Below are 115,343 nucleotides of genomic sequence, written 5' to 3' on the forward strand. Positions count from 1 at the left end.
CTCGTCTGCACATGCCCCCCAATGGACGCATACAAAGACGCAGCTGAATAACAACACAAACACAACCCCCCGCCACAGAAAGGCGGGGGGTCCACGAACCGCCCCAAGCATTTAGTAATAGTACGTTCCACTTGTAGAAAGGCATCGCAATGAAACATTACGTCCCTAACGATGCGTGCCTGGAACTGGCTGGATCAGTGTCGCCGCAGCCCCAAAAGCAGCGCGACGTTGACGTGTTTGTGGCAACCGATATTGCAGTCGCATCTACCGGAATGATTGCGGAATTCTTCCAGGCCCTTAACGCGTTTTCCGAAGACTATTCCTATCAGGTAAACATCCGCCAGATTGCACAGGAAAAACCGGGGAACCCGATCTTCTGGCACGGGCGGACCGCTATCTTCTGGGGGGATCTGGAAAATCACTGGACCTTGTCCCCCATGGAAAGAGCATGGACCGCGCAGGTGATCAGCCTGGCCCCCCGCACCATCCTTGTTGGAAGCGCCGTGTTGTTGCTGGCCGAAATCGGGCGTACGCACAAGAAATCCGTGGCGGTGCACCCGAACTTTGCCGCCGCCGCGCAGGAAAGCGGGCTGTGCATCTGTAGTGCTGACAGGCACCTGACTGCCGAGGGGCGCACGCATAGCGCCTCGACCCGGCTTGGTGCGTTGCGGTTGCTGGCTGATCTGGCCTCACTGGATCACGGGGCCTATATCGCGGACACGCTGCGCGCGTATATCGGCCTGACCGAGCCGGAAGCGCAGCACAAAAGCACTTTGGCCACACGGTTGATCCAAAGATCCGGCGCGGACCCGATGGTTTTGCACGCCGTTGATGCCATGCTGGCGCATATCGAGGACCCGCTGAAAATCCCCGATATTTCGCGCATTCTGGGAACCTCGACCCGACAGTTGCAGCGGCGGTTTCTGGAAAAAACCGGAACCAAACTGTTGTCGACCTACAAGGCCCTGCGGTTGGAACGGGCGCATGAGTTGCTGCGCCACACCGATCTGTCACAGCGCGAGATTTCGGCGGCGACCGGGTTTTCGTCGGTCACAACGCTGACCCGGTCGTTTCGCGACCGGTATCGCCTGACCCCGGACGCGATCCGCAGCCAGCGCTTTAGTGGCTGCCTCTAGCTGGGACATCCGAACCTGCCAGCAGATTGGCGGCGGCGCGGGCGATGACCAGTTCCTCATTCGTGGGTATCACCATTGTCACCACGCGGGACAGGTTGGTCGAGATGATCCGGTTGTTGTCTGCATTTGCGTCGGGATCAAGCTCGATCCCCAACCAGCCCATCCCGGTACAGACCCGGTCGCGCACAAGGCGTGAGTTCTCGCCAATGCCGCCGGTGAAGACCAGCGCATCGATACCGCCCAGAACCGCCGCCATCGCACCAAGTTCGCGCCGCAGACGGAAGGTGAAATAGCTGATCGCCTGTCGGCTTTCATGGGTGTCGGCCTTTTCCAGCGTGCGCATATCATTGGACAGACCCGACAGGCCCAGCAGGCCGGATTTTCGGAACAGCAGATCCGAGATTTCTGTGGCGCTCAGCCCCTCTTGCTCCATCAGGTACAGCACGACACCGGGATCAAGCTGACCGCAGCGGGTGCCCATCGGCAGCCCGTCCAAGGCCGAGAACCCCATGGTCGATCCGACTGAGCGCCCGCCGATCATCGCGCACATTGATGCCCCGTTGCCCAGATGCGCGACAACGACCCGGCCTTCATGCAGCAATGGCGCGGTATCCGCCATATGGCCCGAGATGTAGTCATAGCTGAGGCCGTGAAACCCGTAGCGACGTACACCTTTGTCATAATACTCGCGCGGCAGGGCGAAGACGTCATTCTCCCACGGGTGGTTGCGGTGAAAGGCGGTGTCGAAACAGGCGATCTGCGCCGCGTCGGGAAACCGTTCCATCGCCGCCCGCACCCCGGCCAGGTTATGCGGCTGGTGCAGCGGCGCGAAGGGCGAGAGTTTGTCCAGCGCCGCGATCGAGTCTGCGGTCAATGGCAAGGGCGTGTCGATATCCGGGCCACCATGGACGACACGGTGCCCGACCGCCGACACCTGCGCGGACGGATAGGTTCGGCTGAGAAAGCCCAGAACCCAATCCAGCGCTGCTGCATGGTCCGGCGTCTCGCCCGGGCTGCCATTTGCCAACGCCCTGCCGCTGGCCGATTTTGCAGTGACCGATACGCTCGCCTCGCCGATGCGCTCGACGGTGCCGGTGCATTTCTCGACCGGGTCGCCGGGGGCAAGTTCGTAGAACCCGAACTTCAGCGAGGATGACCCGGCATTCAGCGTCACAACATGGGTCATGCCCGCCCCTTCCCAACTGCTGAGATGCGCGCCTGATGCAGCGCCGCCACTGCGCAAGACGCAAGCCGCGCCTTGTCGTCATCCGCACGGCTGGTCAGGATGATCGGCACTTTGGCCCCCATGACCACCCCTGCCCCTTCGGCATTGGCGATATAGGTCAGTTGCTTGGCCATCATGTTGCCCGCATCCAGATTTGGCACGACCAGAATATCCGTGCGGCCCGCAACCTCGGACACGATGCCTTTGGTACGCGCGGCGGCAAGGCTGACCGCATTGTCCATCGCCAGCGGCCCATCGACCAAGCCGCCTTTGATCTGGCCGCGCTCGGCCATCTTGGACAGAAGTGCCGCATCGACCGAAGACCGGATCGCCGGGTTCACCGTCTCAATAGCCGACAACACCCCGGCGCGGGGCTGTTCGATGCCCAGCGACAGCGCCAGATCGATGGCGTTCTGGGTGATGTCGATCTTGGTCTCAAGATCCGGTTCAATGTTGATCGCCGCGTCGGTCACAAGCAAAGGCCGCGGCTGGCCGGGCACATCCATGACAAAGACATGGGTAAAGCGCCGACCGGTCCGCAGCCCCTGATCCCGGCGCAACGCGGCCTTAAGCAGCTCATCCGTGTGCAAATGCCCTTTCATCACGGCCTGCGCCCGCCCTTCGGCAACCAGATCAACGGCGGTATGTGCCGCGCCAAGGTGATCCATCACCGGCAGAATCTCGAACGCGTCCAGCGATTGACCGATCTCAGTCGCGGCGGCGTAGATTTTGTCCGGGTCACCGATCAGGATCGGTTGAATAATGGTCTCACGCGCCGCCAACAGGGCCCCACCCAATGAGTTCGCCTCTTCCGGGGCGACAATTGCGGTTGGCATCGGGTCCAATGGGCGCACCCGTTCCAGAAGGGCGTCGAAATGGCGATGACGTTTGACCACCAGGCCGGGCAGATCAACCTCGGCAAAGGTCATCTGTTTTTCCGGCGCAATCACGACGGCCTGCCCGCGCAGGATCACGGCCCCATCCGATGCCCGCGTGACGCTGGTGTCAAACACAACCTCGCGGTGGTCGCGCTTTTCCAGAACGGTGACTTTCGAGGTCAATTCGTCACCCGCATAGGCTTGCGCGACAAACTCGAAACTTTGGGATTTATACAGCGTGCCTGCGCCCGGCAGAACGTTGCCCAGCACCGCCGAGACCAGCGCGCCGACAAAGATCGCGGGGGCCAGCGCCTCGGGCTCATTGTCGCCGTCGCCGTCTTCATGCGCCAGATGCAGCGGGTTGTGATTGCCCGAGTTGTTGGCGAAGACATAGAAGTCGTCAACCGAACAGCTACGCGTGATTTCGGCGCTGTCACCGACCCTAAGCTGATCGTATGGTTTGTTGTGATATTGCATGTTTTTCAGTTACCTACGACCCCGGGGGTCGCCCATTTCCAAACAATCCGACCCGAGCGTCTTGCATTGTGTCAACCAAGTCCAGCCGGATGCAGCCCGGTTGCCGGCAGCGTATCATTGGCTGCTTAACGAATTTGCGACGTGTCTGCCCTTTGTTCACGCCCTGCGCCGCGTGTCGCCGCCCTTCTTGCGCATGGTCAGGCCGATGCGTTTGCGCGGCACATCCACTTCGACCACGCGCACTTTGACGACCTGACCGGTCTTGACCACCTCATGCGGGTCCTTGACGAAACGGTCCGCCAGTTGGCTGACATGGACCAGCCCGTCCTGATGCACGCCGATATCGACAAACGCCCCGAAGGCCGCGACGTTGGTGACGGTGCCTTCCAGCATCATGCCGGGTTTCAGGTCGGTGATCTCTTCCACCCCGTCCGTGAACGAGGCCGTGACGAAACTGGGTCGCGGGTCGCGGCCGGGTTTTTCCAATTCGGCAAAAATATCGCGCACGGTGGGCAGGCCGAACCTGTCATCCACAAACTGTTCCGCCCGCAGGCGTTTCAGGGCACCCTCATGCCCCATGATCTGCCGGATGTCCCGGCCACAGGCGGCGACCACACGGCGCGCGACGTCATACGCCTCGGGGTGAACCGAGGAGGCGTCCAGCGGCTCAGCCCCGTCCCGGATCCGCAGGAACCCGGCGCATTGTTCAAAGGCGCGGGGGCCAAGGCGGGCGACGTCCAGCAGATCCTTGCGCGACCGAAATGGTCCATTGATGTCCCGGTGGCTGACGATGGCCTCGGCCTGCGCCGGACCCAGACCCGACACATGCGACAGCAGCGGGGCCGAGGCGGTGTTCAGATCAACCCCCACCGCGTTCACCACATCCTCGATCACGGTTGCCAGCGACTGGGACAGGCGGTGCTGATCCACGTCGTGCTGGTATTGCCCCACGCCGATGGATTTCGGTTCGATCTTCACCAGTTCGGCCAGCGGGTCCTGCAATCGGCGGGCAATCGACACCGCTCCGCGCAGCGAGACGTCCAGATCGGGAAACTCGCGCGCCGCCAGTTCCGAGGCGGAATAGACCGAGGCCCCGGCCTCGGACACCACAACCTTGGTGGGTGCTTTCACGCTCTTGGGCAACAGGCTGATCGCGTCGGCCACCATCCGTTCGGTTTCGCGGCTGGCAGTGCCATTGCCGATGGCAATCAGTTCGATCTGATGGGCCGAGATCAGGTTCAGGATCGCCGCCTGCGCCCCGCGCAAATCGTTCTTGGGCTGAAACGGATAGAGCGTGTCTGTCGCCACAACCTTACCCGTTGCATCCACCACAGCCGCCTTCACCCCGGTCCGGATACCCGGATCCAGCCCCAATGTAGGCCGCGCGCCTGCGGGGGCGGCAAACAACACATCCTTGAGGTTGCGGGAAAAGACCTGAATAGCCTCGTCCTGCGCCCGGCTGCGCAGGTCGGCCATCAGCTCGACCATCATGCTCAGCGACAGCTTGACCCGCCAGGTCCAGCCCGCCACTTTGCGCAGCCACTTGTCGCCCGGCCCATCGCCGCGCGTCTGCAAATGGGCGGCCACAATCGTCTCGGCCCGCCCTGCACCAAATTCCGGCTCCGGCGCGATGTTCAGCGTTACGATCCCCTCTTTCGAGGCCCGCAGCATCGCCAGCGCCCGGTGCGAGGGGACGTCTGCCCACAACTCGGAATGGTCGAAATAGTCGCTGAACTTGGCGCCTTCGTTTTCCTTGCCCTCAATGACCTTGGCACTCAGATACGCCTCGCGCTGCATGAAGCCGCGTAACTCGCCCAAAAGGGCGGCGTTTTCGGTCAGCCGTTCGGTCAGAATATCCCGCGCCCCGTTTAGCGCGTCGCGCGGCGTAGGCACGGCGTCAGTAATATACCCGTTTGCCAGCGCCTCGGGATCAGCGAACCGATCCGCAAGGATGGCATCGGCCAGAGGCTCCAACCCGTTTTCGCGGGCGATCATCGCCTTGGTGCGGCGTTTGGGCTTATAGGGCAGATAGATGTCTTCAAGCTGCGCCTTGGTGTCGGCCTGTGCGATGGATTTGGCCAGATCGTCGCTCAGCTTGCCTTGATCCTTGATCGATTTCAGAATCGTGTCACGCCGCGCCTCAAGTTCGCGCAAATAGGTCAGGCGGTCGGACAGGGTGCGCAGCTGACCGTCATCCAGCCCGCCCGTTGCCTCTTTCCGATACCGCGCCACAAACGGCACCGTTGCACCGTCATCCAGCAGTTTGACCGCTGCATTCACCTGTTCGGGGCGGGCTTGAATCTCGGTGGCGATGGTGCGGGCGATACGGTCCAATGGGGCCTCCTGAAATCAAGTTGGACGCACTTCTTAGACAGCCCGTCCCACAAGGGAAAGAGGCCCCGAAACTTTTATCAGGAGCCCGCCTTCTGTGCTGCCTCGCGCATCTGGCTGAGGGTCTGGCGCGGAGTCAGCGCTTCGGCTGAGATGTTCAGATCCAAAACCGCCCCGCTGTCCGACGCCAGCGCCCGTTCGAACGCGGCCTTGAACTCCTCGGTCCGCTCAACCCGCTCAGCATGGTAACCGTAAGACCTTGCAAGTGCTGCGAAATCCGGGTTCTCCAGCGTCGTGCCCGAGACGCGAGCGGGATAGGCTTTTTCCTGATGCATCCGAATGGTGCCGTATGTGCCATTGTTCAGGATCAATACGATGGGCTGGGCCCCGGCCTGCATGGCGGTTCCAAGCTCCTGACAGTTCATCTGAAAATCACCATCCCCGGCAAAACAGACAACAGTCCGGTCCGTATGCGCGACCTTGGCGGCAACGGCAGCCGGAAGCCCATAGCCCATCGCCCCGGATTGCGGAGCCAGCAGCCGCTGGTTCGGGCCGTACTTGAAGAACTTGTTCGGCCAAACGGTAAAGTTGCCGGCACCATTGGTCAGGATCGCATCCTCGGGCAGACGGTCGCGCAGATAGGCCGAGACCTTACCCATATCCACGGGGCTGGGCAGGTCGGGCAGATCGAAAAATGCCTCATAATCCGCGCGGGCTCTGGCCCGCCAGTCCGCCCAGCTGCCTTGCACAACCTGTTGCGACATGGCCTGAGCAAAGGCATTCGGGCCGGATTGGACACCTAGGTCAGCAATGTAGACCTTTCCAATCTCGCGGTCCGAGGCGTGCACATGGATCAGCGTCTGATCCGGTTTGGGCACGTTCAGCAAGGTGTAGCCATCAGTTGTCATCTCTCCGAACCGCACGCCAATGGCCAGAATCACATCCGCGCCCTGGATCTGTGCTCGGGTCGCCGGTGTCATGCCGGTCCCGGCGTCACCCACATAGCTGGGCGAGTGGTTGTCCAGGATGTCCTGAAACCGGAAGGCGGCGATCACCGGAATATCGGCGGCTTCGGCAAATCGCTGCAAAGCCGTGCTGCCCTCGGCCCGCCAGCCACCACCACCAATCAGGATCAGCGGGCGTTTTGCGGTCGAGAGTTTGGACACAACCGCCGCAATCGCGTCGGGCGTTGGGCCGGGTTCGTGAACCGGCGCAGGGCCCGTCAACGCGGGGACGTCTGTTACTTCGGTCAGCATATCCTCGGGCAAGGCGACAACCACTGGGCCGGGGCGGCCTGATATTGCGGTGGTCCAGGCGCGGGCGATGATCTCGGGGATGCGGTCCACCGTTTCGATCTCAGTCACCCATTTGGCAACGGTGCCGAAATAGGCGCGATAGTCGATCTCCTGAAACGCCTCGCGCCCTTTCATGTCCGTACCGACCTGTCCAACAAACAGGATCATCGGGGCGCTGTCCTGCATCGCCGTGTGCACGCCAATCGAGGCATTGGTCGCGCCCGGTCCTCGGGTCACAAAGCAGATACCGGGCTGACCGGTCAGCTTGCCGTAAGCCGAAGCCATGAACGCAGCACCACCTTCATTCCGGCATAAGGTGAAATCCAGCGCGCCGTTTGTATCCCGCCTTGTGCTGCTTGTGTCATGCAGCGCGTCCAGAACTGCCAGATAGCTTTCACCGGGAACGCCAAAACTGTGCCGCGCCCCAAGCGCCTGCAGGCATTCCACCAGTACCACACCGCCATTTCGTTGCGTCATCTCGGATCTGTCCTTCGAACCTGTCTGCGGCATTGCGCAATCTCTGACGGGCAACTTGACCTAAGGGCGCGGCATACGCAAACGGGGAAATTCCTGATTTTGCGGTTTTGATATTTGGGGTCGTATTGCGCGCGAGGGTTTCATCCTAAGGATCAAAAGGACTTAGAGCTATTTGGTTTTTAATAATCATTATTTCGGATTTATGCACACCACATTGGGCGGGCGCGTTGGACAGACAAGCCGGATGCGGGCGATTTACTCAAAGGCCTCTGGCTCCAGGTCCTGCCAAAAGGCAAAGATTGCCGCCGCGTTCAGACCGGATCGCCACCCATGTGCGCGGAAATGTTCCCGATCCAGGTCATTGTCCAGCCCGGCCAAGAACAAACGCTTGTCGGCATCTCTCTGCGTGGGGTTTCGCCGCGAAACCAGTTCTTCGACAATCGAGAGCTTTCGCGCCCTTTCGGATCGCTCGGCCACCCGCGCGGCATAGGCCCGATCTTCCTCAGCCCGTTCTTCCTGACGCTGTTCCGCCGCGGCCAGAGCCTGTGGGCTTGGCTCTGGTTTCGGGTCCGGATCGGGTGGCTGGTAATCATCGCGCAGCGCAGCCGATAGGTAGCCCAGCGTTGATTTTACACCCCCCTGCCCGCTTACATAGTCCAGCTTTTGCCGCACATAGTCTTCCCCATGTTCAGCAATCCACTGCCGCGCCAACCTGTCGGATACCCCCTGATCGCGCAGCGTCTTGTAGATCGGCAGGTTGCGAACGCCGTCGCTGTCATCAATCTCGAACATCGCTTTCTGTGGATTGCCCTTGATACGGAATCGGATGTCCGTGACGGTGCGACCCTTCTTCTTGAATTCCGGATCAATCAGAATGTCCGAGCTTTTGTTCACCTCGGCCACCGCCGGTTTGATGATCTTGGCGTTCAGATGCTTGAAGCTGCTGTAATAGTCGCTGCCATCCACGCCCATCAACTTTCGGAACACGTCCAGCGCCCACCACCCTGTCGAGCCCGTTCTGACAAAACGATAGCAATTCTCATACAATGCCAGGCCATGGCCTGAACTGAAATTCCGCTGAATCTGCACATTGATGAGGGCATAGATCTTGGGGTCATAAAGCTTCTGCGCCAACGCCGGGGAATAGGCATATTCGCACACCCCGTTCTTCAGCTTGGCAAAACTCAGCAAGGACGAGACGCCCCATTCCTGACGGCCCTGTTCATCCAGCATATCCCACTCGGCTACGGTTTCCGCCAAAGCGCGCAGGCTGGCGCGCAGTGTATCGAAGTCGTTGGAATTGTAACCGACCATCATGGCCAGGGTTCTGGCGTCAATCGTATGGGTGGGGGCCGAGGTTAGCGCATCATAGGCATTCAGCAACAACACATTGGATAGCTTGCGCTGCAACAGCGTCAGCTTGCCGCTGATATGAATCGCGGCGACATTCTTTTTCACCGTCTCCCGGCGCAGCGCACCAGAGAGGGTATCCATGTCCAATAATGTATCCGGCATGATTCTGCCTGACTGCTCGTTTTGATATTTGTGCCATGAAAGGTACCCAATGATCAATCTTCTTTGGGTGCCCAAATACAGGATGAAGGGAATCCCGTAGACAGGTACCTAATGACTCTGCACCGAGAGTTATCCCCAGGGCAGGGACTCGGCGAAGACTGGATGCCGCTCAAAACGACTCGTCAACCTGTTCCGAGGGGCAGGATTAGGCTCTGATTTCGCCTGTTTTTTTGAATACCGCGAATCGGGCCCCCTCTTCCCGGATTCTGGCGCTTTTCGTCCTGCAAACAGGAACCTATTGTCCTGAAAACGGGTTCCTTTCGTACCGTATTGAGGTCCGGTAGTGCATTCATCTCATTGTTATCATTAGTAGTTTTGGGCCCAAAGAATCTAAAACTTCTAAATAGAATAAACTCTTTGTTGCGCCTTTTTTTGTTTTAAGAACTGGTTTCGCGACGAAACTCGGTCATTTGATGTATTTCTGTGAAAAAAACCGCAATGAAGGATAGCCGCCAGACAAAATGTTCGCTACATTTTGGAATATACGCTGGTAAGGCGAACATTATCCGAGGCATCGACAGTGAACAAATCCAACCAACCTCCCGTGCCGCCCTATTTGAATCTTGATCCAGAGGCCGCGGCAACCAAGTTGCCTGATCCTATCGGGACATCTCGATTCGCAAAAGCGGCCACATTCTGCGCCAAGGGACGAGAAGACCTTGCCCGCCGTGGCTATGCCCCTGATGGAGAAAAACGGCTGCGGCGGTTTTCCATATGGGAAATCACCAAGTATCTTATTCCAGTCGCCCCCGCCCATCTGAGACGGGTTCTGAAGGCCAATCCCGACCTGCCCCAGGGTGAGGGCGAGGCCGGATCCAAATGGTTCACTTTGGAAGAGGTTCTGACCCTGCGCCAGCATTTCGCGGCTGAAGGCGTCAGCACAAAGGAATATCTGCCGTATCGTCCGGAGGGCCTTCCGGCAAAGGTCGTCGCCGTCGCCAATTTCAAGGGTGGTGTCGGAAAGACCTCGACCGCCGCTCATTTGGCGATGTCCGCCGCGCTGGACGGCTACAAGGTTCTCGTGATCGATTTGGACAGCCAGGGGTCCATGACCTCGATCCTTGGTGGTCGCGTCGCGGATGAGTGGCAAACGGTTTTTCCATTGATCGCCAAAGACTATGCGCGCGCCGTGCAAGAGGAAAACAGGGTTCGCAGCGCGGCGGGTCAACCCGAAATCCCCTTGGACGAAACGCTGCAAGAGGCCCTGACCACCCTGCCCCGCGATGTCATTCAAAAGACGCACTGGCCCAATATCGATCTGATCGGCGCGCAGCTGAACCTGTATTGGGCCGAGTTCCAGATTCCCGTCTGGCGCATGGGCCTGCGCAGCTGGCCTCTTTGGGATGGGTTGACGAACTTCCTGCAAGACGAGGGCGTTCTGAATGATTACGACATCGTATTCCTCGATACCCCTCCTGCACTTGGGTACCTAACGATCAACGCGTTGGCCGCGGCGGATATTCTGTTGGTGCCGCTTGGGGCGTCATTCCTGGAGTTTGATTCGACGGGCCGGTTCTTCGACATGCTGTATACGACTTTTGCCAGCATCGAAGATGGCGAGAATGCCGCGCAACGGGCGGCAGGTTTACCCGAACTTAAGTTCGAATGGGATGTAGTCCGGGCAATCATCACGCGCTTTGACGCCAGTCAGCAGACCGACATGGCAAATGTCATACAGGCTTATTTCGGGGATTTCATGAATGCCTACCGTCAGGACTATACCGCTTTGGTCGGGCAGGCGGGGGAGCAAGTGAATGGGATTTACGAAGCGGATTACCGCGATTTCAACCGCGACACCTATGTGCGAGGCCGCGAGACCTTTGACCGGACTTATGCGGAATTCAAAGAGGTTCTGATCGGGTGCTGGTGGCGCGATGCTCAGATGGGAGGAGAGGCAGATGGCTAAACGCAGAAGACTGACCGCCCCGGACACGGCGGAACTGGAACAGCTCGAGGCTGGTTTCGTCGCGAAACCTTCGATCAGCCCGTTTGATACAAAATCCCCGGCACCGCCGATTGCACAGGTTGCGGCCGAGGCTGCGTCTTTGAACGGGATGGCTGCGGTGACGGACAGGGTCGCACTGGCGCAGGACCAAACAGATGCCGCCGCCTGGCGCGACGCAAAAGACGCTGGTCTGGTGGCGCAAAAGCTGGCCCTGGACGATATTGATGCCGACTACATCCGACGGGACCGCATGGTCGAGGATGAAGAGGCAATGGCCGAGTTGCTGGAGTCCTTGCGCGTCCACGGCCTTCGCACACCGATCGAGGTTACACCGGACGGTGAGGGGTATGGCCTTATTTCCGGGTTTAGACGCCTGGATGCCTTCCGGCGTCTGGCCAAAACCGATCCGAGATTTGCGGCGATCCCGGCTTTTGTGCGCAACGCCGAGACAGGGCAGGGTGCCTATGTTTCGATGGTCGAAGAGAACGAACTGCGCGCCAACCTGAGCCCGTATGAGCGCGGTCGGATCGCTGTTCTGGCCGCAGGGCAGGGGGTTTTCGACTCCACCGAAGCCGCAGTGGACGTTTTGTTTGCAGCCGCGTCCAAGGCCAAACGTTCCAAGGTGCGCAGCTTTGCCAGTGTTCACGAGGCGCTGGGGGATTTGCTGCAGCATCCCATCGCCTTGACCGAGAAGGCCGGTCTGAAGCTCGCGGCCGCATTGCGGGATGGGGCGCAAGCCAAACTGCGGCAGGCCCTAGCAGGTGCAGATGTTCTGGATGCCAAGGCGGAATGGTCCTTGCTGGAAAATGCGCTCAGGGACGCGCCCGAACCGTCCAGAGACAAAACGCGTGGCGGACGACCGCAACAGGTTGAGCGTTTGGCACCGGTCAGTCTTCCGGGTGGTGGGGAAATTCAGGCAGAGGTCTCGGCAGGCGAACTGCGCCTTCGCATTCGCGGGCGCAACTTGTCTGCAGATGATGCGGCGTGGATCGTTGAGCAGATTGCAGAGCACATGCTCTGACCTCGGTTTCGCAACGAAACTGAGGGGCAATCTAGGAGACTAGTTCCAACCTGGTTTGGGCCTTTCATTGAGGGTTTCAAGTTGTGCGCATTAATGTCAGAAAAAGAGCATTATGTGCATCGCCTCATTGTTTGAGAATGCACCTCTAAAGCAGGCGAAGGTCCAACTCCGAGACTGTCGCGAAGCAAAAAAACTGGAAGGTGCGGGGTGTGATGCGCTAATATTGAACGCGACCATTCAATAAGGTCGTCGATACAAGTTTGAGCAAAAACTGGGCGAATGGCGTCAATTCGCACAGGATTTAAGCAGATCGACAGGAGAATCGGCAGGTCCAGGGCGCAGTTCATAGAGTTCACTGCAACAGGCGGCGACAAATTTCCCGCAGCCTTGAAGCATGAGCCGTTCCCATCACCCAGACCATCCCGATATCGTCCCCCAATTTGGCCAATCCGCCCCGCGCCGTGGGCAGGGTCTTTTTGTCCAGCAAGGCACTGGGCCGCAAAACAGTCATCGACGGGTTCCAGCAGTCGGGCTCGTACAAGTGCATGTTCCCGCGCGCGCAGGACCTGGGTCTGGAGGCCGTTTTGCTCAACACGGCCGGTGGGATCACCGGAGGCGATCAGTTCCGCTTTACCGGGCAGATAGCCCCTTACACGACAGTGACTTTGACAACCCAAGCGTGTGAGCGGGTTTACAAGGCGCAGCCTGGACAAGTTGGTACCGTCAGAAACACGATCAAGGTGGGCGGGGGGGCGCGCCTGAACTGGCTGCCGCAAGAGACGATCCTCTATGACAACAGCGCTCTGAATCGGCGTCTGATCGTCGATCTCGATCCCGGCGCGCAGGCGCTGGTGGTCGAGCCGCTGATCTTCGGGCGGCAGGCCATGGGCGAAACCCTCGGCGATATACGCTTGTGGGACCACATCGAACTCCGCCTCGGCAATCAGCCACTGTTTCTGGACGCAATCCGGTTTGAAGGTGATCTGAATGCGCATCTTGGCAGGCCCGACATTGGGGGCGGGGCAGGGGCTATGGCGTTGGTCATTCTGGCCTCGACCTCGGCAGGCGGACTTCTGCAAGCAGTGCGGGAAATACTGCCGGACACCGGAGGTGCCAGCCTTATCCGCGAAGGCCTGATGGTGGTTCGGATACTGGCGCCCAGCGGGTTCGCGTTGCGCCGCATTTTGCTGCCGGTCCTGCGACGATTGAATTCCGAAACTCTCCCACGATGCTGGATGCTGTGACATGAACCTGACCCCGCGTGAAAAAGACAAACTGCTGATCGCCATGGCCGCCGAGGTCGCCCGCAAGCGTTTGGCGCGGGGCGTCAAGCTGAACCACCCCGAGGCGATCGCCCTGATCACCGATGCGGTGGTCGAAGGCGCGCGGGATGGGCGCTCGGTCGCTGACATGATGCAGGCCGGGGCCGAAGTCATCACACGCGATCAATGCATGGAGGGCGTGCCCGAGATGATCCTCGACGTACAGGTCGAGGCCACGTTTCCGGACGGAACCAAGCTTGTGACCGTCCACAACCCTATTCGCTAACCCATACAGGAGGTCCAAATGAACCGTATGCTGTTTCCCGCCCTTGTCCTGTCCGGCCCGGCGCTGGCCCACTCGGACACCCATATTCACGCTCATGGCAGCGATTACGTCGCGCTGGGTGTTGGGCTGGGTGTTGGGCTGGCCCTGATCGCGCTGGTCGCCATCACTCTGATATCCAAACTGCCCAAATGATCCCGGGTGAGGTCATTCCGGCGAAGGGGTCGCTGACGCTCAATGCCGGGCGCAGCAGTCGTTTGATTGCGGTTGCAAATACGGGTGATCGCCCGGTTCAGGTTGGCAGCCATTATCACTTTGCCGAGGCGAACTCGGCACTTGATTTTGATCGCTATGCCGCATTGGGGATGCGGCTTGATATTCCGGCCGGGACAGCCGTGCGGTTCGAGCCGGGGCAAACGCGCGAGGTCATGCTGGTTCCGTACGAAGGGCGTCGGCACATTTACGGTTTCAACATGCATATCATGGGGGCTTTGAGAGATGCCGGGCAAGATCAGCCGTAGTGATTATGCCGCCATGTTCGGGCCAACGGTGGGCGACAGGGTGCGTCTGGCCGATACCGATCTGATTATCGAGGTTGAACAGGACCTGATCGTGGATCGCGCCACAGCGGCCCGGTTCACCGAAACCGGGCATCGCAACGCGGTCTATGGCGAAGAGGTCAAGTTTGGTGGCGGCAAGGTGATCCGCGACGGGATGGGGCAGTCTCAGGTCACGCGGGCCGAGGGGGCCGTGGATACGGTCATCACCAACGCGCTGATCGTCGATCACTCGGGCATATACAAGGCGGATGTGGGCCTGAAAGATGGGCGTATTGCGAAGATCGGTAAGGCCGGGAACCCGGACACGCAGCCCGGTGTCGACATTGTCATCGGACCGGGGACCGAGGTTATTGCGGGCGAGGGGCGCATTCTGACCGCCGGTGGATTCGACAGCCATATCCACTTTATTTGCCCGCAACAGATTGAAGACGCGCTGCATTCCGGTCTGACGACCATGTTGGGCGGCGGCACCGGCCCGGCTCATGGCACTTTGGCCACCACATGCACGCCCGGCCCCTGGCATATCGGGCAGATGTTGCAGGCGGCAGACGCCTTTCCGATGAACCTGGCCTTTGCGGGTAAGGGCAACGCCTCGCTGCCCGCCGCGCTTGAGGAACAGGTCAAGGGCGGGGCCTGCGCGTTGAAACTGCACGAAGATTGGGGGACAACGCCCGCCGCCATCGACTGTTGTCTGTCTGTGGCGGATGCGATGGACGTGCAGGTGATGATCCACACCGATACGCTAAACGAATCCGGTTTCGTGGAAAACACGGTGGCTGCGATGAAAGGCCGGACGATCCATGCCTTCCACACCGAAGGCGCGGGTGGCGGCCATGCGCCGGACATCATCAAGATCTGTGGCGAGAATCACGTTCTGCCCTCATCCACCAACCCGACGCGGCCCTTCACAGTGAATACGGTGGAAGAGCATTTGGATATGTTGATGGTCTGCCACCACCTCGACAAATCCATCCCCGAGGACGTGGCCTTTGCCGAAAGCCGCATCCGGCGCGAGACCATTGCCGCCGAGGATATCCTGCACGACATGGGCGCGTTCAGCATCATTGCGTCCGACAGTCAGGCCATGGGCCGGGTGGGGGAGGTGCTGATCCGCACCTGGCAAACCGCCGACAAGATGAAGAAGCAGCGCGGACGCCTGCCCGAGGAAACCGGCGACAACGATAACCTGCGCGTTCGTCGCTACATTGCGAAATACACCATCAATCCGGCCATCGCGCACGGCCTGAGCCATGAAATTGGCAGTATCGAAGAAGGCAAACGCGCCGATCTGGTGCTGTGGAACCCAGCGTTTTTCGGGGTGAAGCCCGAGATGGTTTTGCTGGGTGGGACCATCGCCTGTGCACAGATGGGGGACCCGAACGCCTCGATCCCGACGCCGCAGCCGGTCTATAGCCGTCCGATGTTCGGGGCCTATGGCCGCTCGGTCGAGCATTCGGCGATCACCTTTGTCTCGGCAGCGGCACAGGCCGACGGGATTGGTGACGCGCTTGGTTTGGCCAAGCAAACGGTTGCCGTGCGAAACACGCGAAACATCGGCAAGCGGGACCTGTTGCTGAACGATGCAACCCCGCATATCGAGGTCGATCCCGAAACCTATGAGGTCCGCGCAGATGGCGAATTGCTGACCTGCCAACCGGCCGAGGTTTTACCGATGGCGCAACGCTATTTCATGTTCTGAGATTGGAAGAGGCCCCGATGACACCCGATATAAAAACCGCCCGCATCTATCACGATCATACCCATGCCCCTGCCCATGCGCAGGTTTCGCTGGACTATGACGGCCGGTTCCTGCGCCGCAAGATGCTGGCCACCGATGATGGTGAGGCGTTTCTGGTCGATCTGGCGCAGACGCTGTCGCTGGATCACGGCGGCGTTCTTGTTCTGGAAGATGGGCGCGAGATCGAAGTGGTGGCCGCGCCCGAAGATCTGCTGGAAGTCAGCGGAGACAACCTGCTGCGCCTGGCCTGGCATATCGGCAACCGCCACACGCCCTGCCAGATCGAACCGGGCCGTTTGCTGATCCAGCGCGATCATGTGATCCGGGACATGCTGGACAAACTGGGTGCCACCACGCGCGAGGTTGTGGAACCCTTCACCCCGGAAGGCGGGGCTTACGGGCACGGCAGGACCCATGGCCACGCCCACTGACGCCGATATCCTGACGCTGAACCAGTGGCTGTCACCCGCCTATCCGGTGGGCGGGTTCGCCTATTCGCACGGGCTGGAATGGGCCATCGATAGCGGGGCCGTGACGGATGCCAACAGCGCGGGCGCATGGATTTCGGATGTGCTGAACCATGGCTCGGTCCGGAATGACGCTTTGTTTCTTGTGGCGGCTTATAATGCCAACTCGAAGAAGGAACTGACCGAGATCGACGCAACCGCACGCGCCTTCTGCGCCTCGTCCGAGCGGTTGATGGAAACGCAGCTTTTGGGTGAGGCGTTCTGTGGTGTCACAGCACAGGTTTGGGAGGTGGATCTGGCCGGCCTGACCTATCCGGTTGCGGTCGGACGTGCCGCGCGTCTGCATGGTTTGCCTCTGCTCCTGACGACACAGATGTTCGTGCAATCCTTCATGTCGAACCTTGTGGCATGTGCCACGCGGTTGGTTCCCCTTGGCCAGACCGAGGCGCAACGGCTGATCCGAGACCTGACACCGCTATGCTCCAGACTGGCGACCGAAGCGCAGGATCAAGGGCTCGAGGCGCTTAGCTCGACCGCGTTTCTGTCCGATATCGCGTCAATGAAACATGAAACCCAATATTCAAGGATGTTCCGAACATGACCCAGATGAATGGCCCTTTGCGGGTTGGGATTGGCGGCCCGGTTGGGGCTGGAAAGACAACGCTGACAGCCGCCTTGTCCGAGGCGTTGCGCGATACGCATTCGGTTGGTGTGATCACCAATGACATATATACGCAGGAGGACGCCGAGGCCCTGATGCGGATGCAAATCCTGCCGCAGGACCGGATTATCGGCGTGGAAACAGGCGGTTGCCCCCACACTGCGATCCGCGAGGATGCTTCGATCAATCTGGCAGCAGTGGCCGAGATGCAAACACGCCACCCGGATGTTGAACTTGTGCTGATCGAAAGCGGTGGCGACAACCTGTCGGCGACCTTCAGCCCTGAACTGGCGGATGTGACACTTTACGTGATCGACGTGGCGGCGGGTGAGGAGATCCCGCGCAAAGGTGGGCCAGCGATCACGAAATCGGACGTTCTGATCATCAACAAAACCGATCTGGCCCCGCATGTGGGCGCGTCGCTTGAGGTAATGGAACGCGACGCGACCAGAATGCGCAATGGCCGCCCGTTTGTGTTCTCGTCATTGCGGCAAAGGGAAGGAATTGGTGCGATCGTAGAACTTCTGACCTCGATCGGCGGGCTCAGGGCACCGGACGCGGCGTGATGGTCTGGCCGTCGTGCTGACAGCGGGCCTGCAATAACTCTACCGCCAGATCAAAGGGCGCGACGTTGCTTTCCGCGCGGGCTGTCAAATGCGCGCCTTCCAGCAAGGCAAGGGTCGCGCGGGCCTCGGCCGGGGGGCGGCCCAGATTGCGAATACTGTTGTCCGTCTGCGCAAGCTCGAAAATGCCCGTCAGACGGGCCACCATCATGGCGCGGAAGTCGTTGATTTTCTGGATGACTTCGTCTGACAGGCTTTCACGACTGCTGATCAGCGCGACACACAGGCAGAGCGTTTTGCCATCGTTCAACGCATCCCGATACAACGCGATAACGGACAGCAGACGTTGCGCGGCGGTGGGGCAGGTTTCGTCGATCCGGTCGCATTCGCCTTGCAAGGTTGCGTGATAGCGGTCCATCAAGGCCACCGAGAGGGCGGCTTTGGTCGGAAAGTGATAGTGGATCGACGCCTTGCGGATACCGACCGCAACGGCCAGATCGGCATAGCTGAACCCATCGAAACCGCGCGCGCGCGCGGCGTGTTCGGCGACATCCAGAAGGGCGGTTTTGGTGTCTGGTCTCATAGTGTCTCAAACCTTTTCCTGCAAAAGCCGCGCGGCAACATGGTCCGCCGCTTCCAATGCGCCTTCCAGATAGCCGCCAAACTGCGGGGCCACTTCGGTTCCGGCAAAGATCAGACGGTTGTCCCAAATTCGGTCCAGCGTGCGGGGCAGGCCATAGGAGGGGTGGCTGAACAGCGGGTGTTGATCCTCTTCCACGGCGGTAAACGGGTCGGCGGACCAGTCTTTGATTTGCACATCCAACGGCTGCGCGGCCTCAGCCCCGAACAAGCGGGTCAGTTGTTCCGTTATCATCTGGCGCAGGCGCTGTTGATCTGTGCGCGCCTGCGGCGGCGTTCCAATGAAGCCGAACACCGCATAAGGGCCGGTTTCAGCGGGCGAGGCATCGTGGACCTCGACCATCGGGCCCCGGCGGCTCATGGCATCACCCGACAGCCCGGCCTTGCGCCAAAACGGCGTGTCATAGATCGCAAGGGCCTTGGCTTGACCGGCCATCCACGTGGGGGCGGCTGCCATTGCATTTGTGGCGGCTTCTGGCAGGGCTGGCGTGAAAGACATGCGCATCGCGACCCGAGGGGGCAGGGCCAGAACAACATGCCTCGCGCGGAAGGTTAGACCGTTCCGGCTGGTGGCGATCACACCATCATCGGTGCGCTGCAATGCCTGGATTGGGGTCGCGAGATATATGCGGTCGGGATCAACCTGCTTCGCCAAGCCATCGATCAGGGCGCCAAACCCTCGGTCCACCCGCAAAGACCCCTGCATCGACGAAAACCCGTGCCCGCGCAGGACGCGGCCCTGCTCGTCCTCATAGGTCAACTCGCCCGCGGAATACTGTTCGAACGCGGCCAACCCCAACCGCGCGATCAGCGCTGCGATCCGGGGCTGCCCCGGCCAGAACCACGCGGGGCCAAGATCAAACCCCGCGCTGCCGTTGTGGTGGGTCAGGATACGGCCCCCCAGACGGTCGCGCCCCTCGACCAGTACAAAATCCTGCCCTTGCCGCGCCAGTTGCGCGGCAAGGCTGAGACCTGACAAACCTGCGCCGATGATCAGTGTCTGGGTGTCCAGCGTAAGGTTGCGCCTCACGGTCTCGGCCCCCGATCACGCTGCAGGAGGTTGGGCAAAGGGCAAATGCCCGGTTTTCATCCAGACCTTCGCGCCGTCTGGCCCAGCAACCGCCGACAGGGTTTCACCTTCGGGCAAACGCAACCAGGCGTTTTTGGCCAATTGGTCCCCACCCGCTGTGATTTGTCCATCGATCACCAGGATCTCGTGCCCGCCGCTGGCGTCCGAGATCAATTCAGCGCCCGGATCAAGACGACTATATGTGACAACTTCGCGCGCGTCCTCATGCAGGGTTGCGGTTGCCACACCGTTGACGGGCGTTCCAAGCTCATCCGCCATGGTTTTGCGAAACTGCGTGCGGTCATCCATATCGAATTGCCAGAGTTTGACGAAGATCGTGCAGCCGGCGGCAGAGCCGGGCGTGTGGGATGAGGTCGGCGGGTTGCGCACATAGGTCCCTGCCGGGAAGTCGCCATGTTCATCCTGAAACACGCCGTCCAGCACGATGAATTCCTCTCCGCCCGTATGGGTATGGGCCGAGAACGAACTGCCGGGGGCGTAGCGCACGATTGTCGTGGCACGTGCCACTTCTCCGCCTATCCGGTCCAGCATACGGCGATCAACGCCTTTCATCGGCGAAGGCTGCCAGTCCAATCGATCAGAATGAACGACAACGCGGGCAGAGAAATCTGAGTTCAGTTCCATAACGGTTTTCCCTTTTTTGGACGGACCACGGCTGTGGGATATGTTTGAGATAAACTATCTACTACTAGGTAGGGAAATTTCAAGTATCAGTTCCAAATACTCACTTCCGACTTCAAAAACCTGTGGGATTGATCTCAGATCACCCGTGCGCGAGGGCTGCCGCCAGATGATCGATCAAAGCCCGAATGCGGGCCGTCAGGTGCCGGTTGGGCGGGTAGGTGGCATAGAGGCCCAAGACTGCGGTCTCCTGCGCCTCAAGGATAAGCTGCAACCGCCCGTCCGCCAGAAAGGGCCGGGCAGTATAAAGTGGGACGCGACCGATACCCAGCCCGTCCGCCGCCATATTGGCCGCTGCGCGCGGGGAATTGGCGCGGAAATTTCCGGATACCGGCACCATGATGTCCCCGTCCGGCCCTTTGAACGCCCAGCTGTCGATCACATTGCCGGTCGTTTGCAGCAGGCAATTATGCTCTGACAGATCCTCGGGTACATCCGGCGCGCCGAACCGGGCCAGATAATCGGGCGCGGCGCAGCAGACGATCCGCATATCTGTCAGTTTGCGCGCGACCAGGGTTGAATCCTTCAGCCCACCGAAACGGATGGCCAGGTCAAAGCCTTCATCCACCAATGAGACGTGGTGATCGGACAGGTGCAGCTCGATCACGACATTCGGATGTGCGTCCTGAAACGGTTTCAGAAGATGGACCAGTTCCGCCGACCCATAGCCGGTCGGGGCCGTGATACGGATGCGGCCTGCCAGCTCGGTCTGGCGTTGCTGCACCAGCCCCTCCAGCTCCTCAAACTGTTCCAACAAAGGCAGGCACCGTTCGAAATAGGCTTTGCCGGTGTCGGTCAGGGTCACGCTGCGGGTGGTGCGGTGGAACAGTTGCGCGTTCAGGCGCTGTTCCAGCTGGCCGACATATTTGCTGGCCAGTTTGGTGCTGATCCCAACCTGCCGCGCACCGTCGGTGAACGAGTTGTGGCTGGCCACGGCCACAAAGGTGCGCATTCCGATGATCGTGTCCATTGTCTACAAAACGTTCATAGTTATTCACCAGTTGAGTATATTATAGTTTAGATGCGGGCAAGTTAGCTTGGGGTTCAGTGACAATCGCCAAAATAAGGAATCCCCCATGTCCCAGACCCTCCGCATTCACAGCTTTCCGCTTTCGGGCCACGCGCACCGGGCCGTTTTGTTCGCAAATCTCGCCGGCCTGCCGCATCGGGTGATTGATGTGGACCTGCCGGGAGGGGCGCATAAACAGGATGACTTTCTGGCCATGAACCCGGCAGGGCAGGTGCCGGTTCTGGAAGATGGTGAGGTGATCATCTGCGACAGCAACGCCATCCTCGTGTATCTGGCGCGCAAATATGCGCCTGACTACCTGCCCAATGACCCCGTGCTTGAGGCCGAGGTGCAGAAGTTCCTGACCCTCGCCGCTGGTGAGATCGCCTTTGGCCCCGCAGCGGCCCGGTTGATCAACGTGTTCAACGCACCGCTGGACAAGGCGTTCACCCACGCGACGGCGGCCAGGGTTCTGGGCAAGCTGGACGCGCATCTGCAAGGGCGCGACTGGCTGGTGGGCAACCGCCCGACCATCGCCGACGTGGCGATCTACAGCTATACCGCCCATGCGCCCGAGGGTGACGTCTCGTTGGATCCATACCCGAATGTCCGCCGTCTTTTGGCGAATATTGAGGCGCTGGACGGCTTTGTCCCGATGCCCAAGACCGCAGCCGGTCTGAACGCCGCCTGACGCGGTTCGGACCCATGACAAAACCGGCCGTGCGATGCCACGGCCGGGCCCTCAAACCCATGCGAGGCCCCCGATGAATGCCACCGGACAAACCGCCAAATCCCCGTTTCACCGCGGCGAACGCGAGATGCAGACACGTATTGGCAAGCGCGAGCGGATGGAGAAAATCGGCCGCACCGTCATACGCCCCTACATGCCGGATCAGCATCGTGAGTTCTTCGGCAAACTGCCCTTTGTCGTGCTGGGCAGCGTTGATCCGCAGGGCTGGCCCTGGGCCTCGGTCCTGTCCGGGCGGCCTGGGTTTCTGTCCACGCCAACCGAAACTTTGCTGGACGTTCAGGCCCAACCGCATCCGGATGATCCGCTGAAAGCGGCCCTTGAAACCGCAGCACCGATTGGAGTGGTCGGGGTCGAGTTGTCGACCCGGCGGCGCAATCGGATGAATGCGACGGTGCAAGAGGTGTCGGAAACCGGCTTTTCGCTGGACGTGCTGCAATCCTTCGGGAATTGTCCGAAATACATCCAGACCCATGATGTTGAGTTTATCCGCGACCCCGCACCCGAGGGGGCACAGATCAAAAGCGAACGGTTTGAAACTCTGGACACGGCGGCGCGCGAGTTCATCGCCTCAGCCAACTCGTTCTACGTGGCCAGTTATGCTGACGCCGAAGGTGAGCGCAGCGTTGACGTCTCGCATCGCGGCGGGCGGTCGGGGTTTGTGAAAGTGCAAGGCAACAGCCTTGTTGTGCCCGATTTCCTTGGAAACAACTTCTTCAACACGCTGGGGAATTTCCTTGTTACGCCGCGCGCGGGGCTGTTGTTCCCGGATTACCAAAACGGCGATCTGCTGATGCTGACCGGAACGGTCGAGGTGCTGGACGCGCACCACCCCGACATCGCCGGGTTCCAAGGGGCCGAACGGGGCTGGCGGTTTGATATGGTTCAAGGCCTTCGGCTTAGTGACGCCTTGCCCTTCCGGGGCAGCCTGACCGAGTTCTCGCCCAACAGCCTGAATACCGGCGACTGGAAAACGGTGACGCCGCAATAGTGGGACCCGGCCCGTGCGACGGCATTTGACCGCTGATTTGTCGCAAATGTGCTAGTATCGCCGGGCAAACCACGGGACAAACAGGTATGAACCGCGTGTGTATCCATAACCCTCTGGATCGTCGGGCCACGGGCTGCGACCTCGTTGCGATGTGTCAGTAATCGCCTTTTTGGGCATTTGACTGGCAGGATTGCAAACGAGGACGGACCACCACATGACACACGCGCTGCGATTGGCCATCGACATTGGCGGCACGTTTACCGACACGGTTCTGGTTGAAGGCGAAGACAGGATTCTGGCCTCGACCAAAACCCTGACCACCCATCAAAACCCGGCGGATGGCGCGATGGAGGGCGCGCGGCGGGTCATGGCCGCAACCGGGCGGTCCCTGTCGCAAGTGACGGGGTTCATCCATGGCACCACGCTGGCCACCAACGCTCTGATCGAACGGCGCGGGGCCGTGGTGGCGACGATCTGCACCGAAGGGTTCCGCGACATCCTCGATATCGGGTATGAGCGGCGCTATTCCCAATACGATATCAATCTGGAAAAACCCGATCTTCTGGTCCCGCGCGAGCGGTCCTTTGTGATCCGCGAACGTATATCCGCCGAGGGTGCTGTGCTGATCCCGCTGGACGAGGCGCAGATCGATGACCTTCTAGCTGAATTTGACGCAAGTGGGGCCGGGGCAGTGGCGATCTGCCTGATGCATGCCTATGCCAACCCCGCGCATGAGCGGCGATTGCGTGATTTTCTGACCCGGCACCGCCCCGGCCTGACCGTCTCGATCTCATCCGATGTCAGCCCCGAAGCGCGGGAATTTGACCGGCTCTGCACCACAGTGGCGAACGCCTATATCCAGCCTCTGATGCAAAGCTATCTGGCCCGGTTCGTAGATCAGTTCGAGGCCGAAGGCGTAACATGCCCGATCCTGATGATGAGCGCAGGGGGCGGCATGTGCACGGTCGAAACTGCGGCCCGTTTTCCGATCCGTCTGGTCGAATCCGGCCCGGCGGGTGGGGCCATTCTGGCGGCACGTATCGCGGCGCGGGCGGGTCTGGATCAGGTGCTGTCCTTCGATGTAGGGGGCACCACCGCCAAGTTGTGCCTGATTGATGGTGCCCGCCCCCAGACCTCGCGCGCGTTTGAGATCGCCCGGGCGGCGCGGTTCATCAAAGGCTCGGGCATGCCGGTGCGTATTCCGGTGATCGAGATGATCGAGATTGGCGCGGGCGGCGGCTCGATTGCCGGGGTGGATCGTCTGGGCCGCTTGACCGTCGGGCCACAATCTGCCGGGTCCGAGCCGGGGCCGGTGGCGTTCATGCGCGGCGGCACCGAACCCACCGTGACCGACAGCGACATCACGCTGGGCTATATCGTCCCGGACACCTTTGCCGAGGGTCATATCCGGCTGGACCCCGAAGGATCCAAAGCGGCGCTGGCCCGCGTGGTTGGCGAACGGCTGCAACTTGACGCCGTGGGCGCGGCAGATGGCGTCAGCCGCATCGTGGATGAAAGCATGGCCAGTGCCGGACGCATGCACGCTGTTGAGTCGGGCAAGGACTTGGGCCCGCGCACGATGATCGCCTTTGGCGGCAATGGTCCTTTACATGCCAGCCGTGTCGCGCGCTCTGCTGGGGTGTCGCGTATCGTGATCCCACCCAATCCGGGTGTTGGCTCGGCGGTGGGCTTCCTGTTCGCGCCGGTTTCGTTCGAGATCGTCCGCTCGCGCTATTCGCTGCTGAACAGCATGGATCTGGACGGGGTGAATGCCTTGTTCGATACAATGATTGCCGAGGCGAAAGAGGTCGTGGCCCAAGGGGCAGGTGATACGCAAACCCAGACCCTGCGCACCGCGTTTATGCGCTATAACGGGCAGGGGCATGAGATCGAAATCCCCCTGCCGGATCGTGCGGTGACGCCCGAAGACATTGCCCCGCTGACCGCCGCGTTCGAGGAAGAATACCGCAAGCAATTCTCGCGCCCGGTGCCGGGGATGCAGATCGAGATATTGAACTGGGCCGTACGGGTGGCGACGCTGGACAACTCTGTTCCTTCGGTGCCCGATGCGCCCGAACGCACCCTGTTCAACGCAACCGAGACGCGCCCGATCACCTGCGATGTGGATGGTACTGCGCAAAACGCCGCTTTCGTCGCGCGCGCTGACATGAAACCCGGTGATCACGTGCCGGGCCCGGCGTTGATCCATGAACCGCAGACCACCACGCTCGTATCCGCCGATTTCTCGGCCCATATGGATGCAATTGGTAATTTGGTTCTGATCCAAGACCAGAAAGGAGGCGCGAGATGAACTCCGACCTTTCCCCCGCCCGCCTGCAAGTGATGTGGAACCGCCTGCTGGCGGTGGTTGAGGAACAGGGCCAGACGCTGATCCGCGCCGCCTTTTCCCCCATCGTGAGGGAATGCGGCGATATCTCGGCCGGGATATTCGACGTCGATGGCCGTATGCTGGCGCAGGCCGTGACCGGAACGCCCGGACATATCAACACCATGGCCGAGGCCGTCCTGCATCTGCGCCAACGCTTTGCCGTTCAGGACATGAAGCCAGGTGACATCTACATGACCAACGACCCGTGGCTGGCCTCGGGTCATTTGAATGACTTCCTGCTGATGATGCCCGCGTTCAAGGATGGCAGGGTAGTTGGGTTTACCTCCTGCACCTCGCATCTGGTGGATCTGGGGGGCTTGGGCATGGGGCCGGAAGGATCGGATATTTACGACGAGGGCCTGCTGATCCCCCCTTGCAAACTGGTCGAGGAAGGCACGCCAAACGCGCTGCTGATGGACATTATCCGCGCCAACTCACGCGAGCCGATTGCTAATGAGGGGGACATCTACGCCCTGATCGCCTGTTGTGAGGCTGGGGTGGACCGGCTGGTGGCGATGATGGATGAGTTCGGGATCGACGATCTGGACCGTTTGGGCAATTACATTATCGACACCTCGCGCAATGGCGCGCTGGAGGCCATCGCCGAGGTGCCTGAAGGCGTCTACAAGAACGTGTTGCGCATGGACGGGTACGAGAATGAGCTGGAGCTACACGCCACACTGACCGTTACCAAGTACGGGATGCATGTGGATTTCACCGGCACGTCGGGCTGTTCAAGAAAAGGCATCAACGTGCCGCTGAACTATGCCACGGCCTATACCGTGTTCGCCCTGCGCTGTATCGTCGGGCCGGATATTCCCAACAACGCCGGCTCGCTGGAACCGTTCACGGTGGACGGCCCCAAGGGCTGTATCCTGAACGCGCAACGCCCGGTTCCGGTGGCGATGCGCCACACGCTGGGGCAGGTGACGCCCGATCTGGTGCTGGGCTGCCTGCATCAGGCACTGCCTGACAAGGTTCCGGCCGAGGGTGCCTCGTGCATGTTCGACCTGCCCATGCGCCACGCGCCCGAGGTTGCGGCCAGTGGCGGGCGCGAGTTTGCCATTGAACCCGTGCACAATGGCGGCACCGGTGCGCGGCCTCATGCGGATGGGCTGTCGGCCACGGCTTACCCGTCAGGCGTCTTTGGCTCACAGGTCGAAATTACCGAAAGCGTGGCCCCGGTGATCATGTGGCGGCGCGAGTTGCTGCCGGATTCGGGCGGTGCGGGCAAATATCGTGGCGGGCTGGGGCAGAGGATCGAGATGACCTCGTCCAACAACACGCCCTTCATCGTGTTCCTGTCGGTCGAGCGGCTGAAATTCCCCGCCTTGGGCCGAATGGGCGGGCAGCCCGGCGCGCCGGGGCGGATCCGGTTTCGGGACGGGGTCAGCGACATCCCCGGCAAGGGCGAGTTGCGGGTCGAAGGCGGGAACTACCTGATCTTCGACACGCCCGGCGGTGGCGGGTTTGGTGACCCGGCAGATCGGGACCCGGATGCGCTGGCGCTGGATCTGAGGCGCGGGTTGGTGACGCCCGAAGGGGCCAAGGCCTATGGGGGCAAACCATGATCCGGGCGGTCGATCACATCCGTTCCATGGCCGCCTATGCGCTGGCCGATCTTGGGCATGCGGGCACCGTTTCGCTGGCACAGAACGAAAGCGCCTTTCCAGCCAGCCCAAAGGCGATTGCGGCGGGGCAGGCGGTGATGGGGCAGATGCCGCTCTACCCGGACCCGGACTGGCCCGAGTTGCGCGCGGCGATTGCCGAGGTCCACAAGCTTGACCCCAACACGGTCCTGTGCGGTGCAGGGTCGATGGAACTGATCGGCTGTCTGATCCGCACCTTTGCAGGGTCGGGGGACCGGGTGCTGGGTACGGATTACGGCTATGCCTATGTGGCGTCGGCCACAGCGCAGGTGCAGGCGGATTACGTGCAAGCGCGTGAGGTCGATCTGACCGTTTCCGTCGATGATATTCTGGCCGCCGTCACGCCCCAAACGCGGATCGTTTTTGTCTGCAATCCGGGCAATCCGACGGGGACGCTGATCCCCAATGCCGAGGTCATCCGTCTTCGTGACGACCTGCCCAAGGATGTGCTGCTGGTTGTCGATCAGGCCTATGCGGAATTTGCGGATGAGGGCCAAAACCCGGCTGAGGTTTTTGATTTGGTCGGACGGGGCGACACGGTTGTGATGCGCACCTTTTCCAAGGCCTATGGGCTGGCGGGTGCGCGTGTGGGATGGGGCGTGTTCCCGCCCGCGATTGCGGCTGAGATGCGCAAAGTGCTGAACCCGAACAACGTGTCGATCCCCTCGCAAGCCATGGCAACGGCGGCGATGCGGGATCAGGCGCATATGCGGGAAACGGTGAACCAAACGGCTGCGATCCGGGATCGCTTTGCCGATGGGTGCTGGGCGCTCGGTCTGTCGGTTCCGCCCAGCCATACAAACTTTGTCCTGATCCGGTTCGCAGATGTTGAAACCGCCCGGAAGGCAGATCAGGCCCTGCGGGCCGAGGGCTTGCTGATGCGCGGTATGGGCGGCTATGGGCTGACCGATTGCCTGCGGGCCACGATCTGCCGGGAAGCGATCATGGATCGCTGTCTGGCCGTGCTGCGAAAGGTGACGTCATGAGCTATGAAACCCGAACTCGGGCAAAAATCGGCGTTTTGGTACCCTTCACCAACACCAACCTCGAAGCCGACATGATACTGATGCGCTGCCCGGATACGACGGTGCATTTCCAGCGCATGGGTGGCTATGACGTGGATGAGATTCCGGGCTCGGACCAGATGGCCGGGCTGGGGGCCTCGGATAACAGCCATGACTTGCGGATGATCGCAGGCGTCCGGCCCGATGTGGTTCTGTACGGCTGCACCTCGGCCACGCTGACCCATGGCCCCGGCTTTGACGCGCAACTGGCACAGGATATCAAGGCCGCCTCGGGTGCGATCACCTTTACCGCCGCCGGTGCGTTGGTGCAGGCGATCAAGGCGCTGGGTGTGTCGAATGTGGGTTTCTCTTCGCCCTATCTGGGCGAGATCAACACGCAGGCCATGGGTTTTCTGGCTCAGAACGGGATCGAGACGGTGCGCTGCGCAGACATAGGGCGCGAACTGGGCAATTACGGTCAGGGAGAGCTGACGCCAGAGGAGGTTTTTGACCTTGCCTGCCGGGCCGACGATCCCAAGGCCGAAGCCATTGTCCTGAGTTGCACCGATATGCGCGCGGTCGAGGCGGTTGAGCGGATCGAGGATGCGCTTGGCAAACCGGTCGTGACCTCGAACCAGGCGATGATGTTTGCGTTGGTCCAGCAGCTTGGGCTGCCACCACATGCCGGGCTTCCGGGTCGGCTGTTCGACCGATTGTAAGGAAGGTTCTGATTTGTCGACATTCGGATGCCAGCTAAACCCTTTGTGCAGAAGGATTGCCGTGAGATGACCCTATGGATCAACCCCTTGCCGCCATCGCTGACATTGACGATGGTTTCCTTTGAGATACGGATCCCACACAGGCGCAGGCCATCGCGGCCCCGACACTTGGACGCAGTGACAGGAAGTACAACATGATCAAAGACAACCCCGGTCTGATCGCGGCGATCCGCGATCGTTTTGCCCATGTGGATAGCTGCCCGTTTCAGGGCGAGCGTGTTTTCTTTGAAAACGCAGGCGGCGCGCTGACGCTGAAGAAGGTGGCCGAGACCTCGGCTTTCTATGCGGCGATCCCGGACAATCCGGGGCGGATCAATCCGGCGGGGCAGGGCACCCAAAATGTGATCAACAAGGCCAAGGCCGATCTGGGCGTGTTCATGAACGCCTCATCGGGCCAGTTCTTTGCCGGGGAAAGCGGGACTGAGTTGCTGTTCCGGCTGATCCGCACGGCCTGTCTGGTTGCGCCGAAAGGGGCGAAGGTGATCGGGTCCTCAATCGAACACCCGGCGACCCGCAGTGCTGCGCGTCGCTGGGCTGGGATTGCCGGGCTGGACTACGTGAACGTGCAGCATGACGACGAAACCGGGCTGGTCACGGCTGAGGATTATGCCGCGCGGATGACTCCGGACGTGGCGGTGGCGACAATCCTGCATGCCTCACCCGTGACGGGGATGGGCATGGATGTGGCCGCGATCTCAGCCGCGATCCGGGCTGTCTCACCCGACTGTCTGATCATCGTTGATGGTATTCAGCACGCGGCACACGGGCAGTTGGATCTGGATGCCTACAACGTCGATGGCTATGCGATCTCACCTTACAAAGTGTTCTCGCGCCACGGCTATGGCATCGCATGGATTTCCGACAAGCTGAGCGCGCTGCCCCATGACATGCTGATCGATGCGCCGGCAACAGGGTGGGAGTTCGGAACCCGCGACACCGGGTCCTACGCCACCATGTCCGACGTGATCGACTATTTCATCTGGCTGGGCGGCGAGGTGTCCGACGAAACCGATCCGCGCAAACGGATCGAGGCTGCGGGTCGCGCCATTCACGGCTACGAGACGCATCTGACGAACGCGATGATCAACGGGGTCGGAAACCTGCCGGGGCTGCGGGATATGGACCACATTCGCATTCTGGCCGGGGCGGACAACGCTGCGCGTGAGGGGTTGGTGTCGATTGTGGTGGATGGCATCCCGTCGGAACAGGTGGTCGAAACGCTCAATCAGCAGGGTATCCGCACCCATACCCGCAAGGCAGATCATTACTCGGGCAATGTGCTGACGCCGCTGGGACTGTCGGATTGCATCCGCATTTCGCTGTGCCACTACAATACCGAGCAGGAGGTGGCGCAGTTGCTGACTGCCGTGAAGGACATGACCGCCTGAACAAAAAAGCCCGGCCAGAAGGCCGGGCTTTTGGTTTGATCGGATCGCGGCTTTAGAAGTGGACCGATTTCGTTCCGGCGGGCGCTTGCACCGGCGGGGCGAATTTGGTCAGGTCGATGCCTTCGACAGCCGCCTTGTATTCGTCCAGTGTCGGGGTCCGGCCAAGGATGGCGGACAGTACGACAACCGGAGTCGAGCCCAACAACGACTCACCCTTCTTGTCGGGCGCATCCGCCACGACGCGGCCCTGGAACAGGCGGGTCGAGGTGGCCAGAACCGTGTCACCTTTGGCCGCTTTCTCCTGGTTGCCCATGCAGAGGTTACAACCCGGACGTTCGAGGTACAGGATATTCTCGTACTCGGTGCGCGCCTGGGTTTTGGGGAACAGATCGTCGAATTCAAATCCTGAATAGCGTTGGAGAATCTCCCAGTCGCCTTCCTCTTTCAACTCGTCGATGATGTTGTAGGTCGGTGCGGCCACAACCAGCGGCGCGTTGAATTCAACTTTCCCCGAGGCTTTTTCGAGGTTGCGCAGCATCTGCGCCACGATCTTCATGTCGCCCTTGTGCACCATGCACGAGCCGACAAAACCCAGATCCACATGCTTTTCAGCATTGTAGTACGAGATCGGGCGGATCGTGTCGTGGGTGTAGCGCTTGGAAACATCGGCGTTGTTGACATCCGGGTCGGCGATCATCGGCTCGACGATCTGGTCCAGATCGACGACAACTTCGGCGAAGTATTTCGCATTGTCATCGGGGCGCAGGGCAGGCTTTTCACCCGACCTGATCTGAGCAATGCGCGCATCGGCGATGTTGACCAGCTTTTGCAGCATGCCGTTTTCATGCTCCATGCCTTTTTCGATCATGATCAGAATGCGCGACTTGGCCAGTTCCAGCGAGCCGATCAGCGTCTCATCATCCGAGATACAGACCGAGGCTTTGGCCTTCATCTCGGCGGTCCAGTCGGTGAAGGTGAAGGCCTGATCCGCCAGCAACGTGCCGATATGCACTTCGATCACACGGCCCTGGAAAACGTTGTCGCCATGCTGTTCCAGCATCTGCGCCTGCGTCGCATGCACCACGTCGCGGAAATCCATGTGCTCGGCCATTTGGCCCTTGAAGGTCACCTTGACCGATTCCGGGATCGGCATCGAAGCTTCACCGGTGGCCAGCGCTAGTGCCACGGTGCCCGAGTCCGCGCCAAAGGCGACGCCTTTGGACATACGGGTGTGGCTGTCGCCGCCGATAATGACCGACCAGTCGTCCACGGTGATGTCGTTCAGCACCTTGTGGATCACGTCGGTCATCGAATGATAGACGCCTTTCGGGTCACGCCCGGTGATGAGGCCGAAATCATTCATGAACTTCATCAGACGTGGCGTGTTGGCCTGCGCCTTGGCGTCCCAGACCGATGCAGTGTGACAGCCCGACTGATAGGCACCATCGACGCTGGGGGCCACGACGGTTGCGGCCATCGCCTCAAGTTCCTGCATGGTCATCAGACCGGTGGTGTCCTGAGAACCCACGATGTTGACCTTGACCCGCACATCCGATCCGGCATGCAGGGTCTTGCCCGGCGTGGCGCCCACGGCGTTTTTGTTGAAGATCTTCTCAACCGCGGTCAGGCCCTGACCCTCGTGGCTGATTTCCTTGGACAGGGCGAAGACCAAGGGTGCTTCGACGCCCAGTGTCTCGGCTGCAAATGTCTGCAGTTTCTTGCCGAAGACAATGGCGTATGAACCGCCCGCCTTCATGAATTCCATCTTTTGCGGTGTGAAGGACGACGAGACGTCGACCAGTTCGTCACCATCCTCACTCAGCAGCTTGTGGCTTTTGGTGTCGATTTTCAGAACCGTACCGGTCGAAACCGAATATTTCTGTTCCAGAACCGGGTTGCCGTCGTTGTTGAGGATTGCGTTGCCATCCTCGTCCACCTTCTTGACCCAGTTTTTCAGGTCGATCCCGATGCCGCCGGTGACGCCAACGGTGGTCAGAAAGATCGGCGAGATGCCATTGGTGCCCGCCACGATCGGGGCGAAGTTGACGAAGGGCACGTAGGGGCTGGCCTGCTTGCCAGTCCACAGCGCCACGTTGTTGACGCCAGACATGCGGGACGAGCCCACGCCCATGGTGCCTTTCTCGGCGATCAGCATCACGCGCGCGTCGGGGTGCTGGAGTTTCAGCGCCTCGATCTCTTGCTGTGCCTTCTCGGAAATCAGGCATTTGCCGTGCAATTCCCGGTCAGCTCGCGAATGCGCCTGATTGCCCGGCGACAGCAGGTCGGTCGAGATATCGCCTTCGGCAGCGACATAGGTAACGACCTTGATCTCTTCGTCGATGTCGGGAAGCTTGGTGAAGAACTCGGCCTTGGCATAGCTTTCCAGGATGTCCTTCGCGACCGGGTTGCCAGCCTCGAACGCGGCTTTCAGACGGTCGGTGTCGGCATCATACAGGAAGACTTGTGTTTTCAGCACCTCAGCCGCTTTGCCAGCGATCGAGGCGTCCTGACCCAGGGCCAGATCCAGCAGAACCTTGACCGAGGGGCCGCCTTTCATGTGCGACAACAGCTCGAACGCAATATCCTGCGAAATCTCTTCGACGGCGGCTTCGCCCAAAATGATCTCTTTCAGAAAGCCTGCCTTTTCACCGGCGGCGCTGGTTGTGCCCGGCAGGGTATTGTAGATGAAATAGTGCAGCGAATCCGCGCGATATTCGTTCTGCGGATCGCGGATCTGATCAATGATTTCTTTCGTCAAAGCCCCATCATCGATGGGTTTGGGGCTGAGGCCCTGTTCTTTGCGGGTTTCGATTTCGGTAAGGTAATCTGTATAAAGGCTCATGGCGTGTTCCGACGGTTTGGGCGAGAGCGCGAGGTGCGTTTGGCACCTGGCCATTTAGTTTGTATGCCGCGGTATACGAAATGCCAGCCGGTTGCAAGCACAACTCCTGTGGCGCGTTGTCTCTGCCCTGAAATCAGCGGATGATCGAAATCCAGACATCGCCAACGCGGAACCGGCTGTTCATGCCCAGACGCGTCGGTTTTTCCGGCCTGATCTGCCGTCCACCAATGAATGTTCCGTTCGACGAGCCCAGATCGCGCAGGTAAAGTTGGTTGCCCTTGGCGATCTGGATCACGCAATGCTGCCCGGACGCCTTTTTGCTACGCTCCAGCGACAGATCGGCCCAACCGGAATCGCGCCCGATCTTGATCTGATGGGTGGACGCGATTCCCGGCACATCGCGGAAGACGATGGATTTGCCCTGATCCGGGCCGGATGAGACCGCCAGACGCCACATCTTGATCGGGCGCGGCGCCATGGGGCTGAACCATCGCACCTCGGCGGCCCGGTCATAGCGCGCGGCCGAGTTCGGGTTCAGGCCAGTCAGGCCAAGGGTCATGATCTTTTTCATCGCTCGCGACGACCGGCGCATTGCCGAAACCGGCTTGCCGCTTTTGTCACGCATGTTCAGGCGCATGACAAACCGACCGATGGTTGCGCCGCTCAGGATGCCTTCGCAGATCAGCCAGTAGATCAGCACCAACACCAGAAACAGGCCAATCGGCAGGGCAAGGCCCGCCTGATGCAACCGAAGCTCTTGCCGCAGCACAGGTTCAAGCGTGGCGACAACAAAGCCCAGAAACATGAAATCCAGCAGGGCCGCCGCGCTAAGCAGGCGCGCGGCGTTCTTGTCGTCCAAAGGTCCGCCGATCATCATTATCGTGTCCCCAGCAATGTCAGAACCAGGAACAGGGCCGCGCCGATTGAAAACAACAGCAGCGCGTCACAACGCAACCTCAGCGCATGTCTGCCCCCGGCGTTGGAACTGCGAAAATGGAAACCCGCCACCCAAAGCGCCAGACCCATGCCCGCGACGGTGAACAGCAGGGTTTCGGACAGGATCTGCTGTCTGAGCGATACCGCCAGCCACTCGGCCGCGCCGACGATCATTCCGCCCCACAGAATGGCCACGACATAGGCCGCGAAGCTGAGGGATTCATTGTTGGACCGGCTTAGCCACGCGACCAGAGCGCCCAGCCCCCAGCCCAGTGCCGCCGCAATCAGAATCAGCAGCGTCATGCGAACCGGCAACGAGAGGCTGGCAACTTCAACATTAAAGACCACACTGGTGGTATTGTTCGCGAAATTCGAGCTAATGCCCAAAAGCGCAAACAGCGCGCCAATTCCTGCGGCAATGTGTCCGGCAAATGCAAAAATCTCGTTTGCCAGATTCATCTTGTCCCGAATACCAAGGGGTATTTTCATCTTTAAACTCTACCTATGAACGAATCTTCGAAAGTGTTTGGTCGAAAGTGTCCCGAATCAGTATCCTGTAATCACAAGACATTCGCGAATCGTTGATTGAAAATAAAAAACATGTGAGTTCATAATCAACTACGAAGAAAAATTTGTATTACGGAGTAACGAGATGCGTACAGCCGCAGTGTCCCTTTTTGCTGCTATTTCCCTTTTCATTTCAGCCTGTACCGAAGAGACGATCCAATCCGCGTCATCATCGTCGGTGGCCGGCAAGACCCAGCAGGAAAAGCAACTTGAAAAGCAAGTTCGCAGCCTGGATCAGGTCTCGAAGGACATCATTGTAAACAACACGGTTCAGGGTGCCGTTGCGGGTGCCATTGTCGGCTGCGGACTTGGACTGCTGCTGGGTGGTGACGCCGGTGATTGCGCTGCGGGTGCCGCTGCCGGTGGCCTGATCGGCGGTGTTGGCGGGAATCAGGTCGGCAAGCAGGCCGCAGCCAAAAACGTCGAGATTGTAAACAGTAAGGCGGTTCTGGCCAATCTGTCGAATGTAAGCAAACAGCTGAACTCGGTCGAAGCGAACCTGCGTTCGGTTCTGGCCTCGCAGAACGCAGAACTGAAGTCGCTGCGTCGTCAGCTGGATGGCGGGCAATTGTCGCAATCCGCGTATAACCAGCGGGTCAAGGCGATCAAATCCAACCGTCAGGTGGTCTCGACCGAGCTCAAGCGCAGCGAACAGAATATGGACAACACCATTTCCGAACTTCGGACGGCCTCAAGCAAAGGTCAGCCCGGTTTGGGCGGTGCGACCAATGCGGCGGTCAGCAATAAAAACCGTCTGGCCCGGACCCGCGCATCCATTAATCTGCTTTAATTTCCTTTGACCCGCGTCTGTCTTTCAGGCGCGGGTTTTCCAATAGTAAGTGTGGTAAAATGACGTGTGATCTTTTCCGTTTCTCAAAACCAGTAGCTTTTGTTTCCTTGATTGCGATTGCCGGTTGTACCGGATCGACCGATCCGACAACGGCCACATTGTTCGACAATATCGCAAACCTGAATTCGGGCGAATATGACCGCCAGATCGCCAATAACAAGGCGCAGGCGGATGCCATTATTGCGCAAAACCGGGCAGCCGAGCAGCGCAACGCGCAATTGGCCGCACAACGGGATGCCAACAGTTCCGAAATCGCGTCGCTGCGCCAGCAGATTGCCGAAGTGAAAGCGCAAGGTGCGCAGGCGCGTGCGGCCTCGGCCTCGGACCCGGTGAAGCTGCAGCAGGTGCAGGCGCTGGATAACCAGCTGAGCGCGGTCGAGCGTGACGTGAACAGTGGCGCAAGTGCGTCGGTCGTGTCGTCCGAACTGAACCGGATCAAAGCAGCCTATCGCGCGTTGTCGATTTAATACCAATCACGTCAGGTCGGCGCTTGTCGACGCATGCGACGACCGGGACGTCTTGCCTGAGGGGGGTCTTGGGATCGTGACCTACGGATTTTCACGCAGATTTCTGGCGCTTGCCGCCGCTTTGGTCATTTCGGGCGCTGCCCACGCGCAAGAGGGGAAGACCCGCGCACCAGCCACAGGGCTGGCCATTTTGGATTGCGCCCCGGAAGCCCCCGCACCCGAGGATAGCTGTCTTGTGCGCGTCCCGTCCGGCAATGAACGCGGCGGGATGAGCTTTCGGTCACTGGGCGATGCACAGGCCGATTTCGAGTTCGTCAAATCTGTGGACGATCTGCCCGGCAATCTGACGCTGTCCGCCACGATGGTTCTGATCGACCTGTCGGTGGGCGACGGCAGTGGTCGCCTGCGCAGCTGGAGCCGCGAACGCGAGTTGATCTCGCGCGTTGTCAGCAACCTGCCGACGGATGAGAAAGTGGCGATCTATGGGTTTGGCAACGACATTGTCGAACTGTCGCCCTTTTCGACCAGCCGCGCCCGCGCCGAGGATGTGATCGAAGACCTTGAGATCAAGGAACAGAACACCCGCCTTGTCGCCAACGCCACCCGCGCCATCGAATTGCTGAGCCAGCAGGACGATGTGCTGCTGAAAAACCTGATCCTGATCACCGACGGCGATGAGGAAGGTCTGGCCACGGTCGAAGAGATCTCGGAAGCGGCTGAGCGTGAGGGTGTATCGGTCTCGGCCCTTGGCATGTTCTGGCGGGCGCAGGGCAATGCGCGCACAACGCGCGGCATCGATGTTCTGAAACGCCTGACCGACCCGCAAAACGGGTTGATGGAAGAGGTGTTCCTGCAGAACCAATCCGATGCGACCTCGGTCGTGGCGGATTTCATCCGGTCTTATGGCAACGCGGTCAAAGGCTCGGGCCTGATCGTTCCCGTTGGCGATCCCGCGCCTGCGCGGATCACCATCGACATGATCCAACCGGTTGTGGGCCAGCCTGGACAGACGGAAACCAAAAGCTACTCGGCCGAATTCCAGCCCGTGGTCGATCCCACGCCGACGCCGGATCCAGTGGTCGACCCGGTTGAAGAGGATCTGATTTTCGGCCTGCCGGCGCTGTATGTGTATATCGGGGCCGGGGTTCTGTTGCTGTTGCTGATCCTGTTGATCGTGCTGCTGACCCGGCGCGGATCGGGCGATGACGGCGATGATCTGGAAGCGGGAGAGTTCGACGATGGCGACATCACCGGCATGCGCCCACCGCAGGATGACGCGCGTACCGTCGCCACCGCTCCGCCACCGATTGCCTATCTGGTGCGGGTCGATAACGGGCATCGGTTCCCGGTGCCGTCTGGTCGCTCGACCCTGGGGCGCAGCAGTACGAACGGCGTGGTGATCCCGGATGGCGGTATCTCACGTGTGCACGCGGAATTGAGCGGCTCGCCCGACGGGCGGTTCACGCTCAGCGATCTGGACAGCCTGAACGGGACGCTGGTCAACGAACGCAAGATCAAAGGCGCACAAAGAGTGAATGTGGGTGACACGTTGGGCCTTGGGTCCGTTCGCCTGAAACTGGTCCGGGCATAACCCAGCGGCCAAACACACAGGAAAGGTGAAGAACATGGGCAACGACAACAAGACAAGCTGGCTGTTCGACAAGGACGAAGAAGACCTGAACGACGATCTGGATTTCGGCTCGGATGACGGATTTACCGAAAGCATTTCTCCGTCGGATGACGAGGCGACGCATGCTATGCCAAGCGGGTCGTCCTTCAGCGAAGCGCCGACGGAATATGTCGAGGATGACAAGACGCAGATCTATCACGGCGGCATGTCCAAAAACTTCTCGGACAAGGCCGAATTCGACCCGATGGTGGATCCGATCACCGGCTGGTTGGTCGTGGTCAAGGGACCGGGGCTGGGGCAATCGGTCAATCTGGGCTCGGGCATGAACACGCTGGGCCGCGACGGTGGCGAGCGTGTATCTTTGGATTTCGGCGACAAGATGATTTCCGGCAATGATCACCTTCGGATCATTTTCGACGATGCCAACCGGGTGTTTTTTGCCGCCCCCGGCACGGGCCGCAATATCAGCCGGATCAATGGTCAGATCGTGGCGACGACCATGCCACTGGAAAACTACGCGTTGATCGAACTGTCCAAGCAGACGCATGTGCGGTTCGTCGCCTTCTGTAACGAGGATTTTGACTGGTCGGAACTGGCCGAAAGCTCTGACGACTGATCCAGATGACAATCATCAGCGGCAAACAGAGCCTGGGCCAGCGCGACAATCAGGAGGACGCGTTCGATCTTGTTTATCAGAACGAGCGTGATCCCAAGTCCGACATCCTGATGCTGGTCGCCGATGGGATGGGCGGCCATGCCGGGGGTGAGGTTGCATCCAACCTGGCCCTGTCGGCGTTCAAAAAGCACTTTGTCGGGGGCTCGGACGCGCCGCGCCCGCGCGACCGGTTGCAAGAGTCGCTGACGGCGGCAAACGAGGCCCTGCGCCAGCGCATCGCCACGCAGCCTGACCTTAAGGGGATGGGCTGTACCTTGGTGGCGGCGCTCAAGCTGGGGGACCGGCTGATCTGGGTGTCGGTGGGCGACAGCAGCCTGTTTCTGCTGCGCGATGGGCGTCTGAAAAAGCTGAACGCGGATCATTCGCTTTATGGTGAATTGCTGCAGATGGTGGCGGCCGGAAAACTGTCGCAGGAAGAGGCCGACAGCCATCCGCGCCGCAATGCGCTGCGCTCGGCCCTGATGGGCGACCGGATTTCGCTGACAGATGTCAACGCGATCAGCCTGAAACCGGGGGATGTGGTCCTGTCCTGCTCGGACGGGCTGGATACCCTGTCGCAGGCCGAGATTCGCGAAATCCTTCAAAACGGCAAAAGCCGCGACATGCGCGGTGTTGCATCCGATCTGCTGAACGCGGTCGAGGCGAAGGGAAAGCCGAAGCAGGACAACACCACGGTTGTCGTCTACGCCCATGTTCAGGACGGTATGAGCAGCCTTTTGCGGGGCAGCCAATGGGCGTTCCACAATTCGGACAGGAACAACAAATCCCTGAAATACGCGGCGATTGGTCTGGGGGCGCTGGCCGTTGTCGCAACGGCAGGGGCGTTGATTTTCAGCCAGGGCGGCGAACCCGAGGTCACGCAGGAGGAAGAGCCCGCGCCAACCCCGCCCGTGCAGCAGGAAGAACGGCGAATCGGTGACAGTTCGGTCGACGAAGATCCGGCAGTGTCAGACCCGGACGGCGATGGTCAGCCGCTGACGGAACCCGAGCCGGAGGGTCAGGAGGACCCGGATACAGGGCCCGCGACACGCTCGCCGGATGAAGCCGAGCCCGAAGCACCGGCCCCGGAAGCGCCGCAAGAGTCGGAAACCCCGCAAGTGGAAGAGGAACCAGCATCCGAACCCGTCCCGAACGAGGACGCGGCAGAGGATGTCGAACCCCTTGGTGAAGGAAGGTAGACCCAACAGTGTCCGTGCATTTGCCAAAGGGAGAAACCTTTGCCGGTTACGTTCTTGGCGACGTACTGGGGCAGGGTGGGTTTGGCATCACCTATCGTTCGCGCAATCGCGAAACCGGCGAGCGGTTCGCGATCAAAGAGTATTTTCCGGCGGATTATGCAGATCGCGGCCCCAACAACGCGGTGTCGCCCACATCCGAGGGGCGGCAACTGTTTCACATGGGGCTTGAAGCCTTCCTGCAAGAAGCCAACCTGCTGCGCGATCTGCCCCAGCAGCAGGGCCTGATGCGGGTGCGTGCTGCGTTTCGCAAGCACGGTACGGCCTATTGCGTGATGGAATATATCCACGGCGATCCGCTGGACCGGATGATGGCGCGCATGATCGACGCGCGGGGGTCGGTGCCGCAGGACCTGGTGATGACCTTCCTGAGGTCGATGCTGGGCGCGTTGGACGCGGTGCATGAAGTTGGCGTGGTGCACCGGGATATGAAGCCCGCGAATGTCATGATCCGCAAAGACGGTCAGCCGATCCTGATCGACTTTGGCGCGGCGCGGCTGATGGGGAAATCCAGCGGGTTGGCCTCGATGTTCACACGGAAATATGCGGCGATTGAGCAATTCCCCGCGGAAAAGACCGGTCTGGCCGGAGGCGTTCATGAAGGCCCGTGGAGCGACCTGTTCGCCTTGTCCGTGATCCTGTACGAGATGGTCTCGCAAAGCCTGCCGCCCAATGCCGAAGAGCGTTGGAAAGAAATGCGGGCCAGCGGGCGGGACCCTTATGTCCCGGTGCGTCAGAACCTGAAACGCAACCGCGTTCAGGCGCAATATGACGACGCGCTGCTGAATGCCATCGACATGGGCTGCAAGCTGCTGCCACGGGATCGCATCCGCACTGCCCGCGACTATGCGCGCGTTGTTGGTATCGACCTGCACGCGCCCCAAGCAGTCCCGCGCAATTCCGCGCCCGAACCGCGCAAAAAAGGGACCAACCGCCCAACACCGAAACCTCGAAAACGGGGTGGATCGCGGGCGGCGTCGGTACTGGTCTTGCTGTTGATCCTGGTCGTGGCTGCGGCCGTCATTGCATATGGAATCCTGATGTGAGTGTCGTGAAAGTTGTCCGTTCCCTTGGCTTCGCTGCCGCCTGTTTGATCGCCATGGCTAGTGCGGCCCCGGCCCAGATCGTTCCGGAAATTGTTGCTGAGGCCGATAAGGCGATGGGGCGGACCCTGGTGGATCGGGGCGGTGGCCGGGGTGGCACCGGATCGGGCTTTGTTCTGTCGGAACTGCCCGAAGGCAACGGGTATTACTATATCACCAACCATCACGTCATTGATGGCGGCCAGTACATTCAGGTCGGTTTCAAACAGGGTGATCGGGTGTTCTTTTACGATGCGCAGGTGCTGCATGCCTCGCGCGAGTTGGACTTGGCGGTTCTGCGGATCGTCCCGCAGGAAAACGGCGGGCACCGGCCCGGCATCCTGTCGCTGCGTGAAGGCAAGGCGCTGAAGGGCGAACAGGTTGCCGCCATCGGCTATCCGGGATCGTCAGATCAGATCAACGCGGGCGGCGATATGCTGCCGTTTCTGGAACCAACTCTGACCCAAGGCGCAATCAGTAAAGTGGCGCCAGGATCGTTTAACGAGACCGGTCGAACGCTGGAGATTGTGCAGCACACCGCATCGGTCAATCCGGGCAATTCGGGCGGGCCGCTGATCGACTATTGCGGCTCGGTTCTTGGGATCAATACGGTGATCTCGGTCTGGAGCTCGGATGGCGTTACACCCACGAACAACACGTTCTGGGCCTCGTCCGCAAATCCCATTGCCGGGTTTTTGCGGGATACGGGTATCCCGTTCACGTCCCATCAACAGGAATGCGATCCGGAAAACCCGGAAATGGTGAACCCCGCAGGGGGTGACAACAGCCTGCTGATCATTCTGGCGGTTCTTTGCGGGGCAGGTGCCCTGGTGATCGGCGGGATCTACTATGTTGCGTCGCAAAACAAGGGCGATGACGGGTCAAAATCCCTGCGTGGCGGGGGTGTGAAATCCTCGGGCCGGGCGATTCTGGCTGTCAGCATGGATGGCCAATCGGCCAAATTCAGCGCGTCGCAGTTGCAATCCGGCGTCACCATTGGCCGGGCCAGTGAAAACACGCTGACCATTACCGATCGCAACCTCAGCCGACGTCATGCCAGCCTGTCCTTGCAGGGCCGCAAGATGATGCTGACCGATCTGGGCTCGTCCAACGGCACCAAGGTCGATGGCCGGCGTCTGAAGCCGAATGAACCGGTGCAGATCAACACGAAATCCAAGGTTGAACTCGGGGGGGTAGCGCTTGTCCTCAGACGTCCCTGATACGGTTCTGTCGATCCGCAACCTTGGGATCGAACGCGCGCCCTGTTTCTTCGTGGTGATCGAAGAGTTGGAGCTGAACGCGGGCGAAACCATCGTTCTGGACGCGGTTAGCGGTGCGGGCAAAAGCACCGCGCTTGGGCTGATTGCCGGGGCGTTGCCTCTGACCGACCTGCCGGACAGGCGGCATGTGATTGACGGGGTTCAGGTCACGCCCGACACCCCAAGGGCCGCGTTTGCCGGACCGGACAAGCTGGGCTTTGTGCTGCAAACCAATACTCTGGTGCCGTATCTCAGCTTGCAGGAAAACATCGAACTGCCGGTGCGTGTTGCCGGGCAGGTACCGGATGCCGAATGGCAGGATCACCTGATCCGCGCCATGGGGCTGCGGGATCTGACCACGCGCAAGCCGGGTCAGTTGTCCGTGGGCCAACGCCAACGCGCCTCGGTCGCCCGGGCGTTGCTGGGGCAACCTGCGCTGCTGTTGCTGGATGAGCCTGTCTCGGCCCTTGATCCCGCCAATGTGGCCGAGGTCGAAGGGTTGATTGTGCATCTGGCGGCCGAGGCCGGATCGGCGGTGGTTCTGGCCAGCCATCAGGCGCAAACCGGTGAATTTGCGGACACCCCCCGCGCCGATCACCGCATATTGGATCATCAGGGGCAGTCCTACTCGATCTTCTCAACCGCAGGCCGCGCGGCGGCGAGGGTGGCGTGATGGTGCGGATACCGACCCTATTGGCCTTGCGCGAATTGCGCCATGACTGGCAATCGGCTTTGTGTTTCGTGGCCGCTTTGGCAGGCGTATTGGGCCCGCTGCTGATCATTCTGGCCCTGAAAAACGGGATCATCGGCACCATGGTGGGCCGGTTGATCGAGGATCCGTCGAACCGCGAAATTCTGGCCATCGGGGCCGAACAGCACGACGCGGCTTTCTTCGCGGCCTTAGGCGCGCGGCAGGATGTGGGGTTCATTGTGCCTGCCACCCGTTCGATCAACACATCGGCCAATGCGGTGCGGCATGAAGCACAGCGCAAGTTGGAGCGCGCGGTGCCGCTGATCCCCTCAGCCGCTGGCGATCCGCTGATCGACGGCGAAGCGGTTGCGCCGGGGCGTGTATGGATCTCAGACAAGCTGGCGCAGGATCTGTCGGTATCGGCGGGCGATACGCTGGACATGATCATCGGGCGCGAGGTGGACGGCCAGCGCGAAAACGCGCGCCGCGATCTGCAGGTCATCGGCGTGCTGCCGCCCGAGATCTGGCCCCGCCCGGCCATCTTTCTGTCGCTGCCCGATCTTCTGGCGGTCGAGCGGTTCCGGGACGATCTGACCTCGAACCCCGCGAACTGGACGGACCCTGTGGCCGAGCCCAAGACCTATGCCAGTTTCCGCCTTTATGCGCGCTCGCTTGAGGATATCGGAACCCTGTCCGCGCATCTGTCCGAGATGGGGCTGCAATCGCGCCCACGGGCCGAAAACGCGGCCCTGTTGCTGTCCTTCCGGCGCAACCTGAACATTCTGTTCACCGCGATTGCGGCGCTGGCGATGTTTGGCTTCTGGGCGGCGATCTCGGCCAATCTGCGCGGCATGGTCGAGCGGCAGCGGGTGATCTTCAGCCTGTTTTCCATGCTGACCATGCCCGACCGGCAACGCTGTGTGATCCCGGTGGTGCAAAGCCTGACGCTGGTGCTGGGCGGTGTGATTGCCACGCTGATCATCATCCTGCCCTTCCTGCTGGCCATCAACGCAACGTTTGAAACCGCCCCGGGTGAATCCGTGGCGCGCCTTTATGTGGGAAACATTCTGGCGACGCTGGTTCTGGGGGCCGTGACAGCGGTGACCGCAGCGGTCTGGGCGGTGTTTGCCGTGCGCAAAGTCGAACCTCAGGAGGTGTTGACCCATGCCTAAACTGACCCGCCTTGCCCTGGCCCCGCTGATCGGTCTGCTGACCTTCTCCGCAACCGCGCAGGCGCAGGACATCACATGGCGCGAGAAATACTATAACCCGCAGCCTGCAGATGGAGACTTGTCCCTGCCCATGCCTTGCGGCGGGGCCATGACCTTTCGAAAGGTGGCGACGCCCAATACCGATGGTGTGATCGGCGATGTTTCGGTCGTGCTGGGACAGGAAGGCAGCGATCAGCCCTATCTGAACGGTCTGCGCCGGGCCTTTGTCTCAGGCGCGTTTGCCGACCCCGAAGGCGCGGCCAAGGGCTATTTCTACATGGCCAAGTATGAGTTGGCGCAGGCGCAATGGGATGTGGTCATGGAAGGCTGCCCCGACAAGGAACCCCGCCGCCGAGGCTTTGTTCCGGCGGTTGGGCAGACCAAGCTGGACTATCAGCGCTTTGCCGAAGCCTACACCCTGTGGCTGATGGAAAACGCGCCGGACTCGCTGCCCAGAGTGGGTGATACCCGCGGCTATCTGCGCCTGCCGACCGAAGAGGAATGGGAATATTCCGCCCGTGGCGGTCTGGAAGTCGATCAGGCCCTGTTCCGGGCCCCTTTGCCGCCTGTGCCCGAAGGCACGCCGCAGGATGAATACATTGCCCATGGCGGCACAGCTTCAGCCGGGGGGAAATTGCAGGTCGTGGGATCTCTGCGCCCCAATCCGCTGGGTCTGCACGACATGTTGGGCAACGCGTCCGAGATTGTGGGCGATCCCTTTGCGCTGGTGCGTCACGGGCGTTTGCATGGTCAGGCGGGTGGCTTCGTGAAGCGCGGTGGCGACGCGCGGACGCCTTTGGCTGACATCACATCCTCGACCCGGTTCGAAGTGCCGCCCTTTGACATCCTGTCCAACACAGCCTCGGCGGACCGGTTCACCGGCACCCGGCTGGTGTTGCAGGGTCTGGCGATTACCTCGGCCGATCAGGATCAGGCGCTGAAGGACGGGCTGGACCAGTTGGCGCGCCCCGATGAAGGGCTGGCGGTGGCGGCCAGCGAGCAAGAGGCGATGGACCTCTTGGACGAAATCTCGGCAGAGACCCTGTCGGATCGTACCAAAACGCAGCTTGCGGTGATCAAGGACACGCTGAACCGGGGCCGGGTCGAGCGCAACGCGCAGCGGGACCAGTCGATCCGCCTGATCCTGACCTCGGGCGTGCTGGTCTGTGGTCAGGGCATCCGGCGCTACTTGAACGCGCTGATCTCATCCCTGACCATCGCGCCGGAACTGGACGCGCTGGAGGCGGAAGCGCGGCAAAGCGGGGATCAGGCTTTCCTTGATGAAGTGCTGGCCGCCAAGGAAGACGCCGCCGCCAAACTGGCCGAGCTGGAGGCCAAGGCCAAGGCGGATATCGTCGAATACGCCAACCTGATCGAGGGTCTTGTCGATCAGTACTCGCCCGTCCTGCTCCGCAAACAGATCGATTTCATCTACCCCACCGAGGCCGAGCGTGGCCGCGAACGGGCGACCTGTCTGGCGATGGTGCAGGATCACATCGGTGCCCGCACTGTGGCGGGTTATTCGGATTTGGATCAGATCGCAGATGACTTTCAGGCCGTTGCTCTGGGCTTTGTCGAAGAATGAATTGGAAAGGTTGAAGAATGCGGGATGTATTGAACAAATCGCTTGAAGTGCTGGTCTGGATCACCACCGGCATATCCATCGTTTTTTTCTGTTTTATCGCGGTGAACATGCTGCGCCTGTCGCCTTTGGGACCGGATACAACGACCATTATCGCGGCGTTTCTGACCGTGGTGTTCGGGATCACATCCTCGCTGGTGTTTGCGGGCATCTGCTTTCAGATCATGGATATCCGCACCTTTAGCAAACACAGCGCCATCAGCCTGAAAAACCGGAGGTAAGGACGACCATGGAACATTCGGTACTTGGCCTGAAACCCGGCAGCGTTCTGCAGGACACCTACGAGATCAAGTCCCTGCTGGGCGAAGGCGGCATGGGGGCCACCTTTCGCGGGTTGAACCGGGCCAGCGGGCATGAGGTGGCGATCAAGGTCATGACGCCCAGCTTTGCCAGAAACAAAAAAGCGGTCGACCTGTTCCGGCGTGAGGCGAACCTGCTGCGCACCGTACGCAGCGATGCGGTTGTGCGGTTCGAAACCTCGATGCTGGACAAGGATGGCCGTCTGTTTCTGGTGATGGAGTTTGTGCCGGGTCACCCTTTGGCGCACTACCTGAAGAAGGGCGCGCGGCTGTCCTCGGACGATGTTCTGAAACTGGGTTTGCGCCTGTCGCAGGGGCTTGAGGCCATTCACAAGCTGGGCATCGTGCATCGTGACGTGGCCCCGGACAACGTCATGATCTCGCACGAGGATATCAATCAGGCCAAGTTCATCGATTTCGGTCTCGCCTCGGACAGTGTGGGTACGGACAAGTCGATTATCGGCGACAGTTTTGCCGGCAAGCTGCGCTATTGCGCGCCCGAGCAATTGGGCCTGTTTGGCAATGAGGTCTCAGCCGCCACCGACGCCTATGCGCTGGGGCTGGTCCTGATGCGGACATCGGGGCTGAAACTGCCGGGTGAAGGTAAGGGGTTTGCCGCCGTCGAAGATCGCAAGACGGACGTAAAGATCACCGATCCCAAGGTCGAGCCGGGCCTGAAATGGGCGTTGGAGCAGTTGTTGAAAGCCAACCCCAAGGACCGCCCCACCGATTTGCCCGGCCTGTTCCGCAAGGCGCTGAGTGGCGGGGCCAAGAAATCCGCCTCGGCTGGTGCGGCACCTGAAAAACAACCCGCCGCGACCCCCGAGGCGTCGGGTAGCAGCAAACTGCCCCTTGTTGCGGCTGCTGTTGTTGGATTGGCCGTGATTGTAGGCGGCGCGTGGTATGTTCTGAACGGCGCAGGTGGCCCCTCGGCTGAAGTCAACGAATCTGTGGGCATCGCTCAGGATGCAGTCGCTGCCGACAACCCTCTGACTGCGGCTCGTGACCTATTGGCCGCGGGCGGGTCACAGAATCTGGATGCCGCGCTTGGGGCGTTGATCGCGATCAGCAATGATCAGGAACTGCCGCAGCAGGACAGGGCTGACGCCAATATCCTGATCGCCGAGATGTACGATCCCAAGACCCATAGCACAGTAACTTCACCCTTCCCGCGCCCCGACCCTTCTGCGGCGCGGCGCTATTATCAGCGTGCGGCTGATCTGGGCTCGGACCCTGCACGCGACGCCCTGAACCGCTTGGGCGAGTGAGGAGACGGATATGATGTTGAAACGGATAGCCCTTCTTGCAACTGCCTTGATGCTGACCGGGCCGGTGCTGGCGCAATCGAAATCGCCGCTGCCGATCGAGGGCAAAACCAGCCTGTTCCAACGGGTGCTGATCCGCGAACGCATCGACGCGCGGGTTGAGCCCGATAGTGAAGAAACCGCCACCGCCCTGTCGCCTTTGCAGGTGTTCTTTGTTTACGAACGGGACGGCGATTGGATGCAGATTGGCGCGACCGATCAGGGTGACGATCTGATGTGGGTGCCGCAGACGGCGACAGTTGACTGGAACCAGAACATCGTCGCGACGCTGGAAGGCAGCGACAATGTGGGGCGGGTTCTGTTCTTCAACGACATCGATCCGATCTACGACATCATCGAAAGCGAAAATCCAGCCGGGTTGGCCAAGGATGCCCGGGATGAAGCACTGGCGGCGGAACAGGGCGGCACGCCGTCGGAAACCGTGATCGCCCTTGGCCCGCGTGAGACGATTGACCAGCGGCAGAACCTCTATGTCATGCCGATCTTGTCCACCGAAGAGGCGGTGTTCGATATCGGCCCCTTCGTCAATCTGTTGCAGGTTGCCGTGGCCAGCGCCAACGCGCCGAACCTGCCGGACGTGACCAGCCCCGACGCGACGGGTGATCTGAAAACAGCGGTGGTGTTTGTCGTCGATACAACAATTTCGATGGAGCCCTATATCCGCGCCACACGGGATGCGCTGCAGGAAGTATATCGTCAGGCGGCATCCTCGGACGCGGCTAATGCGCTTAGCTTTGGGCTTGTGGGCTATCGCGACAGCCTGCAGGCGGCTCCGGGGCTGGGGTATGACGTCAAAACCTTTGTCGATCTGGAACAGGGCCTGAATGTCGAGAATTTTCTGGCCGGTATCGACCAGATGCAGGAGGCCGAATCCAGCAGCAAGAACTTCCGCGAAGACAGCTATCGTGGCATCGAACATGCGTTGCAGGATATGGACTGGGGTGAGTTCGGCAGCCGGTTTATCGTGCTGGTCACCGATGCCGGGCCTCGTGAGTTCGATGACGAATACTCGTCCACCGGCCTCAGCGCGGAAAGCCTGAACCGGCTGATCCGTGAACGCATTGGCGGGGCCATGGCGGTCATGCACTTGCGGACCGAGCGCGGGGCAAAAGATCACCCCTCGGCCGAGGCAGCCTATAAGCAACTGACCGCTTTCCCGAACTCCGCGCCGTTGTATTTCCCGATCGAAAACGGCGATCCGGCCATCTACAAGGACACCGCCCGTCAGCTGGGACAGTTCGTGGCGCAGCAGGCGTCATCCTATCGGCGCAGCGGTGGCGATGAGCTGCTGAACGAGGACGCGATCATCGACGAAAGTGAAGGCGGGCTGTTCAGCGGTCTGAACACCGCCAGCCGCACCATGCAACTGGCTTATCTGGGCCGGACCGAGGGCGCGAAAGCGCCCGATCTGTTCGAGGCTTACGTGGCCGACCGTGATTTTGACCGCACGGGCCTGAAACCGCTGTCGATCCGGCTGCTGATATCCAAGGCCGATCTGAGCAATCTGGAAGAGGCCCTGCGTATCATCGTGGATCAGGCCGAGCGCAACGTGGTGAACCCCGATCAGTTCTTTACGCAGGTTCTGGGTGTGGCCGCGGATATGAGCCGCCGACCCGATCAGGTGTCGCGCCAGTCCGATCCCAGCCTGGCCGAGGCGGTGGCGCTGGACGAATATCTAGCGGATCTGCCCTACAAATCGCAGATCATGGCAATTACCGAGGATGACTGGGTGCGCCTGCCGATCTCGGAACAGCAGACCATCGTGAACGGTCTATACGACAAGATCGAACGTTATCGCCGCTATAATGAGTCGACGGATCAATGGGTCGATTATCTGGGAGCCGGGCCACAGGCGGGCAATCTGCTTTATCCGATGTTGCTGGACGATCTGCCCTAGTGCCCTGCGACCAGCGTTAGTGTTCCGGGCCTCGGGAACAGACCGAGGCCCGGATACTCACCCGGCAATCGCCGCTTTTTCGTTGCCCTTCTTGAACTGCTGGTCAAACAGCTTGCGGAAGCTGCCTTCGCGGGCCATCAGCTCGTCCAGATTGCCCTGTTCGACAACCGAGCCATCCTGAACCACCATGATCTTGTCCGCCTCCAGAACCGTCGACAGACGGTGCGCAATGACGATCACGGTCATGTCTTTGGTCAGGGAATCCAACGCTTCGCGCACAAGGTTTTCGGATTCGGCATCAAGTGCGCTGGTCGCCTCGTCCAGAAGTAGAATTTCCGCTTTGCGCAGGATGGCGCGGGCAATTGCCAATCGCTGTTTTTGACCGCCAGACAGGAATGCACCGTTCTCACCCACCATCGTGTCGTAGCCATCCGGCAGTTCCGAGATGAAGTCATGCGCATAGGCGGCGCGGGCGGCGTCATAGATCTCCTCATCTGTCGCATCCGGCGCCGCGAAGCGCAGGTTTTGCATGACGGTGGTCGAGAACAGGAACGTGTCCTGGCCCACATAGGAGATCTTCTTGCGCAGAGAGTCGAAGCTTGCGAGGCGCACATCGTGGCCGTCGATCTCCACGGTACCCTCCTGCGGGTCATAGAAGCGCATGATAAGACCGAAAATCGTGGATTTCCCGCCGCCGGACTGACCGACCAGAGCCGTGGTCTTGCGGGCTTCGAAGGTCACATTCATGTCGTCGATCACCGAGATCGAGCCCTGGTAGCCAAACTTCACGTTCTTTAGCGCGATCTCACCTGGCCCGTCAGGCAAATCCTCGGCGTCTGGGCTTTCGATCATGGTATCCTTCTGGTCAAGCAGGCCGAACAGGAGGCCTACGCCGACCATGGCTGCCTCGATCTGGACGCGCATTTTCGACAGTCGCTTTGCGGGTTCATAGGCCATCAGCAAGGCGGTGATGAAGGACATCAGCTGGCCGGCGGTGGGCTGCTCGGTTCCGGCAATGCCAAGGGTGCTGACAATCAGGATGCCTGCAATCGCCAAGCCCGCGAGGAATTCCATCAGCGGGCTTGCAATGGCCTGTAGACGGGCAATGTCATTGGCGCGTTTTTCAACTTTCCGAACGGCGGTATCCATCCGCTCGGTCATGCGATCTTCCAGCGAAAGCACCTTGATGACCCGGATCCCGGCAGAGGTTTCCTGAAGTACGCGGATGATCTCGGCCATCGATTTGAATTCGGCCTTCATAATCGTCCGGACACTTTTCAGAAGGTACCGGACACCCAACAAGGCAACGGGGCCCACGATCAGGAACATGACGGACAACAGCGGTTGCTGATAGACCATGACGATAACCAGCCCCAACAACGTAAGGGCATCGCGAATGAAGCCGGTCACCAGAACGTCGATCAGTTTACGGGCGGCCTGCGCGCCATTTGTCGTTCGCATCAGAAGTCCGGAGGATTCATTCTTGCCAAAGAAACCAACGCCATGCCGGATCAATTTCCGGTACACTTTTTGCTGTTGCGACGCGACAATCCGGTTCCCCGCCCGCGCAAGGTAAACCGCCTGCACGAACGAAGCCACCGCCTTGGCCAGGAACAACCCGATGACGCCAAGCGCAATCAATGGGGCCCATTCGCGCATCTCGGGGCTGGTCATGGCATCTACGATGTATTCCATCATATAGGCCGACCCGGCAGTGGTGGCTGCCACGATGATCATCGCAACAATTGCGACAGCGTACATCCAGCCCTGAGCCCGCAAACTTTCGCCCATCAGGCGACCCATATAGCCGGATCGCCATTCATTCCAGGCGCGCTTAATCATTGCATTCTCCAGATCATGAAACCATGCGCTCGCTCAGATAACCTATAATCATTTCTGCCTAAAGGGCAGATTGTCTCACGTGACAGAGTGACCGTTTTCGATGGACGAGCGTATGACGGCAATATTCGCCGCGTAGGGATGCTCAGCTAGGAATGATCGAGCAGAGTTGCAAGAGGTCGGCATAATGTCGTTTACCCCGTATGCGCAGCATATGAATGCGCAAGGAATCAGTTGGTCTTCCGGTATTATGTGTCTTATCGGTCACGCCGATCACCCAATATTACAAAGGAAAGCCGTTGCCGGGCGCTATTTGGGGCGGTCTGATTTAGCCTCCGCTCAGCGCAAGTATTATTGCATCTCACCAAGCGTAATTCGAAATTTGAATAAGCAGTTTCAGTGTGATAGCCTGAGATTGGCCTATCGCGGTGCATCTTTGGGGGACGGGCTTCTGAGTATTTACGCCGGGCTTGTTGTTCAGCAGAAAACCGCCATTGGGCTCAGCGCACCCAACGGCGCATGCAGGTGCCGTTTTAACGCTTGTGAATGTCATGTATGGCCCTTAGAACCCCGGCAAATTTGATTAGGTGAAAGCAAGTGTCGATCAAAGCCGTAATTCTTAGTCTGCCAAAAGACGTAGACCGGCGACGCTCCTGCGAAGACGAACTTGCGCGCCTGGGTTTGCAGTATGAATTTTCGGACGCCCTTGCCGGTGATCAGCTGAACGAAACCGACCTGGGTCGTTACTATGACGCGGACATGAACCGAAGCAAGTTCAAACGTCCCCTCAGCGCAAACGAAGTGGCCTGTGCGCTTGGGCATCGGCAAATCTGGCAAGCTATAGCAGAGTCCGAAGATCACGTTGTTCTGGTGCTGGAGGACGATGCGACTTTTGTGCAGGACCCGACGGCCTTTCTGAGTGCATTGTCAAAATGTTCCGAATGCTTTGAAGATGTCATGATCAAACTGGATGGCGTTTCTGGCCGCAATAATCAGATACTGAAACCCTTTGCGGATCAGAACCTTGTCTTGTCGGATTGTCTGCCGCCCAGAACCACGGGTTATATTCTGGGGCGCCGAGCTGCGGCACAATTGCTTCGGGTACACGCGCCGTTTGCGCGACCTGTGGACATCGATCTCAAATTCTATTGGGAACACAAAGTCCCGATCCTGACCCTGGCGGAGCAGATGGTGGCCGAGCGTGGGGTGTTTGACAGCAACATTGAAGCCTGCCGCACCAGCAAGAAAAGCGAGTCGTCTATCGGCCGGTTCGTGCGGAACCTGTTGTACCAGATCAAGTACACCTACGGGCGGCTCAGCCATCCTCTGAAGCCAGAGATGATTGAAGGGCTGGGCCCCTTGCTGCGCACGGATAACACGCTTCGGAACCGTATATGAAAAAGAACCTTGTCGTCGTCCGTGCGGGCGGCAAATCCCTCCACACCCGTTGGACGGAGATTCCCTATGAAGACCGGAACTATGACCTTCTGATCAGTTTTTTCTCGGACGAGGCTTTTGCGGCGTTCCAGCCGGAGCCTGGGGTCGAGGCGGTTCTGATCAAGGGCGGGAAGTGGGACGGGCTGTTCGCAACCCTGTCAGACCGGGATTTGGATGCGTATGATTTCTACTGGCTGCCCGATGACGATCTGGACATCAGCGCGCAGGATGTGAACGCGTTGTTTGATGCGATGAACACGCATGGTCTGAGGATCGCGCAGCCTTCGCTCAGCCCCGAAAGCTACTTCTCGCATTTCGTATTCAGCCAATGCCCCGGATTTGTGCTGCGATACACCAACTACATCGAGATCATGGCCCCCTGTCTGCATCGAGATGTTCTCAGGAAGGCCCTGCCTTTGTTCCGCGGTACGATGAGCGGCTATGGTCTGGACTATATCTGGTGCCGCTGGGACGAGGCCGGAGCATATCGCACTGCCATTCTGGACGGGATTGCAATGCATCATACCCGACCCATCGGCAAGAACCTGAAGGCGGTGATGGCTGAGACGGGCAACCTGAGCTCGGAAGAGGAAGAGGCGGTCTTGAAAGAGATGTTCGATCTGTCTCGCCGCACGGTCCCGATTGTCTTTGCCGGGATATTGCAGGGCGGTCAGCCAATCTCGGGCCGGGTACAGGTGGGCTGGCGCATGTGCCGGGGCTGGATGTCGGTTCTGCCGCGTTTTCGCAGCGCCAGCGAGGCCCGCGCCGGGATATTCAAAATCGCGCGGCGACAGCTGAGCAAACCGTTGGATATGACGACAATTTCCAAAAAGACCTGAGCGGGAACAGCAATGCGAGGGCAGAGTGCATCGGTGGAAGGGGCCCAACAAGACTCTGGTTGCAAGATATTCTGCAATCAAATATCGACACATACCGCCAACAGAAACCGAGAAGGCCGGGAATGTCTGGAAAATATTTGATGGTTGGCGCGGGCTTGTCCGGCGCTGTAATCGGTCGGCACCTGGCAGAGGCGGGCCATGATGTCACCGTCGTCGACTCGCGGGATCACATTGGCGGAAATTGCCACACGGCCCGCGATGAAAAAACCGGTGTGCTGCTGCATGTCTACGGGCCCCATATCTTTCACACAGACGACGCCGAGGTGTGGGATTACGTAAACCGGTTCGAGACCTTCCTGCCTTACAAGAACCGCGTCAAAACCACGTCGCGCGACGCGGACGGCAAACGGGGCGTATTCTCGCTGCCGATCAACTTGCACACGATCAACCAGTTCTTCGGCAAAACCCTGCGCCCGGATGAGGCTGAAGCTTTCATCACGCAAGAGCAAGCAGACACCAGTATCGACGACCCCCAGACATTCGAGGAACAGGCGCTGCGCTTTGTCGGCAAGGATTTGTACGAAGCGTTTTTCAAGGGTTACACGAAAAAGCAATGGGGCCTTCATCCGTCGGAATTACCGGCATCCATCCTGAAAAGATTGCCGGTCCGGTTTAATTACGACGACAATTATTTCTTTCATCGCTTTCAGGGGATGCCGGAAAACGGTTACAGCGCGATGATCGGGGCCATTCTGGATCATCCCGGGATCACCGTGCATCTGAACACCCAGTTCACCAAGGATATGGGCGCAGACTACGATCATGTGTTCTATTCGGGGCCGCTTGACGGGTATTTCGACTACCAGTTGGGGCGCCTTGGCTATCGCACGCTTGATTTCGAACGGTTTGACTATGATGGGGATTACCAAGGCTGTGCGGTCATGAATTATGGTGACGAGGACGTGCCCTATACCCGTATCACCGAGCACAAGCATTTTGCCCCATGGGAACAGCACGAAAGCTCGGTCTGCTATCGCGAGTTCTCTCGATTGGCAGAACCCGGTGACACGCCTTACTATCCAATCCGTCAGGTGACGGAAAAGGAGTTGCTCGGATCCTACGTTGATCTTGCTCGTTCAACGGACGGAGTGACGTTCGTAGGCCGGTTGGGAACCTATCGCTACCTCGATATGGACGTGACAATCCGCGAAGCCCTCGACACCGCCCGCGCATTTGAGGCGAGTCTTAGCAAAGGCGAGAAAGCCCCTGCGTTCTTTGTTGCGCCGCTCTAAACGTCCGTTTTACAAAGCACAAAAATAAGGCTTCGGCTGCGTCCGCAAAGCTGTCGAAACATCTTGCACTGCGCTCGAGCTACTGCGTCAAGGCAGTAGGCACCGAACTTTCTTATGGTTGCCGGTTCACGGCGGACCACTTGCGAAGGGGGCTGGTGGACAAGGAGCATAGGACTCAAGCACCACCGAAACACGCAACGGCAGCTCTGCAAGCAAAATGATTGCGTAATTACGGGACAACTTTGGTTTGGTCGGAGTGAGAGGATTCGAACCTCCGACCCCTGCCTCCCGAAGACAGTGCTCTACCAGGCTGAGCTACACTCCGACCGTGGCGGCGGGTCTATACCCGGTGTTTGGGATGTGCAAGAGGGATATTTCTATATCTCGCGGGCAACTGGAATAGGCAGGCGCGCGGGATGAACGCAGCTATGCGGGCCTTTAGGGCAGCGGGCCGGATTGGTAGAGTTTGATTTTCGTGCCGCCGTGATCGACCACTGGCCCGGCGGACAAATCAGGCAAGCGGGTGGATCGGGCGAGAGAAGGATTGCTGGTCACGATCCCAACGCGCCAGCCCGAGAAGCGCGACAGCAGCGTCTTGCCCAGGCTGCCGTAAAGCGACCTGAGGCGTTTTTCATCGCCGATGCGGGCTCCGTAAGGTGGGTTGACGATGACCAGCCCGGCGGGGCCTTCGGGTGGTTTTATGTCGCTGACCGCGCGTTGGGTGAATTGGGCCACGTCCGAAACACCGGCCTGATCTGCGTTCGCGGTGGCGGCTTCGATAGCGCCTGCATTCCGGTCCGAGCCGTAGAACCTGATGGACGTCTGTACCTCAGGCCCGGTTACGCGCAGCGCGTCAAACGCTTCTGCGTCAAAGCAAGCCAGGTCTTCAAACGCAAACCGGCGCGAGCGGCCGGGGGGCAGGCCAAGGGCGATCTCGGCGGCTTCGATCACGAAAGTGCCCGAGCCGCACATGGGGTCCAGCACGGGTTCGGACCCATCATAGCCGCAATTGCGCAGGAACATGGCAGCCATGGTCTCGCGCATCGGCGCCTTGGCGATGGCGGGTTTGTGACCGCGTTTGTGCAAAGGCTCGCCCGAGGTATCCAGCGACAGGGTGCAGACGTCTTTTTCGATGCGCAGCATGACGCGCAGGTCTGCCTCGGATGAAATCGGTGCGCCCAGCGTTTCCGAGATGGCGCGTTCAATGCGCTGGCGCGCGGCCCCGGCATGATAGATGCGCGACTTGCGGCTAGTGGCCTCCACCTTCACGGGGATGTCGGGGCGCAGGAATGTGGCCCATGGAAATTTGCGGGCGCGTTTGTCCAGTTGTGCCAGATGAACAGCGGGGAAACTGCCGATCCGGACCAGAACCTTGTTTGCCCCGCGCAGGCACAGATTGGCGCGCCAGACCTCGGACCAGTCGCCCCGGCAACTGACGCCGCCGGCCACGCGATGGGCGTTTGCGAATCCGTTCTGAACGGCTTCGTCACAGAGCGGCGCCTCGAGGCCCGGGGTCGCCGCCAAAAAGATCTCGAACTGGTCAGATGTTGTCATTTCCGTTGCTTACACCGGATAGAAACCGGGCGCGACACGGTTTTTTTTATGCTAGATTGCTGCCATTGTGCCTGTTCACACAGAAAGTGATAGGGTTTCCGCATTTTCGGCGGTAACAGGTTTGCGTTTCGCGACAGGCGCGCGTAAAGGGTCCGTGATCGAAAGAACGCCAGCGGATTTTGGCAGGGAAATGGCGCTTTTGCCCTCCCTTGGATGAGACAATTCGCGCTATCTCGGGCCATGACCCGATGGCAGAGATGGTCGGCGCAGGTAAAGAGGCTTGGAAGACAGTAGCGACATGCAAACTTTCAAACTGAAGAAGGGGATGGAATTGCCGGTTCAGGGTGCGCCTGAACAGAAAATCCATCCGGGGCCGGAATTCAAAACCGTAGCGGCGTTGGGCGCAGATTATCTGGGGCTCAAACCACGCATGCTGGTGCAGGAAGGGGATGCTGTTCAACGCGGCACGCCCTTGTTCTGTCACAAGGATGCGCCCGATGCGATGATGGTGGCCCCGCTGACCGGCAAGGTCGTGGCAATCAATCGCGGTGCGCGCCGCGTGCTGCAAAGTGTGGTGATCGAGGTATCGGACCCCAATGATGCGGGCGTCGATTTCTCGGGGGTTGGCAATGTCGACAGTGCCGAAGGTGTGACCGAAAAGCTGTGCGCCGCCGGTTTGTGGACCGCGTTCCGCACGCGGCCCTATTCGAAAATGCCCGAACCCGGAACCAAACCCGCTGCAATCTTCGTGACGGCGATGGATTCCGAACCTCTGGCCGCAGATGCCGCTGTGATCATTGCGGATGCGGGGGATGCGTTTGCTGCGGGTCTTGGGGCCATTGCAAAACTGACCGAGGGCAAGACGTATCTCTGCCACAAGGACGGCGACAGCGTTCCCGGTGCGGATGCGCCCGGTGTTGAAGCCGCCGCCTTCGCGGGCCCGCACCCGGCAGGTCTGGCTGGTACGCATATCCACTTCCTTGAACCTCTGGCAGGCGACAAACAGGTCTGGACCATCGGCTATCAGGACGTGATCGCCATCGGTCGTCTGGTGCAGACCGGTCATCTGGACCCGAATATCGTCATCGCGATCAGCGGCCCCTGCGCGCGTCAGCCGCGCCTGATCCGTACCGTCATGGGTGCCTCAACCGACGATCTGACCCGGGACGAGGTCAATGTCGAGGGCACGCCCCGGATCATCTCGGGCTCGATCCTGTCGGGAACGCAGGCCGATGGACCGACCGCTTATCTGGGGCGCTTTGCCCGCCAGATCTCGATCATTCGCGAAGATCACGACCAGCACACGCTGGGCTGGATCCTTCCGATGCCGTCGAAATTCGCGGTGCAGCCGGTTCTGGGCTCTGCCCTTGCCAAGAAGCTGTTTCCGCTGACCTCGAACCTGAATGGCGGACGCCGGGCTATGGTTCCGACCGGCACGTTTGAGCAGTTGATGCCGCAGGACTACCTGCCGACACAGCTGCTGCGCGCGCTGCTGGTGATGGACACCGATACCGCGCAGGCGCTGGGTGCTTTGGAGCTGGACGAAGAGGATCTGGGCCTTGTCGGCTTTGCCTGTCCGGCGAAATATGAATACGGGCTGGCGCTGCGCGACTGCCTGACCAAGATTGAAAAGGAGGGCTGAGCCAAATGGGTTTGCGCAGCTTCTTTGATCGGATCGAGCCGAACTTTACCAAGGGCGGCAAGTACGAGAAGTACTTCCCCATCTACGAGATGGTGGAAAGCTTTATCTACACTCCGAAAACCGTAACCACCGTCGCGCCGCATGCGCGGTCGTATATCGATATGAAGCGGATCATGACCTATGTCGTGTTCGCGACAATCCCCTGTATCCTGTGGGGGATGTATAACACCGGTTATCAGGCGAACTCGGCCATTGCTGCGCTGGGGCCTGACTCGGCGACCGGATGGCGGATTGCGCTGTTGCAGATGTTTGGGATTTCGCTGGACCCCTCCAGCGTCTTTGCCAATGTGATGCACGGGCTGATGTATTTCCTGCCGATCTACATCGTGACGCTGGTTGCAGGCGGTATCTTCGAGGTCATCTTTGCCACCGTGCGTGGACATGAGGTAAACGAAGGTTTCCTTGTCACCTCAATGCTTTACACGCTGATCATGCCAGCTACTGCGCCCTTGTGGCAGGTGGCGCTGGGGATCATCTTCGGCGTTGTGATCGGGAAAGAGGTGTTTGGCGGCACCGGCAAGAACTTCCTCAACCCTGCTCTGGTGGGCCGGGCGTTCCTGTATTTCGCTTATCCAGCCAGCATGTCCGGTGACACGGTCTGGACACCGGTTGACGGGTTCTCGGGCGCCACTGCTCTGTCCGTCTCGGCCTCGCAGGGCTTTCAGGCGCTGGCCGCTGATGGCATCACCTGGTGGAATGCGTTCTTTGGCTCGATTCAGGGCAGCTTTGGCGAAACCTCGACGCTGGCCTGTATGATCGGTCTGGCCTTCCTGCTGGCCACGCGGATAGCCAACTATCGCCTGATCATCGGCTGTCTGGCGGGCACCATTGGCTTTACCCTGCTGCTGAACCTGATCGGTTCCGACACCAACCCGATGTTTGCGATGCCATGGTATTGGCACATCGTCATCGGCGGCTACGCCTTCGGTCTGGCCTTCATGGTGACCGAGCCGGTCTCGGCCAGCCACACCAACATGGGCCGCTATATCTATGGTGCGCTGATCGGTGTCATGGTTGTGATGATCCGTGTCATCAACCCGGCTTTCCCCGAAGGCATGATGCTGGCCATTCTGTTCGGCAACGTCTTTGCACCGCTGATCGACTATTTCGTCGTTCAGGCCAACATCAAACGGAGGGCGCGTCGCCATGTCTGATACGCAATCCCCAGAACCCAAAGGCGCGATTGCCAAGTTTCTGGCGGCCTCGCCGGATTCGGTCGGCAAGACGATCTTCATCGCGGTCGCCGTCTGTCTTGTCGCCTCGATGGTTGTCTCAGCCGCGGCGGTCAGCCTGCGCCCGGTGCAAGAGGTCAACCGCCTGAAGGACAAGCAGATCAACGTGTTGCAGGTGGCAGGCGTTTATGAGCCGGGCACCGACGTGACCGAAGCTTTCGCCGCGTTCGAGCCGCATGTTGTGGAACTGTCCACCGGCGATTTCGTCGATGACCAGTTCGACCCGGCCACCTTCGACGACATTGCCGCCGCCAGCGATCCTGAGCTGAGCGTTGCGCTGGACGATGACCCGGCTGGTATTGGCCGCAAGTCGAAGTATCGCGTAATCTACCTGCTGCGCGACGATGCGGGCGATCTGGACAAGGTGATCCTGCCGCTGCACGGCTATGGCCTGTGGTCCACGCTCTATGGCTTTATCGCGCTGGAAAATAACGGCAACGATATCTACGGTCTGCAATTCTATCAGCATGGCGAAACCCCGGGCCTTGGGGCCGAGGTGGACAACCCCCGCTGGAAGGCGCTGTGGAACGGTAAAAAGCTGCGCGATGACAATGGCGATCTGCAGATCACCGTGTCGAAATCCCAGCCTGCGGCCGGACCTGATTTCTATATCGACGCGCTGGCGGGGGCGACCCTGACCTCGGTGGGTGTCGATAACCTGGTGAAATTCTGGATGGGCGACGCGGGCTACGCTCCGTTCCTGGCCAAGCTGCAAGCAGGAGAGTTCTAATGTCTCAGACCAAGAAAGAGATGCTGGTCGACCCGCTTGTCGACAACAACCCGATCACCTTGCAGGTGCTGGGCATCTGTTCCGCGCTGGCGGTGACCTCGTCGCTGCAGGTGTCGATGGTGATGGCGCTGGCGGTGATCTTCGTGACTTCGTTCTCGTCCTTCTTCATCTCGTGCCTGCGCAACCAGATCCCGGGCTCGATCCGGATCATCGTGCAGATGGTGATCATCGCCTCGCTGGTGATCCTGGTGGACCAGATCCTCAAGGCTTACGCGTTTGAGATCTCGAAAACCCTGTCGGTTTTCGTTGGCCTGATCATCACCAACTGTATCGTGATGGGCCGCGCCGAGGCGTTTGCGATGAAGAACCCCCCGGTCGCGTCCTTCATCGACGGCATGGGCAACGGCATGGGCTATGGTCTGATCCTGCTGCTGGTCGGCTTCATTCGTGAGCTGTTCGGCGCCGGGTCGCTGTTTGGCGTCACCATTCTGGAGACCGTCAACAACGGTGGCTGGTACGTGCCCAACGGCATGTTGCTGCTGCCCCCGTCGGCGTTCTTCATCATCGGTCTGATCATCTGGGCCTTCCGCACATGGAAGCCGAACCAGGTGGAAGAGCGTGAATACAAAATTCAGCAGGTAGAGGCCCACTGATGGAAGGTCTGATCTCACTGGCCGTAAAGGCCATCTTTGTCGAAAACCTTGCGCTCAGCTTCTTTCTGGGGATGTGTACCTTCATCGCCGTTTCGAAGAAGATCTCGACAGCGCTGGGTCTGGGGATTTCGGTGATGCTGGTTCAGGCGATCACCGTGCCTGCCAACAACTTGCTGCTGAACTACCTGCTGAAACCGGGCGCGCTGGCCTGGGCCGGGTTCCCGGATGTGGACCTGACCTTCCTTGGCCTGATCTCGTATATCGGTGTCATCGCGGCGATGGTTCAGATCCTCGAGATGATCCTGGATAAGTATTTCCCGCCGCTTTACAACGCGCTGGGGATCTTCCTGCCGCTGATCACGGTGAACTGCGCCATCCTTGGTGGCTCGCTGTTCATGGTGGAGCGCGACTATAACTTTGCCGAGGCGGCGACCTATGGTCTGTCTTCGGGCTTTGGCTGGGCGCTGGCGATCACCGCGATGGCGGGTGTGCGCGAAAAGCTGAAATATTCGGACATTCCGGACGGCTTGCAGGGTCTTGGCATCACCTTCATCACCGCGGGACTGATGGCTATGGCCTTTATGTCCTTCTCGGGCGTGAAACTGTAAGGAGGGCGCAATGGAAACCTTTAGCTTAGGCGTCATCCTATTCACTCTGATCGTTCTGGGACTGGTTGCCATCATCATGGCCGCCCGCTCGCGCCTGGTGTCGACCGGTAACGTCAACATCACGATCAACGGTGAGAAAACCGTATCCGTTCCGGCGGGTGGCAAGCTGCTGCAAACGCTGGCGGCCGAGAAACTGTTCGTTCCTTCCGCTTGCGGCGGCGGCGGTACTTGTGCGCAATGCCGGGTGCGTGTGCATTCGGGTGGCGGGTCGATCCTGCCGACCGAGGAAAGCCACATCACCAAGCGCGAGGCATCCTGCGGCGACCGCCTGTCCTGTCAGGTTGCGGTCAAGCAGGATATGGAGATCGAAGTCCCGGAAGAGGTCTTTGGCGTCAAGAAGTGGGAATGCACCGTTCGCTCGAACGAGAACGTGGCCACCTTCATCAAGGCACTGACGCTGGACCTGCCCGAAGGCGAGGATGTGAACTTCCGCGCCGGTGGTTACATCCAGATCGAGGCCCCCGCGCACCAGTTGAAATACACCGATTTCGACGTTGAGGAAGAGTATCGCGAGGATTGGGACCGCTTCAATCTGTGGCAATACGAGTCCGTCGTGAATGAGCCGATCGAACGCGCCTATTCGATGGCCAACTATCCGGATGAAAAGGGCATGATCATGCTGAACGTCCGGGTTGCTTCGCCACCTCCGGGCTCCGAAGGGATCCCCGCCGGTCAAATGTCGTCGTATATCTTCAACCTGAAACCGGGTGATAAGGTGACGATCTCGGGTCCGTTTGGTGAGTTCTTCGCCCGCGAGACAGAGAAAGAGATGGTCTTCATCGGCGGTGGTGCCGGTATGGCGCCCATGCGCAGCCATATCTTCGACCAGCTCAAGCGTCTTGAGAACCGCAACCGCAAGATCACCTTCTGGTACGGTGCGCGTTCGAAGAAAGAGATGTTCTTTGTCGAGGATTTCGATCAGCTGGCCGAGGAGTTCGACAATTTCGAATGGCACGTGGCGCTTTCGGATGCTCAGCCCGAGGACGATTGGAAAGGCTACACCGGCTTTATCCACAATGTTCTGTTCGACGAATACCTCAAGAACCATCCCGCGCCCGAGGATTGCGAGTTCTACATGTGTGGCCCGCCAATCATGAACCAGTCGGTCATCAACATGCTGCTGGATCTGGGCGTGGATCGCGAAGACATCATGCTCGACGATTTCGGCGGGTAAGTTTAACGCAGGACCAAGATAGAAAAGCCCCGCTCATTCGCAGCGGGGCTTTGCTTTTTGGTGGTCTTGAGCAATTGCCGAGACGGCTTAGGTCTGTGTCCAGCCAGCCTTCAGCCAGGCCGCAAATTCCGTCTCGTCAACCTGACCCGCTGCAAGGTCCTCCATCATCTGGACACCTTTGACCGGGTCGGGGAGGAAGGCATATCCATTGAGCCTCAGAAAGGTCAGGGCGGTGACGAAAGCCGTGCGTTTGTTGCCGTCGATGAACGCATGGGCCTTGGCGATGCCGAACGCATAGGCCGCTGCGATTGCCGCCAGATCGGCGTCCTCATAGGCCGCCAGATTCATCGCCCTTGCGCAGCCCATCTCCAACAGCGCCCGGTCGCGCATACCGGGCGCACCGCCATGGCGCGAGATTTGTCGGTCGTGAATGGCGATGACTGCGGCCAGCGGAACCCAGATCCGCGGCTTCAAGCCAAGGCCTGCAGAAGGTCGCGGTTTTCATCCATGACGACCTCAGCCGCGGCCAGCGCCTCGGCCACCGAAGGGTCATGCGCCATGACTTTCAACGTGCCATCATCCCCGCGCAGCACAAAAAGGGTGTCCCCTTCCTTGGCATCAAGGATAGTCAGCATTTCGGTCGACAATGTCATAACGGCCGAGTTTCCGACCTTGCGGATCTTGGTTTCGATCATTTGGACCTCCGGTATATATGGATGTATATACTGAAAGCGGCCCCATTTTGCAAGCTTGGGGGCTTGAGGCCCCCAAGGCTTGTCGGGTTTAGGCCTAAAGCCTCAGATCGCTGGCCTCACGCGGCAGGCAGGATTTGATGTCATAGACGATGCTTTGCGCTTTGCCATAGGCGCGGAATTGGCCCGGATCGAGCGTTTTGTATTCTTCATGCGCGACGGCCAGAATGACGCCATCATAGGCCCCGTCCTGTGGCGTATCGATCAGGGACAGACCATATTCCGCCTGCGCGGCTGCCGGGTCGGCATGCGGGTCGTGCACATCGACGCTGACGCCATAGCTTTGCAGTTCCTCAATAATATCAACCACGCGTGTATTGCGCAGGTCCGGGCAGTTTTCCTTGAAGGTCAGCCCCAGCACCAGAACCCGCGCCGCGCCGACATTGATACCGTCGCGCGTCATCCGCTTGATCAGTTGCGACACCACATAACCGCCCATCCCGTCATTCAGGCGCCGCCCGGCGAGGATGATCTGAGGGTGGTGCCCCACCGCCTCGGCCTTGTGGGTCAAGTAATAGGGGTCGATGCCGATACAATGCCCACCGACCAGACCGGGGCGGAAGGGCAGAAAGTTCCACTTGGTGCCTGCGGCACGCAGAACGGCCTCGGTATCGATTTCCATCCGGCCGAAGATCATCGCAAGTTCGTTCACCAAGGCAATGTTCAGATCACGTTGCGTGTTCTCGATGACCTTTGCGGCCTCGGCCACGCGGATGCTCTCGGCCTTGTGGGTTCCGGCGGTGATGATCCGCGCGTAAAGCGCATCGACCAGATCTGCCACGTCGGGGGTCGAGCCCGAGGTGACTTTGCAGATATCCGCAATCCGATGGGTCTTGTCGCCGGGATTGATCCGTTCAGGGCTGTAGCCTGCATAGAAATCGGCGTTGAACCGCAGGCCCGAGGCGCGTTCCAGCACCGGCACACAGTCTTCCTCGGTCGCGCCGGGATAGACAGTGGATTCGTAGATCACCAGATCGCCGGGTTTCAGAACCCCGCCCACCGTTTCGGACGCTGCCAGCAAAGGCGACAGGTCCGGCCGTTTGCCCGGTGTAATCGGGGTGGGCACGGTGACGATATAGGTGTCACAGTCGGCCAGATCCGAGACGTTGGTGGTAAAGCTCAGCCCTGAGGCGGCGGCAAGATCTTCGGGCTCGACCTCTTGCGTGGCATCATTGCCGCCGCGCAAGGCGTCGATGCGCGGCTGGTTGATGTCAAAGCCGACGACCGGACCGATCTTGCCAAAGGCCACGGCCAGCGGCAGGCCGACATAGCCCAGCCCAATAACAGCGATCTTGCGGGCATCCGGGTTTGTGTCCAGCATCAAGCTTTGTCCCTTATTTGCCGTGATATTCTCGGAACCACTCGACAAAGCGGGCGATTCCATCCTTGAAATCGGTTTGCGGGCGGTAACCGGTCAGGCGTTGCAGCAGGTCCGTATTGGCCCAAGTGGCGGGAACATCGCCCATCTGCATCGGCATGTAATTGCGGATCGCCTCTTTGCCCACCGCCTCTTCGATGGCTTCCACGAAGTCCATCAGGCGCACCTTGTCGCCATTGCCGATATTGACGACCCGATAGGGCGCAACCGGGGACAGGCTGTCGCCGTCCTCGATCTCATCCGCGCTGGCGGGCCGGACCGGAGGCACATCGATCAACAATCGGATGCCACGGACAAGATCGTTCACATTTGTGAAGTCGCGATACATGTCACCATGGTTGTAGATGTCGATCGGACGATCATCCAGAATCGCATCAACAAATTTATAAAGCGCCAGATCGGGCCGTCCCCAGGTGCCATAGACGGTGAAAAAGCGGAACATGGTGGTCGGCAGGTCCCACAGATGCGCGTAGGAATGGCCCATCGCCTCATTCGCCTTTTTGGTGGCCGAGTAGATGGTCAGCTGCGTGTCGGCCTTTTCGACCTCGGTAAAGGGCATATCCTCATTCGCGCCATAGACCGACGAAGTCGAGGCCATCAGCAGGTGATCGACCTTATGCACACGCGCAACCTCCATCACGTTGAAGGTGCCGACAACATTGGAGTTTATGTAGCTGCGCGGTTCTTCCAGGCTGTAGCGGACACCGGCCTGGGCGGCGAGGTGCACGATGACTTCGGGTTGAAACTCATCGGCGATTTTCATCAGTTGGTCGTGGTCTTCCAGCATGGCCTCGGTCGCGGTGAAGCCCGGCGTCTGCATCAGCATCTGATGGCGGCGCTGTTTCAGGGTGACGTCGTAATAGTCGGTCATCCCGTCATAGCCATGCACGCGGAACCCTTCTGACAGCAGCAGCTTGGCCAGATGGAACCCGATGAAACCCGCCGTACCGGTAATCAAAACTCGCTTCATAAAACCCTCGAACACAATAAAACCCTAGGCATCAGGGATACTCTCCTTGCTGCAAGGTCAAGTAGAATCTCCCTTTTATCCGTCATAGCAAATCTGCAACCGGATTGGTCAACATCGTGCCATGGCCCGGAATTGCCGATTGTCGGAACGCATCAGGCCGGGTAGTGAAAGACTGTGATGGTTAGGAACTGGATCAAAGGGTTGTTTGGGCAGGGTGTCGCGCAGACCGCAGAGGTTGACGCGCCGGAAATCGCGCCCGAGGAGCGGTTCATCGCAATCGGGGACATTCACGGGCGGCTGGACCTGTTACAGGATCTACTGCCTCGTCTGGATAATACGTGTCCATGGGTGTTTGTCGGCGACTACGTGGATCGCGGCGACAGCAGCGCACAGGTTCTGCATCACCTGCACCACCTCAGCGAATCCTCGGGCGGGCGGATCATCTGTTTGCTGGGCAATCACGAAGAGATGCTGTTGCGTTTTGTCGAAGACCCAAAGCGTGTGGGTCACCTTTGGCAGCAAAACGGCGGGGTTGAGACGCTGAACTCGTTCGGAGTTGCAGGCGGGGTCGAGGTGACAGAAGGCGAACAGGCCGTTGCCGTGGCCGAAGAGCTTCGGCAAGCCATGGGGAATGAGTTGCTGAACTGGCTGTCAAACCGCCCGCTCAGCTGGACCAGCGGGAATGTCACGGTTGTCCACGCCGCTTTGGACCCGCGCAAGGCGCTGGACGCGCAATTGCGCCAGATTTGCCTGTGGGGGCATCCGATGTTCCGGGTTCAGGCCAGACAGGACGGGCAATGGGTTGTGCATGGGCACACGATTGTCGCTCACGCGCGGGCGCAGAACGGGGTTGTCTCAATCGATACCGGGGCCTATTCCACCAGCCGCCTGACGGCGGCTGAGATATTCAGGGGCGGGGTGCGGTTTACCTCGACCTAACCGACAATCATCTGCTTCATGCGCAGCGCTTCGTATTCCAGTTCTTTAAGGCGGAAATGCACCACGTCGCCGATTGTGATCACGCCGCACAGGTTGCCATCGCGCAGGACCGGCATGTGGCGGAACCGGCCCTCGGTCATCGTTTTCAGAACTTCGTTCAACGGATCATCGGGCGAGCAGGTCTTGACCTCGCGCGTCATCAGATCCTCGACCGATTGCGGCAGGGTCTGGCCGGGCGTGTCCGCCATCCGGCGCACGATGTCGCGTTCCGACAGAATCCCCTGCAGCGCGCCGTTCTGATCGGTTACCAGAACAGCCCCGATCCGCTTTTCTTTCAGGGTGTTGACCACGGAATGGATCGTCTCGTTCGGGCGCACTGAAAACACCGAGTCGCCCTTGCCCTCAAGCAGTTTGGCCACGGTCGTCTGTGACTGCGCCAGATTGGACCCCGTCGTTTGGCTGTGCGTCGTCTTTTTGTCTTTGTCGCCGCGCATCGGTGCCTGGTAAGAGGTTGGGGCCATGGGCAATCTCCTTCTTGGTTCTTGCAGTGTCTTTCCCTTTTACCTTAGCGCAGCTAAATGGCCTGTATAGGGTGCAAATGCCCTGATCGGCGAAAACCCGGAGTCTGACCTTGTGAGCGATCTGTACCTGACACCCCCCATCGCGGCGCTGATCTTCTTTGCGGTGGTCGTCTGTGGCCATAATTTCCGCATGGCGTGGAAACAACAGCCCGAGGGTTGGCAGAAACGCGCGTGGCTGTTCGGGCTTCCGGCGGGGATCGGCCTTTTGGTGCTGGGCTTTTTGCCGCTGAAGCTGTGAAGCCGGTTTGACTCTGACAGGGGGCGCTGGCATATGCCGGGCACTGATTTTCCCCGGAGACCGATCCATGCGTCTGTTGTCTGCACTGGCCCTTGCATCCTTTCTGACCGGCTGCCTGTTCGACAAGGAACCCGACGTGGTGCGCCTGTCGGGCGAGACGATGGGCACGACCTTCAACATCACCGCAATTGGCGAGGATCTGGACGAGGCCGCGCTGGCCGCATCGGTCGAACAGGCACTGGCCGAGGTCAACGCCAAGATGTCGAACTGGGACCCGAATTCCGAGGTTTCGACCTTCTCGGCCTCAACCAGCACCGACCCGGTGGCGATCTCTGACGAATTCGCGTTGGTCTTGGCGGCGGCAAATGATGTGCATGAGAAAACCGGCGGTACTTTCGACGTCACACTTGGCCCGCTGATCGAGCTTTGGGGCTTTGGCCCGCGCAAGCCCGAAGACCCGGTGCCATCGGATGCCGATATTCAGGCCGCCCTGAATGGTGTGGGGCAGGCGCGACTTTTGACGCTGGATGCCTCGGCCGGCACGCTGGCGAAATCTGATCCGTCTGTCGGGATCAACCTGTCAGCGATTGCCAAGGGCTATGGCATCGATGCGGTGGCCGAAACCCTGCAGGATGCGGGGATCGAGGATTATCTGGTCGAAATCGGCGGCGATCTGGTCACCAAGGGCCAGAACGATCAGGGCGAGGCCTGGCGGATCGGTATCGAAAAGCCCGAGGCCGGATCGCAGAGCGTGCAGCTGATCGTGTCACTGGATGATCGCGGCATGGCCAGCTCGGGCGATTACAAGAACTTCTTCGAGCAGGATGGCGTGCGCTATTCGCATATCATCGACCCGACCACCGGGCGTCCGATCACGCATCGCACGACCTCGGTCACGGTTCTGGCCGAAAACGCGATGATGGCCGATGCCTGGGCAACCGCGATGCTGGCGCTGGGGCAGGAAAAGGGTCTGGAACTGGCCGAACAGCATAAACTTGCCGTGTATTTCATCTCGCGCGATGTGACAGGCGGCGACGATGCCTATATAACCGTCCACAGCAGCGCGTTCAAAGCCGCCCTGGGAACCAACTGACCGGTAGGAACCGACATGAGCACCTTCATTCTGGCCTTTATTCTTCTGTCTCTGGTCATGGTCGGCATGTCGCTGGGTGTGATGCTGATGGGTAAGACCATCAAGGGCAGCTGCGGTGGTCTGAACGCGATCTCGGGCGCGGATAAATGCGTGGTCTGCCAAAAGGATGTAGACCCGAACAGCCCCCTGCGCGATCAGCTTCAGTGCAAGCGCGCCAAGAAGATGCTGGAACAGATGGAACGTCAGTCCTGATCTGCATTTGCGCAGCGCCGTTGGAACTGGCTAGATAGCCCCCGGACCAGTCGGGAGGCGCGCGTGGCCAAAGCCAGAAACATCCTGTTCATCATGTTCGACCAGCTGCGCTGGGATTATCTGAGCTGTTACGGGCATCCGCATCTGCACACTCCGAACATTGATCGATTGGCCGCCCGTGGTGTGCGTTTTGACCGGGCCTATATCCAGTCGCCAATCTGCGGCAGTTCCCGCATGTCTACCTATACCGGGCGCTACGTGCATTCCCACGGCGCGTCGTGGAACGGCATTCCGCTGAAAGTCGGCGAGATCACGATGGGCGACCATCTGCGCAAGGCCGGGATGAATTGTTACCTTGTCGGAAAGACCCATATGCGCGCCGATGCCGAAGGCATGGCCCGATTGGGGCTGGAACCCGACAGCCTGATCGGGGCCCGTGTGGCCGAGTGTGGCTTTGACGTATTCGAACGTGATGACGGAATGCTGCCCGAAGGGCCAGATGGCTATTACGACCCGGACGGCGCGAAGGAATACAACAAGTATCTGACTGCCAAAGGGTACGAGAGCGATAACCCATGGCACGACTTCGCCAATTCCGGGTTGGATGCCGAGGGCAACGTTTTGTCCGGCTGGTTCCTCAAGAACGCAACCGAGCCCGCGAATATCGCCGAAGAGGATAGCGAAACGCCCTATCTGACCGGGCGCGGCATGGAGTTCATGGAAACCCATGACGGCCCGTGGTGTTGCCATCTGAGCTTTATCAAACCCCATTGGCCCTACATCGTGCCGGAACCCTATGCCTCGATCTACGGCCCCGAACATGTGCTGCCGGTGGTCCGATCCGAGGCAGAACGCCAGAACGCGCACCCGGTGCTCAAGGCATTCATGGACACCAAGATCGGCCAGACCTTTTCTCGTCAGAAGGTCCGCGAGGCCGTGATTCCCGCCTATATGGGCCTGATCAAGCAGGCCGACGACCAGATGGGCCGCCTGTTCGACTGGATGGAACAGACTGGGCGGATGGACGATACGATGATCGTTCTCACCTCGGATCACGGGGATTTTCTGGGCGATCACTGGATGGGTGAGAAAACCTTCTTCCACGATGCCTCGACCAAGATGCCCCTGATCATCTATGACCCATCGCCCGAGGCTGATGCGACCCGTGGCACCGTCTGTGATGCGCTGGTCGAGTCCATCGACCTAGCGCCCACTTTCGTCGATGTGGCCGGAGGGGAAGTGGCCAACCATATCCTCGAAGGTCATTCCCTGCTGCCAATCCTGCATGGGCAGGTGCAAGAGGTGCCACGGGATGTGGTGATCTGCGAATACGATTATTCCGCCTCACCCATTGCCGAGCGTCTGAATGCTTCGGTCCGGGATGCAGTGATGTTCATGGTCGCCAACAAACGCTGGAAGCTGATCCATTGCGAGGGCGGGCACCGCCCCATCCTGTTCGATCTGGAAAACGACCCGCAGGAACTGATCGATCTGGGCGACAGCGCCGATCATGCCAAGGTGATCGCCGAGATGTACGAGCATCTGTTCGTCTGGACCCGCCGCCCGTCGCAGCGCACCACCCGGTCGGAACAGCAACTGATCGAGATGCGGAGCAAAAGCCGGGGCAGGGGGATTGTCTTGGGGGTTTACGACGAAAACGAGATGCCTCTGGACCTGACGGTCAAGTACCGCAACCGCAAGGCAAAACCCTACAAAACCTACCTGAAAGACTAGCTGCGCCGCGCTTTCCATTGCACATAGCGCGCCATGCCGCGTTCCAGCAGGTTCGGCGCTTTGCTGTCGTCCAGATGCAACCCGCCGCCGCCCGCGCGATACATCTCGGCAAACACATCCAGCACTTTGGATTTGACCATTCCGCGCAGGGGGACATGGGACATCATGCCATAGGTTGCCGCCCCGCCGGTCTTGGCAAGTTCGGGATTGGCGCGCACGGTGGCGACGGCCTGCGCCAGATCAGACAGGTATTCGTCGGTCACATGCAGGTGTTTGGCGGTGACCATGCAATGGATGCCATCGGGGTTTTGCACCCGGTTGATGTTCCAACCCGCCCGTTCCAACTGATCCGCCACGGCGTAGATGTTCAGCTTTGGGTCGCTTGAACCATAAGCCAGCAGCGGCCCCTGCGGGTTGCCCAGAATGCGCAGCCCTTCGATCGCTGTGATGCCTGCCTTCAGCTGTTCGACCGCCTCGGTCGTGTCTTTGGCCAGCCGACAATAGCCCTCGACCCCCAGCTTTTGCATGACGGCCCATGCGGCAGCATAGGCTCCGCCCGGTCTTGTACCCAGCAGGGCGGGTGAGGCGAAAACCCCTCCGGGCCAGTCCTGACAGATGAACATCTGGTGTTTCAGCAGGTCCAGATCGCGATAGAGGATGGTCGAGGCCCCCTTGGCCGCATAGCCGTATTTGTGCAGATCGGCCGAGATCGAGGTGACGCCCGGAACCCGGAAATCCCAGTCGGGCAAGTCGACGCCGTTCCGCTCCATGAACGGCAGGATCAGCCCGCCGACGCAGGCGTCGATATGCAGCGGGATGCCTTTGGACTGCGCAATCGCCCCCATTTCGGCAATCGGGTCGATGGTGCCATGCGGGTATTCCGGGGCTGAACCCAGGATCATGACCGTGCCCGCGTTGATCATTCGCTTCAGCCGGGAAATGTCGGTCGCATAATCCGGTGTCATCGGCAGCAGGCGCGCCTTGACCCCGAAATATTCCGCCGCCTTGAACCATGCCACATGCGCCGTCTTGGGCAGGATCATGTTGGGCCGCGTCACCTTGCGCCGTTTGCGCGCCATGTCGCGATAGGTTTTGACCGCCATCAGGCAGCTTTCCGTCCCACCCGCCGTCACAACGCCGCACGTGTCCGGCCCGCCATGCAGCAACCCGGCCATGGTCGCGATGATCTGGGTCTCCATCCGTTTCAGGCTTTGAAAGGCGGCAGGGTTCAGGCCGTTGGCGGAAGAAAACGCGCTGTAGGCTTTGGCGGTGAAGGCGTCGTGATCGTCATCCAGATGGTAAACGAGGCTCCAGGTCCGGCCATCGCGGTAATTCGGATCATCCTTGGCAAAGGATTTGAGCTGGTCCAGTATCTCACCCTCAGGGCGGCCGGTTTCCGGCAGTTTCTGATGATCCATATCCTATCCCCCTTGGGCCAGCAGCAGCGCCAGTGAAATGCCCAGATAGTTCCCGATGGCAAAACCCAGAATGCCGGTTGCCATTCCCGACATCAAGATCGCCGGGTTGCGCAGGCTGCGCGAGATCATGGGCACGAAGGCAGGAGACATGACAGCAGCGACCGAGGTGATCAGAAACGTGTCCCGATCCACCCCCGCCAATCGCGCCAGCAGCGCATGCAGGGCAAAACTGCCAAAGGTTGCTATTAGGACGAACCCCAGAACGGCCAGATCCAAGTCGCGCAGCTTTGCCAGATCCATCGAGGCCGCAACGCTGAACGAAAATACATAAAGCAGATACATCCCCATATGCGGCGCGGCCCGGTTTTGGCGTAAGGACGGGGTCAGGGACCCCAGAATGCCCAGCGTCGTCAGCAGAACGACGATCATCACCTGCGGCGCGGCGAAGGTGACGAAAGGGGCCAAGGTCAATGCCGCACCGACACACATCGAGGCCCCAAGCAACGCAATCAGCCCGTGTGCGATCCAGTTGGGCCGGGTGGCCTCGGCCGGTTCCGGCGAATTGGTTTCAACGCCTCCGGCAAAGGGCTTCAGGAATCGCCCAAAGACCACAGGGGCCAGCGTCAGCACAAACAGCAGGTAGGCTGCGCCAACAACGGTGTCGACGGTGGCAAACAGCAGATAGCGACCCTCGGGGATATCCAGCGCGAGCTTGATCGCGCCCATATTGGCCAGCCCGCCAGTATACATGCCGACGGCCATGCCCGACAGCTGCTCGGCCTGTTCGGTGCCGCCTGCGTTGAACGCGTAGAACAGACCGGTAGCAACAAGACTTACCGACAACACGGCCAACACCATGGACAAAAGGGCTGATCCGGCGATCCGACCCCAGGCGCGCAGATTGACGCCAAATAGCAGCAGCGGAAGGGCAAGCCCCAGGCTGGCCTCGATCACGCTGTTGCGGATGTGCTGGGCCGTCTCGGGTTGCAGACCCGACAAACCCAGCGCCAGACCACCCATATAGCACAGCACAATCGGCCCCAGCCGTCCGGCCAGCGCCCAATGCCGCGCCAACAGCATCAGCGCGGCAGGCGCCAATACGTAGATCAGTGCAAACACCGCTATCTCTGGCTGCATGACCGTCCTCTTCCCTATGGTCGAGACTAGGCAGGCGCACCCCATTGGCGCAAGGCGGCATGACGTAAGGTTCGCTGCGTGTCGGGGTATGGAAATCCGGGCCTGCGCGCCCGATGAGCGCTTGATTAATTCTGCGCCAATTGCCGCAAAGGCGGTTCACCCCCCGGCGGTCAGCGGGTAGAAGGTTCGCCAAGAGCAGTTACCGGAGAGTAAAATGGCCACGCCCAAACCCGTAGTCCTGTGCATTCTCGATGGTTGGGGATTGTCCAAGGACACGCAGGCCAACGCGCCCTATCTGGCGAAAACGCCCACCTTCGATGCGATCATGCAGGGCCCTCATGCCACGCTGATCACCCACGGCCCGGATGTGGGCCTGCCCAGCGGGCAGATGGGCAATTCCGAGGTCGGCCATACCAATATCGGCGCGGGCCGGGTTGTGGCGATGGATCTTGGACAGATCGATCTGGCCATCGAGGATGGATCCTTCTTCGACAATGGGGCGTTGCAGGATTTTATCGCCACGGCAAAGGCGGCGGGTGGTACGGCGCATCTGATGGGGCTAGCCTCGGACGGCGGCGTGCATGGCCATGTGAACCACATCGTCGCCGCGGCCAAGGCAATCACCGACGCAGGTGTGCCGGTAGCGTTGCATGCGGTGACGGATGGGCGCGACGTGGCCCCGAAATCGGCTTTTGGGTACATCGCCGAGCTTGAGGATCGCCTGCCCGAAGGCGCGCGCATCGTCACCGTCAGCGGGCGCTACTTTGCCATGGATCGCGACAACCGGTGGGAGCGCGTGTCAGAGGCGTATAACGCCATGATCAAAGGACAGGGACGCGCGGCCAGTTCCGCGCATGGGGCGGTCGATCACGCCTATAACCAATCCGAGACGGATGAATTCATCACCCCGACGGTGCTGGATGGCTATAAGGGTGTCAAAGACGGCGACGGGTTCTTTTGCCTGAACTTCCGCGCCGACCGCGCACGGGAAATCCTGCGCGCCATTGGCGAGCCGGGCTTTGCCGATTTCGACACCGGCCCGCGCCCGGTGCTGTCGGCCTTGCTGGGGATGGTCGAGTATTCCGACGGCCACAACGGTTACATGACAACGGTGTTCCCGAAACGCGCCATCGTGAACACGCTGGGCGAATGGGTGGCCAAGCAGGGCCTGCGCCAGTTCAGGCTGGCGGAAACCGAGAAATATCCGCACGTGACCTTCTTCCTGAATGGCGGCAAAGAGGTACCCGAGGCAGGCGAGGACCGCTTCATGCCCAAATCGCCCAAAGTGGCGACCTATGATTTGCAGCCCGAGATGTCCTCGGCCGAGGTGACCGCCAAATTCGTCGAGGCGATAAAGGCGGGCTATGACCTGATCGTCACCAACTACGCCAACCCGGACATGGTTGGGCATACAGGCGATTTGCAGGCTGCGATCAAGGCTTGCGAGGCGGTGGATCAGGGTCTGGCACAGGTTGTCGAGGCGTTGAACACCGCCGGTGGCGCGATGATCGTCACCGCCGATCACGGCAATTGCGAAATGATGGTCGATCCGGAAACCGGCGGGCCGCATACGGCGCATACGCTGAACCCGGTGCCGGTTGCTCTGGTCGGTGGCCCCGCAGATGCCGCGTTGCGAAGCGGGCGATTGTCGGACCTTGCGCCAACGCTTCTGGACCTGATGGACCTGCCCAAACCCCCTGAAATGACCGGGGAAAGCCTGCTGTCATGAGGGGTCTGGCCGTCGCAGTCGCGCTGTGTCTTGCCGGTTCGGCGACGGCCCAAAGCAATCCGTCTGAGGCGGCGCTGGCAGCGGCGGAGATGCTGGAACAGGCCTCGGTTTCACTGACCGAAGCCGACAGCGCGCGGGACCGCGTGCGGGCCCTGACCCAGACGATCCAGGCCTACGAGGCCGGACTGTCCGCCATGCGCGACGGTTTGCGCATGGCCGCCACGCGTGAGGCGCAGCTGTCTGCCGAATTGCGCGCCCGCGAAAAGGATGTGGCGCAGCTGCTGGGTGTGTTGCAGACGATCGAGACCACCGCACCGCCGGTTCTGATGCTGCATCCCTCTGGCCCTTTGGGCGCGGCCCGCACCGGCATGATGCTGTCCGAGGTCACACCGGGCCTAAACGCCAAGGCCGAAGCTTTGGCGCGTGATCTGCAAGAGGTTCAGACCCTGCGCCTATTGCAACAGGACGCCGCCGAAACCCTGACCGAAGGCCTGACCGGTGTGCAATCGGCCCGCACCCGTCTGAGCGAGGCGATTGCCGACCGCACCGACCTGCCGCAGCGCTTTGTCGAGGATCCGATCAAGACGGCGATCCTGATCTCGTCGACCGAAACGCTGGACGGGTTTGCCAGCGGATTGTCCGAAATCTCGGAAGGGGAGATTGCGGCCACCAATGCCAGCGTCTCGGGTCGCAAGGGTGATATATTGCTGCCGGTTCAGGGCATTCTTCTGCACAGGGCAGGCGAAACAGACGCGGCGGGCGTGACGCGCCCCGGTCTGGTCCTGGGCACACGGCCCCGCGCGCTGGTGACTGCGCCCACTGCGGCAACCATTCGCTATCGCGGCCCGCTGCTGGACCTTGGAAACCTGATTATTCTGGAACCGCAACCGGGGCTTTTGTTTGTTTTTTCCGGCTTGCAAGAGGTCTATGGCGACATCGGACAAGTGATCCCCGAAGGCACACCGGTTGGGCTGATGCCCGGTGAAACCCCGGAAATCGGCGCTATTTTGTCAACAACTGGTGATGGCACTGGAACTGACCGGTCAGAAACGCTCTATATAGAGGTAAGAGAAGACAACAGCCCCGTGGACCCGGAATCGTGGTTTCGGACCAGCAAGGATGGATAAACGAGTATGAAGAAATTTGTGATGGCCGGACTGGCCGGAACCGTGGCAGGCATCATTGCAACCACTCAGATTGCAGGCCCGTTGCTGGCGCAAGAGGCCGAAAAGAAGGCCGATGTGTATCAGCAACTGGACCTGTTCGGTGACATCTTCGAACGCATTCGCGCGCAATATGTCGAAGAGGTCGAGCCCGAGGAACTGATCGAAGCGGCAATTGACGGCATGCTGACCTCGCTGGATCCGCACTCCAGCTACCTGTCCCCCGATGATGCCGAACAGATGCGCGTGCAGACGCGGGGTGAGTTCGGTGGCCTTGGCATCGAAGTCACGCAGGAAGAAGGCTTTGTCAAAGTCGTCTCGCCCATCGATGACACGCCCGCCGATGAGGCCGGGATCGAGGCCGGGGATTTCATCACTCATGTGGATGGCGAAAGCATTCTGGGCCTGACATTGGACAAGGCCGTTGAGCTGATGCGCGGGCCGGTGGGCTCCGAGATCATCATCACCGTTGTCCGCGAAGGCGAGCCCGAGCCCTTCGACGTCACCATCATCCGCGACACGATCAAACTGACCGCCGTGCGCGCCCGCACCGAGGGCACCAGCGTGGTGCTGCGGGTGACTACGTTTAACGATCAGACCTTCCCCAACCTGCAGGCCGGGCTGGAAGAACAGATCGCCGAAGCCGGTGGCATCGAAAAGGTCAATGGCGTCGTGCTGGACTTGCGCAACAATCCCGGCGGTCTGCTGACGCAGGCGATCCGGGTGTCGGACGCGTTCCTGAACGAAGGTGAGATCGTCTCGACCCGTGGCCGCAACCCGGAAGAGGGCGAGCGGTTCAACGCGACCCCCGGTGATTTGGCCGAAGGCAAGCCCATCGTCGTTCTGATCAATGGCGGCTCGGCCTCGGCCTCGGAAATCGTGGCCGGTGCCCTGCAGGATCACCGCCGCGCCATCGTGGTCGGCACCAAGAGCTTTGGCAAAGGCTCGGTCCAGACGGTTATGCCGCTGCGAGGCGACGGGGCGATGCGCCTGACCACCTCGCGCTATTACACGCCGTCGGGACGCTCGATCCAGGCGCTTGGCGTCAGCCCCGACATCATCGTCGAACAACCGCGCCCGCAGCCCGAAGCCGAGGAGGAAGAGGAAAACCGCTTCACCCGGTCCGAGGCCGAACTGCGCGGCAGCCTGGACAATGACAGCCTGAGCGAGGACGAAATCCGCCAGATCGAAGAAGACCGCGCCAAGGCCGAAGCCACTGCTGAACTGCGGGAAGAGGATTACCAGCTGGCCTATGCCATCGACATCCTCAAGGGCCTGTCGGCCTTCAATCCAAACGGGCCTTCGCAGTAGGGCGTTTGGACATTAGGGGCGCGGGGCGGCGTAGGGCCGAACCTCTGACCAAAAGTGTTGATCGTGTGCGAATAAGTGCGCGATCGACAACGTGTGAATGGTAGTTGTGGGTGCCAAAGCAAACGGTGTTCGTTTGGTGAATTTGCTCAAATGCCACAGGAATTTCCTATCAAAAACAAATATATGAATTGTTCTCTTCAAGCCTTATGATGGTGAAGTGGTTTCGCCTTTTGCCGCGAGAGGAGACAGTTGGTGATAATCAATAGCCCGATCGATTTGGGTCGCAAATTGCAGCGCGCGGCTTTGACGAGTTTAACATTCGTAAGTTTAGCTTACTTTTTGTTGTCAGCCAGCGCACAAGCCCAAAGCTCACAGGTTTGCGCTGAATTGGGATCGCCTCGAGTAGAGTATTCATCTGGATCTGAAACTACTCTTACAAACCAAACTATCTCTACAACCGAGCGTACGTGTCTTCCAATCCCGAATGGACCGATAACGGGACTTACTATTGAAAACTCATCAATAACGTCCTCTGGGGAGATCGAGATATATGTCCCGGGTCGGAACGTAGTTCCCAGTAACGCTTCAGTATTGACCCTGCTTAATGTAGATGTCGCAGCAGGTAGTGGAGACTTTGTTTCCCGAGAAGCGCTGGCTACAAACCTGAACGGCAAGCTTAGAGTAAATCTGATCAACACTTCGATTGGATCGGGCCGATCCATGACGTTTGCGCCATTCAATGGCCAAAACATCGACCCCACCGAAGTGTACTTTCAATCCGACCGTCCGTTAACCTACGACAACCTGACGGTTGTGGGAGCAACCGAAGTCGTTTTCGGTGCATATTTTATTCAAACTCGGATTGTTGAGGCTTCTGATTTTACACTGACCAATAGTTCGATTTCTTCAACCAGCGATATGGAGATTGCCGCCGGAACAACGTTGCGCCTGGATGCGTCAAGCAGTCTTTCTTCCTTTAACTTCGACAATTTTGGCACTTTGGCGGGCAATGGCACGGTAAATGCCGTCAATTTCACGGTAAAAAACGGCGGCGTACTTTCGCCGGGCTTTTCTATCGGAACGCTCCACAACACTGGAGGGATCGCCTTTGATGCCGGATCAACCATCTTGACTGAAGTTGATCCCTTAGCCGGACAAAAAGCCGACTTGGTTACATCCACCGGTCCAGTGACCGGAATCAATCGTGCGAGGATACAGGTCGAAGCAGCTCGACCCGGTTTGTCAGCACAAGACTATGCGTCTGGCAACGATTACACAGTCTTTCAAGCTTCCAGTTTCGACGGTGACACCCCCATACTTGTTGCCGGGGGTTCCTTGCCAGCTCTCTCCAGCTTGAGTATCGCAAATGTGCCAACGGCAGACGGTAGAATTGATATAGCGTTTACGACGCTGCCCGTTTCAAGCCTGCCGCAGAACCCCCTAGTTGCAGGCTCTCCCAATGCCAGTAACCTTTCCGGAGCAGTTGCGAACACGGCAAGCACTTCGCCGGGAACCATGCTTAGCAGTGGCGCGACTTTGGGCAACGCTGTCAGCACGCTAACCAATGCTGGGTTGGCCGGGTTCAATCGGGTACATGCCGAGCCCTATTCCTCAAATTTGACAATCGGGTTGGAGCAACTGGACCTGATAACCAACGCTGTGCTTAGCCACGCAGATTGTCGCAGGTATCAATCGGTTGGCTTCAGGACCCAGGACCAACCCATTGCGTCCGGTGACATCGATGCCATCCAGAACAGGACTGGTGCAATAGACTGTGCTGATCGTCGCTGGTGGATCGATACAGCTTATGTGAGTGGCAATGTCGATGGCAGTAACGGCCTCGGAACATTCGATTATTCGCTCAGCACCATTGTGGCCGGTGCGGATGTCGTAAGTTCCGATAGAGGGGTCGTTGGCGTTTACGCAGGCGTTGGGACGTCCTCCATGGATGAGCACGATCAAGTCGATCAAGACTTTTCGACCGACAGCTATCACGCTGGTGTTTACGGTCGTACGACAACCGGAACCTGGGAATTTTCCGGGTTGATCGGATACATGTTCGGTGAAACCGACGCCAGGCGGATTAACCCTTCTCTTGATGGCTTTACTGGAGGTGAGGCAAAATCGGATCTTGACCAAGAGGGAATTCACGCCGGTGTTCAGGCAAGGAAGCTGGTCAACCTGAAAAGCGGTGCAAGAATGTCCACAGTTTTTGGATTGAATTATGGTCGCATCCGGCAAGGCTCTGGGACAGAGACCGGGGGCGGTGACTTTAACTATTCAGTTGAAAATGCGGATGCGGAGTCCCTGATCGCTTCCATTGGAATTGACTATCAACAGGACTTCTTAACCGAGAATGGTTTGCTCACACCAATAGCCTTTGCCCGCTACGAGTACGACTTCTATGCCAACAAGAACAGGGAACACGAAATCACCGTTACGAGCCCGATATTTGGGACATTCACTCAAGTCGGACAAAACCGAGGAGCCAATGGGTTCGTTCTTGGGCTGGGGCTAGGGTATCAGATGTCTGAGCAAACTAGGTTCACGGCAGGGTACAGTTATTCGGCTCGTTCCAATGGCGAAGAACATGGCCTGGGAGCAAATTTAAGCGTACTGTTCTGATCAGTAAAAAAAGCCATCGATTAAACTGCGGCTTTGTTGCGCACTGCCGCCGTTCCCGGGTGCGGTACATTCCCAGAAATATGCGAGGGTTAAATTTTAGAGTAGTTTAGTACACTGTGCTTTGTATCTGGCCTCGCAATACTTCTGGTAAGTTGCTTGCAGCAGGGCGCGGACCTTCTTCATCCCTCGATCTTGTGCAGTTTGCTTTCGTCCAGCCTCAGCGCAAGAAGAATACCGACCGAGACCGAGATGGTGGAAAAGACAAAGGCCATGCTCATGCCGCTGTTGAAGGCCGCTGAAAGGGCGGATTTGACCGTTTCGACCTGATCCGCATCAAATTTGGCCAAAACCGCGCGGGCCGAGTTTGTATCGAGTGTGCCGCCGTTGATGGCGCGCAGATCGGTGTCGGACAGGGTGATCTTGGCGGCGGCCAGTTTGTCGCGCAGGCTGGACAGGGACACCACATACATGATCGCGGTGGCGCAGGCGACGGAGATCGCTCCGTAAACAAGGTGGGTCATGAAACTCAGCCCACCGACCAGACCGGCGCGTTCGGGCTTGACCGCACAAACTGCCGCGGTGCCCGACGGACCAACCGTCAGCGTTGCCCCCAGCCCGATCATCGCCATGCCGGGCAGGATCTGGAAATACCCCAACCCGCCGGGCAGAAGCACGATGCTGGCCGAGCCGATGGTGGCCAGCATGTATCCCCAGAACAACAGCCGCTTGGGCCCGAAATCATTGTAAAGCGTCCCCGACACGATCGAGCCCACGGCCAGCAGAACGGTCAGCGGAGCAAGCCCCAAAGCCGAGGCAAAGGTCGACCAGCCAAGCACCTTTTGCATGTATTGCGGGAAATACAGCAGGGCGACAAAGGCAGCGGAGACGTTGAACATGTTCAGCCCCAGTGTGATCCGGAACTGTTTGTTCTGCATCATCTGCGGCAGTAGCAGTGGTTCCTTCACGCGTTTCTCGACCTTTGGGAACAGGAAAAACAGAACCGCGCTGACAAAGAACAAAAGCAGCAGCGGAACCGAGGTCCAACCCCAATCCGCGCCGACATCAAGCCCGTAAAGCAGAAGCAGTACGGCCAGGGACAACAGGCCCATACCGGCGAAATCGATATGCTCGCCCTGCTTGTGCTGGGTCTCGCGCTCCATCAGGACCAGCGCGGTGGCCATCGAGATGCAGGAAAAAATCACATTCGCCAGGAAGAAATAGCGCCACTCGCCCAGGTTTACGGCAAGCCCGCTGATCATCGGACCAAAGACGTTGCCCGAGGTGACGCCGGCCAGGATCAGACCCATCACCAGCGCGCGGTGTTCCTGACGCGAGACTTTGGTGGCCCCGAAAGCCAGCGTGCAGGGCCAGACGCAGCCCGCGCCGATCCCTTGCAGCGCCCGCGCGCCGATCAGGAAATCGAGGCTGGGGGCCACAAAACACATCACCGACGAAAACAGAAAGATCGTCAGGCCGATGATCATGATTTTGCGGTGGCCGTACATATCGCCAAGGCGGCCCCCGGCTACCATGGTCATGGCAAAGAACAGCGCATAGATATTCAGGACCCATTGGGTGCTGGTGATATCGGTGTCAAAGCTGTTCTCGATTGCCGGGACCAGCATCAGGGCGCCGGTAAAATCGATCCCGATGCCGAAGGCGGTCACCATCAAAGCGATGACTTTTATGATGCTGCTCCGCTCCATATCCGCACCTTTTTCGATCCTGGTGGGTCAATGATGCATGAAAAGGGCTGAAAAGATAGGGAAACCGGCCCGAGGCGGTCAGGCGTCGTCCCGGCAAATCCGGCGGAAGGCGCGTTTGAGCATCTCCAGTTCGGCGCGCAACAGCTCGACCTCGGCGCGCAGATCATCGGCGGCGGGCTCGCCCGCGATTATGGTGAAACCGCCCAGCTTTTGCGTGTTAGCCGTGTCGATGATGACAAAGCTATGAACGCCTTCGGACAGGGCGGCAACGGGAACGGGCACTGTGATGGTCCAACCGCCATCGGCGGGTGAGACCTCGACCCCAGACAAGGTTTCGCCCAGATAGCGGGCCTCGATCTGAGGCTGCGTGTCTGCCTCAAGATGGCCTTGCCAGATGCCGTTTTCAAAGCTGGATGGGGTCAAGCTGGGCTGCGTCATGTCCTGGCGTCTCACAAATCGGCGCGGTGGCGGCGGCAGAAGGTCAGATCGCGCAGAACGATGCGGTTCATGCGCGGGTTTTTAAAGATCAGGTCCAGCCAGATCTTTTCGATCCGCCGCTCGTTCAGGGGCAGATGCGCCAGATCGAAATCCACCGCCACGGGGGATACGGATAAATCCATCTGCCGCAGCACCTGTTCGGTGTTTGGCCCGTGCTGGATGTTGAGGCGTGCAAACACGCCCGAGTTCTGTTCGCTGTCAATCAACGTATCGACACGCATCAGATGTTGTTTGGTCAGATCCCGTGCGGCCTCGGGCGGCAGTTCGACGGACAGTGACAGGAATGAGCCCTCGAAGCTGAACGCCTCAACCGCCAGGCTGAACGGGGCCAGATCATCGTCGCCCCGGTTGCGGACCTGCCGCACCGCGATCTCGGATTGTGGACAGTCGTGGAACAGGGTGACCTGACCGTCAATCCCGGCCTTGCGCGGGGCCGAGGCCACACCCGGTCGGGCCAGAGGTCCGCGCCACAGGTCCGGGCGCCAGGACCAGTCGGTGCCGACGGGTTTGGGAAACTGAACCGAGCCAATCTGGGGACGGATAAGACGCCCATCGGCAATATGGATCAGCTTGTTCAGATGGGCCCGCAGCCCGCGGGCCTGATCGCGCTGAAGCCGCAGTTTGGACTGCGGCACATCCTGCGCCTGCTGCGCGGCGGTGCGCCAACGCTGCATGGCCCGTCGATGAATATAGCGATCCAGAATCCTGCCCATGGTCCCATCGTCCGAAGTTGTACCTCTTTAGTCAAAGACGCGGTGCGGGACAAACCCGGAATGGCACAGTAGGGGGCGAATATTCACCAATCCTGAAGACGCACCCCCGCAGGCCCCGATTTCGTGCCAAGAAACACCCCAAGCGTTCTTGTATTACGCGGGGCCAGTGCTTACCGTCTGCCACCTGACTTAAAGTGGGTCTTTCTTAGGAACCTCGGCGCAACAATTTCATTACAGACAAGGCCAGTGCATGGAACCCACTCTGTTTTCGTTTATTTGGAAATACTCGAAGAAACAGCAACTTGTGCTGCTGGTTCTGACCGTTTTGTCATTTCCGTTCCTGTATGCCTCGCTGGAATTGCCCAAGCAGATCATCAACGACGCCATTGGGGCGCCGGGGGATACGGTGACCCTGTTGGGGATCACCTTCACACAGGTCCATTACCTGCTGATCCTGTGTTGCGCCTTTCTGGCCACCGTGATCGCAAGCGGGTTGATGAAAATGCGCATCAACACGATGAAGGGCGTTCTGGCCGAGCGGATGCTGCGCCGGTTGCGGTTCACGCTGATCAACCGATCCATGCGTTTTCCAAAATCCTACTTTGCGACGACAAGCCAGGGCGAGCTGGTCTCGATGATCACCTCCGAGGCCGAGCCGATGGGCGGGTTGATGGGCGACGCCATTGCACAGCCGGTGTTCCAGTTCGGCCAGATGATGACCATCGTCACCTTCCTGTTCATGCAAAGCGTCTGGTTCGGGTTGGCCAGTATCGCCCTGATCCCTCTCCAGGCCTGGCTGATCCCCAAGCTGCAGCGCCAGATCAACCTGCTGAACAAGGACCGCATTCAGGAGGTCCGGCACCTGAGTTCCGAGATCGGCGAAAGCGCCGCCGGGATCAGCGATCTGCGCACCAATGGCGGCTGGCGCTATCGGCTGGCGCAGTTCAGCCACCGGCTGGGGAACCTGTTCGAGATCCGGTTCAAGATCTACAACAAAAAGTTCTTCATGAAGTTCCTCAACAATCTGATCACTCAGATGACGCCGTTTCTGTTCTATTCCGTCGGCGGCTATCTGGCGATCAAGGGCGAGATCACGGTAGGCGCTCTGGTCGCGGCCCTTGGGGCGTACAAGGATCTGAGTGGCCCGTGGAAGGATCTTCTGACCTATTACAATCAGGTGCAGGACATGTCGCTGCGCTGGGAAATCGTGACCGAGCGGTTTGCCCCGGACAACATGATCCCCGAGCATCTGTTTGACGGCGAACCCGAGACGATCCCGCATCTGAACGGCGATATCGAGTTGCGGAATGTAACGGTGCGGGATGGTGACGGCAAAACCATTCTAGAGGACCTTGATCTTGTCATCCCCAACGGCGCGCGCGTGGCAATCCAGTCCACCCACGCGTCCGAGCGCAGCGCCTTGGGTCAGCTGCTGACGCGCGAGATTCTGCCGGTTCAGGGTGACGTGATCATGGCCGGGCACGATTTGCGCGAATTGCATCAGTCGGTTATCGCGGCCCGCATCGGATATGCCTATTCGCGCCCATATCTGTTTGACGGAACGCTGGGCGACAACCTGATGATGCCCCTGCGAACGCATCCCCAGCCTCAAAGCGACGATAAGAAGGCCCCGACGCGGCGACAGATCGAATCCGCGCGCTCGGGCAACCCGACGGATTCGCTCAGCGATGAATGGATCGATCCGGGTCTCGCGGGGTTGGAGAATATCGACGATATCCGCAATTGGTGGTTCGAGCTGGTCGAGGCGATGGGCATTGACGAATTCATGTTCCGCCGGACGCTGGGGTCGCGCTTTGATCCCAAGCTGCATCCCGTTCTGGCGCAGGAAATCGTCAATTTGCGGGACACCATTGCCGAACGTCTGCGCGAAAAGGGGTTGGACAAATATGTCTATCGGTTCGATCCCAACCGCTTTAACCCGGCTGTCCCGCTGGGCGGCAACCTGCTGTATGCCGCCCCCACACGTCATATCTCGCCCGAAAGTCTGGCCAGTGACGGGCATTTCCTGTCCATGCTCAGGGCGCATGATCTGGCCGATGACGCGATGAGCATCTCGAAGGCGGTTCTGGATACGCTGAGCCGCACCTTTGGCCGGGACGGCACCGATCACCCGCTGTTTCTGCGACTTGGGATGAGTAAAGAGATGTACCACCGCTGGCTGGACATCGAAGATCGCCGCAAGGGCAAAGGCGACGGAGAGCTGAGCGATGAAGAAAGCGCATTGCTGCTGACCGTGCCTTTCCTTCTGACCGCAGAACAGATCGGCGCGGATTTCCCCGATGAATACAAGGACAAGATCCTTGCGATCCGGCAGGGGCAGGGCGAACAATTGCGCAGTTCGATGAACGGTATGTTCCTGCCGCTGTCGCCGGACATCTATATCTCTATGCTGCCGGTTCTCGAAAACGCGCTGTATGGGCGAATCTCTCTGACCGCCGGCGTCCATGCGGGCGAGATCGAGGACGTTGTGGCCGAGGCTATGAACCAGGCCGGACTGCGGCGCCGCGCGGCGGCCATTATCTACGATCTGCCATCGGGTCTGGGCGGGAACAACCTGCCAACGGTTTTTCAGGAACGCGCCGCGTTTTCGCGCGCCGGTATCAAGCGGCCCGATGTTCTGATCCTCGACAAAGCACTGGCCAGCCACGATTCGGAAAGCCGCCTGCGCACCCGCCTGAAACTGCGCGAGCTGCTGCCGGACTCGATCATGATTTTCATGGAGGATCACTTTGCCCATCCCGAAGCCTATGATCTGTTCATCGAGATCAAGGATGGCCGGATTGACGGTGTGTCCCGCACGCAGACCCTGCACGAAGAAAGCGTCTCGGCCGATCTGAGCCGTAAGCTTGAAATCATATCGTCGACCGAGCTGTTCTCGGGCATCGACGCGCGAAACCAGCGCCTGCTGGCATTTTCGGCGCAATGGTATGATGTCGCCGCTGGTCAGATGATCTTTTCGCGCGGGCAGGTTCCGGATGCGGCGTATCTGTGCATCAAAGGCAAGGCCAATCTGGATTGGTCCGACGAGGATGGAAACCGCCGCACGATCTCGATCATCGAACCTGGTCGTCTGATCGGTGACCTGTCGATCATCACCGGAGATCTACGGCAGCTTGATCTGACCGCCACCGAGGATTGCACCTTCCTGCGCATCGGCGCGGAAGAACTGCGTGCCGTGATCGAAAGCGACGCCGGGGTTGCCGTGCAACTGTTGCAGACTGTGGCAGGTTATCTTTCCACGCTGTCCACACGTATCAACAACGCCAAGGACCCATCGGAAATCTTCCCGGAAGTTGCGACGACGCTTCAGGATGAAAGTGCGGGCCCTGATGCCTGAGCCAACGGCCTATTCCGCGCATGAGCAACTGGTCAGCGATGCCCGTGCCCGGCCCGAGCTGTGGCGGCTGCTGGCCGGGCTGGTCATCGTCATGGCGCTGTATCTGGCACTGAACTCGGTGTTGTTTGCCTTGATCGGGGGCCTGATCCCATCGTCCGAGGTCGAGGGGTTCTTGTTGGGAACCTCGACATCCGGCGCGCTTCTTTTGCTGGCCAGCTTTGGCTTTCTGACCCTGGGCGTGGCCGTTGCAGCCTGGGTGATGCAGCACCGCCCGCTCAGCGCGATTCTGGGGCCGCGACGTTTGGCCATTCAGCAGTTCTTGCGCGTGTTTGTGGCCCTTGTGCTGCTTGGAATTGCGATGGCTGTTCTGCCGCCTTATGGCATGGGCGATCCGCTGACCCCGAATCTGCCGTTCTCTATCTGGTTGATCGTACTGCCTTTCGCCGCCTGCGCAGTGCTGATCCAGACCAGCGCCGAAGAGATCCTGTTTCGCGGCTACCTTCAACAGTCGCTGGCCGCGCGGTTCAGATCGCCGCTGATCTGGATGGGGGTGCCATCGGCCCTGTTCGCCGCCGGTCACTACGCCCCGGGTCTTGCCGGTGACAACGCCCTGATCGTCGCGGTCTGGTCCTGTGTCTTCGGCTTGCTGGCCGCTGACCTGACGGCCCGGTCCGGCACCCTGGGCCCGGCTATCGCCTTGCACTTCTTCAACAATGCGGTTGCGCTGCTGTTTGTCTCGCTGCCCGACACGCTCAGCGGGCTGGCCCTGTACCTGCTGCCTTATGACATGTCCGAAACCGGCATGTTGCGACAATGGCTGCTGGTGGATTTCGTCGCAATGTTTGTCGGTTGGCTCACAGCACGGCTTGCCATCAGGCGCTGATTGCATTTCTTTCCGTAGCGTCTTATTTGACGTCAACGCCGCACAAGCAAGGTTCCGACATGAACTGGATCACAAACTACGTCCGCCCCCGGATCAACTCGATCTTTTCGCGCCGCGAGGTGCCCGAAAACCTGTGGCACAAGTGCGACGAATGCGGAACGATGCTGTTCCATCGCGAGCTGGCGGAAAACCAGAATGTCTGTACCCAGTGCGGTCACCACATGGCGATCACCCCGCGCGAGCGGTTCACCCATCTGTTCGACGGCGGTATCTTCACCGAGGTCGAGGTGCCCGCACCCAAAGACGATCCGCTGCACTTCCGCGATCAGAAAAAATACCCCGATCGCATGAAAGCCGCGCAGAAAAAGACGGGCGAGAAAGAGGCGATGCTGGTGGCTTCGGGCGAAATCGGACGTACGCCGATCATTGCCGCCGCACAGGATTTCTCGTTCATGGGCGGGTCGATGGGCATGTATGTCGGCAACGCCATCATCGCCGCCGCGCAAGAGGCGGTGAAACTGAAGCGCCCGCTGATCCTGTTCTCAGCCGCTGGCGGCGCGCGGATGCAGGAGGGGATCCTGAGCCTGATGCAGATGCCGCGCACCACCGTCGCGGTCGAAATGCTGAAAGAGGCGAACCTGCCCTATATCGTCGTGCTGACACACCCGACGACGGGCGGCGTAACCGCGTCTTACGCGATGCTGGGCGATGTGCACATTTCGGAGCCCAACGCCCTGATCTGCTTTGCCGGCCCGCGCGTGATCGAACAGACGATCCGGGAAAAACTGCCCGAAGGCTTCCAGCGCGCCGAATACCTGCTGGACCACGGCATGCTGGATCGGGTGACCAAACGCACCGAGATGCGCGAGGAACTGATCACCATCACCCGGATGCTGATGAAACAGCCCCCCGCGATCAAGGGCGATCTGCCCGCGCCGGACCCCGAAGCGCCTGCGGCGGATGCCCCGGCTGAGGATACGGACAAGAAATGACCGCGCAGACATCGGACGCCATTCTCGACCGGATGATGGCGCTGCACCCCAAGATCATTGATCTGACCTTGGATCGCGTCTGGCGTCTGCTGGATGCGCTGGACAACCCGCAAACCAAACTGCCGCCGGTGATCCACGTGGCCGGAACCAACGGCAAAGGCTCGACCCAGGCGATGATCCGCGCGGGGCTCGAAGGGGCAGGGCTGTCGGCGCATGCCTACACATCACCGCATCTGGCACGGTTCCACGAACGCATCCGTCTGGCCGGAGAACTGATCTCGGAACCCGATCTGACCGCCGTGCTTGACGAGTGTTACGCGGCCAATGGCGGCGCAAACATCACCTATTTCGAGATCACAACCTGCGCCGCCCTGCTGGCCTTTGCCCGCGCGCAGGCGGACTACACTCTGCTTGAGGTCGGCTTGGGCGGTCGGCTGGACGCCACCAACGTGATCGAACAGCCCGCGGTCACGGTGATCACTCCGGTCTCCATCGACCACGAACAGTTTCTGGGTAACACACTGGCGAAGATCGCGGCGGAGAAAGCCGGGATCATCAAGCGCGGTGTGCCCTGCATCGTCGGCCCGCAAGACGATGAGGCGATGGAGGTCATCGAACAGACCGCCGCCCGCCTCGGCGCGCCGCTGATTGCCCATGGCCAGCACTGGCACGTGGCCGAGGAAAACGGACGACTGGTCTATCAGGACGAAACCGGCCTGCGCGACCTGCCGCTGCCCAATCTGCTGGGCGCGCATCAGATCCAGAATGCAGGCGCCGCGCTGGCGGTCCTGCGGCACCTGAACCTGGGCGACGACGCCTATGAGGCTGCCGTGACCAAGGCCGAATGGCCCGCCCGGATGCAGCGCCTGAAAACCGGACCGTTGGTCGAAGCTGCCCCACAGGCCGAGCTTTGGCTGGATGGCGGGCACAACGCCGCCGCAGGCATTGCATTGGCGGATGTGCTGGCCAAACTGCCCAAACGCCCGACCCACATGATCTGCGGCATGCTGAACACCAAAGACGTGACCGGCTATCTCGCCCCGCTGGCGGCGCAGGCCGAAACCCTGACCGCCGTGTCGATCCCCGGTGAAACCGCCACGCTCAGCGCCGAAGACACCGCTGCGGCTGCGACGAAAGTCAGTCTGCCCGCCACCACAGCCAGCAGCGTTGCAGATGCGCTCAACTCCATCGTGGCCCAAGACCCGCAAGCCCGCATCCTGATCTGCGGCTCGCTCTACCTTGCGGGCAATATCCTGCGCGAAAACGGCTGAGGCGATCCGCCCGCAGGGCTTCATCTGGCTAAAAATACCTCGGGGGAGCCGCCAAAGGCGGCGGGGGCAGAGCCCCCTAGGCCCCCCAATCCTCAGCCTGCATCTCTCTCAGGCGCGAGGCGGTGCGTTCAAACTCAAACGTCCCTTCACCCTCGACATACAGCATCTCGGGCTCGGCAGCAGCGGAACAGATCAGCCGCACCTTCGCCTCATACAAGGCGTCAATCAGCGTGACAAAGCGCTTGGCTTCATTGAAGTTGTTGCGCGACAGGCGGGGGATGTCTTCCAGCACCAGAACCTTCACCTCGGCGGCAATGGCCAGATAGTCCGCGGGGCCCAGCATCCGTCCGCAAAGATCATAAAACGAAGCCCGAGCGATCCCGTTGCGGAACTGCGGAAGCTCGACCGCCCGCCCCTTGACCTGCAACACCAGCGGATCGGCCGGACCACCGGCCAGATCGCTCCAGACCGCGCGGATGCTCTGCCGGGCTTCGGGGCCAATCGGCGTGAAATAGACCGGCGCACCTTCCAGCCGGTTCTGGCGGTAATCGGTGGGTGAGACCAGTTCCCACACCTGAAGCTGTTCCTTGATATGAGCGATAAACGGCAGGAACAGCTGCCGGTTCAGCCCGTCCTTATACAGATCATCCGGATGACGGTTCGAGGTCGTCACGACCACAACGCCGCCCTCATGCAGCAGATCGAACAACCGCCCGACGATCATGGCGTCGGTGATATCGGTGATCTGCATTTCATCAAAGGCCAGCAAACGCACGGATTTCACGACCGCTTGCGCGACAGGGGCAAGCGCATCCTCAACCCCGTCCTGCCGCGCCTTGTGCATCCCGGCATGAATTTCCTGCATGAAGGCATGGAAATGAACGCGCCGCGCGGGGATGTCCTGCAAACTGTCGACGAACATATCCATCAGCATGGACTTGCCACGCCCGACGCCGCCCCACAGGTACAATCCCTGCGGTGCAGGTGGCGCCTTGCGAAACAACCCGCGTTTCACTGGTGCGGCCAGCGCGGCACGGATCCGTTCGAAATGTGGCAGAACAGCCTCTTGCGCGTCGTCGCGGGTCAAAATGCCTTCGGCAATGCGGGTGTCGTAAAGCGAGATCAAATCCGTCATAAACCCGAGCCTTACCTTTGACCCCCAGGCTTGAAAAGCGTCATTTCGGACAATGCATCAATTTTGCGGGATCGTTGTGGTGCCCGGGTGAATGGCCCGTCCAATTGCCAGACGGTCACGGCGCAGGCGCAGGAATTCTGTTTCAGGCCAACATAACCCGACAGAGAAGAAATACCGATCCTACAGGTTTCGAACCCCGTCCGAAGTCAGGGAACTGACCAGATCGGCATAGTCTTCGCGGGCTTTTGGCCCCGCGCCGGAATTCCACATGTAATACCAGTTCAGCATCCCAAAGACAGACATGGTGGCCCCGCGCAGCTTGTCCTTGTCATCGCCAAAGGATTGAGGCGACAGGTCCCTCAGAATGTCGCGCATGAAATTCACCAAATCCTTCTGATAGCCGCGTAGCCGCTTCTGTTGATCATCGGTCAGGGCACTCATGCCGCTGATCTGGACCCGGTGTTCGTCATCCGCACCCTGATAGGCAAACAGGATCTCGCGCACGGCCTTGCGCAGCTTCTCCTCAGGGTCCAAGCCGTTCAGATCGAGTTTGCAAATCCGGTCGCGCAGTTCCCGCAGATAGGTTTCAAGGATGTCATACAGGATAGCATCCTTGCTGTCGTAGTAGTGATAGATGTTGGCCTTTGAGATCCCGCATTCCTTGGCCAGCAAGGTCATCGATGCGCGGTCAAACCCCTGATCGGCAAACACTTTGGCCGCCATTTTCAGGATCTGCTTGCGTTTCTGGTCGTGGTCTTTGGCAATTGTCCGGGCCACGGCTTATTCCTTGTCGCGATTGTCGATGACGCGCTTCGCCTTGCCCTGAGAGCGTTCGACGTCGCCGGGGTCACCTACAACAATTTCCGTGGAAACGCCAACGACGTCCTTGATCCGCTTGGTCAGCATTCGCGCCGCGGCAGTCTTGGACAGCTCATCGGTGGAATCCAGCGCCGCCTCGACAAAGACACGCATGGCGTCCATGCGACCGGATTTATAGAGTTCGATCTGGTAGTAGGGCGCAAGGCCGCCGGTCGCCATCACCTGTTCCTCGATCTGGCTGGGGAAGACATTGACGCCGCGCAGGATCATCATGTCGTCGCTGCGCCCAGTGATCTTGGCCATCCGGCGCATGGACCGCGCCGTGCCCGGCAAAAGGCAGGTCAGGTCACGTGTGCGATAGCGGATCATCGGCAGACCTTCCTTGGTCAGGGTCGTGAACACCAGTTCTCCGGTTTCGCCGTCGGGCAGGACCTCGCCGGTTTCGGGGTTGATGATTTCGGGCAGGAAATGGTCCTCCCAGATCACCGGGCCATCCTTGGTTTCAACGCATTCATTGGCGACACCGGGACCCATGATTTCGGACAGGCCGTAGATATCGACCGCGTGCATGTCAAAGGCGGCCTCAACCTCGGCCCGCATGGCGTCCGTCCAGGGTTCTGCGCCGAATACACCCACCTTCAGCGAGCTTTCGCGCGGGTCCAGCCCCGCTTTGTGGAACTGTTCGAGGATATTGAGCATATAGGACGGCGTCACCATGATCCCGTCGGGCCGGAAATCATGGATCAGGCTGACCTGCTTTTCGGTTTGCCCGCCTGACATGGGTACCACGGTCGCGCCCAGCCGTTCGATCCCGTAGTGGGCCCCAAGACCGCCGGTGAACAGCCCATAGCCATAGGCATTGTGCACCATGTCCCCCTTGCGCAGCCCCGACGCGCGCAGGGACCGTGCGCCCAGATCGGCCCAATTGTCGATGTCGGATTTTGTGTAACCCACCACGGTCGGTTTGCCCGTCGTGCCGGATGAGGCATGCAGGCGAATGATCTCGCTGCGTGGGACGGCGAACAGGCCAAACGGGTAATTGTCGCGCAGGTCGTTCTTGTAGGTAAACGGAAACTTCGCCAGATCGGAGAGCTGTTGCAGATCGTCAGGATGCACGCCCGCCTCGTCAAAGCGCTGCCGATACATCGGAACGTTGTCATAGGCGTGGCGTACCGACCATTTCAGGCGCTCAAGCTGTGTGGCGCGGATTTCGTCGATCGAGGCGATCTCGATCGGGTCCAGGTCCGCCCGGTTCGGGGAAAGGTCTTCCATCGCGTGCCTCCTCTGGTCGCGAAGCTATTCTTCGAAATTCTGACCACCAATCGCGCGGGACATGCCACGAAACTCGGCGATCAGAGTGTTGTCCTGGTTGGTAACGCGGACGTCGTAGATACCGTTGCGGCCCGCAACGGTGACTTCGGTCGCGGTCGCGGTCAATTGGTCGCCCTTTTTTCCGGGGGCGAGAAAGCTGATCGTCGTATGCTGCGCGACGGTTGCCGTGTTGCGGCTGTTGCAGGCAAAGGCAAAGGCGCTGTCGGCCAGCGCATGGGTGACGCCCCCGTGGCACATGCCGTGCCCGTTACAGTGATGGGGCGCGATGGTCAGGGTCAGGACTGCGCGGCCTTCATCGACCTCGGCGATCTCCATCCCGAACCATTTGCTGGCCTCATCATTGGCCCACATTGCGGCGGCGGATTTTTCGGCGCGTTCCTTTGGGGTCATCCTTAGCGTCCTTGAAAATTCGGTGCGCGTTTTTCCAGGAAGCTGGAAACACCCTCGGCATAATCCGCGCTTTCACCGCAGGTTTTCATCGCATCTGCTTCGATCTCAAGCTGATCGCTCAGGGATGTGGTGGCCGCGGTTTGAATGCAGTGTTTTGTCAGGCCAAGTCCAAGAGTGGGGCCGTTGGCGAGTTGCGCGGCAAGCGCGCGCGCCTCGTCCATCAGTTGATCATCGGGCAGCGCCTTCCAGATCAGCCCCCAGTCTTCGGCCTGTTTCGCGGTAAGCGGTTGCGCCGTCAGGGCCAGACCCTTGGCGCGAGCCTCACCCAAAAGACGGGGCAAGTGCCAACTGCCGCCGGTATCCGGGATCAGACCGACTTTGGAGAAGCTTTGGATGAATTTTGCGCTTTCCCCGGCCAGAACCATGTCGCAGGCCAGTGCCAGATTTGCGCCCGCGCCTGCGGCGACGCCGTTCACGGCGCAGATCACGGGAAAGTCCATCGACCGTATTAAACGGACCAGCGGCGCATAGAAACTGCGGACCGTTTTGCCCAGATCGGGCGGGCCGTCCATTTTCGACGGGTCGCGGTCGCCGAGGTCCTGACCAGCACAGAAGCCACGCCCGGCTCCGGTCAGCAGGATCGCCCTAGCCCCATTGTCGCGCGCAGATTTCAGCGCGCTCTGCAAGGCAAAGTGCATCTCTTCGTTGAACGCATTCAGCTTGTCGGGACGGTTCAGGGTTATTTCGGCCCAGTTCCCGTTGTCTTGCACAAGAATCGTATCGCTCATGACTGTCCCACCCGGTCCCGTTCCAACTTAATCATTGCATTAACCGAACGGTTGGTCAATATATAAACCCGAACCGATTCCGGGCCGATCAAAGGAATAGCTCATGTCGCTGGTGCGTGTTGATTTCAGGGGGGACGTGGCCTGGGTCACGGTTGACAACCCGCCGGTGAACGCAACCTCGACCGGGGTGCGGCAGGGGCTCTCCGATGCGGTTGACGCGGTCAAAGGCGCGCGCGTGGCGGTGCTGTGCTGCGCGGGCAGAACCTTTATCGCGGGCGGAGATATGTCCGAATTCGATGCGCCGCCGGTTGAGCCGCATTTGCCGGATGTAGTGCAGAAAATCGAAGACAGTCAGGTGCCGTTCATTGCCTGCATGCACGGCAATGTGCTGGGCGGCGGGTTGGAGGTTGCCATGGCCTGCGCCTGGCGGATTGCCGCGCCGGGTACAGGCTTTGGTCTGCCCGAGGTCAATGTGGGCCTGATCCCCGGGGCAGGGGGCACGCAACGCTTGCCGCGTCTTGTGGGGATGCAGGCTGCAATCGACATAGCGTGCTCGGGAAAAATACTAAAAGCCGAGGCTTTGGCCGAACTTGGGGGCGTGGATCTTGTCGCAGGAGACCCCAAGGCCGCGATCCCCGATTTTATTGCCAACCTGCCCGAACGTCCGATCCCTGTCAGCCAGCGCCCCGTGGCAGATTTTGCGCCTGACCTGCTGGACATCAGCCGCCAGGACCTGAAGAAACGCGCCAAAGGGCAGCAATCGCCGCTGGAGAACCTGACCGCGCTGGAATGGTCTGCCGAGCCGTTTGCAACAGCACAGCCGAAAGAGCGTGCCCGCCATCTGGACCTGCGCCAAAGCGCTGAAAGCCGGGCCCTGCGCCACGCCTTTTTTGCGGAACGCAGCGTGGCGAAACCCGCTGTGATCAAGGGCGCAACCGCGCGCGACATAAGTCGGGTCGCCGTTGTCGGCGGGGGGCTGATGGGCGCCGGAATTGCCACCGCTGCCCTGAACGGTGGCCTGTCGGTCACTTTGATCGAACGGGACTCGGATGCGGCGACAGCGGCGCACAACCGGGTCGAGGGTCTGCTGCAAGGGGCCGTCAAACGGGGCAAGATGACCGAGGCGCAGTTTCGGGATCGCCTTGCCGCCTTCCGTGCCGTGGACAAGTACGCCGAGGCCGCCGATGCAGAACTTGCGATCGAGGCGGTTTTCGAAGACCTGTTCGTCAAGCAACAGGTATTCGCGGAGCTGGCGCGCCATATGCCGCAAGACGCAATTCTGGCGACCAACACGTCTTATCTGGACCCGCTGCAGATTTTCGAGGGCATTGATAACACGTCTCGCTGCATTGGCCTGCATTTCTTTAGCCCGGCCCATGTCATGAAGCTGTTGGAGATCGTGAAGACCCCGCACACCTCGGCCGAGGTGGTCGCAACCGGGTTTGCGCTGGGTAAAAAGCTGCGCAAGATATCGGTTCTGTCGGGCATTTGCGACGGGTTCATCGGCAACCGCATGCTGGCCGCTTACCGGCGCGAGGCCGATTATCTGCTGGCGGACGGGGCGCTGCCCTATCAGGTGGATCGGGCCATGCGGGCGCTTGGAATGCCCATGGGGCCGTATGAGTTGCAGGACCTGACCGGCCTTCAGATCGCCTGGGCCAATCGCAAGCGCAATGCTGCAACCCGCGATCCGGGCGAACGCTATGTGACCATCGCGGACCAGCTGTGTGAAATGGACCGGCTTGGCCAGCGCACGGGAAAAGGGTGGTATCGCTACGAAGATGGCAAGCGCGAGCCGATCCGCGATCCCGAGGTTGAGGCGCTGATCGAAGCCTATTCCGCGCAGCAGGGCATTACTCGCCGCGCTTTTTCGGATGACGGGATCTCCTCGCGCATACTCGCCGTGCTGGCGAATGAGGGGGCGTTGATCCTCGAAGAGGGGATCGCGGAAAACACCGAGGCCGTCGATATGGTACAAATCCATGGGTACGGCTTTCCGCGCTGGCGGGGTGGGCCGATGGCCTATTGCAAAGAGATCGGGCCGGACGCTACCCGCGCAACCATGGCAACCGTCGCTGCAGAAAGTCCGGGGTCGTGGCGCATCGCGGAAGGTCTTGAGGGTCTTTAACATGTTGATGGTTACAAAAGCGACCATTAACGCATTTGCGAGTCATGTTTCACAGGGAGGAGACAGAACCATGAAACTTACCAAGTTGAGCACGCTTTTGGCCTCGGCCGCGCTGGCCGTTTCGGGCACCGTAGCGCTGGCGGCGGATTACACGCTGACCATTTCCAGCTGGGCGCCGCCGACCCATGGTATCAACGCCAAGATGTGGCCGAAATTCGTCGAGATGGTTGAAGAGGCCACTGATGGTCAGGTGACCGCCGAATTGAAACTGGGCCTTGCCCCTCCGCCCGCGCAGATGGACCTGATCATGGATGGCGCGGCGGATGCCTCGATCATCTTCCACGGCTATCAGCCGGGCCGGTTCGTCACCACCAAGATGATTGAACTGCCCGGATATGAAGGCTCGGCCGAGGATGCCTCGGTTGCCTATTGGCGCACCTATGACCAGCACCTCAAGGCAGCGGAAGAACATCGCGGTGTGAAAGTGATCGCCCTGCATACCCATGGCCCGGCGCAGCTGCATTCCAGCAGCCCGGTGACCGCGCTGGACGAGGTCTCGGGCCTCAAGGTTCGTATTCCGGGTGGTGTTGGCGGTGACGTCGGCACGGCGCTGGGGGCGACCGGTATTCAGGTGCCTGCGCCGAAAGTATACGAAACGCTGGCCTCGAAAGCGGCCGATGGCGTGGTCATGCCTTTTGAATCCCGCAAGGGCTTCAAGCTGACGGAAGTGGCGCAGAACGTTTACGAGGTTCCGGGTGGTCTGTATCGCGGGTCGTTCGCTTTCATCATGAACGAGGATACCTTTGCCGATCTGCCCGCCGACCTGCAGGCCGCGCTGGAAGAGAACGTCTTTGGCGAACCGCTCAGCCGCGAGATCGGCAAGATCTGGGATGAGATTGACGCGATTGGCCGGGAAGCCACCGAAGGGACCGAGGGCAACGCGATCAACACAGCCTCTGCCGAGGATCTGGAAAAGTTCAATGCGATTGCAGTGGATGTGCGCGCCAAGGTGATTGATGAGGTCAACGGCACCGGCGTCGATGCGCAGGCCGCCTATGACATGATCGTCAATGAAATGGCTGCGCAATAACGCGCTTTGGCTGGCGGGATCGATCCGCCAGCCAGTTTCACCCACCGGGGACCAATCATGCAATCTCTCGTGACCTTTGCGCGTCGCGTCAGCATCATTCCAACGGTGCTGGCCTGTGTGGCGCTGTTCATCCTGATGGTGATGACCTTTTTCGACGTCATCCTGCGCTCTGTCTTCAATGCTCCGATTGAGGCCGCGACCGAGCTGACACGGATACTGATGGCGATCCTTGTGTTCTCGGTTCTGCCGATGATCTCGGCGGGGAAGGGGCAGATCGCGGTGGACTTGACGGATGGGATATTCTCGCGCCTGCGGCTGAGCCGGGTGCGCGATGCGATTGTCTATCTGGTGTCCGGCATCATGCTGATCTGGCCAATCCAGCGGGTTTGGGTTCTGGCGGAGCGCGCGCGGGATTATGGTGATGTCACCGAATACCTGTCGATCCCGGTTTTCTACGTGGGTTGGTTCATCGCCGGTTTCACTGCGATCACCGCCGTCGCAATGATCATCACCGGCCTTCTGCAGATCTTTGCCCCTCACGCTTTGTCGGAGCACGCCTGATGACTGCCGCACTGATCGGTTTTGCCCTTGTTCTTGTCCTCGTGCTGCTGCGGCTGCCCATCGTGTTTGCAATGGGCCTGGTCGGGACGCTGGGCTTTGCCTATGAACGCGGCGGCAGCATCCTGTCCGAGCGTGGGTTGAAGGCTGCGATGTCGATGGTGGGTCGTCAGATCACCGACACGGCGCAGGATTACGGCCTGTCGGTTGTCCCGTTGTTCATCCTTATGGGCCTGTTCGTGAACAAAGGCGGTCTGGCGCGTGAACTTTACGCGGTTTCGAACGCGTTTCTGGGGCACTTTCGCGGTGGTATCGCCATGGCGACGGTTGCGGCCTGCGGCGGGTTCTCGGCCATTTGCGGTTCGTCTCTGGCAACGGCTGCAACCATGTCCAAGGTCGCCATGCCCGAAATGCGCCGCTACCGTTATTCGGATGAGCTGTCGACGGCGTCGATTGCGGCAGGCGGCACATTAGGCATTCTGATCCCGCCGTCGGTGATCCTTGTGATCTATGGCCTGCTGACCGAAACCTCGATCGGCAAGCTGTTCGTCGCGGGTATCATTCCCGGCGTTCTGGGCATCCTGTTTTACCTGTTTGCCGTGCGCTGGACGGTTTGGCGCAGGCCCGAGTCCGGCCCGGCGGGCGAACGCCATGGCTGGGGCGAACGTCTGTCAGCACTGCGTTCGGTTTGGGCCGTGTTGCTGTTATTCTTTCTGGTGATCGGCGGCCTGTATGGTGTGTTCGATTTCTACCCGCTGAACCTGACCTTCAGCCCGACCGAGGCTGCGGGCATGGGTGCAATGGGCGCGTTCCTGATCGCTCTGTCCCGTGGTGGGCTTACGCTGGCGTCCACCTTTGAGGTGCTGAAAGAAACCTCATTCACGGCGGCGGCGCTGTTCTCGGTTCTGATCGGGGCGCAGATCTTTTCGAATTTCATCAACCTTGCCGGTCTGCCCGAAGCCTTGATCGCCTTGGTCACAGCGTATGAGGTGGAACCCTTCGTGGTCATCCTAATGATCCTCGGGATCTACATCATTCTGGGCTGCGTCTTTGAATCTCTGTCGATGCTGCTGCTGACAGTGCCGATCTTTTTCCCGCTGGTCACGTCGCTGGGCTATGACCCGATCTGGTTCGGTATTGTCGTCGTTGTCGTCACCGAGATCAGCCTGATCACGCCCCCTGTCGGTTTGAACGTGTTCATCCTGAAAGGCGTGGTCGGCGATGTGTCGACCGGTACAATCTTCAAAGGGGTCACGCCGTTCTGGGTGGCGGACATCTTCCGTCTGGCTCTGATCGTTCTTGTGCCCTGGCTGGTACTGGTACTGCCTGAACATATGGGGGCGATGGGTCACTGATGTTTTCTCTGACCGCATTGCCACAAGGTTTCCACGCGGACCCGTATCCAATCTACGCCACGCTGCGCGAGGACACGCCGGTCTGCTGGCAGCCCGACGGATCTGTGGTTCTGTCGCGATATGATGATCTGGATCTGGTGTATCGGGACACGGACCGGTTCATATCTGATAAAAAGGCGGTTTTTGGCCCCAAATACGGGATCGACAGCCCTTTGTTTGAACATCACACGACCAGCCTGGTGTTCAACGACCCTCCCCTGCACACCCGTGTTCGCAAGGTGATGGTCGGCGCGATGAACCCGCGGGCTTTGGCGCAGATGGAGCCGGGGCTGATCCAGCTGGTCGATGGGTTGCTGGACGAGATGCAGGCGAAGGGCACGGTGGAACTGATCGAGGATTTTGCCGGTGCGATCCCGATTGAAATCATCGGCAACCTTTTGGGCATTCCCCGGTCCGAACGGGGGCCGCTGCGCGATTGGTCTTTGGCCATTCTCGGCGCATTGGAGCCCAAATTGACGCCAGAGCAAGAAGAGTGGGGCAACCGCTCGGTATCCGACTTCAAGGATTTCCTGAGGCACATCGTAGAAGACCGCCGCGCCAATCCCGGAGACCCCGCGACGGATGTTCTGACGCGGCTGATGCAGGACGACACCGATGGCGGGTTGACCGAAGTCGAGCTGTATCAGAACTGCATTTTCATCCTGAATGCGGGGCATGAGACCACCACCAACCTGATCGGCAACGCGTTGGAGTTGCTGGACCGCCACCCCGACAAACGGGCCGAGTTGCTGGCCGACCCCGATCTGATCACCACCGCAGTGGATGAGTTTCTGCGGCTGGAAAGCCCCAACCAGTTTGGCAATCGTTTGACCACCCAAGACGTGTCGTTTCACGGAGAAACAATCCCGGCCGGGACCGACGTTCACCTGTGCATCGGCGCGGCCAACCGCGACCCGCGGCAGTTCGACCGGCCCGATGCTGTCCTGTTGAACCGCCGCCCCAACAAGCATCACGCCTTTGCCGGCGGACCCCATACCTGCGTCGGCCTGACTTTGGCGCGGATGGAGGGGCGCGTTGCCGTCGGGCGTTTTCTGACCCGGTTCCCCAACTATCGCATCACGGAAGGTGCCGAACGCGGCGGGCGGATCCGGTTTCGCGGCTTCGCACGACTGCCCGCGCAGGTTTGAGATGTTTGGTTCAGGGGTATCGGTTCGGGAATTTATTGACCGACCGTACGGTTTAAAATATCATTTCGCCAGACCGGCAAAGGGCTGCGCGAAGATCGCCATGCAGATGAGGAGACGCTCATGACCATCCAACAGATTTCCAGCTTCGCCGCCGGTGAGTGGGTTTCGCCCGGCGAAGGGGCCCGCACCATTGCCAGCGCTGTCACGGGCGAGGTGATCGCCACGGCGGGCAACAGCGCGTTGGACGTGCAGGCGATGTTGGACCACGCGCGCAACGTCGGCGGCCCGGCCTTGCGCAAATTGACGTTTCACGAGCGGGCCAAGATGCTCAAGGCGCTGTCTCTGCATTTGGGTCAGCACAAGCAGGCCCTTTATGACCTGTCCTTCAACACAGGTGCCACGCAGTCGGATCACCTGATCGACATCGACGGTGGTATCGGCACGATGTTCGTCTTCGCCTCAAAGGGCCGGCGCGAGATGCCGGACGGGCATGTGTATCTGGATGGTGAGGTCGAGCAGCTATCGCGCAATGGCACCTTTCTGGGCCAGCACATCTGTACCCCGCTGCATGGCGTGGCGGTTCATATCAACGCGTTCAACTTTCCTGTCTGGGGGATGTTGGAAAAGCTGGCGCCAACCTTGTTGGCGGGTGTTCCGGCGATTGTGAAACCGGCGACGAATTCCTGCTATGTGACTGAACTCTGTGTCCGGCTGATGTTGGACTCGGGCATTTTGCCAGCGGGCGCGCTGCAACTGGTCTCGGGCGGGCTGGGCGATATGCTGGATCGCCTGACCATGCAGGACGTGGTCAGTTTCACAGGGTCTGCCGATACTGCTCTGAACCTGCGATCCAACCCTGTGATCTTGCAGAACTCGGTGCGGTTTGTGGCGGAACAGGACAGCCTGAACTGTTCGATCCTCGGCCCCGATGCACAGCCGGGCACGCCGGAATTTGACCTGTTCGTCAAGGAAATTCAGCGTGAAATGACCACGAAAGCGGGTCAGAAATGCACCGCAATCCGCCGGATCATCGCGCCCGAGTCGCAGGTGCAGGCGGTGATCGAGGCGCTATCCGCGCGGCTGGCCAAAACGGCCATCGGAGACCCAAAGCTGGAGACCACGCGCATGGGTGCGTTGGTCTCGACCAGTCAGAAACGCGACGTTCTGGAAAAGGCCGCGATCATCGGGAAAGAGGCCGAGCGTGTCTTTGGCAACCCGGATGATTTCACGGTCGATGGCGCGGATGCCGAAAAAGGCGCGTTTCTGCCGCCCATGCTGTACCACTGCGCCAACCCGGACACGGCACAGCGCGTGCACGACACCGAAGCCTTTGGTCCGGTCAGCACAGTGATGGGGTATCGCGACCTCGACCATGCGATCGAACTGGCGAACCGGGGGCAGGGGTCGCTGGTGGCGTCGATTATCACCCATGACCCGGATGTGGCGCGGCAGGTTGCGATGGGGGCGGGGGCCTATCACGGGCGGCTTTACTTCAACAATCGCGACTCGATGACCGAATCCACCGGCCACGGTTCACCCTTGCCGCATATGGTCCATGGCGGACCCGGCCGCGCCGGGGGCGGCGAAGAAATGGGCGGCGTGCGCGGCGTGAAACACTATATGCAGCGCACCGCCATTCAGGGCTCACCCGATATGCTGACCGCAATTGGCGGCAAATGGGTGCCGGGTGCTACCGAGATCGCAGGCCCGGCCCATCCCTTTACCCGCAGATTCCACGAGCTTGCGATTGGTGAGACCATCCACACCGACCCGCGCTCCATCACGCTGGAGGACATCGAACATTTTGCCCATTTCACCGGTGATACGTTCTATGCCCATATGGATCAGGCGGCGGCGGAACGGAATCCGTTCTTCCCGGGCCGCGTCGCGCATGGATACCTGCTGCTGTCCTTTGCTGCGGGGTTATTTGTTGAGCCCAATGAAGGGCCGGTTCTGGCCAATACCGGCCTGGACGGGTTGCGCTTCATGAAACCGGTCGAGGCGGGGGATACGATCAAGGTGCGTCTGACGGTCAAAAGCAAGACCAAGCGAAACGACGAATATGGCGAGGTTCGCTGGCATGTCACCCTGACCCAGCAGGATGATGACATGGTAGCAGAGTATGAATTGCTGACCATGGTCGCCTACTAGACCCACAAGGCCGGATGGAAATTCCGTCCGGCCCTATTATACTTGGCCTATGAAAGATACGGCTCCTGATTGGTTTGAAACCTGCGTCAGCCAACTGACAAACACGGGCACGCAGCGGGTGTGGTCGGTTCTGGTTACGATTTTTGGCGATCTGGCGCAGAACGGATCGGATCAGGTGAGTGGTGCGCTGATTACCACGCTCACCACTCTGGCCGGGATCAAGGCCGAAGCGACACGCGTCGCGCTGCACCGGCTGCGCAAGGAAGGCTGGATCGAAAGTACGCGGGTGGGGCGGAACAGTGTGCACAGGCTCACCGAATTCGGCCGCAGCCAAAGCGCGGCCGCCGCGCCGCGTATCTATGCCCGCGAAACGACTGAGCCTGATGTGTGGCATGTGCTGATTGCCAGCAATACCGAGAGTTCCCGGAAAGAACTGTCGGATTTGATGCTGACGGGGGACTATATCTCGGTGAGTCCCACAACAGCCATGGCGCCCGGCCCGATCCCGGACGGGCTGGAGGAGTTGCTGGGCATCGAAAGCAGCACCATCGCGGCACCTGATTGGCTGCGTGATCTGTGCGGGCCAGAGGCCCTGAAAACGGCGTATAACCAGTTCTGGAGCTCGATACAGATCGTCGAACAGCATCTGCCCGCAAGGGGCGTGGACGATCCGTTGCGCAGGGCTGTGCTGCGCGTTTTGATCGTGCACGGGTGGCGGCGTCTGATCCTGCGCCACCCGGCCATGCCACCTGCGTTTCTGCCTTCGGATTGGAAGGGGGAAGAGTGCCGCGAGGCGGTTTTTCGGTTGCTGGACAAGCTGCCCCGCCCCGATCTTGCAACATTGGAAGCCGCGCTGGACGATTGACGCAGGGCCGGTTGCCCGCGCCGGTCAGGGTACAAAACCAGTGGCTTGGGTTGGTTCAGCCATTGTGGCGGCATAGGTATGGATTATCATGTTACACAATATGCGAAGCAGGCGGCTATATGGTAACATAAGTCTTGCTTCGAATCGGATCTGAATTTATTAACCGACCAGACGGTTAATGGCAGTTCCTGCGAACAGGAGACATTACAGATGGACGCATTCATTTGCGACGCGACGCGCACTCCGATCGGACGGTATGGCGGAGCGTTGTCTTCTGTGCGCACGGATGATCTGGCCGCCATCCCGCTGGCCGCCCTGAAAGCCCGCAATCCGCAGGTTGACTGGGCCAGCGTGGATGATGTGATCTATGGCGACGCCAATCAGGCGGGGGAGAGTAACCGTAACGTGGCGCGCATGGCCGCGCTATTGGCCGGGTTGCCGATTGACGTTCCCGGAACAACGATAAACCGCCTGTGTGCCAGCGGCATGGATGCTGTCGGAATGGCCGCGCGTGGGATCAAAGCGGGGGATTACGATCTGGCCATCGCGGGCGGTGTAGAAAGCATGTCGCGCGCGCCGTTTGTGATGCCCAAGGCGACGTCCGCCTTCACGCGCAGCAATGCGGTGTATGACACAACGATTGGCTGGCGCTTTGTGAACCCCAAGATGCAGCAGGAATACGGCATCGATTCCATGCCGCAAACCGCTGATAACGTGGCCGAGGATTACGGGATCAGCCGCGAGGATCAGGATGCCTTTGCCGCGCGCAGCCAGGCCCGTTGGCAGGCCGCGCATGCAGCGGGCGTGTTCAGGGACGAAATCACCCCGGTCTCGATCCCGCAGCGCAAGGGCGATCCGATTGTCTCGGACACCGACGAACATCCGCGACCGGGAACAACGGCAGAAAAGCTTTCGGGTCTCAAAGGGGTGAACGGGCCGGACAAGACGGTTACGGCGGGAAATGCCTCGGGCGTGAATGATGGGGCCGCCGCGATCCTGATGGCGAATGAGGCGGCAGCGGCAAAGAACGATCTGACCCCTATGGCCCGCGTGGTGGGCATGTCGGTCGCGGGGGTAGAGCCGCGCGTCATGGGGATCGGCCCGGTGCCTGCGACGCGCAAGGTTTTGGCTCGTGCGGGGCTGCGCATCGAACAGATGGACGTGATAGAGTTGAACGAAGCCTTCGCGTCCCAGGGGCTGGCGACGCTGCGGGAACTGGGCCTGCCCGATGATGCACCGCACGTAAACCCGAATGGCGGCGCGATTGCGCTTGGCCATCCCTTGGGCATGAGCGGCGCGCGTCTGGTGCTGACCGCGGCCTATCAGTTGAAACGAACCGGGGGCCGCTATGCGCTCTGCACCATGTGTGTGGGTGTCGGGCAGGGCGCGGCCCTTATTCTTGAACGCGTGTGACGGAGGAGACGGAACATGTACGCTCAGATGGTAAAATCCGAAGCGTCGGACGACGATCCGGAAAAGCTGGCGGAATTTCAGGCGCGGATCGACGCGGATATCAAGATCGAACCCAAGGACTGGATGCCTCAGGCCTATCGCAAGACCCTGATCCGCCAGATCGGGCAGCACGCGCATTCCGAGATTGTGGGCCAACTGCCTGAAGGCAACTGGATCACGCGCGCGCCAACGCTGGAGCGTAAGGCGATCCTTCTGGCCAAGGTGCAGGATGAGGCCGGACATGGGCTGTACCTGTACTGCGCGGCCGAGACATTGGGGGTCAGTCGCGATGAACTGACCGAGATGCTGCTGGACGGGCGCATGAAATACTCGTCAATCTTCAACTACCCGACCTTGAACTGGGCCGATATCGGCGCGGTCGGGTGGTTGGTCGATGGGGCCGCGATCATGAATCAGGTGCCGCTGCAGCGCACGTCTTATGGCCCCTATTCCCGCGCCATGATCCGCATCTGCAAGGAAGAAAGCTTTCACCAGCGTCAGGGCTATGATGCGATCCGCAAGATGGCCGAAGGCACGCCCGAGCAGCGCAGGATGGCGCAGGACGCGCTGAACCGGTTCTGGTTCCCGTCGCTTATGATGTTTGGACCGTCCGACAAGGATTCCGTGCATTCGGCGCAGTCGATGGCGTGGAAGATCAAGATCAACACCAATGACGAACTGCGCCAGAAATTTGTCGACCAGACCGTGCCGCAGGCCGAGTATCTGGGCCTGACCATCCCCGACCCGGACCTGAAATGGAACGAGAACCGCGGGCATTACGATTTCTCGGAACCCGACTGGTCCGAGTTCTTCGACGTGCTCAAAGGCAACGGCCCCTGCAACGTGGATCGTCTGGCCGCGCGCAACAAGGCCTGGGATGACGGCCAATGGGTGCGCGACGGGCTGCTGGCCCATGCCCGCAAGAAACGCGCTGGCAATCTGGCGGCGGAATAAGCTCGCCCAAAGGAGGAAACCCGATGAACAACGAATGGCCCCTGTGGGAAATCTTCATCCGCGGCCAGCATGGGATGAGCCACCGGCATGTCGGTTCGCTTCATGCGCCCGACGCGGAAATGGCGATCAAGAACGCGCGCGACGTTTACACCCGCCGCAACGAAGGCGTTTCGATCTGGGTGGTCGAAGCCAACAACATCTCGGCCTCTTCACCCAGCGACAAAGGCCCGCTGTATGAACCCAGTGAAAGCAAAGTGTACCGCCACCCGACCTTCTTCGACATTCCCGAAGACGTGGGGGCGATGTAATGAGTGTTTCGGTTTCCAACGACGCTTTGCTGCAATTCCTGCTGCGGATGGGGGACAATACCCTGATCCTGGGCCACCGCGTCAGCGAGTGGTGCGGCCATGCGCCCGTGCTGGAGGAGGACATCGCGCTGGCCAATACCGCGCTGGACCTGATCGGACAGACCCAGATGTGGCTTGGCCTTGCGGGCGAGGTCGATGGCGGCAAAAGCGCCGATGATCTGGCCTTTCTGCGCGATGCCTGGGATTTCCGCAATGTGCTGCTGGTCGAGGTGCCGAACGGCGATTTCGGCCGTACGCTGATGCGCCAGTTCCTGTTCGACGCATGGCATTCGATCATGCTGGGGCGTCTGATGACATCCTCGGACGAGCGGGTTGCGGCCATCGCCGCGAAAGCCAGCAAAGAAGTTACCTATCATCTGGAACGCTCGGGCGACACGGTGGTGGGCCTTGGTGACGGGACCGAGGAAAGCCACGCAAGGATGCAGGAGGCGCTGGATTACCTGTGGCCTTACGTGGGCGAGATGTTTGTCAGCGACGATATCGATGCCCAGATGGTTGCAGCGGGGATCGCGCCGAACCCGTCCGATCTGCGCGCCGAATATGACGCTTTGGTTGAACTTGTTTTGACCAAGGCAACGCTGACCATTCCGGACAACCGCTTTGCCCATAAGGGCGGGCGCGATGGGCGGATGCATACCGAGCATCTGGGCCACCTGCTGACACAGATGCAATGGTTGCAACGCGCCTATCCCGGCGCGAAGTGGTGAGATGTGATGCAGGCCTCGACCGAACAGATCTGGGGCTGGCTGGATGCCGTTCCCGACCCCGAGATCCCGGTGATCTCGGTCGTGGATCTGGGCATTGTCCGTGATGTGCGGTGGGAGGCTGAGACGGTGGTTGTTACGGTCACACCAACTTATTCCGGCTGCCCGGCGACGTCGGTGATCAGCATGGATATCGAAACCGCCCTGCGCGATCATGGGATAGGGGATGTGCGGATCGAAACCAGCATCGCCCCCGCCTGGACCACCGATTGGCTGAGCGATAAGGGCCGCGCCCGGTTGGAAGACTATGGCATTGCACCGCCGCAACCGGCGGGCGGCCCGGACCGGTGCCCCCATTGCGGCAGCAAGGCGGTCGAGAAGGTCAGCCAGTTCGGCTCGACCCCCTGCAAGGCCCATTGGCGCTGCACCGATTGCCTGGAACCCTTTGACTATTTCAAGTGCATCTGAGGAGGAGCACCGGATGGCACGTTTTCATGATCTGAAAGTCACCGACATCCACAAGACCATCCGCGATGCGGTTGTGGTGACACTTGAGCCGGTAAACGGTGCGGCGGATCAGTTCGACTTTACTGCCGGTCAGTATCTGACGTTCCGGCGTGATTTTGACGGTGAGGAACTGCGCCGATCGTATTCGATCTGCGCGGGCAAGGATGACGGTGTTTTGCAGGTTGGTATCAAACGCGTCGAGGGCGGTGCCTTTTCAAGCTGGGCCAATGCAGAACTTACCGTTGGCGACGTCGTGCAGGCGATGCCACCAATGGGCAGCTTCCACGCGCCCATCGATGCAGATGCGCAGAAACAGTATCTTGGCTTTGCCGGCGGCTCGGGCATCACGCCGGTTCTGTCGATTCTGAAAACCACGCTGGCCCGCGAGCCCAAATCCCGTTTCACGCTGATCTATGCCAACAAAGGCATCAACACGATCATGTTCCGGGAAGAACTGGAGGACCTGAAAAACCTCTATATGGGTCGCCTGAACGTGATCCACATCCTCGAAGCCGACGCGCAAGAGATCGACTTGTTCACCGGTCTGGTCACGCAGGACAAATGCGGTCAGCTTTTCAAGCATTGGATCGATATCACAAACGTGGACACCGCTTTTATCTGCGGGCCGGAACCGATGATGCTGGGGATTGCCGCCGCTTTGCGCGACCACGGGCTGGAAGACAGCCAGATCAAGTTCGAGCTTTTCGCCAGCGCCCAACCGGGCCGGGCCAAGCGCAAGGCAAGCGCGGCGCAGGCGGGCACGCAGGCTAATCAGACCAGTGCGTCGATCACGCTGGACGGGGCCACCCAGACCATGACACTACCCAAGGATCAGTCCATTCTTGAGGCCGCGCTGGAAAACGCCATGGACGCGCCATACGCCTGCAAGGCAGGAGTTTGCTCCACCTGCCGCTGCCGCGTGCTTGAGGGCGAGGTCGAAATGCTCGCCAATCACGCGCTTGAGGATTACGAGGTCGAAAAGGGCTATGTCCTAAGCTGTCAGGCCTATCCGGTGACCGACCGCGTCGTCGTCGACTACGATCAGTGACAGGAGGGGATTGATGAGCGATACCATGACACTCGACAGCTATCTGGCCGCAGGCGGGGTGCTGACCAATCCAACCAATGTCCCGCCGCGATACCGGGCCGAACTGATGAAGCTGATGGCCACTTTCGTGGATAGCGAACTGGCCGGGGCCGCCGGGTTTGCCGACATCATCAATCAGGGGCCGGGCATCAAGGAGCGCATCGCGGCCGCCAAGATCGTGCTGGAGAAAACCGACAACGCGGATCGCGTCCTGAAGATTATGGGTGAGTTCGGGGCGGACACCGAAAGATACGCCAGCCATCACCCCTGGACCGCGCGTCTGGACCGTGATGCCGATATTGGCGCGACCCGCAGCAAACACGACATGCGCCTTGCGGTGTTCAACTACCCGATCAGCGGCTGGACAGATGCCGTCGTCATGAACCTGCTGATGAGCCGCGCCGTCGCCGAGCAACTGGCCGAGTTTTCGACGATCTCGTATCAGCCGCTGGCCGAAGCTTTCCGGATCATCGCGCCTATCGAGGCGAACCACGGCGATCTGGCGTTGGAGGGCGCTACAAAGCTTATTGCGGCGGGCGAGGCGGACGCGATGCAAAGCTCGGTCGATTATTGGTGGCCCCGCGTGGCAGCCTCGTTCGGGGGCGATGATCCGAAACGGTTCGAGCTTCTGAAATCCATGAACCTGAGACGCACCGAAAACCACATGCTGCGAGAGCGGTGGCACCATACGATGGGCGAGACCTTGGCGACGTTGAACCTCAGAAAGCCCGTCTAGACCCTGTCTTGCGACTTGGCCGACTGTAATTCGCGACCAGACGGCCCTTTGCTTTTGAGGTTGATTAGAGCATCAATATTTCTGATGCGTGACAGCAAATCTGTTGAATTGACGGGCCGTCTGAATCCGCTAACGTCTGCCGGATCAATGCGCCCCGAGGCCCCCATGCCGCAATCCGCCCGACTGTTGAATCCGATCCTGATCGTGGGGTGTATCATCATCACGGTCAGCTTCGCTGTGCGCGCCTCGTTTGGGGTGTTTCAGATCCCGATTGCGGATGAGTTCGGCTGGCTGCGCACCGATTTTTCCCTGGCCATTGCGATCCAGAACCTGGCCTGGGGCATTGGGCAACCGATCTTTGCCGCGATTGCCGAAAAGATCGGTGATCGAAAGGCGATCATCCTGGGTGCATTGACCTATGCCGCAGGTATGGTTCTGTCGGCCTGGTCGATCACGCCCTTTGGGCACCAGATGTATGCATGGCTGGTCGGCTTTGGTATCGCAGGCACCGGGTTCGGCGTTGTTCTGGCTGTGGTTGGCCGCGCCTCATCGGACAAGAACCGGTCGATGTCTCTGGCGATTGTGACTGCTGCGGGCAGCTTCGGTCAGGTGATCGGCGCGCCAACTGCGGAATGGTTGCTCACCTTCCTGCCGTGGCAACAGGTGTTTATCGTGTTCGCCGTTGCGATCCTTGCGCTTGTTCTGACGCTGCCCTTCATGCGCGCGCCGCAACCGGTCAGCAAGGCCGAGCTGGAAGAAAGCATGAGCCAGATCCTGGGCCGCGCCTTCCGGGACCCATCCTACGCTTTGATCTTCTTGGGTTTTTTCAGTTGCGGCTATCAACTGGCCTTCATCACCGCCCATTTCCCGGCTTTCGTGACCGAGATGTGCGGCCCCATCCAACCCGGGGGTGTTCTGCATTCGCTGGGCATTACCACCACTTCTGCCTTGGGTGCGGTGGCGATTTCGCTTGTGGGTCTTGCCAATATCGGCGGTACGCTGTTGGCGGGCTGGGCGGGCAATCATTTCCCCAAGAAATACCTGCTCGCCGCGATCTACACAGCCAGAACCCTCGCGGCTGCGGCGTTTATTCTGATGCCGATCACGCCAACTTCGGTGATCATCTTTTCAATCGTCATGGGCTCTCTGTGGCTGGCGACGGTGCCGCTGACCTCGGGCCTTGTCGCGCATCTTTACGGCTTGCGCTACATGGGCACGCTTTACGGCTTCATCTTCCTCAGCCACCAGATCGGGGGGTTCCTGGGCGTCTGGCTGGGTGGGCGGATGTATGACGTCTATGGCGACTACACCATGGTCTGGTGGATCGGCGTCGCGGTCGGAGCGTTCAGTGCCATCGTCCATCTGCCGATCCGCGAAAACCGGGGCGCAACACCCGCAGCAGCCTAGCGGGCTTCTTCTTCGGTCAGCAAGCCTTCGGCAACCAGGCGATCCGCCCAGCCTTGCGGGCCGGTGAAGTGATGCGTCTGCCAACCACGGGACCGCGCGGTTTCGATGTTGTCGATCCGGTCGTCCGCGAACAGCAATGTCTCGGGCGGCAGGCCACAATCGGCCTCGACCTGTGCATAGATCGGCACATGGGGCTTCACCATCTTCATCCGGCCCGAGACATAGTGCCGGTCAAACTCGTTCAGAAACGGATAAACGGTGGTGGCATAGTCGAAATTCTGCACACCGAAATTCGTCAGCGCAAAAACGGGCACGCCCTTGGCGCGCAATGCCCGTTGCAACCGGACCGAATGCGGAATTTCAGGCGCGGCAAGCTCGATCCATTTGTCGTGCCACATGCGAATCTCGTCGCGCCAATTGGGATATTTCTCGGCCCAATTGTAGATCGTATCGGTGAAGTGATGGCCCTGATCCACCAGATCGTTCATGCCGTGCAGATCGACCTCGTCGAACATCGCGCGGCGGCGATCCTCGCCGATGACACGGTCATAGTAGCGCTCGGGCTGCCATTCGATCAGTACATTGCCGATGTCGAAAATGACCGCTTGGATGGGCATGTTGTGTTCCTGCTTCAAATTCCTGCCGCGCCGACTGAACCAAGCCCGGCGTCCAAGTTCAAGCACCAACCGCAGCGCGCAGCGCTGCCCGGCCCAACCGGAGAAGATGCATCTTTGATGCATCGCCGACGGGCGGGAGGGCTATGCCCGTTTTGCAGCCCTCAGTTCCCGTTCCAAGGCGTCCAGAAACCGGGACCGGTCGGCCTTGCTGAAGGGTTTGCCCCCGCCCCCTGCACCCAACGGATTTGCCGCGCGCAGGTCCGCCATCAGGTCGCGCATCGCCAGTTGCTGACCGATATTGGCGGTGGTGAACGCCTCGCCGTTGGGGCGCAGCACGCGGGTGCCGGCCTCGACACATTTTGCAGCCAAGGGGATGTCGGATGTGACCACCACATCGCCTGGCCCGCAGCGTTCGGCGATCCACTTATCCGCTTCGTCAGCCCCTTCCGAGACAATGACCACCTGCACCAAAGGGTTCGCCGAAGGCCGCAGCCCGCCATTCGACACCAGCGCCATCGGAACCTTGTGCCGTGTCGCCACCCGCTCGGCCTCGGCCTTCACGGGGCAGGCATCGCCATCGATATAGAGCGTTGTCACGCCTTCTTTGCCTCTTTCGTCGCCGCTGGCTTCTTTTTCACCTTGAACTCTTCCGGAATCGGCATTCGGTTGAATGCGTCCAGACCGGCGATCTTGTAGGCTTCGGCCAGCGTTGGATAATTGAACGTGTTCTGGACAAAGTAATCCACGGTGCCTTTCAGGTTCAGCACGGCCTGCGCGATATGGATCAGCTCGGTCGCGCCTTCACCGACGATCTGCACGCCCAGAACCCGGCGGGTTTTCAGCGAGAACAGCATCTTCAGCATGCCATGTTCCAACCCCATGATATGCCCGCGCGAGGTTTCGCGGAACCGCGCCACGCCGACCTCATAGGGAATGCCACGCTCCTGCAACTCCTCCTCGGACATGCCGCAGGTGGAAATCTCGGGTACCGAATAGATGCCATAAGGATACCAGGGGCTCTCAGGCAAGGTCGGTGTTTCCAGCGCGTGACAGGCGGCGACCCGACCCTGTTGCAAAGACGTAGAGGCCAGTGAAGGGTGCCCAATCACATCGCCGGTTGCGTAGATATGTGGCACCGAGGTTTGATAGGTCTTGCGATCCACCTTGATCCGGTTGCGGTGGTCTGTTTCCAGCCCGACCGCGTCCAGATTCAACGCCGAGGTCGCGCCCATCCGCCCGGCCGCAAACAACAGCATTTCGGCGCGAACGTGGCGACCGTTTTCCAGCGTGACTTCAACGTGGTCGCCGGTGTCTTCGATTTTCTCGACCGCAGAGCCCAATCGCAGATCGACACCGTTCTCGCGGATCTGATGGGTGAAATCGTGGATCAACCGGCTGTCGATGAAATCGAGGAAGGTTTCCCGTGGTTCGATCAACGTCACCCGCACATCCAGCGCCGAGAACATGGTGGCGTATTCCACCCCGATCACCCCAGCCCCGATGACGACCAGCGAGCGTGGAATCTCGGCCATCTCAAGAAAATCGTCACCATCCACGACGGTCTTGCCGTTGAAGGGCACATAATCGGGGCGATAGGTTTTGGTTCCGGTGGCGATCAGAAACTTGGCTGCGGTCAGGCGCGTTTTCTCACCGGCATCGGTGGCAACTTCGATCTCATGCGGGCCAACGAACGAGGCCAACCCGTTCAGGGTTTCCACGTGGTTGCGATTGAACTGGTGTTCCAGCACATCGACCTCATGATCCAGCGTCATATGCAGACGGGCCTTGAGGTCTTCGGCGCGGATCTGGTCCTTGACGCGATAGGACCGCCCATAAAAGCTGCGCTCGCGCCAGCCGGACAGGTTCAGCACCGTCTCGCGCAGGGTTTTCGACGGGATGGTGCCGGTATGGACCGACACGCCGCCAAACCGATCCTTGCGGTCGATCACCAACACGCGGCGCTTCAGCTTACCGGCCTGAATCGCGGCGGACCGCCCCGAGGGACCGGACCCGATGATGATCAGGTCGTAGTCATAATCGCTCATGCCTCAGTCTCCGTACAGCGCTTCGGCATGGAAGGTGATGTGGTCTTCCATGAAGGTGGACACAAAGAAATAGGAATGATCATAGCCCGGTTGCAGGCGATAAGTGGCCTGCTGGCGACGCTCGGCAATGGTGGCAGCCAGCGCTTCGGGGCGCAGCAGGTCGATGAACTGGTCATTCGCGCCGGTGTCGATCAGGATCGGGCCGTCAAAGCCGACCTCTTTCATCATCAGGGACGCGTCATGCTTTTTCCAAAGGCCCTCATCTTCGCCCAGATACGCGTCAAGCTGTTTGCGACCCCAATCCGCACCGGTGGGGTTCGAGATCGGCGCGAAGGCCGACACCGACCGGAACCGCCCCGGCAGGTTCATCGCCAGCGTCAGCGCACCGTGGCCGCCCATCGAATGGCCGGTGATGGCCTGACGGTCCATGTCGATGGCAAAATTCTCGGCTACAAAGGCGGGCAATTCCTCGGCCACATAATCCCACATGTTGAAATGCGGGGCCCAGGGGGATTGCGTTGCGTTCACATAGAACCCGGCACCTTGGCCCAGATCGTAATCCTCGTGATCGGCCACACCTTCGCCGCGCGGCGAGGTGTCGGGGAAGATGACCGCGATGCCCTGTTCAGCAGCCCAGGCTTGCGCCCCCGCTTTGGTCATGGCGTTTTCATGGGTGCAGGTCAGGCCGGACAGATACCACAGGATCGGAACCGGGCCGTCCTTTGCCTCGGCCGGAAGAAACAGGCCAAAGGTCATGTCGCATTGGCACGCGGTCGAGGCATGGCGGTAGACGCCCTGCACGCCACCGAAACAGGCATTTTCCGAAAGGGTTTCCATCAGGTCTTTTCCTTACGTTAGGGTCCGCCCATGGCTAACGGTCCAAGGCCCCTACGTAAAGTCCGGGCGCCTTCGTCGCGCGTATTTTTCGAAAAGGTGAAGATCAGAATGTGCCGACCCAGGCGATGACCACCGGAACGGTCAGGATGCTGGCCACAGTAGACAACAAAATCGCGGCCGAGGCGCGGTGCGGGGCGACATTGTAATGCGCGGCCAGCATGTAGACATTGCCCGCTACGGGCAGCGCCGCCGCTGCGATTGCGACCGCCGCCGGAAAGGCATCGACGGGCACCAGCCAGATCACGGCGATAGCCACGCAGGCGGGATGGATGACCAGTTTGCAAAAGCTGAGCCATGCGGCGATGTGGACACGTTCGGCGGATTTTCCGGCCAGAGAAGCTCCGATGGCGAACAGCGCGCCGGGCGTTGCGGCCCCGCCCAGAATGGTCAGGAAATCATTCAGGGGGCCGGGTACCGGCACTTGCAAGGCTGACCAGATTAGACCGGCGGAAATGGACACGATCATCGGGTTTTTCAGCAATCCGATCCCGATCAGGCGCAGCGTTGAAGGGGTCAGTTTCCCGTCCCGCCCACCGTTGATCAGTATGACAATCAGTGAGGAAAACACCACCAGATCAACCGCCAGCACCAGCATCACCGGGCCAATTGCGGCCTCGGTCAGCAGCAGGGCCAGCATCGGCAGGCCCAGAAATCCGACATTGCCAATGGCGGCACATTGCGCCTCGACCGCTGCGGTGGGGATGTCCATGCCGCGCAACCACGCGACAAAGGTGGCAAGGGAATAGACCGCCAGCGTTCCGATCAGGTAACCGATGATCAGGCGGCCGTTGAAAATCTCGGCAAAGGGCAGGGTGGCTGCGAACCTGAACAGCATTGCCGACAGTGCGAAAAAGAACACGAACTTGGTCAGATAGGCGGTGGCCTCGGCCGAGAAAAACCGGGTGCGCCCGGCCCAATAGCCCAGGCCGATGATCGCAAAGAAGGGCAGCGTGCGCAGAAAGACCTCGACCATGGGTCTTGTCCTAGCATGGTTTGGGCCTGCTGCAAGCCCGGTCTTGGGACAGAGGTGACCGTGCTGGGAGTGCCGGATTTCACAGGATCGTGACGTCAAACTGCGCGCAATGGCCAAGAATCCTTGTATCTGAACCGAACGGTTTATAAACTCGGACCACCTCAAGCATCAGGAGACGACATGACCCAGACCGCTACCATCCTGCGCACCGGCCGAAAATTCGACCAGGTTCTGCGCGGGGCCCGAGAGGTTTTCATGGCGGATGGGTTCGAAGGCGCAAGTGTGGACGACATCGCCCGTGCGGCGGGTGTGTCCAAGGCGACGCTGTACAGCTACTTCCCGGACAAGCGGCTTTTGTTTGTCGAGGTGGCACAGACCGAGTGCCGGCTTATGGCCGAGCGTGTTCTGTCGATGATCGATGAAACCAAGCCAGCACGTGAGGTGTTGACCATCACCGCAACACAGTTGGTCGGGTTTTTTGTATCAGACTTTAATCAACAGGTCTTCCGGGTCTGTGTCGCAGAACGGGATCGGTTCCCGGAACTGGGGCAGGCATTTTATGAGGCCGGACCTCAGAACGGACAGCGCAAGATTGCAGAGTATCTGGAAAAGGCCGTTGTCAGAGGTGAACTTGCGATTGAAGATGTCCAGATTGCCGCCGAGCAATTTGCCGAACTGTGCAAGGTTCGGCTGTGGGTGCGCGCTGCCTTTGGCATCCAGAAAGAGTTCAGCCAGGCCGAGATTGACGAAGTCGCGCTGCATGCCGTGGATATGTTCCTGGCCCGCTATGGTGCCTGAAAATTGATGGCCTGCACCGGGGCTTGCGGTGCAGGCCATCCTTCACTCAGTAAAATGGCACTCGGTAAGTATTGGGTCTAAGGCACAGGTCTTTGGAAATCCTTTATTCGATGAAAGTTCGTGCCAACCGGTCGCTGATGGGTTGCGCCAGATAGGCGATCACCGTGCGCTCGCCGGTATTGACGAACAGATCGGCAGGCATGCCCGGAACCAGATCAAGCGCGGTAACCGGCGCGGGTTGATCCGCATCCAGCCTGACGCGGGCCTGG

104 protein-coding genes and 1 tRNA gene (1 of these 105 running past the window's edge) are annotated in these 115,343 nt (G+C 60.0%); 69 read left to right on the plus strand and 36 right to left on the minus strand.

Features of this window, described 5'->3' with window-relative positions; genetic code table 11:
* Positions 1–149: 149 nt before the first annotated feature.
* Complete coding sequence (locus ACR0KJ_RS10325; protein ID WP_480626610.1) at positions 150–1,136, plus strand: helix-turn-helix domain-containing protein; 987 nt, start codon at positions 150–152, stop codon at positions 1,134–1,136.
* Here the strand turns inward: ACR0KJ_RS10325 and ACR0KJ_RS10330 are convergent.
* From ACR0KJ_RS10330 to ACR0KJ_RS10350, 5 genes are all read right to left on the minus strand, one after another.
* On the minus strand, positions 1,120–2,322 hold the full coding sequence (locus ACR0KJ_RS10330; protein WP_480626611.1) for an acetate/propionate family kinase: 1,203 nt from the start codon (positions 2,320–2,322) through the stop codon (positions 1,120–1,122). The genes ACR0KJ_RS10325 and ACR0KJ_RS10330 overlap by 17 nt on opposite strands.
* Positions 2,319–3,716, minus strand: a complete 1,398-nt coding sequence (locus tag ACR0KJ_RS10335) for a bifunctional enoyl-CoA hydratase/phosphate acetyltransferase (protein WP_170735861.1) — start codon at positions 3,714–3,716, stop codon at positions 2,319–2,321. The genes ACR0KJ_RS10330 and ACR0KJ_RS10335 overlap by 4 nt, the downstream gene beginning before the upstream one ends.
* A gap of 156 nt (positions 3,717–3,872) precedes the next feature.
* Complete coding sequence (locus ACR0KJ_RS10340) at positions 3,873–6,050, minus strand: Tex family protein (RefSeq protein WP_480626612.1); 2,178 nt, start codon at positions 6,048–6,050, stop codon at positions 3,873–3,875.
* Between the two features lie 77 nt (positions 6,051–6,127).
* Positions 6,128–7,819, minus strand: coding sequence for a thiamine pyrophosphate-binding protein (locus tag ACR0KJ_RS10345; protein WP_480626613.1), 1,692 nt, complete (start codon positions 7,817–7,819; stop codon positions 6,128–6,130).
* Between the two features lie 255 nt (positions 7,820–8,074).
* Entirely contained in the window at positions 8,075–9,334 is a 1,260-nt protein-coding gene (locus tag ACR0KJ_RS10350) for a replication initiation protein (protein WP_480626614.1), read from the minus strand.
* Between the two features lie 580 nt (positions 9,335–9,914).
* Here ACR0KJ_RS10350 and ACR0KJ_RS10355 point away from each other — a divergent pair.
* The 10 genes from ACR0KJ_RS10355 to ureG all read left to right on the plus strand — a co-directional run bounded on the left by ACR0KJ_RS10355 (position 9,915) and on the right by ureG (position 17,897).
* Positions 9,915–11,300 (plus strand): AAA family ATPase, encoded by a 1,386-nt coding sequence (locus ACR0KJ_RS10355; RefSeq protein ID WP_170524621.1) that lies wholly within the window; start codon positions 9,915–9,917, stop codon positions 11,298–11,300.
* Positions 11,293–12,360: a ParB/RepB/Spo0J family partition protein gene (locus ACR0KJ_RS10360; RefSeq protein ID WP_480626615.1), complete on the plus strand. Its 1,068-nt coding sequence runs from the start codon at positions 11,293–11,295 to the stop codon at positions 12,358–12,360. The genes ACR0KJ_RS10355 and ACR0KJ_RS10360 overlap by 8 nt, the downstream gene beginning before the upstream one ends.
* Positions 12,361–12,836: 476 nt before the next feature.
* Complete coding sequence (locus ACR0KJ_RS10365; RefSeq protein ID WP_480626616.1) at positions 12,837–13,604, plus strand: urease accessory protein UreD; 768 nt, start codon at positions 12,837–12,839, stop codon at positions 13,602–13,604.
* 1 nt (position 13,605) lies between these two features.
* Positions 13,606–13,908, plus strand: coding sequence for an urease subunit gamma (locus ACR0KJ_RS10370; RefSeq protein ID WP_170453987.1), 303 nt, complete (start codon positions 13,606–13,608; stop codon positions 13,906–13,908).
* Positions 13,909–13,926: 18 nt separating this feature from the next.
* On the plus strand, positions 13,927–14,100 hold the full coding sequence (locus ACR0KJ_RS10375) for a hypothetical protein (RefSeq protein WP_480626617.1): 174 nt from the start codon (positions 13,927–13,929) through the stop codon (positions 14,098–14,100).
* Positions 14,097–14,426 (plus strand): urease subunit beta, encoded by a 330-nt coding sequence (locus ACR0KJ_RS10380; protein ID WP_170453983.1) that lies wholly within the window; start codon positions 14,097–14,099, stop codon positions 14,424–14,426. Before ACR0KJ_RS10375 ends, ACR0KJ_RS10380 begins: the two co-directional genes overlap by 4 nt.
* On the plus strand, positions 14,404–16,164 hold the full coding sequence (ureC, locus tag ACR0KJ_RS10385; protein WP_170453981.1) for an urease subunit alpha: 1,761 nt from the start codon (positions 14,404–14,406) through the stop codon (positions 16,162–16,164). Before ACR0KJ_RS10380 ends, ureC begins: the two co-directional genes overlap by 23 nt.
* A gap of 17 nt (positions 16,165–16,181) precedes the next feature.
* Entirely contained in the window at positions 16,182–16,634 is a 453-nt protein-coding gene (ureE, locus tag ACR0KJ_RS10390; protein WP_170453979.1) for an urease accessory protein UreE, read from the plus strand.
* A complete protein-coding gene (locus ACR0KJ_RS10395; protein WP_170453977.1) occupies positions 16,618–17,271 on the plus strand; it encodes an urease accessory protein UreF in 654 nt (217 codons plus the stop codon). Before ureE ends, ACR0KJ_RS10395 begins: the two co-directional genes overlap by 17 nt.
* Positions 17,268–17,897 (plus strand): urease accessory protein UreG, encoded by a 630-nt coding sequence (ureG, locus tag ACR0KJ_RS10400; protein ID WP_170453975.1) that lies wholly within the window; start codon positions 17,268–17,270, stop codon positions 17,895–17,897. The genes ACR0KJ_RS10395 and ureG overlap by 4 nt, the downstream gene beginning before the upstream one ends.
* Here ureG and ACR0KJ_RS10405 read toward each other — a convergent pair.
* From ACR0KJ_RS10405 to ACR0KJ_RS10420, 4 genes are all read right to left on the minus strand, one after another.
* On the minus strand, positions 17,875–18,477 hold the full coding sequence (locus ACR0KJ_RS10405; RefSeq protein WP_170453973.1) for a TetR/AcrR family transcriptional regulator: 603 nt from the start codon (positions 18,475–18,477) through the stop codon (positions 17,875–17,877). The two genes, ureG and ACR0KJ_RS10405, sit on opposite strands and share 23 nt — an antisense overlap.
* A gap of 6 nt (positions 18,478–18,483) precedes the next feature.
* The gene (locus ACR0KJ_RS10410; protein WP_480626618.1) at positions 18,484–19,563 is read right to left on the minus strand and encodes a flavin monoamine oxidase family protein; all 1,080 of its coding nucleotides are present in this window, start codon (positions 19,561–19,563) and stop codon (positions 18,484–18,486) included.
* 15 nt (positions 19,564–19,578) lie between these two features.
* Positions 19,579–20,247, minus strand: coding sequence for a cupin domain-containing protein (locus ACR0KJ_RS10415; RefSeq protein WP_480626619.1), 669 nt, complete (start codon positions 20,245–20,247; stop codon positions 19,579–19,581).
* A 139-nt stretch (positions 20,248–20,386) separates the two neighbouring features.
* Entirely contained in the window at positions 20,387–21,274 is an 888-nt protein-coding gene (locus ACR0KJ_RS10420) for a LysR family transcriptional regulator (protein ID WP_480626620.1), read from the minus strand.
* Positions 21,275–21,380: 106 nt separating this feature from the next.
* Here ACR0KJ_RS10420 and ACR0KJ_RS10425 point away from each other — a divergent pair, with 106 nt between their 5' ends.
* The 7 genes from ACR0KJ_RS10425 to ACR0KJ_RS10455 all read left to right on the plus strand — a co-directional run bounded on the left by ACR0KJ_RS10425 (position 21,381) and on the right by ACR0KJ_RS10455 (position 30,261).
* A complete protein-coding gene (locus ACR0KJ_RS10425) occupies positions 21,381–22,004 on the plus strand; it encodes a glutathione S-transferase family protein (protein ID WP_480626621.1) in 624 nt (207 codons plus the stop codon).
* Positions 22,005–22,077: 73 nt separating this feature from the next.
* Positions 22,078–23,052, plus strand: coding sequence for a pyridoxamine 5'-phosphate oxidase family protein (locus ACR0KJ_RS10430; protein ID WP_480626622.1), 975 nt, complete (start codon positions 22,078–22,080; stop codon positions 23,050–23,052).
* 214 nt (positions 23,053–23,266) lie between these two features.
* The gene (locus ACR0KJ_RS10435) at positions 23,267–25,363 is read left to right on the plus strand and encodes a hydantoinase/oxoprolinase family protein (RefSeq protein WP_480626623.1); all 2,097 of its coding nucleotides are present in this window, start codon (positions 23,267–23,269) and stop codon (positions 25,361–25,363) included.
* Entirely contained in the window at positions 25,360–27,012 is a 1,653-nt protein-coding gene (locus ACR0KJ_RS10440) for a hydantoinase B/oxoprolinase family protein (protein WP_480626624.1), read from the plus strand. The genes ACR0KJ_RS10435 and ACR0KJ_RS10440 overlap by 4 nt, the downstream gene beginning before the upstream one ends.
* On the plus strand, positions 27,009–28,076 hold the full coding sequence (locus ACR0KJ_RS10445) for a pyridoxal phosphate-dependent aminotransferase (protein ID WP_480626625.1): 1,068 nt from the start codon (positions 27,009–27,011) through the stop codon (positions 28,074–28,076). The genes ACR0KJ_RS10440 and ACR0KJ_RS10445 overlap by 4 nt, the downstream gene beginning before the upstream one ends.
* Complete coding sequence (locus ACR0KJ_RS10450) at positions 28,073–28,813, plus strand: maleate cis-trans isomerase family protein (RefSeq protein WP_480626626.1); 741 nt, start codon at positions 28,073–28,075, stop codon at positions 28,811–28,813. Before ACR0KJ_RS10445 ends, ACR0KJ_RS10450 begins: the two co-directional genes overlap by 4 nt.
* A gap of 194 nt (positions 28,814–29,007) precedes the next feature.
* A complete protein-coding gene (locus tag ACR0KJ_RS10455; protein ID WP_480626627.1) occupies positions 29,008–30,261 on the plus strand; it encodes an aminotransferase class V-fold PLP-dependent enzyme in 1,254 nt (417 codons plus the stop codon).
* A 52-nt stretch (positions 30,262–30,313) separates the two neighbouring features.
* On the opposite strand, the gene ACR0KJ_RS10460 is transcribed toward ACR0KJ_RS10455, so the two are convergent.
* The 3 genes from ACR0KJ_RS10460 to ACR0KJ_RS10470 all read right to left on the minus strand — a co-directional run bounded on the left by ACR0KJ_RS10460 (position 30,314) and on the right by ACR0KJ_RS10470 (position 34,528).
* Complete coding sequence (locus ACR0KJ_RS10460) at positions 30,314–33,103, minus strand: bifunctional aconitate hydratase 2/2-methylisocitrate dehydratase (RefSeq protein ID WP_480626628.1); 2,790 nt, start codon at positions 33,101–33,103, stop codon at positions 30,314–30,316.
* A gap of 133 nt (positions 33,104–33,236) precedes the next feature.
* Complete coding sequence (locus tag ACR0KJ_RS10465; RefSeq protein ID WP_170524684.1) at positions 33,237–33,980, minus strand: FHA domain-containing protein; 744 nt, start codon at positions 33,978–33,980, stop codon at positions 33,237–33,239.
* Positions 33,980–34,528 (minus strand): sensor histidine kinase family protein, encoded by a 549-nt coding sequence (locus tag ACR0KJ_RS10470; protein ID WP_170524687.1) that lies wholly within the window; start codon positions 34,526–34,528, stop codon positions 33,980–33,982. The genes ACR0KJ_RS10465 and ACR0KJ_RS10470 overlap by 1 nt, the downstream gene beginning before the upstream one ends.
* A gap of 163 nt (positions 34,529–34,691) precedes the next feature.
* Here ACR0KJ_RS10470 and ACR0KJ_RS10475 point away from each other — a divergent pair, with 163 nt between their 5' ends.
* The 13 genes from ACR0KJ_RS10475 (at position 34,692) to ACR0KJ_RS10535 (ending at position 48,870) form a co-directional block, all read left to right on the plus strand.
* Positions 34,692–35,396 carry a hypothetical protein gene (locus tag ACR0KJ_RS10475; RefSeq protein WP_170453949.1) on the plus strand — a complete coding sequence of 235 codons (705 nt, stop codon included), beginning with the start codon at positions 34,692–34,694 and terminating at the stop codon, positions 35,394–35,396.
* 59 nt (positions 35,397–35,455) lie between these two features.
* Entirely contained in the window at positions 35,456–35,923 is a 468-nt protein-coding gene (locus ACR0KJ_RS10480) for a hypothetical protein (RefSeq protein WP_170622254.1), read from the plus strand.
* Positions 35,924–35,999: 76 nt separating this feature from the next.
* On the plus strand, positions 36,000–37,514 hold the full coding sequence (locus ACR0KJ_RS10485) for an FHA domain-containing protein (RefSeq protein ID WP_170524690.1): 1,515 nt from the start codon (positions 36,000–36,002) through the stop codon (positions 37,512–37,514).
* 34 nt (positions 37,515–37,548) lie between these two features.
* Positions 37,549–38,169 (plus strand): FHA domain-containing protein, encoded by a 621-nt coding sequence (locus ACR0KJ_RS10490; RefSeq protein WP_170453943.1) that lies wholly within the window; start codon positions 37,549–37,551, stop codon positions 38,167–38,169.
* A gap of 5 nt (positions 38,170–38,174) precedes the next feature.
* The gene (locus ACR0KJ_RS10495; RefSeq protein WP_480626629.1) at positions 38,175–39,407 is read left to right on the plus strand and encodes a PP2C family protein-serine/threonine phosphatase; all 1,233 of its coding nucleotides are present in this window, start codon (positions 38,175–38,177) and stop codon (positions 39,405–39,407) included.
* A 14-nt stretch (positions 39,408–39,421) separates the two neighbouring features.
* The gene (locus ACR0KJ_RS10500) at positions 39,422–40,510 is read left to right on the plus strand and encodes a serine/threonine protein kinase (RefSeq protein WP_480626630.1); all 1,089 of its coding nucleotides are present in this window, start codon (positions 39,422–39,424) and stop codon (positions 40,508–40,510) included.
* Positions 40,511–40,515: 5 nt separating this feature from the next.
* On the plus strand, positions 40,516–41,766 hold the full coding sequence (locus ACR0KJ_RS10505; protein ID WP_480626631.1) for a trypsin-like peptidase domain-containing protein: 1,251 nt from the start codon (positions 40,516–40,518) through the stop codon (positions 41,764–41,766).
* A complete protein-coding gene (locus ACR0KJ_RS10510) occupies positions 41,747–42,478 on the plus strand; it encodes an ATP-binding cassette domain-containing protein (protein WP_480626632.1) in 732 nt (243 codons plus the stop codon). Before ACR0KJ_RS10505 ends, ACR0KJ_RS10510 begins: the two co-directional genes overlap by 20 nt.
* On the plus strand, positions 42,478–43,668 hold the full coding sequence (locus ACR0KJ_RS10515; RefSeq protein ID WP_480626633.1) for an ABC transporter permease family protein: 1,191 nt from the start codon (positions 42,478–42,480) through the stop codon (positions 43,666–43,668). Before ACR0KJ_RS10510 ends, ACR0KJ_RS10515 begins: the two co-directional genes overlap by 1 nt.
* On the plus strand, positions 43,661–45,292 hold the full coding sequence (locus tag ACR0KJ_RS10520) for a formylglycine-generating enzyme family protein (protein ID WP_480626634.1): 1,632 nt from the start codon (positions 43,661–43,663) through the stop codon (positions 45,290–45,292). The genes ACR0KJ_RS10515 and ACR0KJ_RS10520 overlap by 8 nt, the downstream gene beginning before the upstream one ends.
* A gap of 17 nt (positions 45,293–45,309) precedes the next feature.
* A complete protein-coding gene (locus ACR0KJ_RS10525) occupies positions 45,310–45,570 on the plus strand; it encodes a hypothetical protein (protein ID WP_170453926.1) in 261 nt (86 codons plus the stop codon).
* Between the two features lie 8 nt (positions 45,571–45,578).
* A complete protein-coding gene (locus tag ACR0KJ_RS10530; protein ID WP_170453925.1) occupies positions 45,579–46,916 on the plus strand; it encodes a serine/threonine-protein kinase in 1,338 nt (445 codons plus the stop codon).
* A gap of 10 nt (positions 46,917–46,926) precedes the next feature.
* Complete coding sequence (locus ACR0KJ_RS10535; RefSeq protein WP_170453924.1) at positions 46,927–48,870, plus strand: vWA domain-containing protein; 1,944 nt, start codon at positions 46,927–46,929, stop codon at positions 48,868–48,870.
* A 57-nt stretch (positions 48,871–48,927) separates the two neighbouring features.
* On the opposite strand, the gene ACR0KJ_RS10540 is transcribed toward ACR0KJ_RS10535, so the two are convergent.
* Positions 48,928–50,712: an ABC transporter ATP-binding protein gene (locus ACR0KJ_RS10540; protein ID WP_170453923.1), complete on the minus strand. Its 1,785-nt coding sequence runs from the start codon at positions 50,710–50,712 to the stop codon at positions 48,928–48,930.
* Between the two features lie 594 nt (positions 50,713–51,306).
* On the opposite strand from ACR0KJ_RS10540, the gene ACR0KJ_RS10545 reads away from it, so the two are divergent.
* From ACR0KJ_RS10545 to glf, 3 genes are all read left to right on the plus strand, one after another.
* Positions 51,307–52,107 carry a glycosyltransferase family 25 protein gene (locus ACR0KJ_RS10545; protein ID WP_170453922.1) on the plus strand — a complete coding sequence of 267 codons (801 nt, stop codon included), beginning with the start codon at positions 51,307–51,309 and terminating at the stop codon, positions 52,105–52,107.
* Positions 52,104–52,985 (plus strand): hypothetical protein, encoded by an 882-nt coding sequence (locus ACR0KJ_RS10550; RefSeq protein WP_480584879.1) that lies wholly within the window; start codon positions 52,104–52,106, stop codon positions 52,983–52,985. Before ACR0KJ_RS10545 ends, ACR0KJ_RS10550 begins: the two co-directional genes overlap by 4 nt.
* A gap of 122 nt (positions 52,986–53,107) precedes the next feature.
* Positions 53,108–54,277, plus strand: a complete 1,170-nt coding sequence (gene glf, locus ACR0KJ_RS10555) for a UDP-galactopyranose mutase (RefSeq protein ID WP_480626635.1) — start codon at positions 53,108–53,110, stop codon at positions 54,275–54,277.
* A 248-nt stretch (positions 54,278–54,525) separates the two neighbouring features.
* Here the strand turns inward: glf and ACR0KJ_RS10560 are convergent.
* Together ACR0KJ_RS10560 and ACR0KJ_RS10565 are read right to left on the minus strand one after the other, a co-directional pair.
* A tRNA-Pro gene (locus ACR0KJ_RS10560) sits at positions 54,526–54,602 on the minus strand.
* 113 nt (positions 54,603–54,715) lie between these two features.
* Positions 54,716–55,831 (minus strand): THUMP domain-containing protein, encoded by a 1,116-nt coding sequence (locus ACR0KJ_RS10565; protein WP_170453920.1) that lies wholly within the window; start codon positions 55,829–55,831, stop codon positions 54,716–54,718.
* 298 nt (positions 55,832–56,129) lie between these two features.
* Here ACR0KJ_RS10565 and ACR0KJ_RS10570 point away from each other — a divergent pair, with 298 nt between their 5' ends.
* Genes ACR0KJ_RS10570 through nqrF form a run of 6 tightly spaced genes read left to right on the plus strand, consistent with a single transcriptional unit; the run spans position 56,130 to position 61,990 of the window.
* Entirely contained in the window at positions 56,130–57,473 is a 1,344-nt protein-coding gene (locus ACR0KJ_RS10570; RefSeq protein ID WP_480626636.1) for a Na(+)-translocating NADH-quinone reductase subunit A, read from the plus strand.
* Positions 57,474–57,478: 5 nt separating this feature from the next.
* Complete coding sequence (locus ACR0KJ_RS10575) at positions 57,479–58,687, plus strand: NADH:ubiquinone reductase (Na(+)-transporting) subunit B (RefSeq protein ID WP_170622244.1); 1,209 nt, start codon at positions 57,479–57,481, stop codon at positions 58,685–58,687.
* Complete coding sequence (locus tag ACR0KJ_RS10580; RefSeq protein ID WP_170522537.1) at positions 58,680–59,495, plus strand: Na(+)-translocating NADH-quinone reductase subunit C; 816 nt, start codon at positions 58,680–58,682, stop codon at positions 59,493–59,495. The genes ACR0KJ_RS10575 and ACR0KJ_RS10580 overlap by 8 nt, the downstream gene beginning before the upstream one ends.
* Positions 59,495–60,148, plus strand: coding sequence for an NADH:ubiquinone reductase (Na(+)-transporting) subunit D (locus ACR0KJ_RS10585; protein ID WP_152460184.1), 654 nt, complete (start codon positions 59,495–59,497; stop codon positions 60,146–60,148). Before ACR0KJ_RS10580 ends, ACR0KJ_RS10585 begins: the two co-directional genes overlap by 1 nt.
* Positions 60,148–60,756 carry an NADH:ubiquinone reductase (Na(+)-transporting) subunit E gene (nqrE, locus tag ACR0KJ_RS10590; protein WP_170453916.1) on the plus strand — a complete coding sequence of 203 codons (609 nt, stop codon included), beginning with the start codon at positions 60,148–60,150 and terminating at the stop codon, positions 60,754–60,756. The genes ACR0KJ_RS10585 and nqrE overlap by 1 nt, the downstream gene beginning before the upstream one ends.
* 10 nt (positions 60,757–60,766) lie before the next feature.
* A complete protein-coding gene (nqrF, locus tag ACR0KJ_RS10595) occupies positions 60,767–61,990 on the plus strand; it encodes an NADH:ubiquinone reductase (Na(+)-transporting) subunit F (protein ID WP_480626637.1) in 1,224 nt (407 codons plus the stop codon).
* Between the two features lie 87 nt (positions 61,991–62,077).
* Here the strand turns inward: nqrF and ACR0KJ_RS10600 are convergent, their stop codons facing one another.
* The 4 genes from ACR0KJ_RS10600 to ACR0KJ_RS10615 form a co-directional block, all read right to left on the minus strand.
* Positions 62,078–62,464: a type II toxin-antitoxin system death-on-curing family toxin gene (locus tag ACR0KJ_RS10600; protein WP_480584865.1), complete on the minus strand. Its 387-nt coding sequence runs from the start codon at positions 62,462–62,464 to the stop codon at positions 62,078–62,080.
* The gene (locus ACR0KJ_RS10605; RefSeq protein WP_170622240.1) at positions 62,461–62,685 is read right to left on the minus strand and encodes an AbrB/MazE/SpoVT family DNA-binding domain-containing protein; all 225 of its coding nucleotides are present in this window, start codon (positions 62,683–62,685) and stop codon (positions 62,461–62,463) included. The genes ACR0KJ_RS10600 and ACR0KJ_RS10605 overlap by 4 nt, the downstream gene beginning before the upstream one ends.
* 94 nt (positions 62,686–62,779) lie before the next feature.
* A complete protein-coding gene (gene tviB / locus ACR0KJ_RS10610; RefSeq protein WP_480584862.1) occupies positions 62,780–64,063 on the minus strand; it encodes a Vi polysaccharide biosynthesis UDP-N-acetylglucosamine C-6 dehydrogenase TviB in 1,284 nt (427 codons plus the stop codon).
* Between the two features lie 13 nt (positions 64,064–64,076).
* Complete coding sequence (locus ACR0KJ_RS10615; RefSeq protein WP_170453911.1) at positions 64,077–65,090, minus strand: GDP-mannose 4,6-dehydratase; 1,014 nt, start codon at positions 65,088–65,090, stop codon at positions 64,077–64,079.
* A gap of 177 nt (positions 65,091–65,267) precedes the next feature.
* On the opposite strand from ACR0KJ_RS10615, the gene ACR0KJ_RS10620 reads away from it, so the two are divergent.
* The gene (locus ACR0KJ_RS10620; RefSeq protein WP_480626638.1) at positions 65,268–66,029 is read left to right on the plus strand and encodes a metallophosphoesterase; all 762 of its coding nucleotides are present in this window, start codon (positions 65,268–65,270) and stop codon (positions 66,027–66,029) included.
* On the opposite strand, the gene ACR0KJ_RS10625 is transcribed toward ACR0KJ_RS10620, so the two are convergent.
* Positions 66,026–66,550, minus strand: coding sequence for a CBS domain-containing protein (locus ACR0KJ_RS10625; RefSeq protein ID WP_170453910.1), 525 nt, complete (start codon positions 66,548–66,550; stop codon positions 66,026–66,028). The genes ACR0KJ_RS10620 and ACR0KJ_RS10625 overlap by 4 nt on opposite strands.
* A 112-nt stretch (positions 66,551–66,662) precedes the next feature.
* Between ACR0KJ_RS10625 and ACR0KJ_RS10630 the strand changes: the two genes are divergently transcribed.
* The 4 genes from ACR0KJ_RS10630 to ACR0KJ_RS10645 all read left to right on the plus strand — a co-directional run bounded on the left by ACR0KJ_RS10630 (position 66,663) and on the right by ACR0KJ_RS10645 (position 69,927).
* Entirely contained in the window at positions 66,663–66,848 is a 186-nt protein-coding gene (locus ACR0KJ_RS10630) for a hypothetical protein (protein WP_170453909.1), read from the plus strand.
* A gap of 67 nt (positions 66,849–66,915) precedes the next feature.
* Complete coding sequence (locus ACR0KJ_RS10635; protein ID WP_480626639.1) at positions 66,916–67,941, plus strand: FAD:protein FMN transferase; 1,026 nt, start codon at positions 66,916–66,918, stop codon at positions 67,939–67,941.
* Between the two features lie 15 nt (positions 67,942–67,956).
* Positions 67,957–68,193, plus strand: a complete 237-nt coding sequence (gene nqrM / locus ACR0KJ_RS10640) for a (Na+)-NQR maturation NqrM (protein WP_170453907.1) — start codon at positions 67,957–67,959, stop codon at positions 68,191–68,193.
* Positions 68,194–68,286: 93 nt separating this feature from the next.
* Entirely contained in the window at positions 68,287–69,927 is a 1,641-nt protein-coding gene (locus ACR0KJ_RS10645; RefSeq protein ID WP_480626751.1) for a sulfatase-like hydrolase/transferase, read from the plus strand.
* Here ACR0KJ_RS10645 and ACR0KJ_RS10650 read toward each other — a convergent pair.
* Positions 69,924–71,345 (minus strand): pyridoxal phosphate-dependent decarboxylase family protein, encoded by a 1,422-nt coding sequence (locus ACR0KJ_RS10650; protein ID WP_480626640.1) that lies wholly within the window; start codon positions 71,343–71,345, stop codon positions 69,924–69,926. The genes ACR0KJ_RS10645 and ACR0KJ_RS10650 overlap by 4 nt on opposite strands.
* A 3-nt stretch (positions 71,346–71,348) precedes the next feature.
* The gene (locus tag ACR0KJ_RS10655; protein ID WP_480626641.1) at positions 71,349–72,482 is read right to left on the minus strand and encodes a DUF819 family protein; all 1,134 of its coding nucleotides are present in this window, start codon (positions 72,480–72,482) and stop codon (positions 71,349–71,351) included.
* Positions 72,483–72,696: 214 nt separating this feature from the next.
* Here ACR0KJ_RS10655 and gpmI point away from each other — a divergent pair, with 214 nt between their 5' ends.
* From gpmI to ACR0KJ_RS10675, 4 genes are all read left to right on the plus strand, one after another.
* A complete protein-coding gene (gene gpmI, locus ACR0KJ_RS10660; RefSeq protein ID WP_480626642.1) occupies positions 72,697–74,211 on the plus strand; it encodes a 2,3-bisphosphoglycerate-independent phosphoglycerate mutase in 1,515 nt (504 codons plus the stop codon).
* Positions 74,208–75,338 carry a peptidase M23 gene (locus tag ACR0KJ_RS10665; protein WP_170453902.1) on the plus strand — a complete coding sequence of 377 codons (1,131 nt, stop codon included), beginning with the start codon at positions 74,208–74,210 and terminating at the stop codon, positions 75,336–75,338. The genes gpmI and ACR0KJ_RS10665 overlap by 4 nt, the downstream gene beginning before the upstream one ends.
* Positions 75,339–75,344: 6 nt before the next feature.
* The gene (locus ACR0KJ_RS10670) at positions 75,345–76,685 is read left to right on the plus strand and encodes a S41 family peptidase (protein ID WP_170453901.1); all 1,341 of its coding nucleotides are present in this window, start codon (positions 75,345–75,347) and stop codon (positions 76,683–76,685) included.
* 591 nt (positions 76,686–77,276) lie between these two features.
* Positions 77,277–79,310 carry an autotransporter family protein gene (locus tag ACR0KJ_RS10675; protein ID WP_480626643.1) on the plus strand — a complete coding sequence of 678 codons (2,034 nt, stop codon included), beginning with the start codon at positions 77,277–77,279 and terminating at the stop codon, positions 79,308–79,310.
* Between the two features lie 179 nt (positions 79,311–79,489).
* On the opposite strand, the gene ACR0KJ_RS10680 is transcribed toward ACR0KJ_RS10675, so the two are convergent.
* The 3 genes from ACR0KJ_RS10680 to ACR0KJ_RS10690 all read right to left on the minus strand — a co-directional run bounded on the left by ACR0KJ_RS10680 (position 79,490) and on the right by ACR0KJ_RS10690 (position 82,227).
* On the minus strand, positions 79,490–81,016 hold the full coding sequence (locus tag ACR0KJ_RS10680; RefSeq protein WP_170453900.1) for an MFS transporter: 1,527 nt from the start codon (positions 81,014–81,016) through the stop codon (positions 79,490–79,492).
* A 78-nt stretch (positions 81,017–81,094) separates the two neighbouring features.
* Positions 81,095–81,454 (minus strand): Ig-like domain-containing protein, encoded by a 360-nt coding sequence (locus tag ACR0KJ_RS10685; protein WP_170453899.1) that lies wholly within the window; start codon positions 81,452–81,454, stop codon positions 81,095–81,097.
* A gap of 11 nt (positions 81,455–81,465) precedes the next feature.
* A complete protein-coding gene (locus tag ACR0KJ_RS10690; protein ID WP_480626644.1) occupies positions 81,466–82,227 on the minus strand; it encodes a DUF6478 family protein in 762 nt (253 codons plus the stop codon).
* Positions 82,228–82,477: 250 nt separating this feature from the next.
* Here ACR0KJ_RS10690 and ACR0KJ_RS10695 point away from each other — a divergent pair, with 250 nt between their 5' ends.
* The 4 genes from ACR0KJ_RS10695 to ACR0KJ_RS10710 are packed head-to-tail and all read left to right on the plus strand — an operon-like array spanning position 82,478 to position 88,731.
* On the plus strand, positions 82,478–85,585 hold the full coding sequence (locus ACR0KJ_RS10695; RefSeq protein ID WP_480626645.1) for an ABC transporter transmembrane domain-containing protein: 3,108 nt from the start codon (positions 82,478–82,480) through the stop codon (positions 85,583–85,585).
* The gene (locus ACR0KJ_RS10700; RefSeq protein ID WP_480626646.1) at positions 85,578–86,468 is read left to right on the plus strand and encodes a CPBP family intramembrane glutamic endopeptidase; all 891 of its coding nucleotides are present in this window, start codon (positions 85,578–85,580) and stop codon (positions 86,466–86,468) included. The genes ACR0KJ_RS10695 and ACR0KJ_RS10700 overlap by 8 nt, the downstream gene beginning before the upstream one ends.
* 59 nt (positions 86,469–86,527) lie before the next feature.
* On the plus strand, positions 86,528–87,460 hold the full coding sequence (accD, locus tag ACR0KJ_RS10705) for an acetyl-CoA carboxylase, carboxyltransferase subunit beta (RefSeq protein WP_170453895.1): 933 nt from the start codon (positions 86,528–86,530) through the stop codon (positions 87,458–87,460).
* Positions 87,457–88,731 (plus strand): bifunctional folylpolyglutamate synthase/dihydrofolate synthase, encoded by a 1,275-nt coding sequence (locus ACR0KJ_RS10710; RefSeq protein WP_480626647.1) that lies wholly within the window; start codon positions 87,457–87,459, stop codon positions 88,729–88,731. The genes accD and ACR0KJ_RS10710 overlap by 4 nt, the downstream gene beginning before the upstream one ends.
* A gap of 76 nt (positions 88,732–88,807) precedes the next feature.
* Here ACR0KJ_RS10710 and zapE read toward each other — a convergent pair whose 3' ends face one another.
* The 5 genes from zapE to paaG form a co-directional block, all read right to left on the minus strand.
* A complete protein-coding gene (gene zapE, locus ACR0KJ_RS10715; RefSeq protein WP_170632501.1) occupies positions 88,808–89,866 on the minus strand; it encodes a cell division protein ZapE in 1,059 nt (352 codons plus the stop codon).
* Positions 89,867–90,046: 180 nt separating this feature from the next.
* Complete coding sequence (locus ACR0KJ_RS10720) at positions 90,047–90,643, minus strand: TetR/AcrR family transcriptional regulator (protein ID WP_480626648.1); 597 nt, start codon at positions 90,641–90,643, stop codon at positions 90,047–90,049.
* Between the two features lie 3 nt (positions 90,644–90,646).
* Positions 90,647–91,957, minus strand: a complete 1,311-nt coding sequence (gene paaK, locus ACR0KJ_RS10725; protein ID WP_170736007.1) for a phenylacetate--CoA ligase PaaK — start codon at positions 91,955–91,957, stop codon at positions 90,647–90,649.
* Between the two features lie 24 nt (positions 91,958–91,981).
* Positions 91,982–92,407, minus strand: a complete 426-nt coding sequence (gene paaI / locus ACR0KJ_RS10730) for a hydroxyphenylacetyl-CoA thioesterase PaaI (RefSeq protein ID WP_170453890.1) — start codon at positions 92,405–92,407, stop codon at positions 91,982–91,984.
* Positions 92,408–92,409: 2 nt separating this feature from the next.
* Positions 92,410–93,195, minus strand: coding sequence for a 2-(1,2-epoxy-1,2-dihydrophenyl)acetyl-CoA isomerase PaaG (gene paaG, locus ACR0KJ_RS10735; protein WP_480626649.1), 786 nt, complete (start codon positions 93,193–93,195; stop codon positions 92,410–92,412).
* 103 nt (positions 93,196–93,298) lie between these two features.
* On the opposite strand from paaG, the gene ACR0KJ_RS10740 reads away from it, so the two are divergent.
* From ACR0KJ_RS10740 to ACR0KJ_RS10810, 15 genes are all read left to right on the plus strand, one after another.
* Positions 93,299–95,323, plus strand: coding sequence for an FAD-dependent oxidoreductase (locus tag ACR0KJ_RS10740; protein ID WP_480626650.1), 2,025 nt, complete (start codon positions 93,299–93,301; stop codon positions 95,321–95,323).
* 70 nt (positions 95,324–95,393) lie between these two features.
* Positions 95,394–96,413: a TRAP transporter substrate-binding protein gene (locus ACR0KJ_RS10745; protein ID WP_480626651.1), complete on the plus strand. Its 1,020-nt coding sequence runs from the start codon at positions 95,394–95,396 to the stop codon at positions 96,411–96,413.
* Positions 96,414–96,470: 57 nt separating this feature from the next.
* Positions 96,471–96,974, plus strand: a complete 504-nt coding sequence (locus tag ACR0KJ_RS10750; protein ID WP_480584814.1) for a TRAP transporter small permease — start codon at positions 96,471–96,473, stop codon at positions 96,972–96,974.
* On the plus strand, positions 96,974–98,326 hold the full coding sequence (locus ACR0KJ_RS10755; RefSeq protein ID WP_170522613.1) for a TRAP transporter large permease: 1,353 nt from the start codon (positions 96,974–96,976) through the stop codon (positions 98,324–98,326). The genes ACR0KJ_RS10750 and ACR0KJ_RS10755 overlap by 1 nt, the downstream gene beginning before the upstream one ends.
* Positions 98,326–99,513, plus strand: coding sequence for a cytochrome P450 (locus tag ACR0KJ_RS10760; RefSeq protein WP_480626652.1), 1,188 nt, complete (start codon positions 98,326–98,328; stop codon positions 99,511–99,513). The genes ACR0KJ_RS10755 and ACR0KJ_RS10760 overlap by 1 nt, the downstream gene beginning before the upstream one ends.
* A gap of 120 nt (positions 99,514–99,633) precedes the next feature.
* Positions 99,634–101,664: a phenylacetic acid degradation bifunctional protein PaaZ gene (gene paaZ / locus ACR0KJ_RS10765; protein ID WP_480626653.1), complete on the plus strand. Its 2,031-nt coding sequence runs from the start codon at positions 99,634–99,636 to the stop codon at positions 101,662–101,664.
* A 49-nt stretch (positions 101,665–101,713) separates the two neighbouring features.
* On the plus strand, positions 101,714–102,529 hold the full coding sequence (locus tag ACR0KJ_RS10770) for a PaaX family transcriptional regulator C-terminal domain-containing protein (RefSeq protein WP_170622217.1): 816 nt from the start codon (positions 101,714–101,716) through the stop codon (positions 102,527–102,529).
* A 210-nt stretch (positions 102,530–102,739) separates the two neighbouring features.
* Entirely contained in the window at positions 102,740–103,942 is a 1,203-nt protein-coding gene (gene pcaF / locus ACR0KJ_RS10775) for a 3-oxoadipyl-CoA thiolase (RefSeq protein ID WP_480626654.1), read from the plus strand.
* Positions 103,943–103,957: 15 nt separating this feature from the next.
* Complete coding sequence (paaA, locus tag ACR0KJ_RS10780) at positions 103,958–104,935, plus strand: 1,2-phenylacetyl-CoA epoxidase subunit PaaA (RefSeq protein WP_480626655.1); 978 nt, start codon at positions 103,958–103,960, stop codon at positions 104,933–104,935.
* Between the two features lie 23 nt (positions 104,936–104,958).
* Entirely contained in the window at positions 104,959–105,243 is a 285-nt protein-coding gene (gene paaB / locus ACR0KJ_RS10785; protein ID WP_170453879.1) for a 1,2-phenylacetyl-CoA epoxidase subunit PaaB, read from the plus strand.
* A complete protein-coding gene (paaC, locus tag ACR0KJ_RS10790) occupies positions 105,243–106,010 on the plus strand; it encodes a 1,2-phenylacetyl-CoA epoxidase subunit PaaC (protein ID WP_170622214.1) in 768 nt (255 codons plus the stop codon). The genes paaB and paaC overlap by 1 nt, the downstream gene beginning before the upstream one ends.
* A gap of 6 nt (positions 106,011–106,016) precedes the next feature.
* Complete coding sequence (gene paaD, locus ACR0KJ_RS10795) at positions 106,017–106,475, plus strand: 1,2-phenylacetyl-CoA epoxidase subunit PaaD (RefSeq protein WP_170622213.1); 459 nt, start codon at positions 106,017–106,019, stop codon at positions 106,473–106,475.
* Positions 106,476–106,488: 13 nt separating this feature from the next.
* Positions 106,489–107,562, plus strand: a complete 1,074-nt coding sequence (locus ACR0KJ_RS10800; protein ID WP_170453876.1) for a 2Fe-2S iron-sulfur cluster-binding protein — start codon at positions 106,489–106,491, stop codon at positions 107,560–107,562.
* A 13-nt stretch (positions 107,563–107,575) separates the two neighbouring features.
* A complete protein-coding gene (locus ACR0KJ_RS10805; RefSeq protein WP_480626656.1) occupies positions 107,576–108,337 on the plus strand; it encodes a Phenylacetic acid catabolic protein in 762 nt (253 codons plus the stop codon).
* A 165-nt stretch (positions 108,338–108,502) separates the two neighbouring features.
* Positions 108,503–109,744, plus strand: a complete 1,242-nt coding sequence (locus ACR0KJ_RS10810) for an MFS transporter (protein WP_170622212.1) — start codon at positions 108,503–108,505, stop codon at positions 109,742–109,744.
* Here ACR0KJ_RS10810 and ACR0KJ_RS10815 read toward each other — a convergent pair.
* The 5 genes from ACR0KJ_RS10815 to ACR0KJ_RS10835 all read right to left on the minus strand — a co-directional run bounded on the left by ACR0KJ_RS10815 (position 109,741) and on the right by ACR0KJ_RS10835 (position 114,276).
* Positions 109,741–110,361, minus strand: a complete 621-nt coding sequence (locus tag ACR0KJ_RS10815; protein ID WP_170453874.1) for an HAD family hydrolase — start codon at positions 110,359–110,361, stop codon at positions 109,741–109,743. The genes ACR0KJ_RS10810 and ACR0KJ_RS10815 overlap by 4 nt on opposite strands.
* A 141-nt stretch (positions 110,362–110,502) precedes the next feature.
* On the minus strand, positions 110,503–110,958 hold the full coding sequence (locus tag ACR0KJ_RS10820; RefSeq protein ID WP_480626657.1) for a YaiI/YqxD family protein: 456 nt from the start codon (positions 110,956–110,958) through the stop codon (positions 110,503–110,505).
* Positions 110,955–112,406 (minus strand): Si-specific NAD(P)(+) transhydrogenase, encoded by a 1,452-nt coding sequence (gene sthA / locus ACR0KJ_RS10825; protein ID WP_170632466.1) that lies wholly within the window; start codon positions 112,404–112,406, stop codon positions 110,955–110,957. The genes ACR0KJ_RS10820 and sthA overlap by 4 nt, the downstream gene beginning before the upstream one ends.
* A gap of 3 nt (positions 112,407–112,409) precedes the next feature.
* Complete coding sequence (gene fghA / locus ACR0KJ_RS10830; protein ID WP_170736031.1) at positions 112,410–113,243, minus strand: S-formylglutathione hydrolase; 834 nt, start codon at positions 113,241–113,243, stop codon at positions 112,410–112,412.
* A 103-nt stretch (positions 113,244–113,346) separates the two neighbouring features.
* Positions 113,347–114,276 carry an AEC family transporter gene (locus tag ACR0KJ_RS10835; protein WP_480626658.1) on the minus strand — a complete coding sequence of 310 codons (930 nt, stop codon included), beginning with the start codon at positions 114,274–114,276 and terminating at the stop codon, positions 113,347–113,349.
* A 180-nt stretch (positions 114,277–114,456) separates the two neighbouring features.
* Here ACR0KJ_RS10835 and ACR0KJ_RS10840 point away from each other — a divergent pair, with 180 nt between their 5' ends.
* Positions 114,457–115,074 (plus strand): TetR/AcrR family transcriptional regulator, encoded by a 618-nt coding sequence (locus tag ACR0KJ_RS10840; RefSeq protein WP_170453869.1) that lies wholly within the window; start codon positions 114,457–114,459, stop codon positions 115,072–115,074.
* A 103-nt stretch (positions 115,075–115,177) separates the two neighbouring features.
* Here the strand turns inward: ACR0KJ_RS10840 and ACR0KJ_RS10845 are convergent, their stop codons facing one another.
* Positions 115,178–115,343, minus strand: the final stretch of a protein-coding gene (locus tag ACR0KJ_RS10845; protein ID WP_480626659.1) for an HlyD family type I secretion periplasmic adaptor subunit. It continues 1,205 nt past the right edge of the window; only the last 166 of its 1,371 coding nucleotides appear in the window; the start codon falls outside the window, past its right edge — the gene reads right to left on this strand; it ends in the stop codon at positions 115,178–115,180.

The sequence above is a fragment of the Ruegeria sp. AD6 genome, from assembly GCF_056542325.1.

Coding starts and splice junctions, on each gene's coding strand:
- ACR0KJ_RS10325 (WP_480626610.1), top strand. CDS start 150: ATGAAACATTACGTCCCTAACGATGCGTGCCTGGAACTGGCTGGATCA.
- ACR0KJ_RS10330 (WP_480626611.1), bottom strand. CDS start 2,322: ATGACCCATGTTGTGACGCTGAATGCCGGGTCATCCTCGCTGAAGTTC.
- ACR0KJ_RS10335 (WP_170735861.1), bottom strand. CDS start 3,716: ATGCAATATCACAACAAACCATACGATCAGCTTAGGGTCGGTGACAGC.
- ACR0KJ_RS10345 (WP_480626613.1), bottom strand. CDS start 7,819: ATGACGCAACGAAATGGCGGTGTGGTACTGGTGGAATGCCTGCAGGCG.
- ACR0KJ_RS10350 (WP_480626614.1), bottom strand. CDS start 9,334: ATGCCGGATACATTATTGGACATGGATACCCTCTCTGGTGCGCTGCGC.
- ACR0KJ_RS10360 (WP_480626615.1), top strand. CDS start 11,293: ATGGCTAAACGCAGAAGACTGACCGCCCCGGACACGGCGGAACTGGAA.
- ACR0KJ_RS10370 (WP_170453987.1), top strand. CDS start 13,606: ATGAACCTGACCCCGCGTGAAAAAGACAAACTGCTGATCGCCATGGCC.
- ACR0KJ_RS10375 (WP_480626617.1), top strand. CDS start 13,927: ATGAACCGTATGCTGTTTCCCGCCCTTGTCCTGTCCGGCCCGGCGCTG.
- ACR0KJ_RS10380 (WP_170453983.1), top strand. CDS start 14,097: ATGATCCCGGGTGAGGTCATTCCGGCGAAGGGGTCGCTGACGCTCAAT.
- ureC (WP_170453981.1), top strand. CDS start 14,404: ATGCCGGGCAAGATCAGCCGTAGTGATTATGCCGCCATGTTCGGGCCA.
- ureE (WP_170453979.1), top strand. CDS start 16,182: ATGACACCCGATATAAAAACCGCCCGCATCTATCACGATCATACCCAT.
- ACR0KJ_RS10395 (WP_170453977.1), top strand. CDS start 16,618: ATGGCCACGCCCACTGACGCCGATATCCTGACGCTGAACCAGTGGCTG.
- ureG (WP_170453975.1), top strand. CDS start 17,268: ATGACCCAGATGAATGGCCCTTTGCGGGTTGGGATTGGCGGCCCGGTT.
- ACR0KJ_RS10405 (WP_170453973.1), bottom strand. CDS start 18,477: ATGAGACCAGACACCAAAACCGCCCTTCTGGATGTCGCCGAACACGCC.
- ACR0KJ_RS10415 (WP_480626619.1), bottom strand. CDS start 20,247: ATGGAACTGAACTCAGATTTCTCTGCCCGCGTTGTCGTTCATTCTGAT.
- ACR0KJ_RS10420 (WP_480626620.1), bottom strand. CDS start 21,274: ATGGACACGATCATCGGAATGCGCACCTTTGTGGCCGTGGCCAGCCAC.
- ACR0KJ_RS10425 (WP_480626621.1), top strand. CDS start 21,381: ATGTCCCAGACCCTCCGCATTCACAGCTTTCCGCTTTCGGGCCACGCG.
- ACR0KJ_RS10430 (WP_480626622.1), top strand. CDS start 22,078: ATGAATGCCACCGGACAAACCGCCAAATCCCCGTTTCACCGCGGCGAA.
- ACR0KJ_RS10435 (WP_480626623.1), top strand. CDS start 23,267: ATGACACACGCGCTGCGATTGGCCATCGACATTGGCGGCACGTTTACC.
- ACR0KJ_RS10440 (WP_480626624.1), top strand. CDS start 25,360: ATGAACTCCGACCTTTCCCCCGCCCGCCTGCAAGTGATGTGGAACCGC.
- ACR0KJ_RS10445 (WP_480626625.1), top strand. CDS start 27,009: ATGATCCGGGCGGTCGATCACATCCGTTCCATGGCCGCCTATGCGCTG.
- ACR0KJ_RS10450 (WP_480626626.1), top strand. CDS start 28,073: ATGAGCTATGAAACCCGAACTCGGGCAAAAATCGGCGTTTTGGTACCC.
- ACR0KJ_RS10455 (WP_480626627.1), top strand. CDS start 29,008: ATGATCAAAGACAACCCCGGTCTGATCGCGGCGATCCGCGATCGTTTT.
- ACR0KJ_RS10460 (WP_480626628.1), bottom strand. CDS start 33,103: ATGAGCCTTTATACAGATTACCTTACCGAAATCGAAACCCGCAAAGAA.
- ACR0KJ_RS10465 (WP_170524684.1), bottom strand. CDS start 33,980: ATGATGATCGGCGGACCTTTGGACGACAAGAACGCCGCGCGCCTGCTT.
- ACR0KJ_RS10470 (WP_170524687.1), bottom strand. CDS start 34,528: ATGAAAATACCCCTTGGTATTCGGGACAAGATGAATCTGGCAAACGAG.
- ACR0KJ_RS10475 (WP_170453949.1), top strand. CDS start 34,692: ATGCGTACAGCCGCAGTGTCCCTTTTTGCTGCTATTTCCCTTTTCATT.
- ACR0KJ_RS10480 (WP_170622254.1), top strand. CDS start 35,456: ATGACGTGTGATCTTTTCCGTTTCTCAAAACCAGTAGCTTTTGTTTCC.
- ACR0KJ_RS10490 (WP_170453943.1), top strand. CDS start 37,549: ATGGGCAACGACAACAAGACAAGCTGGCTGTTCGACAAGGACGAAGAA.
- ACR0KJ_RS10495 (WP_480626629.1), top strand. CDS start 38,175: ATGACAATCATCAGCGGCAAACAGAGCCTGGGCCAGCGCGACAATCAG.
- ACR0KJ_RS10515 (WP_480626633.1), top strand. CDS start 42,478: ATGGTGCGGATACCGACCCTATTGGCCTTGCGCGAATTGCGCCATGAC.
- ACR0KJ_RS10520 (WP_480626634.1), top strand. CDS start 43,661: ATGCCTAAACTGACCCGCCTTGCCCTGGCCCCGCTGATCGGTCTGCTG.
- ACR0KJ_RS10525 (WP_170453926.1), top strand. CDS start 45,310: ATGCGGGATGTATTGAACAAATCGCTTGAAGTGCTGGTCTGGATCACC.
- ACR0KJ_RS10530 (WP_170453925.1), top strand. CDS start 45,579: ATGGAACATTCGGTACTTGGCCTGAAACCCGGCAGCGTTCTGCAGGAC.
- ACR0KJ_RS10535 (WP_170453924.1), top strand. CDS start 46,927: ATGATGTTGAAACGGATAGCCCTTCTTGCAACTGCCTTGATGCTGACC.
- ACR0KJ_RS10540 (WP_170453923.1), bottom strand. CDS start 50,712: ATGATTAAGCGCGCCTGGAATGAATGGCGATCCGGCTATATGGGTCGC.
- ACR0KJ_RS10550 (WP_480584879.1), top strand. CDS start 52,104: ATGAAAAAGAACCTTGTCGTCGTCCGTGCGGGCGGCAAATCCCTCCAC.
- glf (WP_480626635.1), top strand. CDS start 53,108: ATGTCTGGAAAATATTTGATGGTTGGCGCGGGCTTGTCCGGCGCTGTA.
- ACR0KJ_RS10565 (WP_170453920.1), bottom strand. CDS start 55,831: ATGACAACATCTGACCAGTTCGAGATCTTTTTGGCGGCGACCCCGGGC.
- ACR0KJ_RS10570 (WP_480626636.1), top strand. CDS start 56,130: ATGCAAACTTTCAAACTGAAGAAGGGGATGGAATTGCCGGTTCAGGGT.
- ACR0KJ_RS10575 (WP_170622244.1), top strand. CDS start 57,479: ATGGGTTTGCGCAGCTTCTTTGATCGGATCGAGCCGAACTTTACCAAG.
- ACR0KJ_RS10580 (WP_170522537.1), top strand. CDS start 58,680: ATGTCTGATACGCAATCCCCAGAACCCAAAGGCGCGATTGCCAAGTTT.
- ACR0KJ_RS10585 (WP_152460184.1), top strand. CDS start 59,495: ATGTCTCAGACCAAGAAAGAGATGCTGGTCGACCCGCTTGTCGACAAC.
- nqrE (WP_170453916.1), top strand. CDS start 60,148: ATGGAAGGTCTGATCTCACTGGCCGTAAAGGCCATCTTTGTCGAAAAC.
- nqrF (WP_480626637.1), top strand. CDS start 60,767: ATGGAAACCTTTAGCTTAGGCGTCATCCTATTCACTCTGATCGTTCTG.
- ACR0KJ_RS10605 (WP_170622240.1), bottom strand. CDS start 62,685: ATGATCGAAACCAAGATCCGCAAGGTCGGAAACTCGGCCGTTATGACA.
- tviB (WP_480584862.1), bottom strand. CDS start 64,063: ATGCTGGACACAAACCCGGATGCCCGCAAGATCGCTGTTATTGGGCTG.
- ACR0KJ_RS10615 (WP_170453911.1), bottom strand. CDS start 65,090: ATGAAGCGAGTTTTGATTACCGGTACGGCGGGTTTCATCGGGTTCCAT.
- ACR0KJ_RS10620 (WP_480626638.1), top strand. CDS start 65,268: ATGGTTAGGAACTGGATCAAAGGGTTGTTTGGGCAGGGTGTCGCGCAG.
- ACR0KJ_RS10625 (WP_170453910.1), bottom strand. CDS start 66,550: ATGGCCCCAACCTCTTACCAGGCACCGATGCGCGGCGACAAAGACAAA.
- ACR0KJ_RS10635 (WP_480626639.1), top strand. CDS start 66,916: ATGCGTCTGTTGTCTGCACTGGCCCTTGCATCCTTTCTGACCGGCTGC.
- nqrM (WP_170453907.1), top strand. CDS start 67,957: ATGAGCACCTTCATTCTGGCCTTTATTCTTCTGTCTCTGGTCATGGTC.
- ACR0KJ_RS10645 (WP_480626751.1), top strand. CDS start 68,287: ATGTTCGACCAGCTGCGCTGGGATTATCTGAGCTGTTACGGGCATCCG.
- ACR0KJ_RS10650 (WP_480626640.1), bottom strand. CDS start 71,345: ATGGATCATCAGAAACTGCCGGAAACCGGCCGCCCTGAGGGTGAGATA.
- ACR0KJ_RS10655 (WP_480626641.1), bottom strand. CDS start 72,482: ATGCAGCCAGAGATAGCGGTGTTTGCACTGATCTACGTATTGGCGCCT.
- gpmI (WP_480626642.1), top strand. CDS start 72,697: ATGGCCACGCCCAAACCCGTAGTCCTGTGCATTCTCGATGGTTGGGGA.
- ACR0KJ_RS10665 (WP_170453902.1), top strand. CDS start 74,208: ATGAGGGGTCTGGCCGTCGCAGTCGCGCTGTGTCTTGCCGGTTCGGCG.
- ACR0KJ_RS10670 (WP_170453901.1), top strand. CDS start 75,345: ATGAAGAAATTTGTGATGGCCGGACTGGCCGGAACCGTGGCAGGCATC.
- ACR0KJ_RS10680 (WP_170453900.1), bottom strand. CDS start 81,016: ATGGAGCGGAGCAGCATCATAAAAGTCATCGCTTTGATGGTGACCGCC.
- ACR0KJ_RS10685 (WP_170453899.1), bottom strand. CDS start 81,454: ATGACGCAGCCCAGCTTGACCCCATCCAGCTTTGAAAACGGCATCTGG.
- ACR0KJ_RS10690 (WP_480626644.1), bottom strand. CDS start 82,227: ATGGGCAGGATTCTGGATCGCTATATTCATCGACGGGCCATGCAGCGT.
- ACR0KJ_RS10695 (WP_480626645.1), top strand. CDS start 82,478: ATGGAACCCACTCTGTTTTCGTTTATTTGGAAATACTCGAAGAAACAG.
- ACR0KJ_RS10700 (WP_480626646.1), top strand. CDS start 85,578: ATGCCTGAGCCAACGGCCTATTCCGCGCATGAGCAACTGGTCAGCGAT.
- accD (WP_170453895.1), top strand. CDS start 86,528: ATGAACTGGATCACAAACTACGTCCGCCCCCGGATCAACTCGATCTTT.
- ACR0KJ_RS10710 (WP_480626647.1), top strand. CDS start 87,457: ATGACCGCGCAGACATCGGACGCCATTCTCGACCGGATGATGGCGCTG.
- zapE (WP_170632501.1), bottom strand. CDS start 89,866: ATGACGGATTTGATCTCGCTTTACGACACCCGCATTGCCGAAGGCATT.
- paaK (WP_170736007.1), bottom strand. CDS start 91,957: ATGGAAGACCTTTCCCCGAACCGGGCGGACCTGGACCCGATCGAGATC.
- paaI (WP_170453890.1), bottom strand. CDS start 92,407: ATGACCCCAAAGGAACGCGCCGAAAAATCCGCCGCCGCAATGTGGGCC.
- paaG (WP_480626649.1), bottom strand. CDS start 93,195: ATGAGCGATACGATTCTTGTGCAAGACAACGGGAACTGGGCCGAAATA.
- ACR0KJ_RS10740 (WP_480626650.1), top strand. CDS start 93,299: ATGTCGCTGGTGCGTGTTGATTTCAGGGGGGACGTGGCCTGGGTCACG.
- ACR0KJ_RS10745 (WP_480626651.1), top strand. CDS start 95,394: ATGAAACTTACCAAGTTGAGCACGCTTTTGGCCTCGGCCGCGCTGGCC.
- ACR0KJ_RS10750 (WP_480584814.1), top strand. CDS start 96,471: ATGCAATCTCTCGTGACCTTTGCGCGTCGCGTCAGCATCATTCCAACG.
- ACR0KJ_RS10755 (WP_170522613.1), top strand. CDS start 96,974: ATGACTGCCGCACTGATCGGTTTTGCCCTTGTTCTTGTCCTCGTGCTG.
- ACR0KJ_RS10760 (WP_480626652.1), top strand. CDS start 98,326: ATGTTTTCTCTGACCGCATTGCCACAAGGTTTCCACGCGGACCCGTAT.
- paaZ (WP_480626653.1), top strand. CDS start 99,634: ATGACCATCCAACAGATTTCCAGCTTCGCCGCCGGTGAGTGGGTTTCG.
- ACR0KJ_RS10770 (WP_170622217.1), top strand. CDS start 101,714: ATGAAAGATACGGCTCCTGATTGGTTTGAAACCTGCGTCAGCCAACTG.
- pcaF (WP_480626654.1), top strand. CDS start 102,740: ATGGACGCATTCATTTGCGACGCGACGCGCACTCCGATCGGACGGTAT.
- paaA (WP_480626655.1), top strand. CDS start 103,958: ATGTACGCTCAGATGGTAAAATCCGAAGCGTCGGACGACGATCCGGAA.
- paaB (WP_170453879.1), top strand. CDS start 104,959: ATGAACAACGAATGGCCCCTGTGGGAAATCTTCATCCGCGGCCAGCAT.
- paaC (WP_170622214.1), top strand. CDS start 105,243: ATGAGTGTTTCGGTTTCCAACGACGCTTTGCTGCAATTCCTGCTGCGG.
- paaD (WP_170622213.1), top strand. CDS start 106,017: ATGCAGGCCTCGACCGAACAGATCTGGGGCTGGCTGGATGCCGTTCCC.
- ACR0KJ_RS10800 (WP_170453876.1), top strand. CDS start 106,489: ATGGCACGTTTTCATGATCTGAAAGTCACCGACATCCACAAGACCATC.
- ACR0KJ_RS10805 (WP_480626656.1), top strand. CDS start 107,576: ATGAGCGATACCATGACACTCGACAGCTATCTGGCCGCAGGCGGGGTG.
- ACR0KJ_RS10810 (WP_170622212.1), top strand. CDS start 108,503: ATGCCGCAATCCGCCCGACTGTTGAATCCGATCCTGATCGTGGGGTGT.
- ACR0KJ_RS10815 (WP_170453874.1), bottom strand. CDS start 110,361: ATGCCCATCCAAGCGGTCATTTTCGACATCGGCAATGTACTGATCGAA.
- sthA (WP_170632466.1), bottom strand. CDS start 112,406: ATGAGCGATTATGACTACGACCTGATCATCATCGGGTCCGGTCCCTCG.
- fghA (WP_170736031.1), bottom strand. CDS start 113,243: ATGGAAACCCTTTCGGAAAATGCCTGTTTCGGTGGCGTGCAGGGCGTC.
- ACR0KJ_RS10835 (WP_480626658.1), bottom strand. CDS start 114,276: ATGGTCGAGGTCTTTCTGCGCACGCTGCCCTTCTTTGCGATCATCGGC.
- ACR0KJ_RS10840 (WP_170453869.1), top strand. CDS start 114,457: ATGACCCAGACCGCTACCATCCTGCGCACCGGCCGAAAATTCGACCAG.